Origin of the sequence: Aminobacter sp. Y103A, assembly GCF_030294925.1 — a bacterium.
GTDB classification, from domain to species: domain Bacteria; phylum Pseudomonadota; class Alphaproteobacteria; order Rhizobiales; family Rhizobiaceae; genus Aminobacter; species Aminobacter ciceronei.
Genome location: NZ_AP017986.1, coordinates 1,908,344 through 2,018,298 on the forward strand (window position 1 = coordinate 1,908,344; position 109,955 = coordinate 2,018,298).

Sequence of the window (109,955 nt, forward strand, 5' to 3'; positions counted from 1 at the left end):
TCCAGTGATCGGGCCAGTGACCGGGCGGGAGGCGTCATCAGCCTTCCGCCATGATCTCGCGGCCGATCAGCCAGCGCCTGATCTCGCTGGTGCCGGCGCCGATCTCGTAAAGCTTGGCGTCGCGCAGCAGCCGGCCGGTGGGATAGTCGTTGATGTAGCCGTTGCCGCCGAGCAGCTGCAGCGCATCGAGCGCCATCACGGTTGCCTTCTCCGCCGCAAACAGCACGCAGCCGGCGGCGTCCTTGCGGGTCGTCTGGCCGCGGTCGCAGGCAGCGGCCACGGCATAGACATAGGCGCGCGCGGCATTCATCGTCGAATACATGTCGGCAAGCTTGCCCTGCACGAGCTGGAACTCGCCGATCGGCTGGCCGAACTGCTTGCGGTCGTGCACGTAAGGCACGGCGACATCCAGACACGCCGCCATGATGCCGATCGGCCCGCCGGCCAGCACCACGCGCTCATAGTCGAGGCCTGACATCAGCACTTCGACGCCGCGGCCTTCCTCGTGCAGCACGTTTTCGAACGGCACCTCGACATTTTCGAACACCAGCTCGCCGGTGTTGGAGCCGCGCATGCCGAGCTTGTCGAGCTTCTGCGCCACCGAAAAGCCCTTCATCGTCTTCTCGATGATGAAGGCGGTGATGCCGCGCGATTTGCGCTCGGGATCGGTCTTGGCATAGACCACCAGCGTGTCGGCGTCGGGCCCGTTGGTGATCCACATCTTGGAGCCGTTGAGCACATAGACGTCGTTGCGCTTCTCGGCCCTGAGGCGCAGCGACACGACGTCGGAGCCGGAGCCGCTTTCAGACATGGCGAGCGCGCCGACATTCTCGCCCGAGCACAATTTGGGCAGATATTTCGCCTTCTGCTCCGGCGTGCCCCAGCGCTTGATCTGGTTGACGCAGAGGTTCGAATGCGCGCCATAGGACAGGCCGACCGAGGCCGAGGCGCGGGAGAGTTCCTCGACCGCCACGACATGGGCGACATAGCCCATTTCCGAGCCGCCATATTCGCCCTCGGCAGTGATGCCGAGCAGGCCGAGCGCACCCAGCTCCTGCCACAGATGGGCGGGAAATTCATTGCTGCGGTCGATGTCGGCGGCGATGGGGGCAATGCGCTCCTGGGCGAAGCGCCGGACCATCTCGCGCAGGCTGTCTATGTCCTCACCGAGCCCGAAGTTCAGCGTCTTGTCGTACATGGCGGTCCTCCGCATTGGTCCTGGCGCCGGTCAGGCGCATCGTCATGGCAAGATAGGTCGCGGTGACTTCGTCGACCGACAGTCTCTCATCGGGACGAAACCAGACGATGACGCCCGTGATCATCTGGATGATCGCCATCGCCGTCAGGCCGGTGTCGTCGACCTCAAGCAGGCCGGCATCCGCCCCGTCGCGCAGGATGGTCCTGAGCTCCTTCTCGTAAGCCGTGCGGAGCTTGAGGATGCTGGTCAGATTCTCGCGCGAAAGGCTGCGCAGCTCCATGTTGGAGACATGGGTGGCGTGCCGGCGCTCGACATGGAAACGGATGTGGTTGGCGACGAAGCTGGTCAGCCGCGCCAGCGGATCGTCATTGTCGGGACGCGCCGCCTCCCAGGCGCCGAGCAGCGCCTCCATATGCTCACGCATCAGCGTGTGGAGCAGGTCTTCCTTGGTCGGGAAATAGCGGTAGAGCGCGGCCGCCTGGACGCCGACCTCGGCCGCCAGCTGGCGCATCGTCACCGCCTCATAGCCGTGGCGCGCGATCAGCTGCACCGCTGCCTCGCGGATCGCCGCTTCCGTCCTGCCGCCGTCCGAACCCGCAGTTCGCGCCATCCAGCCATTCCTCCCGAATGGCTGGATTAATAAAACGAACGTTTAATTAATTCAAGGGGTACGAAACGCCGTCTGTGGATGACGGCCGGCGTCAGTCGCTGCGGAAGGCGCGGCTGGCCTGGTCGGTCAAAGGCTTGAACAGATAGGACAGCACCGTGCGGTCGGTGGTCTTGAGGAACACCTCGGCCGGCATGCCTGGCTTGAGTTCCGGCGAGCCCGCCTGTTCCAGGCTCTTGGCCGACAGGGCGATACGCACGGCATAATAGGACAGCCCGGCCTTCTGGTCCTCGATCATGTCGGGTGACACCCGGTCGACGGTGCCGTCCACTTCAGGTGTGGTCTGCTGGTTGAAGGCCGACAGCCTGAGCGTCGCCGGCTGGCCGATGCGCACCTGGTCGATATCCTGTGGCGCAACGCGCGCCTCGACCACCAGCGCATCCGCCGTCGGCACGATCTGCATGATCGCTTCGCCCGGCGTGACCACGCCGCCGACGGTGTGGATCGCCAGCTGGTGGACCCGGCCGGCCTGCGGCGCGCGGATGTCGATCTGCTTCAGCGACTGCTCGGCGGCGACCTGCCGTTCCCTGAGTTCGCCGGCCTTGGCGTCGATCTCGCGCAGCTCGCCGGCCACCTGGCTGCGCATGTCCTGGTCGATCTGGATGATGGCGAGCTCGGTCTCGCTGATCCGTCCGCGCGTCTGCGCCGCCGCCGCCGTCAGCTGGCCGTCCTCGCCGTCAAGCTGCGCCTGGGCCCGCTGCCGGTCGGCCAGCCGCGAGATCGGCACCAGCTTCTTCTTCCACAGCTCTTCCATGCCCGCGAGCTCGACCTTGATCAGGGCGATCTCCTGCTTCTTGCTTTTCTGCTGGGCCTCGACGCCGGAAATCTCCTCGCGGAACTGGGCGATGCGTTCGCGCAATTGCGACACCTGCCCGTCGCGGGCCTGCCGCCTCAGCGCAAAAAGCTTGTTCTCGCCCTCGATCAGTTGCGCGATCGCCGGATCGGCGGCGCGGGCCGTGAGTTCGGCCGGATAGGCGACCGCCTCGGTTCCGTCGCGCTCGGCGATCAGCCGGGCGCGTCGCGCCATCAGCTCGTCCAGGCCGTTGTCGACGATGGCGAGATTGGCCTTGGCGACGGTGTCGTCGAGCCGCACCAGCACCTCGCCGGCCGACACCATGCTGCCATTGTGCACGTTGAGCGCGCCGACGACGCCGCCCTGCGGATGCTGGACCGCCTTGACGTTGGAATCGACGACAAGGTGACCCGCCGCCACCACCGCGCCCGACAGGCTGCTTGTTGCCGCCCACAGGCCGAGGCCGCCGACAAGCGCCAGCGCGGCGAAGCCGCCCAGGCGGACGTTGCGCCTGATGTCCTTGCGGAGCCGCTGCTGTTGCGGAGTGGCGCCGGCAACCGGCATCGCGCCCTTGTCGAGCAGGGCGAGCATTTGCGTCTTTGCCGAGGTCGCAAGATCTCTCGCTGCCTTCAGCCGGTCTGCCGAAAAATGGTTGGTCACCAGTGTCATGGTCAGCCCGCCGTTCCCACCGCATGCAGCGGCACCGGCACCGGTTGCAGTGCCTGCCTTGCAATCTCGCTCTTCAGGCCGAAGGCCTGCTGCTTGCCGCCGCCGAGGACCAGCAGATGGTCGAGTGCCGCCAGCGCGCTCGGCCGGTGCGCCACCACGATGACGATGCCGCCGCGCGCCTTGATGCGCTCGATGGCCTGCGTCAGCGCCTGGTCGCCCGATGCGTCGAGATTGGAATTGGGTTCGTCGAGCACGACCAGGAACGGATCGCGGTAGAGCGCGCGGGCCAGCGCCACGCGCTGGCGCTGGCCGGCGGACAGGGCAGCACCGCTCTCGCCGATCTCGGTCTGGTAGCCCTCGGGCAGACGCAGGATCATGTCGTGCACACCCGCAGCCTTCGCCGCCGCGATGATCGTCTCGGAAGGAGCGCTATCCTCGAAACGCGAAATGTTCTGGCCGACGGTTCCGGCAAACAGTTCGACGTCCTGCGGCAGGTAGCCGACATGGCGGCCGAGCGCCTGCGCCGGCCACTGCTCCAGCGCCGCACCATCGAGCCGCACCTTGCCACGCATCAGCGGCCAGACGCCGACCAGCGCGCGCGCCAGCGAGGATTTTCCGGAGCCGCTGGGGCCGATGACGCCCATGCCGGCTCCCGCCCGAAGCGAGAATTCGACGTCCTGCAGCACAAATCGCCGATCGCCGGGCGCGACCACGCTGATGCCCTCGACAGTGAGTTCGTCTGTCGGCGCCGGCAGCTCCATGCCGCCTTCCGACGCCGGCATTGCTGCGAACAATGCGTCGAGCCGGTGCCAGCTCTGGCGTGCGTTGAGGAAGCTTTTCCAGTGCGCAATGGCGAGTTCGATCGGCGCCAATGCGCGCGACGTCAGGATCGAGCTGGCAATGATGATGCCGGGCGTCGCCTGCTGGTAGATGACGAGATAGGCGCCGAGCGCCAGCACCATCGACTGCAGCATCATGCGCAGGATGCGCGACACGGCACCAAAGCCGCTGGTCAGGTCGCTGGCGCGTTCCTGCGCCTCGCGGAAGTCGCCATTCGCCTTAGCCCAGCGCTGCGCCAGCCGGTCGCCCATGCCCATCGCGGCCAGCACCTCGGCATTGCGGGCGCCGGCCTGCGCAATGGCGCTGCGCTTCGTGCTGAAGCCCGACATTGCCTTGGTCGGCCCGCGCACAAGGCGGTCGGTGAGCACGGTGAGCGCGACAAGCAGCACGGCACCTGCGAGTGCGGCGACGCCGATCCAGGGATGGAACAGAAAACAGATGCCGACATAGATCGGGATCCACGGCAGGTCGAACAGAGCTGCCGGTCCCGCGCCGGAGAGAAAACCGCTGACCTGGTCGAGGTCGCGCAGCGCCTGCGGGCCTTCGCCGCGATCGCGCTTGCGCAGCGGCAGGCGGACGATGCAATTGAACACGCGGCCGCTGATGATTTCGTCGATGCCGGCGCCGATCCGCGTCAGCACGCGTGCCCTGATGGCTTCGAGAACGCCCTGGAAGGCATAGAGCACGGCCACCAGGATGATCAGCGCCACCAGCGTCGGCACGCTGCGGCTCGGCAGCACCCGGTCATAGACCTGCAGCATGAACAGCGAGCCCGACAGCATCAGGATGTTGATCAGGCCGCTGAAGCCGGCAACGGCGACGAAGGCGCCCTTGAACGAATGCAGTGCCTTGAAAAGCTCTGACGTGCGGTTCAGGTCAGTGGACGGGTGAGACAGGGTCATTCCCCTTGATGGCGGTCAATTGATTGACTGCAATGCGGCGGGCCTCGCCGAACGAAGCCCGCCTTTTTGGAATCGCCAGAAAATCAGGCGATGACGTCGGCATTCTGATGGCTCGAATGAGCCGCCATCTGTGCCAGTATCTTGGCGACCGCGGCCTGGGCTGCGTCGCCCGCATCTGCCACCGCGTGACCATCCGCCGGCAGATGGGCCTGCAGCGTCGCGACAACGTGGTCGATGGCCTGCTGCACATGGCCGCCATCGACGATGTCGTTGACATGATCGGCATTCACATGCGCTGTCACCTTCGAGCTGAAGTTGAAGTGGTCGCCATCGAGCGCCACCGTCTTCTTGGCAGAAGTCTCAGTGGAGCCGGCCACCTCGCGTACGCCACGCGTACCCTGGTCCTGGCCGAAATGGTCCATCTTCTTGAAGAAGTCGGCGAGCCAGTTGTTCGCAGGGTTTGCGCCGGTATTGTCGCCGCCAGTATCGGTGGTGTCGGCGACGTCGACCGTCTTGGTCGGCGTCGTCGGTGCTGTTGCGCCGGCATCGTCGGCCGAAGCGGTGGCTGCCAGCGTGCCCGACTTCATCACCGGGTCGATCAGGTCCTTCTTGACGTTCTTGGTGCCGATCGTGACCGTCTGCGTCGAGGTCGCGATGTTGGCGCCAGTGAAGGTCACCGTATAGGTGCCGGGCTTCAGCACCAGGTCGTAGCCGCCTGCCGCCGAGGTCGTGGTCTTGAAGGTCTGGCCGGCAGCGTTCTTGGCTGTCACGGTGATCGCGCCAAGCCCTTCGCCGGGATCGTAGAAGCGGTCGCCGTCCTTGTCGTCGAAGGTCACGCCGGTCAGGAACAGGTCGGAACCGGTCTTGCCGAAATCTTCGGTCACGAAGGCGGATGAACGGCCCTTGTAGTCACCGACCTCGAAGCCGAGGCCGACCTCGCGGAAGTTCGGGTTGAGAATGTTCGCCCGATGTCCGGAGGAATTCATCAGGTTGGTGTGAAGCAGCTTCACTTCGTCGACATAGCCGGTCGGCGCGCGGGTCGTGGCCCAGGCGATGTTCTCGCCCGTCGCCCAGGAGCCGCTGAGCGTGTAGCCGGCCGCCTTCATGCGTGTCGTCGGCGACGAGCCGCCGGAGCCTGTGTGTGAAAAGACATCTGCCGAGAGCATCCACTTGTCGTGGTTTTCGGCGGCTTCGCTTAGGTCGTTGTCGAATGCCAGAGGCTGGGCGCCGACTTTGGCGCGCTCCGCGTTGATGAGCTCGAGCAAATACTGCTCGTTGGCGCTGTGCTGAGGCATAGGGTCTCCCCGGTTTGGTTCTTGATTGCTGATGAACCCCCAAATGTCCCGTCCGTCCCACGTCCGGCCTAGGCAGGAAGTGTGTTGATGATGCGGCGCTGAAATGAATAAATTAGGATATACGCATATATCTTCGCGCGAGACGACACGGCGCGGATGCGCCGTCTATCGACGGTTGAAAATCCTGTGTCGTGATCAGCCGCGGGCGGCAGCGATCGCCTTGGGCAGTTCTTCGGCGAAGATGTCGAGCTCATGGTCGAGACCGACGCTGACGCGGATGCAGCGGTCGAGCACCGGCGCCATCGGCTTGCGGATGAAGACGTCGCGGGCAAGCATGTTGCGCATCACGGCAAGCGCGAAGGCGGCATCGCCGCCGCAGTCGATGGTGACGAAGTTTGTCGCCGAGGGCAGGGGCTTCAGCCCGTTATCCCTGGCGATTCCAGCGATCCGCTTGCGTCCGGCGTCGACCTTGGCGACGACCTCGGCAAGATAGGCCTGGTCCGCGAGCGCTTCCTCGCCCGCGATCTGCGCCATCCGGCTGACGCCATAGTGGTTCCGCACCTTTTCAAAGTTCGCGATCACCTCGGCATCGCCAAAGGCATAACCGCAGCGGATGCCGGCAAGCCCATAGGCTTTGGAGAAGGTGCGCATGCGCACGACATTGAGGCGCGCAATGTCGACCGGCGGCAGCGCCGAGGCTGGCGCCGTCTCGCCATAGGCTTCGTCGAGCACCAGCATCGTCGTCTCGGGCAAGGCCTCGGCAAAGCGAAGAATCTCCTCCGCTTCCCACCAGCTGCCCATCGGATTGTCCGGGTTGGACAGATAGACGACAGGCGCATTCTCGCGCTTCACCGCGTCGAGCAGGCCCTGGAGATCTTCCTTGTCGTCGCGGAACGGCACCGGCACCAGGCGCGCGCCGACGCTGGCGACGTGGAAATTGAAGGTCGGATAGGCGCCGAGCGAGGTCACCACTGGTGTACCCTCGGGGGCATACATGCGCACGACGAGGTTCAAAAGGCCGTCAATGCCTTCGCCGACGACGACGTTCTCGATGCCTATGCCGAGATGACGCGCCAGCGCGACTTTCAGTTCGTAATTGTCTGGGTCGCAATATTTCCACATCTCGGCCGCCGCCTCGGCCATCCGCGCGGTCACGCGCGGCGAAGGACCAAAGCCGCTCTCATTGGCGCCGATTCGGGCCCGAAACGGCGCGCCGCGGTCGCGCTCCTGCGCCTCTGGCCCGACAAACGGCACGGTTACGGGCAGGGCGTCGATGACGGGGGTGAGGGCAGGGCGGTTGGTCATGTCAGCTTACTCGATGGCGTCATCCGGCCCCGGCCGGGCGCGGCAATCTCTGGATGTTTTGCCTATACGACAAAAGCAGCCTGGCAGGGATATGCTTTGTGAGCCTATTTGCGCGCCAGCCGACCGGCTTCACGCCACCGCGACGTGGCGATCCGGCAAAGTCCGAGCGGTCGTGACGGCGTGACGACGAGCAAGCCCGCGAGCCATTGCAACGTGTTGCTGCAGGCGCGCGCACAGATGCGGCCCGAATCCGGGCGCATGATGCGAATCATCTGCCGGAATCAGTGCCGCTCCAGCACCACCACGCAGCGGTCGAGATCGTTTGTCGCGAGATGGGCATAACGCATCGTCATCGACAGCGTCTGGTGACCGAGCCACATCTGCACGCGGCGGATGTCGATGCCGCCCTGGACCAGGCGCGAGGCGCAGGTGTGGCGCAGGATATGCGGCACCACCTGATCGTCGGCGCCGAGACCCACTTCCGCCTTGGCCTCGTTCCAGATGGCCCGGAACTGCGGCTGCGTCAGCATGGCGAACGGTCCTTTCGGACGCGGCCCACGATCAGCCGGCCATTTGGCCGTTTCTCTGGCGCGTGCGGTCAGGGGAATCGTCCGGCTGCGCCCGGATTTGGTGATCCAGAAGCTGACGCGTGTGTCCTGGATGTCGTTCCAGATCAATCCGATCGCCTCGCCGAGGCGGCAACCGGTATCGACCAGGAAAACGGAAAGCCGGTAGGCGTCTTCACTCTTGGCCCGGATGGCAGCAAACAGCCTGTCCTCTTCCTCGAGCTCGAGAAAACGGATTCGTCCCGCCCGCTCCTTCTGGCGGCGGAACTCGGGCAGGCTATGGACATCTCCCATCTTGTAGGCCTTGCGCAGCAGTTTGCTCAAAGCGGCCATCTTCCGATTGATGGTCGCGTTGCTGTTACCGCGTTGGCGCAGGGAGCCTATCAGGCCGTCGAGCGCCTCCTGGGAAAAAGCGCTGAAGCGCTCGCCTAGAAGAATCTCGTCGATCTCACCGATGAAGGAGCTGACATTGTATTTGTGCTTGCCGTCGTCCCACAATATGTCTTTGTATAACAGAAAAAGGTCTATAACCCTGAATGACTTTACTTCTTTAACGCTGTTGAAATTATACGTTACCTTGCAATTCGTCATAAGGGCGGCAGAGTGGTGGCCGCTCAAAGTATCGTCCTTTGAAGTTGCTTTTTTCATTAGGTGTCGGCAACCCAAGAAGGAATATTAGCGAATGCTACATTGCTAAAGGGTATCCGACAATGTGACGGTTTTCCGTAAGCATGAACAGGAAGCGAAATAAGTTCCCGATCCGGCTTGCACCTGACAGCGCCTTTTAGCTCCTCTTTGGTTTGACACCCCAGCGCTAGCCGCTGGTAGAAAAACGGCCCGGGCCTCCTAGGAAACCCGGGCCGCCTTATGCCTTACGACGTCAGCCTATTAGAAGGAGGCGTCGAGACGGAGGAAGCCGTTGAACGAGCCGTCCGTGAAGCTGTCGCCGTCGTCGTAGTTGACAGCCAGCTTGGCGTTGAGGTTCTCAACGATCGTGTAGTCGACGACCGCGCCGATCGACCAGTCGTCGTTGCCGACGTCAACGGTCGCGAGGCCGGTGCCATCCGGGTTGAACACGCCGAAGTGGCTGTCAGCGAAGTACTGACCACCGAAGCCGACTGCCAGCTTCTCGTTGACCTGGTACTTCAGGTAGCCGCCGACCGACCATTCGTAGCCAGCGTAGAAGTCCGACAGGCCGAACCAGGTAGCGCCCGACTCGTAGGCTGCGAGCAGCTCGAGGGTCAGAGCGTCGGTTGCCTTGATCTTGGCGATACCCTTCAGAGCGAACTCCGAGAAGCGGTCGTCATAAGCGGCGAACAGGTCGACAGAACCCCAGCCCTGAGCGACCGAGACCTTACCGGTGACGAGCGGCACGTAGTCGAAGTTGTTGTCTTCTTCTTCGAGGCCGACCGACACTGCGATGCCGTTGCCGGCGTCGAAGGTGTAACGAATCTGCTGGACGAAGTCGCCGCCGCCGGCATCGAACTCACCCGACAGATCGCCGTCGAACAGCGTATCGTTGCGGCCGATCATCAGGCCACCGAGTTCGAAGTAGGCATAACGAACCGAGAAGGTGCTGGAATCAGCTGCCCATTCGTCTTCTTCCGGATCGTAGTTGCCGCCGTTGTTCGAGCCCTGGAACTCGATGTAGCGCTTGAACGTGCCGTATTCGGTTTCCGAACGGGCATCGAACTTCAGGCGGAAGAGGGCGGTCTTGCGCCAACCTTCATCTTCGTCAGCCCAGTCGATCTGGTAACGAACGAGGCCGCCGATCTTGAGGCAGGTCTCGGTGCCGGGGATGTAGTAGAAGCCCGCGCCGTAAACGTCGCAGATGCGGACGTATTCCATGGGTTCCGGCTCAGCGACGACGACAGCGTCGGCCGCACGAGCGCCGGAGACTGCGAGCAGAGCCGCAGCGGAGCCGAGAAGAAGGCTCTTAATGTTCATTTTCTGACCTCCAGTCAGAATCGCGGCTGGAGATCGAGGAATTCAGGCGGAAAGCCATGAAAATCCGGCTTCACCGCGCGCAATGGCGCCGCAAGCGATTGAAATGTCTAGGCATTCTGAGATCTGAAAGGGGAGGTAGCCTGAGGCTGGCGGAGAGGATGGGATTCGAACCCACGAGAAGCTTTTGACCTCTACTCCCTTAGCAGGGGAGCGCCTTCGACCACTCGGCCACCTCTCCGTTGCGCCGCTGGATAAAGAAAAGGCGCGGCACAATCAATAAGCCATTCTACATATCGGCATGAAAAAGCACCGCCTGGCGAGCTCGGCGCACGAATCGTCCGCTTAGCCGGGCTCCCGAAGAATCGGATCACCCACGATTCTGCGGAAAGAGACCTCGATCAGCATCTGTGCCAGGCGCAAAAGCTGCGCTGGAATGGCTCCATTTCTTAATGACTTCTTTATGGGGGGTATCAAATCGTGTCATTTGTGCAACATGCCCCGGCGATCCAGCGTTGCGGGAGGCTTGCGGGCCGTGTTGGCTGTTGAACCGCGAACGCTCATGGGTAATGTCGGGGTCGAAGAGGGAGCGCGGTGCGCATCTTTTTCAAACGGGGATGGGGCAGGGAACGCTGTCCTTCAGCAAAAAATACCCAGACCCTCTTTTGAAACTTTTGACTGGAGGTCAGAAAATGAACATTAAGAGCCTTCTTCTCGGCTCCGCTGCGGCTCTGCTCGCAGTCTCCGGCGCTCGTGCGGCCGACGCTGTCGTCGTCGCTGAGCCGGAACCCATGGAATACGTCCGCATCTGCGACGTTTACGGCGCGGGCTTCTACTACATCCCCGGCACCGAGACCTGCCTCAAGATCGGCGGCCTCGTTCGTTACCAGATCGACTTCGAAGAAGACGACAACGGCTGGAAGAAGACCGCTCTCTTCCGTCTGAAGTTCGACGCTCGCTCGGAGACCGAATACGGCACGTTCAAGCGCTACATCGAGTTCCAGGGCGCAAACAACGGCGGCGAAACCGTCTACAATAGCGTTGGTCAGCAGATTGGTTTCCTTGGAGACTCGAGCACTTTTGGCGTCCGTTACGCCTACTTCGAGCTCGGCGGCCTGATGATCGGTCGTAACGACACGCTGTTCGACGGCGACCTGTCGGGTGAGTTCGACAGCGGCGGTGGCGACTTCATCCAGTCGATCCGTTACACCTTCGACGCCGGCAACGGCATCGCAGTGTCGGTCGGCCTCGAAGAAGAAGACCGCAACTTCGACTACGTGCCGATTGTCACCGGTAAGGTCTCGATCGCTCAGGGCTGGGGTTCGGTTGACCTGTTCGCTGCCTACGACGACCGCTTCTCGGAGTTCGCCCTCAAGGGTATCGCCAAGATCAAGGCAACCGACGCTCTGACCCTCGAGCTGCTCGCAGCTTATGAGTCGGGTGCAACGTGGATGAGCCTTGGCTTCGATGCCGGCGACTATCTGGGCTACGATTACTCGATCGGCGGTTACCTGAAGTACACCGTCAACGACAGGCTGACTGTCGGCGCTGGCGGTCAGTTCTTCGCTGACGCACATGCAGGCGACTTCCTCAACAACACCACCCTCGAGTCGGACCTCGACACGTGGACGGTTGGCGCAGTTGTCGACTACAAGATCGTCGAGAACCTGAACGCCAAGCTGGCAGTCAACTACGTCGACACCGAAGTCGGTGGCGATGACGAATACTTCAAGGGCTTCCTGCGTCTCGACGCTTCGTTCTAATCAGCTCACAAGCTGATCTAGGGAAAACCCGGCGGGCAACCGCCGGGTTTTTTCGTTTGGCGATCATGTGCCGTCGCCTTGCGTGTCGGATGAGGTGGCTCGTCGCGGCTCAAGGCGCGCCGTTGGCAGCTGCCCAATTGTGCCCGGCAATCTGCCGTCGGATGCCGGTCTGCGATGCAGGCCCGAGCCTGATCAGGCGGCGAGCCGGTCAGGCGCTCGCGGCAACAGCCGTTGCGGCGTCTGCTTTGCGCAGAAAGCCAGTGATTGTCGCCGGCAGGTTTCCGGTCTCCAGCGCCGGCGCGTGGCCCTGTCCGTCGACGGTGACCGCTTCAAGGCGCGGATGGCGTCGGCCCATTTCATCAATGGTTTCTGCCGACAGCAGCCGCGAGTTGGCGCCGCGGATCGTCAGCACCGGCACGGACGCAAGCGCTTCGAACTGCGGCCAGAGATCCGGCAGCGGCTGGCTGAGATCCAGCGCCAGCACGGTGTTGAGCAAGGCGGGGTCGTAGTCGGCGACGGGCACACCCGCCTCGTCGCGATAGATGGCGTGGACGAAGCGGTGCCAGTCGGTATCAGACAGCGCCGGAAACGCCTCGCCATGGACCGCCTTCTGAATCTGGACGGCATCGGTGAAATCAACGGGGCGAGGGGCGTTTTCCAGATAGGACCTGATATGGGCAAGACCTGCCGTCTCGATCACCGGGCCGATGTCGTTGAGCACGACCGCCTTGATCTGGGCAGGGCGCATCATCGCCAGCACATGGATGATCAGCCCGCCGCGCGACGTCCCGACAAAGGCTGCTTCAGTGACGCCAAGGGCGTCGAGGCCGGAGATGACGTCGGTCGCTTCCATGCCGACATTGTAGTTCTGCCAGTTCGGGTCATAGGCCGACCGTCCCCGGCCGCGATAGTCGAAGCATATGATTCGGCGAGGGTTTTCGACGTCGTTGGCAAGATGCAGTGCCAGCTCGTGAAAGTCCCTGGCGTTGCGGGTCAGGCCAGGCAGGCAGACGACCGGGCGGTTGCCGCGGCGAGCGGTATCTTCGTGACCAGCCTCGGCGCCATAGAGTCTTGCGTGCAGCCTGAGCCCGTCCTGCGAGGTGTAGTAGAAGTCCGCAAAGCCTTGCGCATCGGTCATCAGGCTGCCTCTCCGCTCCCGACACGACCTCGTGTCGGCCCGACCTAGCTAACGAAGCCATGGGGCGCGGTCAAACCCGCCGCCGATCTGCGGGGGCGACGCCGCAATGTGGCTGGATGCACCGAGACCTGCCTGGGCAAGCCTAGCGGCCATTCACCAGGTCGCCATTGATGTCGTAACTGCCCGACAGCCGCATCTTGTAGACCTGGTAGTTCTCCATCACGCGCTGGACGTAGCTGCGCGTCTCCGCATAGGGGATGCGCTCGATCCAGTCGACGACGGTGTCGACATCCTTGCCGCGCGGATCGCCATATCTTGATATCCACTGGTCGGCGCGGCGCGGGCCGGCATTGTAGCCGGCAAAGGTCAGCACATAGGAGCCGTTGAAGCGGCCGAGCTGCTCGCCGAGGAAGCTGGCGCCCAAGGTGGCGTTGTAGCCGGCATCTGTCGTGAGACGCTCCTGCGAAAAGGCCATGCCGGCTTTCTTCGCCAGATCCCTTGCCGTACCCGGCATCAGCTGCAGCAGTCCACGCGCCCCGGCGCTGGAGACGGCCGAGACCTTGAACTCGCTTTCCTGGCGCGCGATCGCATAGGCGAGCGCCTTGCCGGAGCCCGAAATGTTGGCCGAGTCTGGGATCACCCCGATCGGGTGCGACAGGGCGCCGACGTCGAGGCCGCGCTGGGCGGCGATCTTGCCGACGCGCAGCGCCAGATAATGGTTGTCCTGCTTCTCGGCCATGACGGCGAGCAGCGCGAGTTCGCCCGGGCTGTTCAACTGAGAGGCGAGGTCGCGATAAAGCATCTCGGCGTAAGCGGCATAACCCGCGCCCTCGAGCCGGGTGATCGCGCTGACCGCCTCACGCTGCGCAAAGGCCTGGCGGTCGGCCGAAGTCGGCGCGGGATAGACGACATTGAGCGCCTTGCGGCCGATGCGTTCGGCGGCAAGCTGGCCGTAGTAGCTGGTGCCATAGGTGGCGGCGCGGGCGAAATAGTCCTTGGCATTGCCGGGACCGCCGGCTTCGGCGCTGCGGCCGAGCCAATAATAGGCGCGCGACAGCGAGATCGGGCTGCCGGCGATCTTGGCGATGCGTTCGAAATGGCCTGATGCCAGCTTGGCGTCGTTGAGGCCGCGCAGCGCATACCAGCCGGCGTGGAATTCGGCGTCGGCGGCATTCGTCGCGTTTTCGGCCGAATGGGCCGCGGCAATCCGGTAGGCGGTCTTGACGTCGCCCTCGTCGAGCAGTTCACGCGACAGCACGCGGCGTTCCACCCACCATGTGTCGGGGTCGATCAGGCTGGCGCGATCCCCAGGCGCCTTCAGCATGACGGCTGCGGCTTCGGTGAACTTCTCCTGCTTGCGCAAGAGGCGCGCCTTGGCAAAGACATAGCCGGCCGAACGCTGGCTTGCGGGCACCGCATCGAGCAGCGCTTGTGCCTTCTTGTCGCCCTTGATGACGGCAGCCCAGGCGTCGGCCAGCGGCTTTGCCCCGGCGAACTCGGCGACACGCGCGGCGGAATTGACCCGGTCGGCATAGAGCATGCGCTCCATGCGGATGCGATGGTCGGCGGCGGGGATCAGGTTGCCGAAATCCTTGAGGATCGCCACCTCATATTTGGCATCCAGTTTTTCGGTGCGCCAAAAGGGCTGGAGTACGGCAAGTGCCGCCTTGGCATTTCCGAGCTCCTTCTGGGCGCGGGCGAGCAAAAGCGCACCTTCGATGGTTTGCGGTTCGCTGCCGGCAAAGGCCGAAACCACGATATTGGGCCCAGGCGTTTCGCGCGCCATGGCGCGCTCGCTGTTGCGGCGCAATGTGGCAAGGCCCGGCCAGCCGGGCAGCGCCTGGGCGGCCGCCGCGATATCGGCACTCGGCACCTGGTCGCCGCCATTGATGGCGATCGCCCACATCAATATGTGGCGGTCGAGCGCTGTCGCGGGCAGGGCGTCACGCACCGCGCGCGCCTGCGCCAGATCGCCGCTCGACAGCGCGTCGAGCCCGCTCTTGAGCTGGTCGATTGTGCCGAAGGCGGCACGGGCGGCGTCACCCTTGCCGATGCTGGCGAAGGGGATGGCCGAGGTTGCCTGCGGGTCGAGCGCCGAACTGCCGGCGGGGACGGGCGCCAGGGCGATGAAGGCGCTCAACAGCGCGATATGATGCGGCCTGGCAGCCGGAATGATCCTGGTCATTCCTTATCCTTGCGGGTGACGATCGGGAGCAGGGCTTTCGAGCCTAGGTTCATGTGGTGAAGAGCGGGTTAATGAAAGGTTAGCGCGGTCGTTCGATTCGGTCGGATATAGGGTGCAGCCACACTTGCCGCAAATTGGTGTCGAGACTATGGTGCCCGGCCCTGCTTTCGGCTAGAAAGCCGGCGGCATTGAAAAGGCTGTGAAACCGTAGGATTCCCGGAGTTGGACGACATGCTGAGAGGCTCACTTACCGCGCTCGTGACACCATTCGAAAAGAATGGCCGTCTCGACGAGAAAGCCTTTCGCGAACTCGTCGAATGGCAAATATCAGAGGGCACCACGGGCCTCGTGCCGGTCGGCACCACGGGCGAGTCGCCGACGCTGACCCATGACGAGCACCGCCATGTCGTGAAGATGTGCGTCGAGGTTGCGCGGGGCCGCGTGCCGGTCATTGCCGGCGCCGGCTCGAACAACACCGAAGAGGCCGTCGGTCTGGTCAAGTATGCCGAAAGCGTTGGCGCCGACGCCGTGCTCGTGGTCACGCCCTATTACAACAAGCCGACGCAGCGCGGCCTTTATGCGCATTTCGCAGCCGTTGCCCAGGCAACGACGCTGCCCGTCATCATCTACAACATCCCGCCGCGCTCGATCATCGACATGACGCCGGAGACCATGGGCCGGCTGGCCCATGACTTCAAGAACATCGCCGGCGTCAAGGACGCGACCGGCAAGGTCGAGCGTGTCTCCGAGCAGCGCATCACCTGCGGCACCGATTTCATCCAGCTGTCGGGCGAGGATGCCTCGGCGCTCGGCTTCAACGCCCATGGCGGTGTCGGCGCCATTTCGGTGACCTCGAATGTCGCGCCGCGCCTCTGCGCCGAGTTCCAGAACGCCAGCCTGTCGGGCGACAACGCCAAGGCGCTCGAACTGCAGGACCGCCTGATGCCGCTGCACAAGGCGATCTTCATCGAGCCGGGCGCTTCGGGGGCGAAATATGCGCTGTCGCGTCTCGGCCGCATCGAGAACGTGCTGCGTTCGCCGCTGGTGACGATCGAGCAGTCGACGGCCGACAAGATCGACGCGGCAATGAAATTTGCCGGCCTCATCAACTGAGTGCCCAAGGGTTGCGAAACAGCCGCTTCGCAGCCATGTAAGCGCTCTTCGAATTGTGCGTCCTTCGAGGCTTGCTGTTGAGCTCGTGCCTCGGGAGAGGGGCAGTCAGCACATGGCGTCCGGGATCTGATGCGCTGTTGGCGCAGGGTTGTGGGCGGGCAGTGCTTTCCCATCCTGAGATGCGTGCCCGGCGGCCGAGCATCGGTGGACGCACCAGAAAAGTAGCGACGTCATGAGCCAGGGCAAGAAATCCGACCCCAACAACAAGATCGCCGCGGAAAACCGCAAGGCGCGCTTCAACTATGAGGTTCTCGACACGCTCGAGACCGGCATCGTGCTGAGCGGCACCGAGGTCAAGGCGCTGCGCCTGGGCCAGGCCAATATCCAGGATTCCTACGCCTCGTTCGAGGGTGGGGAATTGTGGCTGATCAATTCCTACATCCCGGAATATCTGCAGGCCAACCGCTTCAACCACGAGACACGCCGCCGCCGCAAGCTTCTGGTCAGCAAGCGCGAAATGGCCAGGCTCGCCCAGAACATCGAGCGCGAAGGCATGACGCTGATCCCGCTCAAGATCTATTTCAACGATCGCGGCATGGCCAAGATGCTGCTCGCCGTCAGCCGCGGCAAGAAGCTGCACGACAAGCGCGAAAGCGAAAAGCAGCGCGACTGGAACCGCGAAAAGGGCCGGCTGCTGAAAGAGCGGGGGTAGGGGATGCTACAGATTGCCCCCTGGGGAGACTAGGTGACAACGCTTCGTCATCCCGGGCGAGCGCAGCGAGACCCGGGACCTATTGACCGGCGCGGCCGGGGTGTGGGGTCGTGATTGAATGCATGAAGCCCAAGACGAGGACCCGGCCGTGCCACACGATGGTCCGGCCAATGGGTCCCGGATAACCTGCGCTGCGCTCCGGTTTCCGGGATGACGGCGTAGATGTTTGGTGCGCGAAACTTGTTTGCCACCTCCCAATTCTTCGCACCCCTCTTGCCTGTCGGCCATCATGATGCACCCGTCATCCCGGGCGAGCGCAGCGAGACCCGGGACCCATTGACTGGATCATCGTGGCGCACGGCCGGGTCCTCGTCCTGGCCGTCATGAATGCAACCGCGAGCTCAGATCCCGGCCGCGCCGGTCAATAGGTCCCGGCTCTCGCTTCGCTCGGCCGGGATGACGGCGCTGGCGCTGACAACCTGTGCTGCGCTCCAGATTCCGGGATGACGGCGTAGATGTTTGGCGTGCGAAACTTGTTTGCCACCCCGCAATTCTTCGCACCCCCTCTGGCCTGCCGGCCATCATGATACGCCCGTCATCCCGGGCGAGCGCAGCGAGACCCGGGACCCATTGACTGGATCATCGTGGAGCACGGCCGGGTCCTCGTCCTGGCCGTCATGAATGCAACCGCGAGCTCAGATCCCGGCCGCGCCGGTCAATAGGTCCCGGCTCTCGCTTCGCTCGGCCGGGATGACGGCGCTGGCGCTGATAACCAGCGCTGCGCCCCGGAATCCGGGATGACTGAGGTGGTGCGTTCTTAACGAAAATGTTTGTCCGTCAGAGTCCAACCGACCGCAAATCTCATTCGAGACGAAACTGATCTTGCAAATTGCTGCTCTTCTGATTGCATCTGCTGATGTCTGGCTATGTCTACATTCTCGCGTCTCGCAAGAACGGTACGCTCTACACTGGCGTGACCAGCAACCTGGAACAGCGCGTCTGGGAGCACCGGGAGGAAATCACCGGCGGCTTCACCAAGAAATACGGCGTCAAACGGTTGGTCTGGTACCGGGATTACCAAGACATCGGCGACGCGATCGTGGACGAAAAGCGCATCAAGCGGTGGCGCCGGAAATGGAAGCTCGAGTTGATCGAGGCGATGAACCCCGGCTGGGTGGACCTGTATGAGACGCTGAACGGCTAGCTGTCGCATGACGCGCTCGTCATCCCGGGCGAGCGCAGCGAGACCCGGGACCCATTGACTGGATCATCTTGGCGAACGGCCGGGTCCTCGTCCTGGCCTTCATGAATGCAACCCCGAACCCCGATCCCGGCCGCGTCGGTCAATAGGTCCCGGTTCTCGCTTCGCTCGGCCGGGATGACGGCGCTGGCGCTGATAACCTCCGCTGCGCTTCGGTTTCCGGGATGACGCGTCGATGTTGGCGCGCCAAGCTTGTTCACCAGCTCGCATAATCCTGGCGCGCGCGGCCGGCGCAATCGCTTAACCAACGCGCTGATTCCCCTGCCGCCGTCCCGTCGAAATACGTCATTTGCCGTATGCACAAGTCAGCGCATTGCTGCCACTTCTCTACGCAGACCACGAGCGGCGCGGCGTGGTTTGGCACCGGGGGCGGTGCCTGAGCGCCTTGAGGGCCGGGTAACAGGTGAAAGGAGCAGAAATGAAGACGATCATGATGGCAGCGGCGGTGTCGCTGCTGCTGGCGCCGACGGCTTATGCCGCAGCGCCGGTGGCGAATGAGGACGGTGCCAAGACCGCAATCAGTGCGCAGGCGACCAAGGACGACGCTGTCCGGCTGGCCGCCGGCCGCAACAGGTCCGGGAGCATCGGATTACCTCGCAGCAACGGCCTCGTGCCGGGCCGGGGTTTCGGTCTCGGCTGATCCTGTCGCGGGCGTCGGCCCTGGCAGGTTCCGCCGCACGCGACCGCACCATCTACCGGCTGGCGCAGTAGCCAGCCGTTCCATTTGCAAGTGCCCCTTGCCCGGTTGTGCTCTCAGCGCAACCGGGCTTTTTTCATGCGCGGTGGAAAGGTGGTCTATATGGGCCGTCTATTGCTGCAGGAATTCGGCCACGTCACGGAAGACGTTGACGAACATCTCTTCCGTCAGCACGCCTGTATTGGTGTTGTAGCGCGAGCAATGATAGCTCGAAAACACCGCGATGTTGCCGACATCGCATCGCGCGCCGTGCTTGAAGGGCACCGCCGCGACGCGCGCGCCGAGCGCCCTGACCGTCGACTGGTGGCCGATCGAGCCCAGCGTCAGGATCGCCTTCAGGTTGGGAAAGCGCGCGATCGTCGGCACCAGGAAGGAACGGCAGGTGTTGATCTCGGCGCCCACCGGCTTGTTGTCGGGCGGCACGCAGCGCACGGCATTGGTGATCGCCGTGCCGATCAGTTCCAGGCTGTCGTCGGGCCGCGCCTCGAACACGCCGCGCGCCATGCCGAAGCGCTTGAGCGTCGAATAAAGCAGTTCGCCGGCATAGTCGCCGGTGAAGGGGCGACCGGTGCGGTTGGCCCCGCGTACGCCCGGCGCCAGCCCGACGATCAGGAAACGCACCGCCGCTTCGCCTTCGGGAGGAAGGAAGGAGCGGACGGGTCCGTTGTACCAGCCCGGCTCGCGGGCGCGCCAACTGGCGATGAAGTCGTGCAGGCGCGGGCAGAGCGGGCAGTCCCGGTCGGGATCGACCGGCAAGGCCGGGCGGCCGGCTTGAAGCGTGGTGCCGGACATCAAGCGTCGTCGGTGGTCGGATCGACGGGGTCGGGTTTGCGCACCGGACGCTCCGACGGCTCACGGCCGATCTCGGATTTCAGCGTCATCAGGTCGATGAAATGGTCGGCCTGGCGGCGCAGATCGTCCGAGATCATCGGCGGCTGGGAGGCCATCGTCGAAATGACCGAGACCTTGCGGCCGCGGCGCTGCAGCGCTTCGACAAGCGTGCGGAAATCGCCGTCACCGGAGAAGATGACGTAGTGGTCGACGACATCGGCGAGTTCCAGGGCATCGACCGTCAGTTCGATGTCCATGTTGCCCTTGATCTTGCGCCGGCCCGAGGCGTCGGTGAATTCCTTGGCCGGCTTGGTGACGACCTTGAAGCCGTTATAGTCGAGCCAGTCGATCAGCGGGCGGATCGAGGAGTATTCCTGGTCTTCGACGAGTGCAGTGTAATAATAGGCGCGCAACAGATAGCCGCGCTTCTGGAAGCTGGAAAGCAGTTTGCGATAGTCGATGTCGAAGCCGAGGGAGCGGGAGGTTGCGTAGAGATTAGCTCCGTCGATAAAAAGTGCGATTTTCTCGCGAGGATCAAACATAGGAAAATTTCCTTGTTGAAATAGGCTGACGCCAAATACGCTGGTCGAGCGCTCGTTCCCCCAAATCAATGACTTGCCCCACTGCGGCAAATATCGCTCGCGATGGTTCATTCCAAGGGGGCAGGGTCGCGAAGCGGTAAATTAATTGTGGGTGGATGGCTGTCCGAAATCCGACGCGTCGGTGGCAAAGCCGGCTTGATGCTTGAATTGCGCGGCCGTTCAGGTTATGGCACGCGTCAGCTTTCCGTCAAATCCATGCATGAAAGGGGCACTTCATGGCCCGCGTAACCGTTGAAGACTGCATTGACAAGGTCGACAACCGCTTTGAGCTGGTGCTGCTCGCCGGCCACCGCGCCCGCCAGATCTCGCAGGGCGCGCAGATTACCCTGCCGCGCGACAACGACAAGAACCCCGTCGTGGCACTGCGCGAAATCGCCGACGAGATGCTGTCGCCCGACGATCTCAAGGAAGACCTGATCCACTCGCTGCAGAAGCATGTCGAAGTCGACGAGCCGGAGCCCGAGGCACCGGAGCCCGCCGACCAGACGAGCGCCTCGGCGATCGACGCGGACGAGCCGGAAGAGAACATCAACTTCGACCGCATGTCGGAAGAAGACCTGCTCGCCGGCATCGAGAGCCTCGTGGCTCCCGAAAAGAGCGACGACTACTGAGACCTATCGAGAATTCTACCCTGCCGGCCACCTGACGCGGCTTTCTTCGCTTCCGGTGCTCACGGACCCGAAAGTCCGCTCCGCTCCGGTTCTCGAAAGCCACGCCATCTGACTCGGCAGGGCGAATTCTCAAAAAGGTCTCGCGGCGTGCCAAAACGCTGCCAAACCGGCTTATCGGCACTTCCGCGCCGCCATATCTGTGTTTATCTATGACATGCGTCGCAAGCCCTTGCGGCGCATGATTCATTTCGAGTTCCGGGAAGCCGCCCATGATGCGTCAGTATGAGCTTGTCGAGCGCGTCCAGCGCTACAAGCCTGACGTCAACGAAGCGCTGCTCAACAAGGCCTATGTCTATGCCATGCAGAAGCATGGCCATCAGCGCCGCGCCTCGGGCGATCCTTATTTCTCGCATCCGCTCGAAGTGGCGGCGATCCTCACCGACATGCATCTCGACGAGGCGACCATCGCGGTCGCCCTGCTGCATGACACCATCGAGGACACTTCGGCGACCCGCGCGGAGATCGACGAGCTGTTCGGTCCCGACATCGGCAAGCTTGTCGAGGGCCTGACCAAGCTCAAGAAGCTCGACCTCGTCTCCAAGAAGGCCGAGCAGGCGGAAAACCTGCGCAAGCTTCTGCTGGCCATCTCCGAGGACGTGCGCGTGCTTCTGGTCAAGCTCGCCGACCGGCTGCACAACATGCGCACGCTGCACCACGTGCCCGAGAGCAAGCGCCTGCGCATCGCCGAGGAGACGATGGACATCTATGCGCCGCTCGCCGGGCGCATGGGCATGCAGGGCATGCGCGAGGAGCTCGAGGAGCTCGCCTTCCGCTACATCAATCCCGAGGCCTACCGCACCGTCACCGAACGGCTGGCCGAGATGTCGGAGCGCTCGAAGGGCGTGCTCGGCGACATCGAGAAGGCGCTGTCGGCGCAGTTCGAGAAATACGCCATCAAGGCCGAGGTGAAGAGCCGGCAGAAGAAGCCGTGGTCGGTGTTCCGCAAGATGGAGACCAAGGCGCTGTCGTTCGAGCAACTGTCCGACATCTTCGGCTTCCGCGTCGTCGTCGATTCCGTCGAGGATTGTTATCGCGCGCTGGGTTCGATCCACACGACATGGTCGATGGTGCCGGGGCGGTTCAAGGACTACATCTCGACGCCGAAGCAGAACGACTACCGCTCGATCCACACCACCATCGTCGGTCCGTCGCGCCAGCGCATCGAGCTGCAGATCCGCACCCGCGAGATGAACAAGATCGCCGAATATGGCGTCGCCGCGCACTCGATCTACAAGGACAATGCCGGCAAGGCCACCAATGGCGCCGGCCACACCATCTCCAAGGAAACCAATGCCTATGGCTGGCTCAGGCGCACCATCGAGCAGCTCGCCGACGGCGACAATCCCGAGGATTTCCTCGAAAACACCAAGCTCGAGCTGTTCCAGGACCAGGTCTTCTGCTTCACGCCCAAGGGCATGCTGATCGCGCTGCCCAGGGGGGCGACCCCGATCGACTTCGCCTACGCGGTGCATACCGACGTTGGCGACACCTGCGTCGGCGCCAAGGTCAACGGCCGGGTGATGCCTTTGATGACCGAGCTCAAGAATGGCGACGAGGTCGAGATCATCCGCTCCAAGGCGCAGGTGCCGCCGGCGGCGTGGGAATCGATCGTCGTCACCGGCAAGGCGCGCTCGGCGATCCGGCGGGCGACCAAGAACGCCATCCGCAAGCAATATTCCGGCCTCGGCGCCCGCATCCTCGAACGCGCCTTCGAGCGCGCCGGCAAGAAGTTCTCCAAGGACAGCCTGAAGTCGGTGCTGCACCGCCTGGCGCGCAAGGACATCGAGGACGTGCTGGCTTCCGTCGGCCGTGGCGAGCTGTCGTCCAACGACGTCGTCCGCGCCGTCTTCCCCGACTACAAGGAAGAGCGCGCCACCCATCCGGCCAAGCCGCGCGAGGAGGGCTGGTCGAAGATCCGCAACGCCGCCGGCATGCTGTTCCAGATTCCCGGCCGCTCGACCGCGCCGTCGCGCAAGGAACAGAAGGCGCAAGGCAGTGCCGTGCCGATCCGCGGCGTCGGCGGCGACCTGCCGGTGCGTTTCGCCCCCGAGGGGGCTGTGCCGGGCGACCGCATCGTCGGCATCATGCAGCCGGGCTCGGGCATCACCATCTACCCGATCCAGTCGCCGTCGCTGATGGCCTTCGACGACCAGCCGGAGCGCTGGATCGACGTGCGCTGGGACCTCGACGAGGGCTCGAAGGAGCGTTTTCCGGCGCGGCTTTCGGTGACCGCGATCAACGCGCCGGGCTCGCTCGCCGACATTGCCCAGGTGGTCGCCGCCAACGACGCCAACATCCATACGCTGTCGATGATCCGCACCGCACCCGACTTCACCGAAATGCTGCTCGATCTCGAAGTCTGGGATCTGAAGCACCTGAACCGGCTGATCTCCCAGCTCAAGGACAACTCCAGCGTCAGCGATGCCCGCCGCGTCAACGGCTGAGGCAGGGGCTGAGGCAGGCGCGCTGGACTGAAGACAGGAAAGACGACGATGCAGACACAAGACGTTCTCGACATTTTCCGCTCGGCGGGCGCGGTGCTCGAAGGCCATTTCATCCTGACCTCGGGCCTGCGCAGCCCGGTGTTCCTGCAGAAGGCACGCGTCTTCATGCATGCCGACAAGACCGAGGCGTTGTGCAAGGCGCTGGCCGAGAAGATCCGCGCCGAGGTCAAGGGCGACATCGACTATGTCGTGGGCCCGGCGATCGGCGGGCTGATCCCGGCCTATGAGACCTCCAGGCACCTCAAGGTGCCGGCGATCTGGGTCGAGCGCGAGCAGGGCACCTTCCGCCTGCGCCGCTTCGAGATCGAGAAAGGCGCGCGTGTCGTCATCGTCGAGGACATCGTCACGACGGGCCTGTCGATCCGCGAGACCATCGCCTGCCTGAACGAACTCGGCGCCGAGGTGGTGGCCGCCGCCTGCATCATCGACCGCTCGGCCGGCAAGACCGATGTCGGCGTGCCGCTGGTAGCCCTTGCCGAATATGAAGTGCCGGCCTATCCGGCCGACCAGCTGCCGCCGGAACTGGCGGCGATACCGGCGATCAAGCCGGGCAGCCGGAACATTTGAGGCTTCAGTTGAGCCCGGTCACCCCCCTCTTGCCTGCCGGCCATCTCCCCCGCAAGGGGGGAGATCGGCAGCTTGGGCCAAGTGCCCCGAGAGGGAAAAAATGATCCTCGGCATCGGCAGCGACCTTGTCGACATCAGGCGGATCGAGAAATCGATCGTCCGTCATGGCGAGCGCTTCATCCAGCGTATCTTCACCGATGCCGAGAAGGCGCGCGCCGAGGGGCGGCGGGGGCGGATCGCGTCTTATGCCAAGCGTTTCGCCGCCAAGGAGGCCTGTTCCAAGGCGCTCGGCTGCGGCATATCAGAAGGTGTGTTCTGGCGCGACATGGGCGTGGTCAACCTGCCGGGCGGGCGGCCGACGATGGAACTGACCGGCGGTGCGGCGCACAGGCTGTCAACCATGCTGCCCCAAGGCCATCGCGCGGTGGTTCACCTGACCATCACCGACGATTTTCCGCTTGCGCAAGCCTTTGTGATCATCGAGGCGCTGCCGGTCGAACAACCGCCACTATCTTAGGCTTTTGGCACCGGCTTGGACATTGCTCCTGGGGCGGTGAGCCCTTATACCCATCGCGCCCCCAATCGGTGACGACAAGGGCGTGGTTGAAAACGAGGACGACATGAGCGTGGCTGAAAAACAGAAGAAGTCCGGCGGGCTCGGCGAGACCGTGAGCGTCATCGTCCAGGCGCTGCTGCTCGCTTTGGTGATCCGGTCGCTGCTGTTCCAGCCGTTCTCGATTCCGTCGGGCTCGATGCGGCCGACGCTGCTCGAGGGCGACTATCTGTTCGTCACCAAGTGGGCCTATGGCTATTCGCGCTATTCGCTGCCGTTCTCACCGGACCTGTTCTCGGGCCGCCTCTTCGGCTCGGATCCCGAGCGCGGCGACGTCGTCGTCTTCAAGTTCCCGCCCAATCCGTCGCTCGACTACATCAAGCGCGTCGTCGGCCTGCCCGGCGACCGCATCCAGATGAAGGACGGCCAGCTCTACATCAACGGCACCGCCGTGCCGCGCGAGAAGGTCGGCCAGATCGACAACCCCGATATCACCGAGGTCAACCGTCCGGTCGACGTCTATCGCGAGACGCTGCCGAACGGCGTCTCCTACGACACGCTCGACCTGACGCCGGATGCGATCGGCGACAACACGCGTGAATTCGTCGTGCCCGAAGGCCACTTCTTCATGATGGGCGACAACCGCGACAACTCGACCGACAGCCGCTTCAATGTCGGCTTCGTGCCCGCCGATCACCTCGTCGGCCGCGCCAACATCATCTTCTTCTCGATCGCCAGCGGCGCAAGCCCGCTCGAGATCTGGAAGTGGCCGACCGAGATGCGCGCCTCGCGCCTGTTCAACTTCGTCCGATAGGCATGGCAGGCAAACGGCTCACCGCCACGGAACTCGCCGACGCGCTGCAACTCCGCACCGGCCATAATTTCCGCGACCATCAGCGCCTGCAACGGGCGCTGACGCATGGCAGCGCGCGCAGCGCCAATGCCGGCGTCGACTACGAGCGTTTCGAGTTCCTGGGCGACCGGGTGCTCGGCCTCGCCGTTGCCGACATGCTTGTGTCGGATTTTCCCGATGCGCCCGAAGGCGAGCTGTCGGTCCGTCTCAACGCGCTGGTCAACGCCGAGGCGCTGGCCCAGATCGCCGACGAGATCGGCCTTGCCGAACTGATCCGCGCCGGCTCGGAAGTGCGCAATCTGGCCGAGCGCAAACGTGTCAACCTGCGTGCCGACGCGCTGGAATCGCTGATCGCCGTCATCTATCTCGACGGCGGGCTGGACGCGGCCAAGCGCTTCATCCACAAATTCTGGAAGCCGCGCGCCAAGGCCGTGGGGGCGGCACGCCGCGACCCCAAGACCGAACTGCAGGAATGGGCGCACCAGGCGTCGACTTCAGTGCCTGCCTACGAGATCGAAAGCCGCACCGGCCCTGATCACGACCCCGTCTTTTCGGTGATCGTGCGGGTCGGACAATTTTTGCCCGCCACCGGCACCGGACGCTCCAAGCGCGAGGCCGAGCAGAGCGCTGCCGCAGCCTTGCTGGTGCGCGAGGGCGTATGGAAGAATGAGGAGACCGCATCGTGACCGATGCCCCTGAAACCACACTGCCCGCAACGGGCGGCACCCGCTCGGGTTTCGTCGCCCTGCTGGGTGCGCCGAATGCCGGCAAGTCGACGCTGGTCAACCAGCTCGTCGGCGCCAAGGTGTCGATCGTCACCCACAAGGTGCAGACCACCCGCGCCATCGTGCGCGGCATCGCCACTCACGACACCGCCCAGATCGTGTTCATCGACACGCCGGGCATCTTCAAGCCGAAGCGCCGCCTCGACACCGCGATGGTGACGACTGCCTGGGGCGGCGCCAAGGATGCCGACCTGATCCTGGTGCTGATCGATGCCGAGCGTGGCATCAAGGGCGATGCCGACGCCATCCTCGAACGGCTCAAGGATGTGCGTCAACCCAAGGTGCTGATCCTCAACAAGGTCGATCGGGTCGATCCCGAAAAGCTGTTGAAGCTGACCGCAACCGCCAATGAGCGCGTCGACTTCGAGCGCACCTTCATGGTGTCGGCGCTGACCGGCTCAGGCTGCAAGGATCTGCTCGACTATCTCGCCAGGCGGCTGCCCGAGGGGCCGTGGTATTACCCGGAAGACCAGATCTCCGACCTGCCGATGCGCCAGCTGGCGGCCGAGATCACCCGCGAAAAGCTCTATCTCAGGCTGCACCAGGAATTGCCTTACTCCTCGCATGTCGAGACCGAGAAGTGGGAAGAAAAGCCCGACGGCTCGGTGCGCATCGAGCAGGTCATCTATGTCGAGCGCGACAGCCAGAAGAAGATCGTGCTCGGCCACAAGGGCGAGACCATCCGCGCCATCGGCCAGGCCTCGCGCATGGAAATCGGCGGCATCCTCGAGCAGAAGGTGCACCTGTTCCTGTTCGTCAAGGTGCGCGAAAACTGGGGCGACGACCCCGAGCGTTATCGCGAGATGGGGCTGGATTTCCCGCGCTAGCGCATTTTCTTGCGCAGCAAGGCACGATCAGTTCAGCCCTGCGATCCTGTGGGCTGCAAAGCCCGCCAGGGCGCTGATCGGAATGGCCGCCGCAGATGGGGCGGCCATGAGCAGCATGGCGATGGCGAACAGAGGATGTTCGCCTGCGATCAGCAGGCCCAACGCCATGAGGGCGGCGACCACGAGCGCTGCGCCCGTCCATATCGCCGCCGAAACCGCTGCAATGATCGAGCCACGGGTTCCAAGGCGCTGGATTGTCCGCCATTTCACAAGTGAATAGGCGCAAAAAATGATCGGCGCGAGCAGCAGCGGCCAAGCCATGATGCCCCACATGCCAAGCCTGTCGCCCGCCCGTAGGGCCAAGTAAAACCCTATCGTCAGCAGAGTATATGTTGCGCAGGATACCAGGGCTCGCCTCACCGCGGAGCCTGCTCTGTTGTTCGCATGGACAGGCTCATTTTGGCCAAACCTCGCAGGCTTTTCCACACAAGACAGTCTAAGGAACAAGTTCGTGTTGGAGCAACAAGTTCAGCTTGGGCTGGTTACCGATCTGGAACTATCGCTCTCGCAATGCTTTTTCTGAATCGGGGCGAGGTGGTGCGACATGCACATGACCGCCCTTTCATCACTCCCGATCGCCGCGCGCGTAGCGGCCCGGCGATTGCCCGACATGGCGGCTGAAGGCGGTGCTGAAGGTGCTGGCCGAGCCGTAGCCGACCTGGCGGGCGACTTCGTCGAGCGCGATGTCCTTGCCGGCGAGCAGGTTCTTGGCCAGCGCCATGCGCCAGGCCTGCAGATATTCCATCGGCCTGATACCGACCGTGCGGGTGAAGCGGTCGAAGAAGGCCGAGCGCGACAGGCCGGCCGCGCCGGCCAGGTCGGCCGCCGTCCACGGCCGCTGCGGATCGCCATGCATCCGCCTGATCGCCGCTGAAATCCTGGCATCCGCAAGTCCGCTGAGGAAGCCGGGGGCCGAGCCCTTGGCCCGGCTTGCCCTGAGCGCTTCGATCAGCAGGATCTCGACGAGGCGGCCGAGCACCAGCTCGCGGCCGGCATTGTCCCGGCTCGCCTCCTCGCCGACGAGCCGCACCAGCGTCGAAAGCCGCTCGACACCGCTGATATGGATCATGGCTGGCAGCAGCGACACCAAAAGTGCCGCATCGGGCGAGCCGAAGACGAAATAGCCGCCGAGCAGGCGGACATCGGCGGGGCCGTCCTGCCGGCCGTGGCGAACCTCCTCCGTCGGCGCCGGTGCAGTCTTTGGATCGATGCGCCGTGGCGTCACCGGCTCGAAACCGCACATGGTGAAGGCAGGGGTGGCCGGCAACAGCACGAAATCGCCCTGTTCGAGTACAACCTGTGCTTCCCCATCGACGGCGAGGCGGCATCGGCCTTCGAGCACGGCGCAGAAGCCGGGCTGGCCGAATTCCGAATAACGCACGCCCCACGCGCCGGCGCCGCTGATCCCCTTCGAGAACACGGTGCGCGGCTGCAGCAGCTCGATGACCTGGGCGAGCGGGTCGGTGGTGAGAGTGTCTGCCATTTCAGGACTGTTGCCAATAAAATACGGACTATGGATTGATGATAGTCCTGATATTGGACGGTATTTTCGTGGCGTCAACATCATCAAGGGAAAATGTCATGAAAACCGTACTGATCACCGGATGCTCCTCGGGTTATGGCCTGGAGACCGCCCGTCACTTCCATGCCGGGGGCTGGAACGTCGTTGCCACCATGCGCAGCCCACGCCAGGACATCCTGCCGCGCTCGGAGCGGATGCGGGTGGTTGCGCTCGACGTTACCAATGAGGACAGCATCGCTGCGGCGCTCGCCGCCTGCGGCCCGATCGACGTGCTGGTCAACAATGCCGGCATCGGCCTCGTCGGCGCCTTCGAGGCGATGCCGATGGTGCATGTGCGCAAGCTGTTCGAGACCAACACCTTTGGCGTGATGGCGATGACCCAGGCGGTCATCCCGCAGTTTCGCGCGCGCCGGTCGGGCGTCGTCGTCAACGTGACGTCGAGTGTGACGCTGGCGCCGATGCCGCTGGCCGCCGCCTACACCGCAAGCAAGATGGCGATCGAGGGGTTCACCGGCTCGCTGGCGCATGAGCTCGGCGCCTTCGATGTCAGGGTCAAGCTGGTCGAGCCGGGCTATGCGCCAAGCACGCGTTTTGCCCACAACACCGAGCTGCGGGTCGAGGATCTCATTCCCGAAGCCTATGCCGGCTTTGCCGGGCCGATCTTCGCCGGGTTTGCGACACCTGAAATGGTGACGAAGGAAACCGACGTCGCCGAAGCCGTGTGGTTGGCCGCGAACGATGTGTCGGGGCAGCTGCGCTTTCCGGCGGGACCCGACGCGGTGGCCCTGGCGCAGGCGGGCTGAGTCAGAGCATGATCCCGAAAAGTGGGTGCCGGTTTTCGGAAAAGATCATGCTCCAACAAGAGTCAGATCGTAGCGCAGCACGTGGTTGGGGTAGAACTGGTCGTCGATCTGGAAGCGGGTTTCGCCGGCCTTGGCAAAACCCTTCCTCAGATAGAAGTCGGTGGCGCGCTGGTTTTCGGCATTGACCGCAAGCCAGACGTCGGGCCGGCCGGTGCCGGCGCAGATGCGCAGTGCCGCCTCAAGCAGCCTGCCGCCGGCGCCCGAGCCCTGGTGGCGGGGCTGGACATAGAGCTTGGCGATTTCGAGATCGGAACAGCCGGGCACAGGGGAGGGGGCGCCCGATGTGATCTGGATGAAGCCGTCGATCCCGACGGTGTTCTGCGAGACCAGGATTGTCTGGTCTGTCCGCGCCAAGATCTCCTCGAAACCGGCGGCGGTGAAATGCTCGAGCGCATAGTCGGCGAAGAAGGCACTGACACCGTTGCGGATGTAGGTGTTCAGCCAGACTTCCAGCCCGAGTGCTGCGAGGCTGGAGGCATCCGTCAAGTTGGCCGGCCTGATCACGTCTCGATCCATTCTGTCCGCTAAGAGCAAGCAGCGAATAAAGGATGCTTTGATGTTTTGGAAGGTGTGATCCTTAAAACTCAATGTTGCCGGTTGAACGATAAAAATGTTCGCGCGAATAGAGCGCCAGAGTCGCTGTTTCGTTGGAACAAGAAAGCATGTGAAACGTTGTTTAGTGTTGGAGTGCGATGAGCGGGCAATGCACCGCTCCGTGAGGTGCACGAGCACTCCCAGGAGACTGACATGGATACCACCACTCTTCTCATCATCCTTATCGTACTTGTTCTGCTGGGCGGCGGCTGGTTTGGCCGCGGTCGCTGGTATTAATCAACGCTTTCAAGAGCGGGCGTGGCGGTAATTTTGCGCTTCTTGTTCGGCAAGACGTCAGCGACGCAGGTCATAGCCTCGTGCTCGCACTCGCATCAATAACTCCGCACGGCTCCAAACGTTGCCCGTTAGCTGCTGCCTGCCGCCAATCGAATGAAGTTGAGGCATGGCTGAACCAGTAGTCAAATCCGAAGGCCAAAAGGTCGCCGGAGCTGAAGTCGAAAGCTTTCGGAGGGATCTCGGACCGTTTGTCGTTGCCGCTGAAACGACACGCATGGCGATGGTGCTCGGCCAAAGCTTCAACTTCCTGATCGCGGGCGGCACCGACCTCGATTCTCTGGCGCGCATCGAAGCCACTTTCGCGGGCGACGCCAATGGCGGCTCGGAAATCTGCTACCGCCGAAAGAACGGCAGCGAGTGTTTTCACGGATGCGAAAGAGCCCGGCAGTCCGATCATTTTCGCCAATGACGCCTTTCTCCGTCTGACCGGATATTTGCGCGCGACGAGTTCTGGCAGGCGCTGCGAAACACCTCCAATCCCGACGTGATCAGGGACTCCATCGAGTCGCGCCTCTTTGCGCTCTCACGGTCGCATGACCTGTTGACCCGCGAGAACTGGGAAGGTGCGGGGTTGCTCGATCTGATCAAGGCAGCCCTGGAGCCGTTCGGGATCGCAAATGGCAGGTCGCAGCACGTTGTCATCACCGGCAGCAACATCCGCGTCTCACCCAAGGTTACCCTGGCACTGGGCATCGCCTTCCATGAACTTGCGACCAATGCGGTAAAATACGGCGCGTTTTCCAACAATGTTGGGTCCGTCCTGATTTCATGGACGATCGAGCCCTCGCCTGAGGGCGGTCGGCTTGTCGTGCGCTGGCAGGAGAAGGACGGTCCGCCGGTCATGCCACCGTCCAGAAAGGGTTTTGGCTCGCGGGTCCTGGAGCGCGGCCTGGCACACGAACTGGATGGCGCGGTCGATCTCGACTACCGGGTGGAAGGCGTTGTCTGCACGATGGACTTTCCTGCCGCCTGTGGTGTTCGCGATGAATAGGCTGCTTTGTGATGCTCGTCCTCCTCATGATCGAAGACATGCTGGCCGACCTCGGCTGCGTGTCGGTGATCGCTGCCGCCACGGTCGAGCAGGCGCTTGCCCTCATCACGGCGCATGATTTCGATGCCGCCATGGTGGACATGAACCTGAATGGCGACAACACCTATGTCGTGGCCGACGCGCTCGCCGCGCGCGGCGTACCTTTCGTCTTTTCGACGGGCTATAGCGGCCACATGAAGGACGGCTACCGTGATCGGCCGGTCCTGAAGAAGCCGTTCATGGACAAGGAACTGGCCGAGATGTTTGCCCACCTGCTGTCAGGCTGACCGGCAAAATCAGGAAACGCCGCGCCCACTGCTGCTCTGAAAAAGAGCTGGCGTCCTGTTGGGTCCCTGGACGGCCAGCATGCGCAGCCGCTGCCCACGCCACATCAGCAGGCTAGCGCCGACGTGCGGACCTTGCCCGTGTCGTCGGCGGTTTCGGCGAACGGCTGGCAGTTGTCGTCGTCGCCGACTTCAGCAATTTGCGGAAGCTCGGGCATTCCATGTGCGAGGGCGCGGGACAGTCGGCGACGTGGCGTATGACGTCGCGCAGCATCCTGAGCTCTATGATCTGCCGCTCCAGCTCCCTGGCCCTGGCATGGAGCTGGTCGCGCGGAATGTCGGGGCGGTCATCGCTGCCGAACATGCCCGATATCTCGGGCAGCGAGAAGCCGGCAGCCTTGCCCATGGCGATGAGCGACAGCTTCATCAGCACGTCGTGGTCGAACTGCCGCCGCAGGCCGTGCCGCGCAACCGAGCGGATCAGGCCGATCTCCTCGTAATAGCGCAGCGTCGACGGCGGCACGCCGGAGCGTGCAACGACCTCGCCAATATCCAGGAAATGCATGCTTGACCTCAAGTTGGCTTGAATTCGTACGCTGTGCCGAACAGTCGAATTCAGCAAGAGGAAAAATCATGCAAGTCATTCAACAAACACTGGAAAGGCCGGTCTGGATGGACGGGCGCGCGCTCGCCCTGCTGTTGGCCGCATCGCTCACCACAATGGCCAACGCGACGATCAGCCCGGCGCTGCCCGGGCTCGAGCGGCTGTTTGCAGGCGATCCGAACGCCGCGATGCTGACCCGGCTGCTGGTGCCGGCGCCGTCGCTCAGCGTCGCCTTGTTCGCGCCCTTTGCCGGCTTGGCGGTGGATCGGTTCGGCCGCCGCCTGCTGCTGCTTTGGGGCGTGATCCTGTTTGCCGTTGCCGGATGCGCCGGATTGGTCCTGCCCGACCTGCCCAGCATCTTCGTGAGCCGCCTCGTTCTCGGGGTGGCGGTGGCACTCATCATGACGGCGCAGACCGCCCTTGTCGGCGACTATTTCAACGGCGACAAGCGCAGTGCCATGACCGGGCTGCAGATTTCGGCACGCAATTTCGGCGGCCTCGTCTTCATCTCGCTTGCCGGATGGGTGGCGGCAATCTCGCCGCGCTGGCCCTTCGCCATCTATGGCCTCGCCATTGTCTTCCTGCCCCTGATGTGGATGGTCATCGTCGATCCGCCCCGGCGGTCGCAGGCACCGGGCGCCAAGGCAACAAGTGACGCTGCCGGGCATCCGTCCTTTGTGCTGTTGCTGTCGCTGCTGGTGCTGCTGCAGGCGCTCACCAACATGATCTTCTTCGTCATGCCGACGCAGATGTCGTTCTTCCTCGACGCGAAGGGATATGACGCCGCGATGATGACCGGCGCGATCCTCGGCACGGTGATGCTGTCCGGCGGCAGCTTCGCGCTGCTCTATCCCCGCCTGCAGCGCGCCGCCGGTTATGCCGGCATCTTCCTCATCGGTTATGCCGCGATGGCGCTTGGCTTCCTGCTTTTGGTCCTGGCCGCAACGACGCCTGTGCTGTTTGCGGCGGCCGCTGCGATCGGCGCCGGTTACGCGCTGGTTTCGCCGAGCTTCGTTGCGCTGACCTTGAACCTTGCGCCGTTGCGGCACCGGGGCGTCAGCGGCGGCGTGCTGACGGCGTCAATCTTCATCGGCCAGTTCGTCTCGCCGCTGTTCGTCACGCCTTTGATCGCCTGGCATGGCTACGGAACGCTGTTCGGCGGCACAGCGCTGCTGCTGGCGACGATGGCGATTGCGGCGGGAGCGGCCTGCGCCGCTGCCAAGGTCCGCAGACGCTGAGGCATGTCTTCGAAACCGGCGGCGAGCCGATCCGCCGCTGTCGAACAATCAGCGCGCGTTTCGGGCTGCTATGGCGAGGATGGTCTGGAACAGCTCGTCCTTGGCCTCGTCAGGCGTGATGTCGCCGCATGCGGCGGCGAAGGACAGCGCTTCGGCCGCCCCCAGCATCGCCAGAAGTCCTGACGCAGCGATGGTGCCTCCAGGCGCGAAAGGGGCGAGCAGGCTCCGGCACTTCTCCATGAAAACAGCTTCATAGTCGCGCTTGACCCTGGCCAGCTCGGGCGAGCCGGCCAGCGCCGAGATCACGCCGGGGATCTCGCGGCCCTGTTCGAGCACGCAGTCGACATAGGACGAGGCGATGACCATCGCCCGGCTTGGCAGGGTCGGCTCGCTGGCCTGGAAGGCGGCATCCATCAGCGCGGTCTGGTGGGTGTCGAACTCCTGGTAAAGGGCGGCGAGCAAAGCGGGACGCGTGGCGAAATGATCATAGACGACGGGTTTTGCCACGCTCGCCTGCTCGGCCAGCCGGGGCAAGGTCAGCGCCTCGGTGCCGTCCTCGCGGATGATGCCCCAGGATACGGCGATGAGCTGCCGGCGCCGCTCCTCCCGCGACAGGCGGCGGCGCGGTGTCTGTTCCAGCGTTTCAGCGCTTGACGTCATAATATACCAAAAGTATATACGAAAAATAGGTTACAGAAAGTATATAAGCTGTGACCGTCGCCCGCAACTGCCAACAGGAATGTCGATATGCACGCGCTCATCGTCGTCGCCCATCCCGATCCCAAGTCACTCAGCCACGGCATCGCGGCACAGCTCGCCGCAGGGGTTGAGATGGCCGGCCACACCTTCGAGATCGCCGACATTGCCGGGGAAGGCTTCGACCCGCGCTACACCGCCACCGATCTCGCCGTTCACCGCCGGGAAGTGGCACCTGCTGCCGACGTCGCCGCCGAGCAGGCGCGGATCGACCGCGCCGACACGCTGGTGCTGGTCTACCCCGTCTACTGGTGGTCGATGCCGGCTTTGCTCAAGGGCTGGATCGACAGGGTGTTCGCCAATGGCTGGGCTTATGACGAAGGCGCCGGCATCAGGCCGGTCAAGCGGCTGCGTCATCTCAAGGTGCATCTCGTCGCCCTTGGCGGCGCAACCATGCGGACCTATGCCCGGCACGGCTATTTCGGCGCGATGAAGACGCAGATCGACCATGGCATCTTCGACTATGTCGGCGCGCCTGTCGTCACATCGGAGCTTCTGCTCGACACCGAAACGCTGGGGGCGGCCGAGCATCTCGAAGCAGCGCACGCCATCGGCCACAACCTGTTCGAAGCCGGGCACAGCCGAGGCGTGGCGGCATGAGGCGGTGCGCTACAGCACCAGCAGGCCGAGGCCGCGCAACAGCTCGGTTGCCTGGCTTTTCGAGATCGCCGCACCCTTGAGGATCGCCGCTTCGTTGAGCTTCAGCGGGCCGAGGTCGCAGCCGCGCAAATCGGCACCTTCGAAGCGGCAGGAGCGCATGCTGGCGCCGCGCAGGCTGCAGCCGTCGAAAATCGCCTCGCGGAAATCGCAGCCGGTGAGCTCGGCGTCGCTGAAATCGAGATGGTCAAGCGTCTTGCGCCGGAACGAGATCGCCGGCAGCAGGGCGCTGACCATCAGGCATTGCTGGAAGTCGGCGCCGATGAAGCTGCAATGGGCGAAATTCGCCCCAGTCAGCTTGCTCTGGCTGAATGTCGCGCCGTTGAGCCGCGACCGTGTCCAGTCGGTGTTGGAGAGGTCGCAATTCTGAAACTGTGCGTCGACGCCGTCGATGGCCATGAGCCTGGCGCCCGCCATGCGGCAGCCGGTCCAACTGGTGTCGGTCAGCGTCGCAGCCTGGAGGTCGGCACCCGTCAAATTGCAGTCGGCGAACTGGCAGCCGCTGACGTCGAGCCGTGCCAGATCGTGGCCTGTCAGGTGCAGGCCGCTGAAGGAGCGCTGCCCCTGGGCGATCAGGTCGGTGAGGGCGGTGGCGGGCTGGTCGGCTGGCATCGAAAGCGTCGCGGGGAGGGCTGTCGGCGGATCAGCTTTTCTGCAGCGCGACGTGGACGCCAAGGCCGACGAGCACCGCACCGCCGGCGCGCTGCATCAGCCTTTGGGCGCGGCGCGACCGCTTGAGCCGGTCGGTCATCGCTCCGGCCAGCATGACGCCGACGACGTCGGCCAGGGTGAACATCGCATTGACCACGGTGCCTAGGATGAAGAACTGCAGCCAGACCGGAAAGGCCGCCGAAGCGTCGATGAACTGCGGCAGGAAAGCCATGAAGAAGATCGCCGTCTTGGGGTTGAGCACCTCGACGGCGATGCTCTCGACGAAGGCGCGGCGGGCGGATTTCGGCGCGATGGCGGGCAGGACGCCGTCACCCTCATTCCTGGCGCGGAACATGGCGATGCCGAGCCAGACGAGATAGGCGGCACCGGCAAGCTTGACGACCAAATAGGCCAGCGGCACGGCGTGGAACAGCACCGACAGGCCGCCGGCGGCGGCTATGACGTGAACGTAGCCGCCGAGATGGATGCCGAGTGCCGCCATCAGCCCCGACCAGCGCCCGCGCGCCAGCGTCTGGGCTGCGGCATAGAGCATGGCCGGGCCCGGCATGAAGGCGAAGATCGCGGTGGTGGCGACAAAGGCGATCAACAGTTCGGCTGACGGCATGGCAGGCTCCCGTCGCACCGAAATGGCGCGACCCATGCCGGCAAATTCGCACAGGGCGCGATCGTTCGGTAGGCGAAACCCGTCTGCCAGCCCGGCCTATATTTGGTCCAGCGATCGCGAAGCGCTGTTATGCCGCACATTTGCCGGTTTTTGCTGGCTACGGCTTTCTTCACGAAGTCGTGAGAATCGCGGGCCTACACTTTCCGCGCTCACGCTCGTCCAGACGAGACCGAGTATTCACAATGTCATATTTTTCGCAGACGATCGTCGATTTTTGGCGGGCGCAGTTTCTCAACGGCGACATTCTCCACAGCGACGACAATTTTACTGTCGCCGCCGACCCTGATCTCGACGAGGACTGCCGGGTCATGGTGCTGGAGACGATCGATGGTCGGGCCATGGCGGTGGTGACGCCCGAGCTGGCGGCCAGGGTCGGCCTGCGCAAAAGGCAGGGCCTGTCCATCGCCGGCTTTCGCCACGCCCTTGATGGAGCGGGTGTGATGCTGCATGGCGCCGACCGCATCTATCATTTCACCGAGGCGGAGAAGAAGCGGCTGGCACTGGACGAGCCGGTCGCCGGGCCGAGGCGTCTGAGCGCCGAGGACGCGGCGCTGTTTTCAGGTTTCCAGGCGCAGGCGTCGGAGCAGGACCTCGATGGTGCCTCGGTCGAACTCGACCACTGGCTGGTGTTCGGTTCCTTCGAGCAGGACCGTCTTGTCTGTGCCGGCAGCATGTATCCCTGGATGAACGGTCGCGTCGCCGATCTCGGCGTGCTGACGCTCGAGCCCTACCGGGGCAAGGGCCACGCCCGCAAGGTGGTGCGTTCGATCAGCCGGCACGCCTGGGACCTGGGATATGAGCCGCAGTACCGATGCCAGCTCGACAATGCGGCGTCGATCCTGCTCGCCGGCAAGGCCGGCCTCGAGCTGTTCGGCACCTGGGAGGTGGTTTCGCCCGATTCCGCCGTCTGATCCCGGCGCCGATGCTCATACTGGCCGGCTACAGCAAGTGGACGAGCCCGGCCTGTGTCGGCTCGAGTAAAATGGCTCGCAGCCAGTGGCGGGGTCAACCATGCCAGCCTTCGGCGGCAAGCAGCCGGCGGATGACCGACACCAGCGTGTCGCGCGCCTCGCGCCTGATGGCGAAGCCGGCGACAGCGATGCCTTGGGCAGGCGCGTAATAGGCCGCGGTGCCCCAGAAGCCGAGATGCGAGTAGACCTCGGCACCGTCGACGGTGTCGACTGATATGCCGAGGCGATAGGTGGCGGCACCGTCGTGGCTGCCCTGGGAGAGCATTTCGCGCAGCGTGTCGGGACTGTCGAAGACACGGCCTTCGAACAGCGCGGCAAAGAGGGTGGCGAGGTCGCGCACCGACATCACCAACCCGCCGCCGCCATAAAGATCCATCGAGGCGCTGATCCCGGTGGCATCGACATCGCCGAAAAACTGGCGCGCCCGCGGCTCGACGTGCGCCGGCTGCGGCTCCGATATCTCCCACCAGCTCGTTGCAAGGCCGAGCCGCTCGAATCCCATCTCGCGCCGGACGGTTTCCGCAAGCGTCGTGCCCGAGATGCGCTCGATGATGTCGCCAAGCAGGATATAGCCGGTGTCGGAATAGCTGAAGCGCGTGCCCGGCTCGCTGAGCGGCGCCGAGAATTTGGCGCCGAGGCGAACCTGCTCTTCGCGCGTCCACAAATGCTGCGGCTCGCGCAGGACGGTGGCAAAGAATTCGGGGGCGTTGGTGTGGTCGACGAGCCCGCCGCTGTGGTCGAGCAGATGGCGAACGGTGATCCTGTCGGTGTTGTAGCCGGCGGCAGTCAGCAACGCGTTGAACAGCGGGTCGACCAACCGTGCGACCGGGCCGTCGAGATCGATCAGCCCGCGTTCCCAGAAGCGGAGGATGGTGGCGGCAACGAAGGTCTTTGTGTTGCTGGCGACCCGGAGCGGCGTGTCGAGCGACATCGGCCTGCCAGTTTGTTCGTCGGCCATCCCCGCGGCCGTGGCCCAGGGCCGCTCAAGGCCCTGGCCCGTGGCGTAGAGTGCCAGCGGAATCCGCTGCTCGCTGACAAGGTCGACAAGCTCTTTCCGGTTCAATCCATGTCCCCGGCGGCGACGCGGCCGCATCCTGATTCGCGGGTCAGTCTCTCCGGCGGTGCCGGCGAGGCATAGCGCCAGTTGGCGTAACAGCCTGGCCAGCCGTGTCGGCGGCGCGACGAACGTCTCTCCAGTCGGCCTGTATTCTTCGATGTGGGTTTGCTAATATGCTGTCGTTGCCAAGTTGTTCGTGGGGCGCAGGGCGCTTTATGACCGATACCGAATTGCTGGAAAGCCTCGCAAAGATTCGCAGTTACAGCGAAGCCCGTGGATTCGACTTTGCTCTCGACTGGGATCCGTCGATCCTGCTGTCGATACGCGAGGTCATCGGCTTCGTTGCTCTTTTTGGTCATCCAGGCAAAAGCTCATCGGTGCGCCTTGGCGCTTTCGAGCGATCGTCACTGGACGAGCGGACCAGAAACCTGGAGTGGCTGCTGCGCGAGGTGACCGGTCAAGAGACCGGTTCGGCGGCGGATGTGTCCGAATTGCAGCGGCTGCTGTGGGTCGCGGCAAGCAAGCTGCAGCACATCGACGACGGACTTCGCCAGTATCAGCCAGGCGCGGCAAAAGCCCTCGAGGTACTCGTCGGGGCCGGTTATGTCGCAAGCATGCCAAAGCGTTTTCAGGATCTCCTCGATCGATCGCCCGATGTCGCCCCCGATTTCGGCGGCGACGGGGCAAATGACGGACAGCGCCCGGCCGAGGTCGCCGGTGCGGCTGAGCCGGAGCCCGTTCGAGAGCCTGTTCCGACAGCCGTCCTGGTGGATGAAGGTTACGGCAAGCGGTCACAGCTCTGGCCGCTGCTGTCGCTGTCGGCCGCCGTGATCCTGCTCGCCGCGATGATCCTGGCGCCCACCCTGGGCATTAACCTGCCCCGCTTGTTTGGCGCTGAGGCAGACATTCTTCATGGCGCGGTGGTCGTCGGGCTCTGCATCATCGGCGCCGCCGTGGTGGCGGTGCGGCTGCAGGGCCTGCTTGCCGACCGGCGGGCCATCGAGAGCACTGAGCGAAGTCTCGCCACCGCCAGGCTGGAGGCTGCGCGGATTTCGCGTGGTCTCGGGTATCGTGACGCAGCATCGGGTGCGCAACGGGAGGAGGCTGAAAGCGGCTACGCCTCTCCAGGCGGCTGACCTGTTATCATGTCCCGCTTTGCCGGACGTCCCCAGGCAGAGTTGTTGAAGGAACGGGCTGCCAGGCGGGCGGAAGTATCAGCCATTTCGGTCGAACTCGACCAGCTCGAGGCCGAGCTGAAGGTCCGCAAGGCGGAACTGCGGTCGGCTGGCCTGTGGTTGGCCGCCGACGGCACCGTCTTCGTGATCGGGATCATCGCTTCGCCTGTCACCGGCGGCCTGTCGCTGGCCATCGCCGCCTATGAGCTGCTGCGCCTGGGAATGGGCGGACTGGAAGCAGCACGGATCAGCGGTCCCGTGCGCGAGCTGCAAAGACGCATCCTCGGCTGCCTGCTGAAACTGGAGCAGGCGGGTAGGGAGATCGGCCAGATCGACCGGGAACTGGCGAGCAGGACGAAGTCCTGAGCGAAGGCTCGGCGAGGCGGGGCCGACGGTCTTCACTCCAGCGACGGCGAACTGCCGAGCGACAGCGCCAGCTTGCGCAGCAGCCGCGCGAGTTGCGCCTGCTCGTCCCAGCTCAGGCTTTCGAGCATCAGCGTTTCCACCGCCATGTCGGCCTCGAAGGCCTCGCGGGCACGGGCAAGACCTTCCTCGGTCAATTCGACCGGCAGGCTGCGGCCGTCGCCATCGGACGCGACCTGCCTGATCAGGCCCGCCTTGACCAGCTTGACGATGCGGTTGGTGGCGCCGCCCGACGAGATCATCATCGACTTGTAGAGCTCGGTCGGACGCAGCCGGTAGGGCGGGCCCGAGCGCAGCAGCGTGAACAGCACGTCGGCCTCGCCGGTGTCGAGCCCGTAGGAGGCGAAGATCGCCTCGATCTTGGGCCGGGCGGCAAGCGTGATCCAGCGGGCGCGGCCGAGGATCGCCATGCCGCGCGTGTCGAGATGCGGCAGTTCCCTGGCCCATTGCGCCCGGCGGGCATCGATGCCGTCCTGCAGGCCGTCGCCGGCCAGTTCCCCAATATTCTCGTCGAGATGTCTTGACACTAAGATAATTCCATATTTATCTTAGTACTAAGATATCTCGGAGATGACCATGACGCAACAGGAAGTTCTTCGTTTGCCGGTGTCCTATGCCGCGCGCTCGCCGCTGATCCTGCTGGCCTTGTGCGGCCTGGTCTTCGCCACCCGCATCATGATCTCCAAGGCGGCGCTGAATGCCGGCATGCAGCCATTCCAGCTGGCGCTGGTCGCCAATGTCGGCGCCGGCATGGTGCTGCTGCCGCTGCTCGCCGCTTCCGGGCAGGGCATTCCGCGCCAGCGCAGCCACATCCTGCTCTATCTGGTGCTCGGCATCATCAGCTTCATCGTGCCGACGGTGCTCGGCTACCACATCGTCGACCGGGTCGGGCCGGCCTACACCTCGACGGTCTATTCGCTGTCGCCGCTGCTGACGATGAGCTTTGCCGCCGGCCTCGGCATCGAGCGCATGTATCTCCGGCGTTTCGCCGGCATCCTGATCGGCCTCGCCGGCATGGCGGCCCTGGTGCAGCAGCAACTGGCCGAGATCGACTTCTCGCAGACTGTCTGGGTGCTGCTCGGCATCATCGTTCCGGCCTGTGCCGCCGCCGGCAACATCATCCGCACGGCGTACTGGCCCAAGGGCTCGTCGGCGCTCGCCTTTTCCTGCGGCATCCTGTTGAGCTCGAGCCTGATGGTGGCGCTGGTGGCGCCGTTCTTCGAGGCGCCGTCGAGCTGGGTCTTTTTCGACCGCGACATCCTGTTCTGGATCGGTTGCATGGTCGCGACGTCAGCCTCGTCCTATCTGCTCAACTTCCGCCTGCAGGAGATCGGCGGGCCGGTGTTCTTCAGCCAGCTCGGCTATTGGGGCACCGGCTTCGGTGTGGTGCTGGCGGCCATGCTGTTCAACGACGTGCTGACTGTGCTGTCGGTCGCAGGTCTGGCGGCGATCATCGCCGGCGGCGTGCTGGCCAACCGCAAGCGCGCCTGATCAATCAAACTTCAACGAGGAGAACGACATGTCCTTCCAGGCCTATCTCGACACCATCAAGACCAGGACCGGCAAGGGGCCGGAGGACCTGCTCGCGCTCGCCGACGGCAAGGGCTTTTCGCAAGGCGGCAAGCTGAAGCCCGGCGTCAAGGCCGGGCAGATCATCGAATGGCTGGGCGCCGACTTTGGCCTCGGCCACGGCCATTCGATGGCGGTCTATGCGCTTTTGAGCGGCAAGAAGCAGGTCGGCGACAAGTAGCTGTTGCCGTCTGCTGGACATGCGTCTTGGCTGCGACATCAGGCATCCGGGCGCAGGCGGAACCTGCGCCCGGCCGGCACTATCCCTTTTTGTTCAGTTGCTCGACGCTTTCCTTCGTGTTGGCGATGATATGCTCGAGCTTTTCGTGCATGGCACGCCCGGCCTGTTCGGCCTTCGCCACCACGTCGGAGCCGTCGACCCGGACATGCTGGCCAGATTTCACGACCAGGACGCCGTCGACGATGACGGTGTCGACGTTGCGCGCGCCTCCCGAGAAGACCAGGGAGAAATACGGATCGATGACCGGCGCGATGTTGAGGTCGGTCTTGCGGACCAGAATGATGTCGGCCTTCTTGCCCGGCGTCAGCGAGCCGATCTCCCGATCGAGGCCAAGGGCCCTGGCGCCTCCGAGCGTAGCGATTTCAAGGATCCGTTTCGGCTCGAGCGCCCGGTCGACGTCGGCACGCTGCTTGTGGGACCATTGCAGCGCCCGCATGACGGTGAAGAAGTCGGCGGTGGCCATCGCACTCGACGCGTCGACGGACAGGCTGAGGCTCGCGCCCAACTGCTCGAGCTCGGCGAACTGGATGTAGCCATTCCTGACCGTCGAGTAGGGGATTTCGATCGCTGGCGACATCGAGAACTGCACGTTCTTGGCGACGAGCGTGTTGCGCTCTGCTTCGGTCAGTCCCTGGGTATGGATGAAGAGGATATGGGGGCCGAGCAAGTCGTGCTTGTCCATGAAGGCGACCAGCCCGTGGGCGGTATTGCCGTAGTGGAGCGAAACTGGCAATCCGAGCTCTTTTGCAAACTGTGCTTCTGCGACGAACTTGTCGTCGTCGCCGCCGCTTTTCAGGATGTCCGGGGCGGGCGTCTGGAGGTTGACGCCGACCGTGATGAGGGGGTGTCCCGTGGCCCACTGCTTGCGCACCGCTTCGACGCCGGTGGTGTCGAGGCGTTCCCCGCGGCCCGGCGTTCCATAGGAGTATCGTGTGCGGACTCCGAGATCGATCGAGGCGCGTATCTCGGCGTTGGCGTGCTCGACCGAGCGGGTGTTGTGGCTGAAGTTGTTGATACAGGTGGTGCCGGAGAGAAGCGCTTCCAGAAGCCCGAACCTCGCCGAGGCGGACGCGTCGTCCGGCGTGCACAGCGGGGCTGCCCTATTGGTCGTCGGGAAGTAACCCCGGACAGGATCGTCGCCTCTTATCGAACCGCGCAGGAAGGCGTTCCAGAGATGGGAATGTGTGTCGATGAAGCCAGGCATGACGATCATGTCGGTGGCATCGACTGCCTCGATCCCCGCAATACTCAGTTTCTCGCCGACCGCAACGATCCCGCCGTCCTTGACGTGGACCTCGCCGCTGGCGAAATCGCCGACGTCCCCATCCATGGACAGGATGTGACCGGCGCGAATGACGAACTCGTTGCCCAATGCCGGATTTCCGGCTGCAGCGCCCTGGGTCTGCGCACTGCTGCCGGCGGGCGCGGCAGCGGCGGCACCCATGGCCAGCGTTGCCTTCAGAAAGCCGCGACGGCCGATCTTCGATGCAGGTGCTCCGCTATCCGTGGAACCGGGTTTGCTCATAAAGGTCCTCCCAATCAGCACTCAGATTATTTTGAGCTTAAATTTTTTAAGTCTAAAATAACCTAGCGTCAACGCTGGTGTCCCTGCGCTATGGAGAGGGCTTAAGAGGTGGCGGAACAGGCAGGCTGCGGGCTGCCATGCCAGCCCTCTCATGTCGCCGTCGGCTCGGCCAGCACCGCCGCCACGAAGCTGCGCAGGCCGGCGGCGACAAAATCCTCGACCCGGCCCTGCGGGTCGAAACCCCACCACAAAAGCGAGCCTTGCCATTGCGAGGCCATGAGCAAGCCGATCCCTTGGGGCGCTGTGGCAACCCTGGCGAAACGCTCGTCGAGTGCCGCCGACAGCGCAGCCTTCCAGGCAGCGCCGCGCGCCCTGAGCACCGGATCGCGCAGATCCTCGCGCAACACCAAAAGGCCCTCGGCATAGGTTTCGATGCCGCCATAATCCGACAGGCCGACAAGCAGGGCGATCGCACCCTCAGGCGTTTTCGGCGTCGCGGCGGCAAGTGCCGCTGTCTTGGCGTCGAGCCCGTCCCAGGCGTGCAGAAGTGTTGCCTGCTTGAGCCTGGCCTTGGTCCCGAAGCGTTGCACCAGCGTTGCCGGCGACAGGCCGCAGGCGCGCCCCAGGCTTTCGAAGGTAAGCGCATCGGGGCCGTGCTCATGCAGCAGCCGCGAGGCGGCGACCAGAACCTCTTCGTCGGACAGGGTTTTGCGGCGGGGCATCTTGACCTTTATTTATAAACGAATATTCATTTATATATCGCTTCGAAGCCGATGACCAGCCTCCGACAGCAACACTCTCGGGAGAGATCGATGACACTGCAAGGAAAAGTAGCGCTCGTTGCCGGCGCCAGCCGCGGTGCGGGCAGGGGCATTGCCATGGAACTGGGCGCGGCCGGCGCCACCGTCTACGTCACCGGGCGGACGACGCGCGACCGCCAGTCCGAATACCAGCGGCCGGAGACGATCGAGGAAACCGCCGAGGCCATCGACGCGCTTGGCGGCAAGGGCATCGCTGTGCGCGTCGACCATCTCGTTTCCGACGAGGTCCGCGATCTCGTTGCCCGCATCCGCAAGGACGAGGGCCGGCTCGACATACTGGTCAACGACATCTGGGGCGGCGAAAAGCTGTTCGAGTGGAACAAGCCGGTGTGGGACCACGATCTCGACAATGGCCTGCGCATGCTCAGGCTGTCCATCGACACCCATCTGATCACCGCCCATCACGCGCTGCCGCTGATGATCGAGAAGCCGGGCGGGCTCTTGGTCGAGGTCACCGACGGCACGGCCGAATACAATGCGGTGAACTACCGCCTGTCGCCCTTCTACGACCTGTGCAAGTCGGCGGTGCTGCGCATGGCCTGGGCGCATGCCAGGGATCTCGCGCCGCATGGCGCGACCGCGGTGGCGATCACGCCCGGCTGGCTGCGCTCGGAAATGATGCTCGAGCATTTCGGCGTCACCGAAGCCAACTGGCGCGACGCGCTTGAAAATGTTCCGCATTTCGCCATTTCCGAGACGCCGCGCTTCGTCGGCCGCGCCGTGGCGGCCCTGGCGGCCGACCCCGATGTGGCGCGCTGGAACGGCCAGTCGCTGTCCAGCGGCGGCCTGGCGCAGGTCTATGGTTTCACCGATCTCGACGGTTCCCGTCCGAATGCCTGGCCCTATGTCGTCGAGGTGCAGGATGCCGGCAAGCCGGCCGATACGACGGGCTATCGCTGAACGCGACGACGCGTCTGCAGCCGGGTCTGCGCCAGTCCCCGAGATGCCGATGGCATGGCGGAGATCGGCCGGCGGCGTTTTTCATCGCCTCGCCTGTTGGAGGGCCACGCTTCCGCGGCTGGTGAGCGGGTAGGCCAGGAATTTTCGCACGGGGCCGGCCTTGACCATATCCCCTCCAGGGGGATAGCAATTAGGCATGACGGAACATGCTCATCTCCACACCTCCCATCCCGACACCATCAAGCGGCTGAAGCGGGCCGAGGGCCATCTGCGCGGCATCATCGCCATGATCGAGGCGGGCCGGCCGTGCCTCGACATCGCCCAGCAGCTTCATGCCGTGGAAAAAGCCGTCGGCCAGGCCAAGCGCACTTTGATCCAGGATCATCTCGACCATTGCCTGGAGGACGCGGTCGGAAGCCTGCCGCGCGCGCAGCGCCAGTCGATCGACGACTTCAAGGAAATCACCAAGTACCTCTGAGCAGGCCGCCGGCTATGCGCCGGTCGCCGTGCTGTCCCAGAGTGCCTGATACCGCCAGAGCCCGACCATGCTTCAGATCCTGTCCAACCGAACCTACCGGCATCTCTTTGCCGCACAGCTGATCGCGCTGATCGGCACCGGCCTCGCCACCGTGGCGCTCGGGCTTTTGGCCTATGAGCTGGCCGGACCCGATGCGGGTGTCGTTCTCGGCACTGCGCTGGCGATCAAGATGATCGCCTTCGTCCTCGTCGCACCTGTTGCCGCAGCCTTCGCCGAGCGGCTGCCCAGGCGTTCGATGCTTGTCTGCCTCGATCTTGTGCGCGCGGCGGTGGTGCTGCTTCTGCCCTTCGTCACCGAGGTCTGGCAGGTCTATGTGCTGATCTTCGTGCTGCAGTCGGCCTCCGCCGGCTTCACCCCGGCATTCCAGGCGACCATCCCCGACGTGTTGCCCGAGGAGAAGGACTATACGCGAGCGCTGTCCCTGACCCGGCTTGCCTATGATCTGGAGAGCCTTGTCAGCCCCATACTGGCTGCGGCACTGCTGACGGTGGTCAGCTTCCACGAGCTGTTCGCCGGCACGGTCATCGGTTTCCTCGCCTCCGCTGCACTTGTCGTCTCGGTGACGCTGCCGAGCCCGAAACCGTCTGTGCCGCGAGGCATCTATGAGCGCACCACCAGGGGCCTGAAGATCTATCTGGCGACGCCGCGGCTGCAGGGCCTGCTGGCGGTGAGCATGGCGGTGGCGGCGTCGGGCGCGATGGTGATCGTCAACACCGTCGTCATCGTGCAGGGCGAGTATGGCCTGACGCAGAAGGCGACCGCAGTGGCGCTCGCCGCCTATGGCGCCGGCTCGATGACGGCGGCGCTGATGCTGCCCAGAATCCTCGACAAGGTGCCGGACCGCTCGATCATGCTGGCGGGCATTTCCCTTTTGGCTGTTGGGCTTGTTTCCGGCACGCTGGTGCAGGGTTTTGCCGCGCTCTTGCCGCTGTGGTTCCTGCTCGGCCTCGGCTATTCGATGGCGCAGACGCCGGCGGGCCGGCTGCTCAGGCGCTCGTCGCACGCCGAGGACAGGCCGGCGCTGTTTGCCGCGCAGTTCGCGCTGTCGCATGCCTGCTGGCTCATCACCTATCCGCTGGCCGGCTGGCTCGGCGTCTCGGTCGGCCTGCCCATGACCTTCGTCATCATGGCCGGCATCACGGCTGCTGCGGTCGCCACTGCGCTGGCGCTGTGGCCGTCGTCGGACCCCGAAATCGTCGACCATCACCATCACGGCCTCGCCGATGACGACCCGCATTGGACCGAGGGCGGACATCGTCATGGCCACCGCCATGCCCATGGCTTCGTCATCGATACGCTGCACCAGCAATGGCCGCGCCATGGCTGACAAGGCCACGGCAGACGTGACATTGCAGATCTGACACGGCTGTCGCGTCAAGCGCTCGTGCCGCAGTGACTTTGCGGCGGCACTGTGGCATGGCGCTGACATGAAGGGGATGCGGCTCATCTTGCGGGACAGGCTGTCGGCTGGCGTCATCGCCGGCATGATCGCCTTCATGCTGCTGTTCCAGGCGCTGCTTTCGGGCGCTGCTTCCGGCGCCATGGCCGCGTCCGCCGCCGACCCGCTCGGCGTCATCTGCACCATGGACGGCATGGGCCCGGCCGGCGGCGACACCAGGCCCGCCCGCAGCCCGGCCGACTGTCCCTGCGGCACGCTCTGCCAGCTTGCGGTTGCGACGACGCCCGGCCTGCCGGGCGAGCAGCTTGCCTTCATCCTCGAGCGGCCCGAAGCGCAAGGCACCGTCCTTGCCGAACCAGGGCAGCCTGCGCCCCAGGGCCAACGCGGCCTGATCGCCGAGGCGAGGGCGCCTCCGTCTGTCTCCGTCTGACGTCGAACCCTGCGGGCCGCTAGGCCCGTGCTTCCACGCTATGGAGACAACAATGTCCGATATGACCCTCGGACGGGAGAACGCCGTCGCGCGCTCCGCGTCCAACCTTTACCGCGCCGTCTGGCGCTGGCACTTCTATGCCGGGCTGATGGTGCTGCCGTTCATGATCACGCTCGCCGTCACTGGCGCGCTCTATCTGTTCAAGGACGAGATCGACACATCAGTCTACTCCGACCTCAAGCGCGTGACCGTCGCGCAGACCAAGGTCACGCCCGAGGTCATGGTCGACGCAGCCCTTGCCAACTATCCCGGCACGGCGGTGAAATATCTCGACCCGGCAATGCCTGGGAGTTCGGCCGAAATCACTGTCGCATCAGCCGATTTCGGCAAGCTCGCCGTCTATGTGAACCCTTATGACGGGTCGGTGCTGGGCGCCTTGCCCGATCGCGGCACCATCATGTGGACCATCCGCTACCTGCACAGCCTGAAATATTTCGGCGACGGCGCGCGCATGGTGATCGAACTTGCCGGCGGCTGGTCGATCCTGCTTGTCGGCACCGGCATCTATCTCTGGTGGCCGCGCGGCAAGAAGGGCGGCGTCGTTTCGGTGCGCGGCAAGCCCAGGAACCGCATGTTCTGGCGCGACCTGCATGCGGTGACCGGCCTGTTCGCAGGCGTCTTCATCGTCTTCCTGGCGATAACAGGCATGCCCTGGTCGGGCGTCTGGGGCGAAAAGGTCAATGAATGGGCCAATGGCAGCAATTTCGGCTACCCCTCGGGCGTGCGCGTCGACGTGCCGATGTCGGGCGAACATCTCGACCATGTCGCCAAGACGTCGTGGTCGCTGGAGCAGGCCAGGCTGCCGGAATCGTCTGCTGCCGCGGGCACGCCGATCGGGCTGAACAAGGCTGTCGAGACCTTCGACAGGCTGGGGCTGCATCGCGGCTATACGGTTGCGATCCCAGGAAAGCCGGCCGGCGTCTACACCGGCTCGGTCTATCCGGATGCTGCCAGCCAGCAGAGGGTGATCCATCTCGACCAGTATAGCGGCGAGCCGCTGATCGATATGGGCTTTGCCGATTACGGCCTCGGCGGCAAATGGATGGAGTGGGGCATCTCGGTGCATATGGGCCAGGAGTTCGGGCTGGTCACCCAGCTCGTGCTGCTGGCCGCCTGCCTTGGCATCGTGCTGCTTGCGGTGTCTGCCGGGGTGATGTGGTGGAAGCGCCGTCCGGCCGGCTCGCTCGGCGTGCCGCCGCTGCCCGACGACCCAAAGGTGTTCCGCGGTCTGATCGCCATCCTTGCCTTGGGCGGCATCGCCTTTCCGCTCGTCGGCATCTCGCTTTTGGTGATGCTCGTGCTCGACTGGGCCGGAACGCGGGTGATGCGACCACGCTTCGCCTGACATGCTTTGCCTGGCAGGGGGGGCGGCCGCCGCTTGATCGGCGGCGGCCGCCTTGGCGCTGCTCAGTCGTCGGGCTAAGCTCACGCGCCGGCGTCATCGGCCGGGAGCAAGCGAGGACCAACATGCGGAGAGCATTTCTGGCAGCACTGCTGACGCTGACCATCGCCACGCCTGTGATGGCGACCTCAGGGCCGGGCTGCCTGGTGGTGGTCAATGTCGCTGGCAATGATGCGCTCAACATGCGGGCGCGGCCCTCGGCCAATGCCCGCATCGTCGACGTGCTGCCGCCTGAGACGCACGGCATCATCCATCTCGACGCCGCCTGCCGGCCGGCGAGCGCCCCTTGGGCGAGCCGCTGGTGCCCGGTCACCCATTACAATGGCGACCGCACCACCAAGGGCTGGGTCAAGGCGCGTTTTGTCCGCGACAGCGACTGCCCGTAAGGCTCGAACGGCTTTCGCCAGCAAGCTGGACCAACCGGCTTTGCTTGACCCGTGGCCTGTCCTGGGGCACTGACGCCGTCCCGAAAAAGCCCTCGATCCAGGACTGGCCCAAGACCGGGATCGGTCCAAGGTCAAGGCTGGGCCAAGACAAGAACAGGCAAGACAATGACAACCGGCAAGCATGGCGGCCATGCAGGCATCGCCTTTGCGCTCATCGTGACAAGCACCGTGCTCGGCATCGCCGGCACCGATCTCGTGCTGCCGGCTGTGCCTGGCTTGCCCGAGGTGCTGGGCGGCACCTATGCCCAGGCGCAATTCGTGCTGGCGGCCTTCGTCACCGGCGCTGCAGTTGGCCTGCTGGCCTTCGGCACGCTCGGCGCGCGTTTCGACCAGCGCCGTCTGCTGGTCGCTTCGCTCGTCGCCTATGGCCTGATCTCGGCGGCCGCCGGCATGAGCAGCTCGCTCGACATGCTGATCGGCCTGCGCTTCCTGCAGGGCGCGGCGGGTTCGGCCGCCGCCGTGTTCGCGCCGGGCATGATCCGCGCTTTGTTCGGCGACGAACGTGCGGTGGGCAAGCTCGGACTACTCGGTTCGATCGAGTCGCTGACCCCTGCCTTGGCGCCGGTAGCCGGTGTCTGGCTGCTGTCGCTCGGCGGCTGGACCATCTCGTTCGACGTCATTGCCACCCTGTCGCTGCTTCTGGCCGCCGCCGTCGCCTTGTTGAGCCGCCACCTGCCGGCGCTGATGACCGGCAAGGGGGCAGGCGGTTATGCCCATCTTTTGCGCGACGCCGTCTTCCTGCGCTATGCGGTGAGCCATGCCTTCACCCTGGGGGCTCTTCTGGTGATCGTCTTTGCCGCGCCCACGGTGTTCGTGGCGGCGCTGGGCGCAGGCCTCAAGGACTTCATCATCATGCAGATGACCGGCATCGCCACCTTCATCGTCGCCGCCAACTGGACCGGCCGGCTGACCGGGCGCTTCGGCGCCGAGCGGATGATCTGGTTCGGCACCGCACTTTCCGCCCTCGGCGGCGTGGCGATGCTGGCCTATGCGCTGACAGGCGGGGCCAACACGCTGGTGGTGACGGCGCTGTTCGTGCCGTTCAATTTCGGCCTCGGCTTCCGCGGCCCGCCCGGCTTCCACCGTGCTGTCGTGGCCTCGCAGGGCGACGATGCCAGAGGTGCTGCCCTTGTCGTCGTGGCGATCCTCGGCACCACGGCGGCCGGCACGGCAGTCGTCGCGCCCTTCATCACGCTTGGCCTGTTGCCGCTGGCGCTCGCCGCTGCGGCACTGGTGTTGGGCGCGTTGCTGCTGCTGGCACTGATCCCGCCGCTGCCCGAGCGCTGAGCCGCCGGGCCTGGTTCCGGCCAACCGTCTTGGCCAGCCATAGTTCTTGATTTCGTCGCCCAACCGGCTGATGGTCCGGCCATGGAGTGGCGCGACGAAGGAATCATCCTCGGCACCCGCAGGCATGGCGAAACCTCTGCCGTGCTGGAGGTGATGACGCGCGCCCATGGCCGGCATCTCGGCCTGGTGCGCGGCGGCCGCTCGCGCAAGCAGCAGCCGGTGCTGCAGGCCGGCAACCGCGTCGAGCTGATCTGGCGCGCCCGCCTCGACGAACATCTCGGCACCTTCCAGGCCGAGCCGATCGAGCTCAACGCAGCCAGGCTGATCGACAGCGCGGTTGCCGTCTATGCGCTGCAGACACTCGCCGCCCATCTCCGGCTGCTGCCCGAGCGCGACCCGCATGCCGGCCTCTACGAGACGCTGGCGATCCTGATCGAACATCTGAACGATGCCGACGCCGTCGGCGAACTCGTGGTGCGCTTCGAGCTGCTGGTGCTGGACGAGCTCGGCTTCGGCCTCGATCTCACCGAATGCGCCGCCACCGGCGCGCTCGAGGAGCTGAGCTATGTCTCGCCGAAGTCGGGCCGCGCCGTGTCGCGCGCCGCCGGCGAGCCATGGCGCGACAAGCTGCTGCCGCTGCCACATTTCCTGCAGCGCGGGGCGCGGCAGGGCGCCGACCTCAAGTCCATCGAGGATGCCTTCCGGCTGTCGAGCTTCTTCTTTGCCCGCCATGTCTACGAGCCGCGCGGCATCGAGCCGCCGGATGCGCGCGGCGGGCTTCTGACGGCGCTGCGGAAATTCCACGCCGCCCGAGCCATCTCGCCCGGCGCGATTTCCCATGGAGACACTGCCGCATGAGCGAAGTCGAACTGTTCCCCGGCCTGGTGTCTCCGCTTGGCCTGGGTACGATCCCGCATGAGGACGTGCATCTTTATTCCGGCACCGAGCTTTTGCAGCGCGTCGTCGACGGGCTCTACCCCGCGCCGCCGATCGCGGCTGCGATGAATTTCGGCCTGACCGAGGTCGAAACGGGCCGCGCGGTGTTTCGTGGCCTGCCCGGCGACCGCCATCTCAACCCGCTCGGCACGGTGCATGGCGGCTGGGCGGCGACCTTGCTCGATTCGGCGCTGGGCTGCGCCGTGCACAGCACGCTGGACAAGGGCGAGGCCTACACGACTGTCGAGTTCAAGGTGAACCTGACCCGGCCGATCACGCCCAAGACGGGCGAAGTGGTCTGCGAGGGCAGGGTGATCCACAAGGGCCGCACACTTGCCGTGTCGGAAGCGACGCTGAAGGACAAGGACGGCAAGCTGCTCGCCTTCGGCACCGAAACATGTTCGATCTTTCCGGTCGCCAATCTGGCGGCGCGGTAAGCCGGCCAATCTGAGGGGGAACGGCCATGCTTGAGAGCCTGTTGGGCGTCATCGCCATCGTGGCGCTGTTCATCATCATTTCGAAGCAGCAGAGCCGGCTCGGCCTGCTCGAGCGCGAGTTGGGCGCGCTGCGCTCGCTGGTGCTGTCGGGCGCCGCACCGGCGCCTGTCGCCAAGCCGGCGGAGGTCAGGCCGGTCGAGGTCAGGCCGGCGGAGGTCAGGCCGGCGGAGGTCGCGGCCGAGACGGTGAGCGAGGTGCCCGAGGCGCCGGCGGCGGCTGAACAGCCCACCGCGGCAGCGGCGCCGGAAACGATACCGGAGACAGCCCCTGCCGAAGAGCTTCCCGTGGCGGCGAATGTCGAGGCGGATGCGGCAGCTTCCGGGCCGTGGGCGGCCGCTCGCGCCGCGCCGGCACAGGCAGCCGCGCGTGCTGCGCCCGACATTGAAACAACGCTCGGCACCCGCTGGGCGGTGTGGGTCGGCGGCCTGGCGCTGGCCTTCGGCGCCGTGTTCCTGATCAAGGTTTCCATCGAATCCGGCATCTTCGGTCCCGGCCTGCGCTTGAGCATGGCCGCACTGCTCGGACTGGTGCTTGTCGGCGGCGGCGAATTCATCCGCCGCACCGGCTACCGCGTGCCGATCCAGAATGGCTCCAATGCCTATATTCCGGCGATCCTGACGGCGGCGGGCGCCTTCACCCTGTTCGGCACCATCTATGCCGCGCATGGCATTTACGGCTTCATCGGCGCCGGTCCGGCCTTCGTGCTTCTGGGCATCGTCGGTGTCGCGACGATTGCCGCGGCCCTTGCCCACGGCCAGGCGCTGGCCGGGCTCGGCCTTCTCGGCTCGATGGTGACGCCGGTGCTGGTGGCGTCTACGGCGCCGAGCTACTGGGCGCTGTTCGGCTATCTCGCCATCGTCCTGCTGGCGACATCAGCCGTTGCCCGCATCCGCCGCTGGTCGCTTTTGATGGGCGCTGCCTTCATCGGCACCGGCCTGTGGACGCTGCTCTATCTTGCCGACGCCCCGCTGGCGAGCTTCGCCGTCGTGCTGTTCATCAGTGCGGTGACGCTGGGCGCGCTTGCGTTTGTGTGGCTCGGCCGCGACGAGGAGCCATCGGCGCTCGACTGGCCGTCCATGGTGCCGGCCTTTTTCGTCGCCGTGACCGCCGTCGTGCTGTTCATCCACCCGACCTATGCCTCGCTTGGCGGACCGCTGCGCGGCACCATCCTTCTGGTCGGCATGCTGGCGGTGGCGCTGTATCGCCCGCAAGCTTTGTCCTTGCTGTTTGCCGCAGGCATCGCCGCAGTGCTGATCTATCTGCGCAATGCGCTGGGCGGCACCTTCGACCTCGACCTGCCGATCGGCGCGCTGACCGTCGAGGGGCTGCCGATCGAGGTCGCCGGCTCGTCGCTGACGCCGATCGGCTGGCTGCTCGGGCTGGTCTTTGCAGCGGCCGGCCTGTGGAACGCACGGCGCGAGGTCGTGGCGGCACCCTGGCGTGCGGCGTCCTGGGCCGGCTGGGGCGTTGCCGTGCCGCTGGCGGTGTTGTTCTCGCTCTGGCTCGCTTATGGCAATCCCGACCGCGATCTCCTGCGCGCGCTTCTCGCCGTTGCCATGGTTGCCGCCTTCGTTGCCGGCGGCGAATGGATCGCCCGCAGCGAGCAGCCGCCGCTGGCCGGCGGGCATGCCGTGTCCTTCGCCCTTGGCGGGGCAGGGGTGGCGCTGCTGCTCGCCCTGCATATGGGTTTCGGCTCGGGCTGGACGACGGCGCTGCTGGGGGCTGCCGCCGCACTGCCGGCGCTGGCGACCAGGCAGCGCTCCTATCCGGTGCTCGGCTGGCTGAGCGTGGCTGCGGCCGTTGCCGTGCTGGCGCGCATCGCCTTCGACCCGACCATCGTCGGCGCCGACGTGCTGGGCACCACGCCTGTGTTCAACTGGATCCTGCCGGGCTATGGCATCCCGGCGGCAGCCTTCGGTTTTGCTGCCTGGCAACTGGCGCGCACCACCAATGGCCGGCCGCGGCTGGTGATGGAGGCGGTGGCGGCATTGTTTGCGCTTTTGACGCTGGCGATGCTGGTGCGTCACGCGATGAATGGCGGCGTCATCACCTCCGACGTGCCGACGCTGGCCGAACAGGCGATCTACACGCTGATCGCGCTTGGCGGTGGCGCCATGCTGGTGGCGCTCGACATGCGCTCGCCGAGCCCGGTGCTGCGCTACGGCTCGCTCGGCATCGGCGTCGTGTCGGTGCTGTCGATCGTCGGCCAGCACTTCCTGGTGCTCAATCCGCTGTTCACCAACGAAAACACCGGCACCATCGTCTTCTTCAACCTGTTGTTCCTCGCCTATCTGCTGCCGGCGGCCGCCGCTGCCGGCCTCGCGCTTTATGCCCGCAACAAGCGGCCGCACTGGTATTCGGCGATGCTGGCGCTGGTCGCAGCCCTGCTGGTCTTTGCCTATGCCACGCTGTCGGTCCGGCGCCTGTTCCAGGGCGAGCATATCGGCATGTGGGCCGGGCTCGGCCAGGTCGAGACCTACAGCTATTCGGCGCTGTGGCTGGTCATGGGCGTCGGTCTGCTTGTCGCCGGGGTGACGCTGAAGTCGCAGGTCCTGCGCATCGCCTCGGCAGCGCTGATCTCGATCGCGGTGGCCAAGGTCTTTTTGTTCGACATGTCCGAGCTGGAAGGCGTGCTGCGGGCGCTGTCCTTCATCGGCCTGGGCGGCGTGCTGATCGGCATCGGCCTGTTCTACCAGCGCCTGCTGACGCGGGCGGCGCGCTGAACCTGTCCGGCCGGCGTGTCAGCGCCGGCCTCGCTTCCAGCGAGCCAATCTTCACGACGCGTTGCCTTCAGCTTCGGTTGATCCCGGGCCGCCGGCTGTCCGCGCGTGTCAGCCCAAGAAAGGCTTAATGAAGATTACCGAAAGGTTACCGCTAAATAATTGATTTTATTACATCTGATGCAATGTTGCTGCAATGCAGAAGGCTCAGGTTACGCTCGCAACCAATGATATGGTGCACGGGACTTGGCCGGCGGGTTCTCCCCCCGTTGCCGCTGCGTCGAGGCCCCGTCAACGGGCTGCGAGGCTTTGCTTCGCAGCCCCACGCAAATGTCGGAGCAAGATCTATCATGTCCACGCGAAATCTGTTTTTCGTCGTATTCGCGGGCCTCGCGCCTTTCGCCATGCCTGCAATGGCCGCTGACATCGCCCAGAACTATGAGGCGCCGCAGGATTTTTCCAACCAGGCCTATGACTGGTCGGGCACCTATGCCGGCGTCCATCTCGGCTCGGCCTCCTCGGGCTTCCCGAACCCGTTTGCCGACAAGAGCGGCTGGCAGCTCGGCGGCCAGGTCGGCACCAACTTCCAGTCCGGCTCGATGGTCTATGGCGCCGAACTCGAAGGCAGCTACTCCAAGGGTTCGAAATACAATCTCGGCGGCGGCGCCGAATTGCAGCGCACCTGGAACGGTGCCGCCAAGGTCCGCGCCGGCGTGGCCCTCGACCGCACGCTGGTCTACGGCACCGCGGGCTATTCGATGGCCAAGTTCAAGGGCAAGGGCAACGTCATTTCAGACGACAAGTGGGAAGGCGGCTACCTCGTCGGCGGCGGCATCGAACAGGCCTTCGATGGCGGCCTCAGGGCGCGTGTCGAGTACAACTACGTCAACTATGGCGACGTCAACGCCGTGGTCAAGGGCGGCGGAAAACGCAGCGAAGACCTCGGCAGCCACAGCGTCAAGCTCGGCCTGAACTACGGTTTCTGACCAACGCGTCCCGGGCGCTCACGTCGCCCGGGAGGAGAATGCCCGTCAAGGCGCCGGCCAGCGTCCCTGTCCTCCAGGGGGACGCGAGCCGCGCCGACAACGCTGACCCATCACATCGAAGACAGGCCCAGCTCCCAATCGGCCTGTTTTCGATGACCGGGCTAGGCCCGGAAAGGATGTCTCATGTCCGTGTCACGGATCCTGGCTTGCGCGATTGCCGCCAGCCTGCTCACAAGCTTGCCGGCGCAGGCCGGCGGCAGCCTGCCCACAAGCCTGCCGGCGCAGGCCGGCGGCAGCCTGCCCACAAGCCTGCCGGCACAGGCCGGCGGCAGCTACACCGGCAACGCGCCGGTGCTGCTGGTCGGTGGCGGCTATTGGGACGACGATGACGACATCGACTGCGACTGGCCGCGTGACCGCTACGAGCGCCGCCAATGCGAGCGCTGGCGCGACAGGCAGGATCGCCGCGACCGCCACAAGCGCGACAAGGACACCGAAGCCGCCATCGGCCTCGGCATCCTCGGCCTCGCCGTCGGCGCCATCGTCGCCGGGTCGGTGGCCGAGCAGAATTCCCGGGATCGCCAGCGCGACCAGTGGAGCGGCCCCTGCCACCGCCGCTACGGCTATGACCGCCGCAGCAACACCTTCATCGGCGAAGGCGGCCGCCGCTTCTACTGCCGCTAGGGGCGGGCGCTTCGGCTCTCTATTCGGCGTTACTGCCGTGGATGCATGGCAGTCTGGGTTTTCGTTGTAGGCTGATTGTACTTATGGCTGCGCCCAATTCGAAGAACTGCTATATCGACTGGGATGGTCATTCCAATCCGGTGGTGTGAGAATGAAGCTATTGGTAGCAGTCAGCGCCTTCGCGGCGATGACGGTGAGGTCTACTGCTGATGAATGTTTTTCGCCGGCAACGCGTTACAATGTTTGTGAGGCTGCTGCGAAATTCCAACAGGAACTTGCCAAATCACTGCCGATGCAGGTCAGCAACAATGTCACCATTCAGAGCGCCTTGGTCATCGGGCCTCGCTTGAGCATTAATGCTATTTGGACCCTGTCGAACGCTGAATTGACCGGGATGCTGCAGGCTGGGGGGGTGACCAAAGCCCAGATAATCGAGAAACTTGGGGCGCAAACAAAGTCATTGGTGTGCGGCCAGCCGGCAACCGGCGCTTTTGTGCGTCTCGGCGGAGAGGTCCAGTGGAACTACCGGACATCTGACGCTGTTCCTGTGGCGTCAGCATTGGTCGACGACTGCCCGCGACCATAGGACTGACCAGTTTACGACGCTGTGTGTGCTGGGGCACGCATCACCCATTTGTAAGCACCGAAGAGAAGAAGGGCGAAGGCCCACGCTGCAAAGCCGGCCAGAACACCCTTGCCGACCACTTCGGTGGTCGTCCAGTAGAACCGACTGTAGTCATCGTCCACACGCGTGCGGAAATAGCTGTTACGAACGTCGAAATCGGCGTCGGACATAGCGTCCCGCTGGCATAGCGAGACATCTCGCCAGACAGCGGCGCGAAGTTGAAAATCACCCCTTGGGCAGTATTTCCAAAACTGTTCAGGAATGCCGGGGGAAAACATCTCGATGATGACCCGTTGGGTGGGGGACTGATAGTCCAGGCTGTCACTCAGTATGGCCGAATAAGCGAACTCGGTGGGGTGAACAATTCTGGTTGTCGCATAGGCGATCCCGGCGCCCGCCACTACGCATGTGATCAGCAACAACAAGAAGAACCTGCGAGCGCGCGTTCTTAGCATCGGTCGTCTTTCGAAAAGAAGCTGTGTGTTGGCAACTACTTATACGGGCCAAGTTACAGGCGTGGAAGCCGGTGCAACGCCGATTGATGCGATCATGGGCTACGGCGAGACAGTCACCTATAAGGCTCGAGCAATGATTACGGCCAGGAACCCCATGGCCGGGCACTGAACTCGAAATCCAAAATCCTTTCAAGCCCTGAATTGGAGAGCCCGATGGCTCGCCCTGACACTGCTGCCATCCGTATTCTCGCGTGCGCAGGACATGGCGATCTCAGGCGATGTCGGTTCGCTCGCCATCGATGCCGGCATGCGCTACGGCAAGGCGGTCGGCCATCCGGCCGACCTCAATTTCGGCGATTGTTTTGCCTATGCCTGCGCCCGGTCTCTGGGCGCGAAGCTGCTCTACAAGGGCAGCGACTTTTCCCGGACCGATCTGGCCTGACTGATCCGCGTTGACCGATCTGGCCTGACGGGGTTGCCTGGCCAGCGGATCACTCCGCCGGGGCCAGTATTGCCGGCCGGGCGACCGGCCGTTCCTTGATCGGCCAGTGGACGGCGGCGGCAAACAGGCCAAGGGCGACACCGAGCCACCAGACCGGGTTGTAGGACCCGAAATGGTCGTAGAGATAGCCGCCGAGCCAGACGCCGAGGAACGAGCCGATCTGGTGCGAGAAAAAGACGATGCCGCCGAGCAGGCCCAGATGGCGGGTGCCGAACATGACGGCGACCAGGCCGTTTGTCGGCGGCACCGTCGACAGCCACAACAGGCCCATGATGATGGCGAAGACGACGACTGATGTCGGCGTCTGCGGCAACAGCAGGAAGACGGTCACCAGCGCCGAGCGGGCGAGATAGATCCAGGCGAGGAAATGCGGCTTGGAGTATTTCTGGCCGATGACGCCTGATGCCAGCGAGCCGATGACGTTGAAGAAGCCGATCAGCGCAAGGGCGATGACGGCGTAACGCGCGTCGATGCCGATGTCCCTGATATAGGCCGGGAAGTGGGCGGTGATGAAGGCGACCTGGAAGCCGCAGACGAAGAAGCCGGAGACCAGCAGGAGATAGCTTCTGTGGCCGAAGGCCTCCGACAGCGCCTGACTGAGCGTCTGTTCGATCTCGGCCTGCGAAACCTTGCCCGAGCGCGAATTGCCGACAAGCGGAATCGCCAGCACCGGGATCACCAGCATGGCGATCGACATGTAGACCAGCGTGTCGGACCAGCCATAGGCGTCGATCAGGCCCTGGCTGATCGGGGCGAAGATGAACATGCCGGCAGAACCGGCGGCGGTGCCGATGCCGAACACGATCGAGCGGTTCTGCGGGTTGGTGTTGCGGGCAAAGGCGGCCAGCACGATGCTGAACGAGCCGGCGGCAACGCCGAGGCCGACGAGCACGCCGCCGCCGAGATGCAGCATGGCGGCGCTGTCGGCATGGGCCATCAGATAGAGGCCGAGTGCATAAAGCACCGCACCCAGCGTCAAGACGCGCCAACTGCCGAAGCGGTCGGCGATGGCGCCGAAGATCGGCTGGCCGAGGCCCCAGCACAGGTTCTGGATCGCCATGGCGAGGCCGAAGGTGGTGCGGTCCCAGCCCTTTTCGGCGAGCATCGGCAGCTGGAAGAAGCCCATCGCCGAGCGCGGGCCGAAGGTCAGCGCCGCGATCAGGCAGCCACAAATGATGATCAGCCAGGGTATTTTCGACCCCGACCTGGTGTTCACCGCCGCTGCCGTCATCGTCCGATCTCCCGTGAGTGGAATGTTTTTACCCGATCCGGCGCGATGTTCAAAATCAATTGAACTAGGGAAATGGTTCAACAATTCTGATGTGTCGGGAAGAAAACGATGGCGCCGGTCGTTCATTGTCAGCGTGGATGTCCGGGGTGGGGCAAAGCCGCGACAGGCGCTTGCGCGGCGCAGACAAGCCGCGTTCAATCGGCGTGGAAGAGGACGGCTTGCGATCTGAGGTCATGGACGACAAGAAGGCAGCGATACTTCAGGAAATCCCGCGCCTGCGCCGTTATGCCAGGGCGCTGCTGCGCGACCGCGATTCCGCCGACGATCTTGTCCAGGACAGTCTCGAGCGCGCGCTTTTGCGCATGGACAACTGGCGAACAGGAGAAAGCCCCAGGAGGTGGCTGTTTACCATCATGCATCATCTCTTCATCGACCAGATGCGCAAGGTCAGCCGCCGCGGCGAAGCGGCGATCCTGCCGCTCGAGGCAAGCGAGGCGCTGGCAACGCCGGCGATCCAGGCCGAGAGCGTCGCCTCGCGCGAGATCGTCGACGCGTTGCAGCAGATCAGCCCCGACCGGCGCGCGGCCCTGGTGATGGTGGCGATCGAAGGTTTTTCTTATGCCGAGGCCGCAACCATGCTCGGCGTGCCGGCCGGCACGCTGATGTCGCGCATCGCGCGTGGCCGCGAGGAACTGCGCGGGCTGCTAGACGACCAGGCACGCCGGCGGGCGATAAGGATCGTCGAGAAATGAGCGCGCGCAGCTTCACCGACCGTGACATTCATCTGGCTCTCGATGGCGAGCTGCCCGAAGACGAGCGCGCCGCCTATCAGATCTGGCTGGAAGCCAATCCCGACATGAAGGCGAGGAGCCTGCGTTATGCCGCCGACAACGCCGCCTTGCGCAACCTGTTTGCCGGCGTGCTCGAGGAGCCGGTGCCGGCACGGCTGGTAGCGGCGGTCAATGGCGAGGGGCCGAGGCGCAAGCAGGCGACGCCGTGGTGGCGCATGGTGGCGGCAGCTTCATTGCTGATCGCAGGCGGTCTCGGCGGCTATCTTGCCGGCATGAGCGGCCTTGGCATGGGCGGCGATTCCGACGACCGCATGGCGCAGCTGGCAATCGCCGCCCACCAGACCTTTGCTTCAGACAAGAACCGGCCGGTCGAGGTCGACGGCAGCGACCAGGCCTATCTGACCGGCTGGCTCTCCAAGCGCACCGGCCTCACCCTGGTGGCACCCGATCTCACCAAGGACGGCTTCACGCTGCTTGGCGGGCGCCTGGTGCCGGCGGATGGCGCCACCGCAGCGCTGATGCTTTATGCCGACGCCGACGGCAACCGCATCTCGGTCTATGTCGTGGCCGAAGGCACCGAGCGGAGCAAGGGCACCTTCACCCTGGCGAGTGGCGGCCCCGAGGCCGTCTACTGGCAGGATGAAGGTTATGGCTGCGCCATCGTCGGCACGCTGCCGCCCGAGCAGATGGGAACGGTCGCCAGGAACGCCTACAAGCAGCTGATCGCCGGCGCGGCGCGGACTTGAGGGGCGGGCTTTTGGTCGTGCTTTCGGAGTGCGTGTTTCTGTTGATCGTAGTGGCTCGATCCTGACGGCTTGCGGTCGTTGGGAGGTCACGGCATGGATCCCAGGGTCTCCGCGACGGAGCTGCGCTCCTGCTCCGCCCCAGGATGACGAAGGTGCGGGAGCGCTCCGCCAATCGCCAACGTTTCCTGTTGGCGGAAGCCTTGAGCCAAGCGTCGGAGATTGGCCGACAACGTCTACGCCTTCGTCATCCCAGGGCGAAGCAGGGAGCGCAGCGAACTGCGTAGACCCTAGGATCATGCCGTGACGGTCGAAAGGCCACATGCCATCAGGAGAAGCCGGGAGAGACGGCAACGGCTTTGCAGATCATCCACATGCGCAACATGGCGATCACCAGCTGCCATGCCGTGACAGTCGAGTGGCCACACGCCATCAGGTTCAAGCCGGGAGAGATGGCAACGGCTTCATCCATCCACCACGACACGGCGATCACCAGTTGGCGAGGTCGGGAAACACGGGGTGCCGGCACCACTGATTTCACCATCCCCCCCATGAGAGTCATATGCCCGACCGGCCGTCTCCCATGACACAATAAGGCCCGAATCGGGGCGTGACTGCGCAGGGCAAATGCGGGGTGCGCCAGTGCTTCGCAGGTCATTCCTTCAGGGCTCCTCCTGCCCAGACGAGGTTCTCAGGACCAGATGGCTGCCGACATTCGTACGGCCCGCGCTGAAGATGTCGATGCGCTCGTCGCCATCGAGAACGCCGTCTTTCCGGGCGACAGGATCTCGCGCCGCTCCTTCCGCCAGCTCATCGATCACGAAACCGCCGAGGCGCTCGTCGCCGAGATCGACGGCCGCCTTGCCGGTTACGCCATGGTGCTGTTTCGCAAGGGCAGCGGCGTCGCCCGGCTCTATTCCTTTGCCATCGCCCCCGACTTCGGCGGCAAGGGCATCGGCCGCCTGCTGCTTGATGCCGCCGAAGACGTCGCCTACGGGCATGGCCGCATGCTGCTGAGGCTCGAGGTGCGCCAGGACAATGCCCGCGCTATCGGCCTCTATGAAAAGAATGGCTACCGCCGGATCGGCCACGAGCCCGACTATTACGAAGACGGCATGACGGCGCTTCGCTACGAAAAGACGCTGCGCGGCGACGTGCCCGTGGCCACCAAGGTGCCGTTCTACGCCCAGACCTGCGATTTCACCTGCGGCCCGTGCTGCCTGATGATGGCGATGGCCAATTTCAACCGCACATTCGTACCCGACCCGGTGATGGAGGTCAGGCTGTGGCGTGAGGCGACCACCATCTTCATGATGTCGGGGCCGGGCGGCTGCGAGCCGTTCGGGCTGGCGGTGGCAGGGCACGAGGCCGGGCTTGGCGCCGAGATCTTCGTCTCGGCCGAAGGCGCCTTGTTCCTGCAGTCGGTGCGAACAGCCGAAAAGCGTCGGGTGATGGAGCTCGCCCAGGCCGATTTTCGCGCCCGCGCCGAGAAATACGCCATCCCCGTGACCTATCGTCCCTTCGCGCTCGACGACATCAGGGCAAGGCTGGCTCAGGGCAAGCTGGTGCTGGTGCTGATCTCGGGCTTCCTGATGTTCGGCAAGAAGGTGCCGCACTGGGTGCTGGCCATCGGCGACGATGGCGGCCACATCCTGATCCATGACCCCTGGATCGAGGACGAGCAGCGCGAGACGGCGTCGGACGCCGCCAACATTCCCGTCCCCTACGACATCTTCATGCGCATGGCGCAGTTCGGCCGCGACGGCCTGCGCGCCGCCATCACTCTCGGAAAGCCTTCGAAACGATGACCTGGGTCATTCTTACCGGCCGCCAAAGCGATCTCGACCAGACGGCGACGCCGCACAAGATCATCACCAACCGCGACTATCTCGCCCACCCCGCGCTGTTTCGCGGCCAGCGGCCAAAGATCATCAACCTGTCGAACCGTTATGCCTATCAGAGCCGCGGCTATTACGCCTCGCTGCTGGCCGGCTCGCGCGGCCACAAGGTGATCCCGACGGTCGAGACGATGATCGACCTGTCGGAACGCAAGCTCTATGAAAACGCGCTGCCCGAACTGGAGCTGGCGCTGAACAAGTGCCGCAAGGATCTCGGCGGCTCGTTTCCGGCCAAGGTGACGATCTTTTTCGGCATCGGCCCGTCCAAGGCCTGGGACCGCTTCAGCCGGCTGCTGTTCGACTGGTTCCGGGCGCCGGCGCTGGAGGTGGCGATCAGGGACGGCGAATGGGCGTCGATCCACAAAATCGGCTTTGCCGCACTCGGCCGGCTCGACGATGCCGACAAAAAACGCTTCGTCGCAGCACTCGAGACCTATACCAGCCGGGAGTGGCGCGACACCAAGGCGCGCACGCCGTCGCGCTACACCTTCGCCACGCTGATCGATCCCAACGAGCAACTGCCGCCGTCGGAGATATCGTCGCTGCGCTACTGGGCCCGCATCGCCGAAAAGATGGGCGTCGAGGTCGAGCCGATCACCAAGAAGGATCTCGCCAAGCTCGCCAATTACGACGCGCTGTTGATCCGCGAGACGACGTCGATCTCCAACCACACCTACCGCTTCGCCCGGCGGGCGCAGCAGGAGGGCATGCCTGTCATCGACGATCCGCTGTCGATGATCCGCTGCACCAACAAGGTCTACCTCAACGAGCTGATGACCTACAACAACGTGCCGGTGCCGCCGACGGTGATGATCGCCGGCGTCTCGGACCTGCAGCTTGCCGCCGACACGCTTGGCTTTCCCTTGGTGCTGAAGATCCCCGATTCGTCGTTCTCGCGCGGCGTCAAGAAGGCGTCGAACTTTGACGAGCTGAAGGCGCTGGCAACCGCCTGGCTCGAGGATTCCGACCTGTTGATCGCGCAGAAGTTCATGCCGACGCAGTATGACTGGCGTGTCGGCGTGCTCGGCGGCCAACCGCTGTTTGCCATCCACTATCTGATGGCCAAGAAGCACTGGCAGATCGTCAACCACGACCGCGCCGGCAAGCCCGACGAGGGCGGCATCAAGACGTTCACGCTGAAGCATGCGCCGGTCCATGTCATCGACACCGCCGTGCGCGCCGCGCGCTGCATCGGCGACGGGCTCTACGGTGTCGACCTCAAGGAGACCAAGGAGGGTGTCTTCGTCATCGAGGTCAACGACAATCCAAACCTCGACCACGGCGTCGAGGATTCCGGCGAGAAGGACGAGGTCTGGGTGCGCCTGACCCAATGGTTCCTCGACCGGCTGGAGCGAAACGGCAAGTAGCCTCGGAAAACATTATACCGAATGGTTGACTATTCGGATTTGCGGCCATATATTATACCTTATGGTTGAGCATTCCGAACATCTTGACGCGGTCTTTCACGCGCTGTCCGATCCGACCCGCCGGGCGATGCTCCAGGGTCTGGCCAAGGGGCCGCGCAATGTCGGCGACCTCGCCGCACCCTTCGACATGACGCTGGCTGCCGCCTCCAAGCACATCAAGGTGCTGGAGAAGGCCGGGCTGGTGCGCCGCAGCGTGCAGGGGCGCACCCATCTCTGCAGCCTCGACGCCATGCCGATGCATGCCGGCGTCGAGTGGATGCGGCACTACGAGAAATTCTGGAACCAGCAGCTCGACGTCCTCGAAGCCCTGCTCGTCGCCGAGGACCAGGCCGCGGCGGCCAAACCATCCGAAACCACTGAAGCGAAGAAGAAAGGGAAAAAGTCATGAATATCCATACTTCTTACGGAGTCGTCACCGAGCCCGGAACCGTGCGCATCGAGCGCCTGCTGCCCGGCCCGGTCGAGCGCATCTGGAGCTATCTCACCGACCCCGACAAGCGCAGCACCTGGCTCGCCGGCGGCCCGATGGAACTGAGGGCGGGAGGCAAGGTCGAGAACGTCTTCCGCAACTCGCAATTGACCCGCAACGACGATCCGCCGCCGGCGCATCTCGCCGCTTTCGCCGAACACCGGGTGCCGGGCGAGGTCATCGCCTGCGAGCCGCCGCATCTTTTGGCCTATAGCTGGGGTGGGGCTGCGGAAGCCGGCGAAAGCTCCGAGGTGCGCTTCGAGCTCGAGCCGCGCATTGACAAGGTGCTGCTGACGGTCACCCATCGCCGGCTCACCGACCACGGCGCGATGCTCAATGTCGCCGCCGGCTGGCACACCCATCTCGGCATCCTGGCCGACAGACTCGAGGGCCGCGAACCCGACGGCTTCTGGCGCACCCACACAAGGCTTGTCGGTGAATATGCCGAGCGTATCGGCAGTGCGGGTGGAGCGTGACATGTCGCTCGTGAACCGCGTTGCGGTTGTCTATGGCGGCGGCGGCGCGATCGGCGGCGCCGCCGCCCGGGCCTTCGCCCGCGACGGGGCGCGTGTGTTCCTCGCCGGGCGGACGCGGGCGAAGATGGAGACGGTGGCAAGCGACATCCGCGCGCTGGGCGGCGACGCTGACATCGCCGTCGTCGACGCGCTCGACGAGGACGAAATCGAACGCCACGCCGAGATGGTGGCGGCAAAGGCCGGCGGCATCGACATCGCGCTCAATGCCATCGGCATATCCCATGTCCAGGGCACGCCGCTGGCGGAACTGTCCTATGCCGATTTCGAGCTGCCTGTCGCAGCCTACACCAGGACCAACTTCCTGACCGCGAAAGCGGTGGCGCGGCACTTCAGGGGCAAGGGCGTGATCCTGACCCTGTCGACACCGGGGGCGCGGCTGTCGGGCGCGGGCTTTCTCGGCAACGGCGTGGCAAGTGCGGCGGTGGAGGCGTTTTCGCGCATCCTCGCCGGCGAGCTCGGGGAGCAGGGCATCAGGGTGATCTGCCTCCGGCCCGACGCCATCCCAGAAGCGATTGACGTTTCGCATGTCCGCGCGGCCTTCGAGGGGTTTGCGCAGCGCGCAGGCATGTCGGTCGACGACATGCTTTCAGCCCGCGCCGCCAGCGGGCCGTTGCTCAGGCGCTTTCCGACGCTGGCCGAGATCGGCGATTTCGCCGCCTTCGCCGCATCCGACCGTGCCGGCGCGATGACCGGAGCGATCGCCAATCTGAGCTGCGGCACGCTGGTCGACTGACCGCTTGCCAAGTTCCGTGCCCCCTGATCTTCTCCCACGGAGAGTTGGGGGGCACGGACAAAACATGCTTTTCTTTGTCATCGAGGATTTTCGCGGGCGCGACCCGAAGGCGATCTACCGCCGCTTCCGCGACAAGGGGCGGCTGGCGCCCGACGGTTTCATCGTTCACCACAGCTGGATCGCCGCCGACATGAGCCGCTGCTTCATGCTGGTGGAGGCCGAAAACGTCACGCTGCTGCAGCGCTGGGTCGTCGAATGGGCCGACCTCGTCGGCTTCGAGATCGTGCCGGTGGCATCGAGCAAGGACACCGTCGCGGGGCTGGCGCCCCACCTTTGAGCCGCGTGTGCTCGCGCGCCATATCAATCGAGACTTGCAAATGCCGCTTGCAAATGACCGGGCGGCTTGTTTTCCTGCCGATGCATTGGAGGCGTGCATGCGGCGGATTCTCTCTCTTGCTCTTGCGGTTGGAGCACTCGTCGTTGCGTCGCTGGGTGATGCATCGGCGGCCGAGCGCCGCTGCGGCTGGTACGCCAACCCGACGCCGGGCAATCTCTGGCTCATCGACAAGGATGCGAGCTGGACGATCACATCGCAGGGCGAGGCCGACGGACCCGACGCGGCCGGTGCCGACAAGGCGCCTGACTTCAATCCCAGGCAGTTCGTCGAGACCAATGTGCCGGGATCCGGTTATGGTTATGGCTGCGCCTGCATGACCGTCGAGACCGATGCCGGCAACCAGCGCATCAGAAAGGTCTTTGCCGGTGACATCCTGCCGCTCGCCAGGTGCCGGGCCGACAAATCCTTGCCGATGCCGCCGGATTGAGTGGCAAGGCCGTCCGGTCAGCCCGCGCATGGGCCCGGACCGAACGGAATGCCGCAAGGCTATCGATGATTGAACATCAGGGGAAACAGGCATGGCATTGAGCGGTGCAAGCAACGACTACCAGCGCAAGCGGCAGCAGGGCGAGAGCGCCAGGGTCGAGTTCGTCGAGCTGTTTTTCGACCTCGTCTTTGTCTTTGCGGTGACGCAGCTGTCGCATTTCCTGCTCAAGCATCTGTCGGTGGCAGGCGCGCTCGAGGGACTGCTGATGCTGGTCGCCGTCTGGTGGGTGTGGAACTACACCGCCTGGGTGACCAACTGGCTCGACCCGCGCAAGGCGCCGGTGCGCGGCATGTTGTTTGCCCTGATGCTGGCCGGGCTGATGCTGTCGACCTCAATCCCCGAAGCGTTCGAGGGTCGTGGCCTGCAATTCGCGCTCGCTTATGTCGTCATGCAGGTCGGGCGCACCCTGTTCGTGATCTGGGCGCTGAAGAACCACAACCGCGACAACTACCTCAACTTCGTCCGCATCGGACTTTGGCTCACATTGTCGGGTGTGTTCTGGATATCAGGCGGACTGGCCGAGCCCGAGAACCGTTTCGCGCTGTGGGCGGTGGCCCTGCTGATCGAACTGGTGTCGCCGGCGCTCGGCTTCTGGACCCCCTGGCATGGCGCCTCGTCGACGACGGGCTGGAACATCGAGGGCGGCCACATGGCCGAGCGCTCGGCACTGTTCATCATCATCGCGCTCGGCGAATCGATCCTGGTCTCCGGCGTGACCTTTGCCGAGCTCGAACTGAACTGGGTCAATCTGGCGGCATTCCTGACCACCTTCTTCGCCTCGGTGGCGATGTGGCTGGTCTATTTCAACGTCGGGCAGGAACTCGCCCACCACAAGATCGCCTCGGCCTCAGACACCGGCCAGATCGCCCGTGTAGCCTACACCTACATCCCGGTCATCCTGGTCGCCGGCATCATCGTCGTGGCGGTTTCGGACGAGCTGGTGCTTGCCCATCCGCTCGGCCATGCCGAGCCGGCGCTGATCTGGACGGCGATCGGCGGCTCGGCGCTCTATCTCGCCGGCAACCTGCTGTTCAAATTCTACGTCGTCGGCCGCGCGCCGCTGTCGCACATCATCGGCATCGCCATCCTTGCGGCCATGGTGCCCTTTGCCGGCCACCTGTCGCCGCTGGCGATCGGGGCGGCGACCACTGTCGTGATGGTGCTGGTTGCAGTGCTCGAACTCAGGGGGCAGCCGGCCAGACATCACGCGCATTAGCTCTGGACGAAGAACTGGAGCTCTGGACGACGAACCGGAGCTCTGGACGAAGAACCGGCGTGGCCAGGCTTCTGGAACGGCACTCTGCCTCGTGTACTATCCCCCGAGGTTTCGCTCCGGGACGTTACGACATGATCCTCATCGGCCAGTATGACAGCCCTTTCGTCCGCCGCGTCGGCATCGCTCTCAGGCTCTACGGCATCCCGTTCCGGCATGAGACCTGGTCGGCCTTCGGCGACGCCGAAAAGATCCGTGCCTACAACCCGCTGACCCGGGTGCCGACGCTGGTGCTCGACGATGGCGAGGTGCTGATCGACAGCCACATGATGCTCGATTATCTCGACCACCTTGCGCCTTCAGGCGCGGCGATGTTCCCGGTGGCCGAGCCGGCCCGGCACCAGGCGCTGAAGATAGCGACGCTCGCCACCGGCGTCGGCGAGAAGGCGGTCAGCCTGTTCTACGAGAAGCGGCTGCACACCCATGTCTCGGAGGTCTGGGTCGAACGCTGCCGCACGCAGATCGCCTCGGTGCTGGCGGTGCTGGAGGCCGAGCGTGCCAAGCGCGGCAGCGCCTACTGGTTCGGCGACCATATCGGCCACGCCGACATTGCCGTTGTCTGTGTGCTGCGCTTCATCAACGACGCCCATCAGGGCCTGCTCGACATGGCCGAATTCCCCGCCCTTGCCGCCGATGCAGCACGGCTGGAGGCAACGGCGGTGTTCAAGGAGATCAGCCAGGAGTTCATCCCGCCGGCCTGAGGATTTTCGGCAGAGCCTGCCCGGAAACAGACGGGCGGTTTTTCGCGTTCACGCCGTGAAAGCGCGCAGTTTCTCGATCGCGGCAAAGCGCTTGAGGAAGGCCTCCTGCACACGTTTTGCCGGCTGCGGCGTTAGCTCGAGCCCGTCGGCGGTGATGCCGCGCGGGCGGCCGAAGAACTCGGTCGCCTCGGTGACCGAAAAGCCGGCAAGCACTGTCGCCTCGAAATAGGCCGATATCTGGTCGGCGCGCTTGATGTCCTTCTTTAGGCCCTGGCCGATCTCGGCCGGCAGGCCGACACGCAGATGGATGGCGTGCTGCAGCCGCTCCTCGCAAGACTTGTAGCCGCCGCCGACGACCGACTTGAACGGCGAGATCATGTCGCCGATGACATATTCTGGCCCGTCATGCAGCAGCGCGGCCAGCAGCGCCTCGGGTGCGGCATCCGGCACGATCCGGCGGAAGATCTGCTCGACAAGAAGCGAGTGCTGCGCCACCGAGAAGGCATGGTCGCCCGAGGTCTGGCCGTTCCAGCGCGCGACACGCGCCAGGCCGTGGGCGATGTCTGATATTTCGACGTCGAGCGGCGAGGGGTCGAGCAGGTCGAGGCGGCGGCCCGACAGCATGCGCTGCCAGGCGCGCGGCGGGGCGCCGGGACGGTCGGCCATCAGGCGTCTTCCGCGCCGGCGGTTTCGGGATAGGTGAAGCTGGCCCAGGCGGGAATGGCGAGCGCCACGGTGACGTCGCCGGCGGTGATCGCGCTGCCGGCGTCGAGCGCTGCCTTGACCCTGTCGATACGGGCGATGGCGAGGCCGTTCGAGCCGTCGACCGAACCGAGCGCGCCCAGAACCTTGCCGTCGGCCTTGATCTCGGTGCCCGGCGCCGGCAGGGCTGTTGTCGCCGAGACCAGCAGCACGCGGCGGCGGGCGGTGCCGCGATGTTGCATGCGCGACACGACCTCCTGGCCGATGAAACAACCCTTCCTGAACCCGACCCCGCCCATCTGGTCGAGCAGCACGTCATGCGGGAAGGCATCCGCCAGCGCATAGTCGGCGCCGCTTTCGGCGACGCCATTGTCGATGCGGAATGTGTGCCAGTCGGCCTCGGTGGTGTTGGTTGCGGGCGCCGCGCCATAATGGCGAAACACGGGCTGCTGAAAGCGGCTGTCGCGGACAGTTGAATCAGTCTGCGAGGCAGCTGAATCATCTTGCCACGTAATCGCGACAATTGGCTGATCCTGCTTGGAAATATCGGCCTTGGCGCGCAGCCGGTAGAGCATCAGGCGGCGGACGAAATCATCCGCAATGTCGGCCCGGCATTCCAGCCTGAGCGCATTGTCTGTGCTGCGCGAGACCAGGAAATCGAACATGATCTTGCCTTGCGGGGCGAGCAGCGCGCCGGGTTTGGCCTCGTTGCGGCCAAGCGCATCCAGGTCGAGCGTCAGGATGTTCTGCAGAAAATGCTCGGCATCGGGGCCGGAAACATCGATGATGGCGCGGTCGGCGAGGATGGCTGTCGGCATGGACCTGATCTTGCATTTCGGAGAGCCATTACGTAAGCCGCAGGCAATTCCCAGACAAGGGCACGCGCGACATGGCTACCACCTTCGATCTCATCCTCAAGGGCGGCACGGTCGTCAATCATGACGGCAGCGGCGTTCGCGACGTCGGCGTCACCAATGGCAGGATCGCCGCCATCGGCGATCTCGGCCGCGCTTCGGCCGGCGAGACCATCGATTGCACCGGCCTGCACATCCTGCCCGGCGTCGTCGACAGCCAGGTGCATTTCCGCGAGCCGGGGCTGGAGCACAAGGAAGACCTGGAGAGTGGTTCGCGCGCGGCCGTTCTCGGCGGCGTCACCACTGTTTTCGAGATGCCCAACACCAACCCGTTGACGACGAGCGAAGCGACGCTGGCCGACAAGGTCAGCCGGGCGACCGCGCGCATGCATTGCGACTTCGCCTTCTGGGTCGGCGGCACCCGCGACAACGCCGGCGACGTCGCCGAACTGGAGCGTCTGCCGGGTGCTGCCGGCATCAAGGTGTTCATGGGCTCGTCGACCGGCGACCTTCTGGTCGAGGACGATGAGGGTGTCGCTTCGATCCTGCGCAACACCCGCCGCCGTGCCGCCTTCCACTCGGAAGACGAGTTCCGCCTGCGCGAGCGCCAGAACCTGCGCGTCGAAAACGACCCGTCCTCGCACCCGATCTGGCGCGACGAGATCGCAGCACTTCAGTGCACCGAGCGGCTGGTGCGCATCGCCCGGCAAGAGCGCGCCCGCATCCACGTGCTGCACATCTCGACGGCGGAGGAAATCACCTTCCTCGAACAGCACAAGGACGTCGCCACCTGCGAGGCGACCCCGCATCATCTGACCATGAGCGCGGACGACTACGCCCGTCTCGGCACGCTGCTGCAGATGAACCCGCCGGTGCGTGCTGCACGCCACCGCGACGGCATCTGGCACGGTATTTCGCAAGGTATCGTCGACGTGCTCGGCTCCGACCACGCGCCGCACACGCTGACTGAGAAGGCCAAGCCTTATCCGGCCTCGCCCTCGGGCATGACCGGCGTGCAGACGCTGGTGCCGATCATGCTCGACCACGTCAATGCGGGCCGGCTGACGCTGGAGCGCTTCGTGGACCTTGCGAGCCACGGCCCCAACCGCATCTTCGGCATGGCCCGCAAGGGCCGCATCGCCGCCGGCTACGACGCCGACTTCACCGTCGTCGACATGAAGCGCGAGGTGACCATCACCAACGCCCAGGCCGGCTCCAAGGCGGGCTGGACGCCTTATGACGGCAAAAAGGTCACCGGCTGGCCGGTCGGCACCATCGTCCGCGGCATCCGCGTCATGTGGGAAGCCGAGATCGCCACGCCGTCGCAGGGCAGGGCGGTGGAGTTTTCGGAAGCCGTGGTGAAGTAGGTTTCTGCTCCGCGGTTGCGGGGAGGTCGGACTGCGGGTTTTGCCGCGAGCGCCCCCCTCCGCTTCGTCATCCCAGAGGCTTGACCCGAGGATCCATGCCCGTGAGGGGTGAGGAGCGTGGTAAGAGCCTACGTTCTGCACCGCTTGCGCCCGGCGGTAATGTCACGGCATGGATCCAAGGGTCTTCGCGTCGCTTCGCTCCTGCTCCGCCCTAGGATGACGAAGGGGTGGGAGCCTCAGGCATATGTGGTCTTGGCTTGCCGAGAGCGGCCACTCCCAGCTTCACACCGCGCCAAGCACTTGAAGTCTGCCAAGCGCGAGCCTCGGAGATTGGCCGCGAGCCCCCATGCCTTCGTCATCCTAGGGCGGAGCAGGAGCGCAGCTCCGTCGCGTAGACCCTAGGATCCATGCCGTGACGGTGAGGAATGTGGAGAGGGCAGAAGAAAGAGCACTTGTTTGCGCGCGCGAACGCAGTTGATCAGCTGTGTGCGAAGGCCTGTTGGCGCAAAGCCTGAACAGGTCGCCCGAGTCGACAATCGGGCACCCGCGCAATCACGGGCCGTCACCGCTGCCTCTCATCCGGCCCTTCGGGCCACCTTCTCCCCGCAAACGGGGCGAAGGAAAAACCTCAATCACCCGCGACGAAAAACGCCCAGCGGCCTTCCGGGGTGATGCCGAGGCGATAGAAGACGTAGGCGCCATATTGCTTCATGTCTTCGTAGTCGCCGGCGGTGACGATCTTGAACAGCTCGACCTTCTGGCGCGGATCGAGCTTGTCGAGCGGGATGCCGAAGAAATAGGGCCAGACATAGAGGTCCTCGTCGGTGCCTTCGCCCAAATGGACGTAGCCGGCGTTCAGCACCTCTTCCATGATGGCGAGGATTTCCTGGCCTTCGCCGTCGCCTGATAGCCCCTTGATGAAGGCGATCGGATCGCCCTCGATGTCGCCGAACGACAATTGCGGCATCGCTTCGCCCTGGCCGACCAGCGGCCGCAGCTTTTCGATGTCGCCGGTCTTGGCGGCTTCGACCAAGAGGCTGCGCATCCGCGCCACCGGCTCGGGCAGGCGGCTGAGGTCGTAGACGATTTCGGGCAACGGGCCTTCCGGATCGAGATTGGGGGCGGCGGGACCGGTGGCGCCGCCCGGTTCGGTGGGCGTGGCATCCGGTTCGGCCGGCTGGTCGTCGGCCGGTTGCTCGGAACCGGACGGTACTTCGGTGCCTGCAGGTGCTTCGGTCCCTTGAGGTGCCGTGGTCGCCGGCGTCTGGATCGGGTCGGGCATCGGCACCGACTTTTCGGGCACGGCATCCTGGTCGGCGGCCGGCTTGGGCGGCATGACGGGGGCGGGGATTTCCTCGCGCTTGATTTCGGAAAGCGCAAAAGCCGTCGAGGCATGGAGCGGCAGGACGAGCGAGGCGGCGAGGCCGAGAACGGCAAGTCGCATTGCGCCGCGGGGCGCAGTTTCAGTCTTTGGCCGCATCAAATCCCTGGCTCCGGTATTCCCGAGCGTTTGCCCCCTCTCGGGCCGACGCTGCAACGCTTTCAATCGCATGACCCCGCCCGGAATCATGTTCCGACAATGCGTGGTTACGCCCTCAATGTGCCAGCATGATGCCGAAACCGTGTCGGCTAGTCAAAGAAGTGGGGCGGCGCTCAATGCCGCAGGCGCACCGGCTCGAAGTCACCGGCTTCCACCCTGGCGCGCATGCGATCGAGCATGGCGAGTGCTGCAGGCTCGCCATTGGCGGCGACGATCTCGGCAAAAGCCGTGGCAAGGGCTGCTTCGGCGATGATCTCGGGCTCGATGCCGGCGGACAGGCCTTCGGCCCACGCCTCATTGTGGCTCTCGACAGCGGTCAGGCGCTTTTCTTCCCGAACCAGGGCGTCGATGTCGCTTACGCTTTGTTCCATTGCGGTCTTTCACCCTGCCCAGCGACCCGATGATTCGGATCAACTTGAGCTATCCCTTTAATGTCCCGTTATGGTTGCTTTCACTAAGTTATTGTAATTGCGTCAGAATTTCGACTGCGTTTTACAATTTGCTTAGAGTTTTACAAACCACTGCGCCATTCCACGTTGACAATACTAGCTTAACAGCAGGCCCGATAGCGAATGCTCAAATTTGAGTTAACAGCTTGTGGAAATCTTAACGAACAATTCAATCGGAGAGTAACCATTGCGAATACGAGACGCGCGACCCGTCCGTCAGGATAGGTCCGATCGGGGATTCACGACGATCGCACGATTCAACTTCGAACCCTTGGACGGGCTCGTTGTCTATGACTGCACGCTGATCAGAGCGCCCGATGGACGAATCCTAGTCTACGGGCCGCCATCACGAAGCAGCTCGCAAATTATCAGCATGGCGCCCGACGTGCGCCACCGAATTATCGATATGACGCTGAATATCTTGGGGATTGATGCGAATGCCGCAGCCGCAGCCTGAGGGCGACGACGATTTTTCATGGTCCAACCTTAGACGCATCTGCGAAGGCCGTCCGAAGCTCCCCCTGCCGCCAGGCGAAACTATTAAGGCAGTGATGAAGCGCCATCCGCTCGATGGCCCCTCCGACAGAGCCCGCGACCGTATAGAGGCGCGCAGAGCGGCTGCGAATGACAATCAGCATTCCGAGGGCACCCACGGCAAGCTAGCGCCACCAGCAGCCAAGAAGCCAATTGGCGCTACGCCATTTACCCTCCGCGACCCGGCTGGCCTGCCGGAGCGGCAGTGGCTTTTCGGGCGGCACTACATCCGCAAGTACGCCACGGCGTCTGTCGGACCTGGCGGCGGTGGCAAGACCGCACACTCCATCAGTGAGGCTTTGGCGATGGTGACGGGCCGCCCGTTGCTCGACCCAGACGGCCCGCTGACCAAGCCGCTGCGGGTGTGGTGGATCAATGCGGAAGATCCCGTCGATGAGATCGACCGTCGCTTCCACGCTGCGGCGAAGCACTTCAGCGTCACCGAGGATCAGATCGGCGGGCGCTTGTTCACCGATTCCGGCCGCGACCAAGAGTTCGTCATCGCGCGCACCGAGGGGCGAGATATCAAGGTTGTCGAGCCATTCGTTGCGGAGATGATTAGCGAGATCAAACGGCGTGAAATCGACGTCGTCATGGTCGACCCGTTTGTGTCCACGCATGAGGCGCAGGAAAACGACAACTCGGCCATGCAGCGCGTTGCCGCGGCATGGGTGCGGGTTGCCGACGAGGCCAACTGCGGGGTCGAACTCGTGCACCACGTTGCGAAAAACCAAGGCGAGGTCACTGCAGACAGTGCGCGCGGGGGCGGTGCGTTTAAGGACAAGGTGCGCTCGATGCGCGTATTCAACGTCATGACACCGGCTGAAGCCGCCAAGGCTGGCGTCGACGATCCGCGCGGATACTTCCGCGTCGACTTCGGCAAGGTGAACATGGTTGCGAGCGGCCACAGTCTATGGCGACGGTTCGTTTCCGTGTCTCTGGGCAACGGCAGGGGGCTCGTGAAGACCGGCGACGAAATAGGTGTTGTCGAGCCATGGCGCTGGCCCAGTTCTGACGTGCTTGCCGAGCGGCAGGCAGAAGCTCGCATGTCGATCATTGCCGACGTCCCCGCGGAGCTTCTGGCCGGGCTGAAGGTGCGGCTTGCCGCCTCCGACTATAAGGAATCTGTCCAAGCCGGGAACTGGGCTGGCAAGCTGGTTGCCGAACTCTTTGGCCTCGACGTGAAGGTCGATCGCGACCAGATCAAGGCCATGCTGGCTGCCTGGGTCGATGCTGGCGAGTTGGAAATCGTCGAAATTCAGGACGCCTATCGCCACCTAAAACCGCACATAAAACCAGTTGCGGCACTTTGAAAATGCGGTGCCGCAAAGAGGTGCCGCAGGTGCCGCAAAACACTGCGGCGCGGCACCTTAATCCCTAGGGGGATAAGTGCCGCACGCATGCTGTGTGTAAGAAATTCAAGGTGCCGCAAAGAGGTGCCGCAGATTTTTTTAGCACCCAACCCCGTCGATACGAGGAGAGAACCTAAGAATGTCAAACGTGATCGCACTTCAGACCCAAATCAAAGCCCTGCATCCCTCTACCGGCAAGCAGGTGACGGTTGTCGGCATTGCCACGAGCCCGTCTTCGCTGGACCCGAAGCTTGTAGTCCTGCACCGCGGCCCGCATGGAATTGTTGCTGAACTGGTCGACTATGCCGACGAGGCTCCGCCGACGGTGGCTGCATGACCACCACCGCACCGTCAGACACCAACCGGGCACACCGCGGCCGGCGCATCACCTGGGAGGAATTCTACCGCCTGACTGATCGCAAGCCGCCAACGGCGGGGAATGACAATCAGAAAACTGAGGACAGAGGGGAGGCGCGGGAGCGTCGAAACGCGAGTTGATTTGACCAAGGCGGCTTACCTTGTCAGAAGGGGAAGCCGGGCGGCGGTCTGGAAACTATCCGCCCGGCTCCAGTACTACTTACGCTTGATCGTCTCTACGATATGCGTCTTCGGGTGGTTCGTTGCGGTCTTAACCGTGGTGAACTGCCCGTTCCCCGCGTTGCGACCAATCTTAGATCCCTTTGCCATCTCACATCACCTCCTTTCATCGGCGGATCCGATGGCCGCAGTTATAGCAAAAAAGGAAGTTGGAACAAAACGGGAAAACTAAATATCGACACGAACCCCCGCAATTCACAGGCTTATTCCATTGTGTGTACTATATGTAGGGCTAGGTCGCATCCTTCGGGCCGCCGTAGGCCGGACCGGCGCCCTCCCTTCGCAGTAGTGCAAATACAGATTTTTGCCTCGCGCGTACGCGCAAGCGCGCGCGAGACGGTCCACCAATAATTATTTTCATCCGATCCTTGTCGGAATCGAAGTTGCCGCCTTTTATGTACTGAGCGCGCGGCCAGAGCCGCCAATTAGAAGCCGCCAAGGCAAGCCGCCGGCCATGGGTCGGTCCACTTCTCGGGAACAGAGCGCCCGAAATGCAAGCCAAGAAAATCTCCGCCCCGGCGGCAGGTCGCGTTGCGGCCCGCACCGAAGATGTCAGCATCTTCGACCAGGCGCAGTCCCGCCGCGCCAGTAACGACAACCACTACCTTCGCCTCGTGTGCGACGACCCGGAGGACGTGCCTCGCCGCCAGAAGCAGAAGCCATTCCGGGGTGACGAGCTTCGCGCGGACATTCCGGCCGACAAGGCTGCGGCGCGTGCATGGCTGAGCACATTGGGCGTCGGCGCGTCTGTCTCGATGTCTGTCGCCTGCTCGAACGCCGGCCTACCTGACGATCGAGGCTGGCGTGGCGAGGCGAAGGAACCGCCAGAGCCAAAGGCATGGAACCCACGGAAGCGGAATGCCGCGAACAGCAATGAGCCAGAAAATTGGCCCCTTCTGGAAACGCTCCGCCGCGACGGGCGGCAAGACGACATTCCCCGTGTCGTGCGCTATCGGTCGCTTGTTGATGTCACGGGTGCCGAACCGGTCGGTAGTAGCTTGCGCTTCGATGGCGTCCAGGCTGGATCCGCAGGTTCAAGTGTCGATGAGACCGGCCTGAGCGTCGCGTCGCGGTCGTTGACGCTTCACGGCGTTCGCGACGTCAATCGCGCCCACAAGGCCGGCTGGCCATCAGATCGGGTGCCGGGCGGTGACATCTCCTACAGGGAGACCCGCCTTTCTGTTCAGCAACTGGTCATCAGCGCCGGGCATCGAACTCTAGTCGCCAGCGAGGAAAGTACCGGCCGCTGGCAGGCATCTCTGCAGCACGGTAATCCGGAGGACGCTATCATCGAGTGCATGGACGGCAGGCCGGTACTGGGAGAACTGCGGCAGGCGCTAGGCGGCCTTGGCTTCGTCTTAGAGGATGCTGTGGTGGGGCATATGACCCTGACCTGGATCGGCGAGCACCTTGGATACCGGAATAAGGCCCGCAGCGCGAAGGCAAAGGTGTTGGTGTACACCGCGATCGACAAGCTTCGCGATCGGTGGTGGCTTGTCGATCGAGATCTAGCGGATTCGGCGACAGCATGCGGGCGGCGCGTCGAGGCTCGCCGCAGGGAGATAGCCGCAGCCCATGCGGCATACTTCGGTCGCGCCGCATAGGTTGAACCCCAAAATCGCTCCCGCGGTATTAAGCGGGAAGAAAGGTGTCCAACAGGCTGCCCCTTTGCTCTCCCATCTCAGCCCGGCTTCGGCCGGGCTTTTCTTTTTGCCCAGACCAACCGTCAAATCCCAAAAAGGAGGCTCCAAAATGCCCTCAACTACTGAGGCCGTTGACGCCGTTGTGCGCCTCGGCTTCGACCCCGGCCGCGCTAAGGCGGTAGCCCGCTCGCTTACTGACGCTGCAGTGCTGCCATCTGGCGGCCCAGGCAAGTCGCCGGCGCTCGATGTCACGCACTTCATCGATCTTCTGATCGGTGTCGTCGTCGACGCGCCCTTGCGGCTGGTCCCCGCGGCCGTCCGTTCCTATCGCGCTTTAACGCCAGGTGGCGCCGACTTGGCCAATGCGCCGGCAAGCATCGACACTGCCGGCCAGGCCCTCGACATCTTCGCTGACATTGCCCTGCACGGCGAGCATCCTGACCTGCTGCGCCGCGACCAGATCGAGATTGTCTCCTCTTGGAGTGAGATCGCTCTCATCTCGCCATCGGGCATCCGCCGCTTCGTCCCGGTCGGGGCGAATGCCGCCCATTGGGCCGCGTCCGGCCACCGCAAATCCACAACCATCGCCGGCAGCGCATTCGTCGATGCCGTCCGCGATCTTTTCGCCAAGGAGTAGTCAATGGCCAAGCAACAGCAGTTCGCGGTGCCCACAATGGAGGAAGCCCACCCCCCTCTGGCGGCGCTCACCGCACGCAAGGTTGATCTCGATTCTCGCTCCCGCGAACTGGAACACGATTTGATGCGCCTTCGACGCGGCAAGGCGCCGAAAAGTGCCGTGGCAGCTGCTGCGGCAGAAGGCCAGGCCCGCGCTGCGGAACTCGTGAGTGACCTGGTCGACACCGATGGCATCACGCCAAGGGTTCGTGTCGATCTAGAGGGCGTCCGTCATCAGATGCAAGGGGAGCTTGACGCCGTAAACGCGGCCATGGCGCTAGTCGACCGAGAGATCGAAAAGGCCAAAGTCACGGCCGCAAACACTGTCGTCGAGAAGGTACGCCCAACGTACGAAGCAGCTCTCACGGATCTTGCCAGTGCAATAGCTGTCGCCATAGAGGCTCACGATCGAGCAACTGCCATCACCAACGAATTGACGCAGGACGGCACGCCATGGACCGGCCGCCTACCGCAACCGATGAGCCTCAGGTCGGTGTTTGGCGTGGCCGGCGAGACGGACACGCGAGCTCGAACCTTTCTGCGAGATTTGGCTGCCGCTGGCCTTTACGAGAAGGGTGGAAAATGACCGAACGGCGCGAATACGAGAAAGCGGACGCCCGCGGTCGCAAAGGCCTGCGTAGCGTCAAGCTGCCAGGCGAGCAGCGTCACGTGGAACGGTCTGAATCGGCAGAGGCAATCGCCCGGCGCTTGGCTATCGCTAAGCGCGAGCGGAGGCTGAAAGATCTCCAGCGATGAGCGACATCACCGGCTTCGCGATCCAGTGGAACCAGCCCGCTATCATTAGCGGGCTCTTTGAGGAGCGGTTTGCGCCAGGAGCTTTCGATGACTCGCTGACGCAATATCCCGATGTGGCGGCACTGTGGTCGCATGATGCCAGCCGACCGCTGGGGCGCGTCAGCAACGGGACCCTTCAGCTTCGCTCTACTCGTGCAGGGCTTTGGTACAGCCTGACTCCCAATCCTGACTCGCCATTAGGGAAGGAGGCGACGGCTGCAGTTGGAAGTAACCTCGTCAACCAAGTCTCCGTCGGCTTCAGTGCTGACATCGAGGAGTGGGAAGACACCGGGAATCTGCCGAAACGGACGATCACGCGCGCCAGGCTCTACGAGATCTCGATTGTTCTCTGGGGTGCCTACGGTGAGGCCACATCCGCCAGCCTGCGCAACGCTGACAACGCCGCTCGCCGTATCCGTGCAAAGGCCGAGGCGGCGCACCGTTTGCGGGGTATTCGATAATGCCGGTCGGCCAAGTGTTGATGACTTCGCCGAAGGGCTTCGGGTTCATACAAGGCGAGCCAGCCATCTACTTTCGGATGCGTGATGCCATTGGCCAGCCGACCCGCGGCAACACAATCCGCTATGATGTCGACATGGTCCACGGCCGGCCGCGTGCAGTAAACCTGCGCATCGTGGATCCGGTCGCGATGGCCGAAGTCGACCGGGTGTTTGGGTCGTAGGGGGGTACCAAAGAAGTCTACCGAAGTCGTTTTTTGCGGACCGGCGGGTCTCCAACGCGCGCATTTCCCCAATTCAAAATATGGGGGTCCGCTACTTGTCCGACTTGTTATCTTCGCCCAGGACGCTCAGAGCCCACTCAATATACGCCCTGAACTCCGGCGAGTGATTGAAGAAGGCCAGCATGTTTGCTGCATTTTGGTGAATGACCGGCAGGGCGGTGCGGATGAATTCGGCGTTCGGGTCTCCGCTCATTGCCGAGGCGGCCAACGCGGCTCCCGTGACGGTCGTGACGTTGATTTCCGTCCCAACAACAAGCTTTAGCAAGGAGACAACGCCATTTCTGACAATGATGTAGGCCGAATACCCGACCCGGGTGGAAGTCCACCCATACTCGTGAACATAGTCACGGACAGGTCTGTTCTGCTTAAGCGTGCGCGACTCTATGAGGCGCTTGTTGCCTGCGAACACCTCCAAAAGATCGTTGCCTGGTTCTGAAACGGCTTCTATGGCTGCGGTGTTCAGCAGAAACTCGTCCGCTTTCAGGACAAGGTCGCGACCCTCATCGAAGCCCATGATAAATGCGCCGTGCAAACGAGTAATGCTTTGCAGTGCACCAGCCGTTTGAGGCTCAAGTGGTTCAGCGAGTGTGCGGTCTCGATTTTGCTCGCGATAGGAATCCGCAAAACTCAGTAGCGCACCACCAACGGACCACAATGCAACAACGTCCACCTCATCGGTGTCCATGTCGATAATCGTAGCGTATTCCCGATAGGCGCTGACCATTTCGGGGAACTTATTCTCCACCTTGGCCAGCATAGGTTCGGCGGCGGCGACGGCCTTCCGCAATTGCTGATGGAGTTTTGCCTGGCCTGGAGTTCCATCCGATTTTGGAAAGCTGTGCGAGCCGGCAAGCTTGCTTCCTTTGAGCTCAAAGTTGGGCCCCTCTGTAATCGTCGGTTCGGGAGGCTTCCTTCTGATCGTTCTTCCGTTCGCGGTTAGTGTTTCCCTCCCTTCGAACGTTGCCTCACTAACGAAGACGGGACCAACCGGTTGTACTTCTAGTGACCTGGTATGAAGCGCTTGGCCGATTCTTGTCCTTACGGGTTGATATTGCTGATCTGGCTTGCGAGCGATCGAAGCGAAGACGTTCTCCAGTTCGGCCAGCGGATCGTCTTCCACCACCGGCTGATTGAACTCCGCCTCGACGATCGCGATGGCGTCCTCGAGCGATTTGGTCTGGCGTTCGGCAACGGCTGCGGGCGGCTGCGGATTGAGCGCGGCGAGCTTGGCCGCGATGGTGCTGCGGGCCTTGTCATACACCCGCGCGCGCATCGCCGGCGTGGTGTCGCCCATGCCATCCAGCGTCTTCTTTATGACCGTTATGAAGTCCGCCATCCGTCCCTCACCGCTATCCCGTCCAAACATATAATTGCTGGCTGCCAGAAATTCACCCAGTCGTTGCTAGCATCACACCACAGCCTAATAGCCCGCCACCGCGCGGGCCTTTTCATCTTAAGGAGACAAAATGGACAACTTCGACGCCGCGACCACCGCGGCGAACGCACTCACGCGCCAACTGCTCGAGATCGGCATTCCCGCTGACGACGTCGCTGATGCATTGATTACGCAGGCCTTGGCCGCTTGGGCGGCTGCTGAGGGCCGGCTTCCAGACGCCAAGGCGCTGCTGGCCACCTGGGCGGCCGTGAGGGACGCCGATGCCCGCGACTGACCTGGAGAAGCTCGTTGTATCGCTTTCGGCCGACTTCAAGGCATTTGAACGCGGCCTAGCTCGAGCGCAGGGTGTGTCAAACCGCCAGTTCGGTGCGATCGAGGCCCGAGCCCGTAAGCTGAACAGAAACTTGGATGTGATCGGCAAGCAGGCCGGAGCGTCGTTGGGGCGAGGACTAGGAGGGGCACTCGCGGCCGGATTCTCAATTCAAGGGGCGCAGAAGCTGCTCGATACCAGCACGCGCATCACAAATGCGCTGAAAGTCACCGGGCTCACCGGCGAAGACCTGACGAAGACCTACAGTGCCCTATACGAAGCCGCTCAGCGGAACGCAGCCCCGCTCGAAGGCCTGGCAACGCTGTACAGCCGCGTGGCGCTCTCCCAAAAGGAACTGGGAGTATCGTCTGCGCAGATCGTCGGCCTAGTCGACAATGTTGGTAAGGCGATCAAACTGTCTGGCGGTGACGCCGCTCAAGCCTCCGGAGCCTTGCTTCAGCTGGGCCAGACGCTCGGTGGCGGCAAGGTTCAAGCGGAGGAGTACAACTCCCTGATCGATGGCCTGCCTGGCGTTCTTCAGGCGGCAGCGGCTGGCATCACAGAGGCAGGCGGCTCAGTCGCGAAGCTGACCGCACTGGTGAAGGACGGCAAAGTCTCGTCCAAAGCGTTCTTCGACGGTATCGCAGCGGGTGCGTCTGTGCTCGACGGACGGCTAACCACTGCCGAGGAAACGATCTCGGGCGGGTTTACCAGATTGCAGAATGTGCTCGTCGACACCGCAACTCGGTTTGACGACTCGACCGACGCCAGCAAACTGCTCGCGAACTTCCTTTCCGGCCCGTTGTCAGCCGCTATTCGCGAAGTTGGCGACGTGTTCATCGGAGTGGGCGAAGGCCCCATCGGAACGTTCATCGACTGGGTCGGCAAGGCCGTCGACGCTGCCGTCCAGGCTGCAGCTGACTTGGGGTCGGCGACTGGTCTCGATAGCGTTGGTGGCAACCCTTACATCGGCCCCGGTCGCATCCAAGAGCGCATCGATGGGGCTTTTGCGGGGACGGAATATTCGACTCCAAAGAGCCCGCGTATGCCAACCGAGATCACGGTCAATAAGCCGAACAGCGTCACGCGGCCCATTTCGCTGAGCGACTACCCAATTCTTGGCGACAAAGACGGCAAGACCAACCGCCCCCGCGAAAACGACTTCGCCCGTGAGGTAGAGCAGATCAAAGCGCGCACGGCCGCCATTCAGGCGGAGACCGTCGCAATGGCCGGCGTCAACCCACTGATCAGCGACTATGGACTGGCGCTCGAGAAGGCATCGGCCGTTCAGGAATTGCTAACGGCAGCCCAAAGCGCTGGAATTGCGATCACCCCAGAACTGCGGGCAAAGATCGACGAGCTCGCCGGCGCCTATGCTCTCGCCTCCGTCGAAAGCGCGAAGCTCGCGGAAAGCCAGGACAAAGCTCGTGAGGCAGCAGAAGAACTCAGCGCGGCCGGCAAGGACATCATGGGCGGATTTATTCAAGACATGTTGGACGGCAAATCTGCCGCAGACGCATTGGCGAGCGCGCTTTCGAACATAGCGGACAGGCTTCTGAATTCTGGCCTCGACATGCTGTTCGGCGGTGGCAACTCGGGCGGCGCAATCCTCGGTACCACATTTTCCCTCAATTTCAGGAATGCAACATGAGTGCGTTTTACGCCCTTTGCCACGACGACCATGTCGAACTGCTCACGGACGGAGCGCAGTACCGTGAAGACGGTACGCTCACGAACATCCTTCGAAAAGTCTGGATATCGCCCCGTCTGCCATTGGCTGTCACCGGACGAGGCGGCGGCGCCGTGGATGCGTATGCCAAGGCCATAGTCGCGCTGAGTGCTCTGGGCACCTTCGACGATGTCATTGAAAGCGTTCAGCGGCTCGTCACACTTAGCACCCGCTTCGATATTACCGAACCGGCCGAGGTGGTGATCGTGGGCGTCTCTGAGACCCGCGGCCCGTGTATTTTGTACTTCGCGACCGTCAACGCTTATGGCGTGGAGGGGTTCGAGCCCTTCGTGATTTGCGATGCGGGCCGCGAGTTCGGCGGAGGTGCGCCCCTGGAGCCCGCCGAGGCCGAAGCGATCCGCGGGAGTGGCAGCACGCTACGAGAAATAGGCGTCCCGCTATTCAAAGCCATGCGCCAAAAGAAAGGACCAAATCCCACCCGACCAGATCTTCCCGACCAATACGGGATCGGTGGGCATATCGATCTGACGATCGTGTCGCCGGGCGGCTGCACGGTCAAACGGTTGCACGAGTGGCCAGATGTAATCGGCGAGAAGATTGATCCGAACAAGGAACTGTCCACCAATGCCTACATCGAGGTGGTCGTTTAATGCCACTCGTCCGCTATGGCGAAAAGCCAGGCGTGGGCGCTGCGTTCAAGATCATGGTGGATGAGGCCGATGATCCTTGGACCACGTCCAACGCGGACTGGCAGAAGTTCGTCTTCAACTCCGAACAAGCCACGAAGATGGCATATGTCTACGACATCAGGGAGATCAGCTACAGCCTTACAAAGTGGCCTCGTGGCGGCGCTGACCATACCGATGCCATCTACTACGAGCCGTCAGGCACCAACGAGTCGACGGCGCTGGAGAAAATCTGGACGGTACGCGACGACAGCAGCACCGGTCCAGGCGGGACCGACGGGTGGCAGGCTCACGTGATATTCCCAGAAAAGCTGGGATTTTCGTACACGCCGATCATCGAGGCGCGCGACCAGACAATCGCAGATTCGCGATTCCTGGCTGCCAACGCAACCTACATTCCGACCAACTCTCTTGCCGGCGCCTCGTGTGGATTTGTGCAAGGGCAGGTGTCCTACACAAGTTGGTTCCGTGACAACACGGAGCTCTATCTGTGGGGCGGATATGTAATCAACAGGCGAACCTTCAGCCTGTATGGATACTTTGCCAACCCTGGGCAGACCAACCTTAGCCCCGTCTATCGCGTGACAGGGGAGGCCCAGCGAAGCCTCGTTTCGGTGCTTGAGCTCCCTGCCGGAAACGAGCCGCTGCCGACATATGCGGGCACGCCTACCGCAGGGCAGAAGTCGTTGATGATTTCGACCAGTCAGGTGCGCATGGCGTATCCAGGCCACGACATCAACGAGTCCAGCCACGAAGCGTTCATCTTCAGTGAATCCCGCATCCCGGCAAAGGTGATCGGATCCGGTCAAACGTGGGTCAATACCGGCGCCAACGTGAAAATCTTCACAAAGCGGCCAACCACGGTTGGCACATATGTCGACTTTATCATCAAGCGCCCGTCGGAGGCGCAGTTTCACCATCCGCCGTACCTGCCTTCTGGGACGTCCACCAGCAACCGGATATACGTCAACTATGTGATCGAGGCAGACGGGATCCGGTTCTACAACACCGGGGATCAGCAGGCCGATATTCGCTACATCGTTTTCGCGGACGACGACTCGCCGAACACGACTGGCGGGTCGAAAGTGATGCGCCAAGCTAACGATGGCACGGTCGACTATTTCCAATTGAAGGTGCCGGGGTCGTCGGATACCGCGCCGAACCTGAACGACATCATTCTGGACTCGCGCTACCCGAACATCCCCATTGTCGACGAGGGCTGGCTTGCTGCCAGCGCTTTCACCGAAACAGGCGACGGCTTTCTGGGGCTTTACAAAAAGACTGTCAATTTCACGAACGACGGCTTCATGCCCTTCGTGAAGTACATGTGCACATGGAACAATGGCGGAATCCGCGCGCCTTTTAACCGTATCTTGCGTGTGTTCAACACGACACGGCCAGGCGGTGCATTCTGGAACAACAAGCCGTCTGGTGTTTCCACGAACTGTCGCATCTTCGACAACAAGCTTGAGTTCTTTCATTCAAGCGGCAACCCGAACCGCCTGCAGATAGACAACCAGCTGACCGGCACCGAGGCGAATCCGATCTACGGCGAAACCCTCGTCGGCATTCGCTGGTATCTCTTCGCCATTCCGCTGAGCCTGTAGGGGGGGGGCGGGATGAACTGCCAGCGATGGAGTGGCCGGGAGGCTGAAAGTTGTGATCTAAAATCGTCGCAGTTGCGGATTGTGAATTTTATGCACAAAGTCTAGTTGGCCACCTCGAACGGGGAGTGGCGGGTAACCACTCCCCGAACGCGGGTATAGCGCCTACTGGTACTCGGGGCCTGCGGCGAAAGTCATTGTCAGTGACACCGCAGGTTCCCATCCAGAAGCAATCAATCTACATCACCGGTTGCAGATCCTTCGCCCCCGTGGCGGGCTAATCGCCCGCTGTCCACAAGTAGTTTTTGTTCTTGTTGCGTTCACGGCGTGGCGGGCTGCCTACCAGTTCTTTCCGCCCATCGGCGGAGCTTTGACGCTCTCGCAGCGGAGTTGGTCGGTGCCCGATTCGAATCGTCTCCGGTTCCCGTGGCGCATATCCTTGTGCCGCGGGCACGCCCCGTTGGTCTTATGTGGCTTACAAAGCCCGCATGCGGCAATGCGCGGCCGCTTTCGTTTGTGATGCATTCCAACCTCCGACAGAAGCCGGTGCGCCTCGATGGCGCCCGAACATCTTCGGTGGGTGGAGGGAGGAGTTCATGGATGCACCGTAGTGGACGGGTGGTGGAGGTCAATACTGACGGCAACCCGTTGGTGGCGACTTGCGGGTGTGTAATTTGTCGTCGTGGGGCTAGGCAATGTGTCAGATTGCATGAGATGGATCCTTTGTCGAAACAGAACAAAGGAGTTCAATTTTGATCATAGGATACACCGAACTGGGAAGGCCGACCGCTCCAGGTGAGTATGAGTACAATGGCGATTTGTATTCCGTTTCAGGAAAACACATCGACGCATGGAAAGAAGACGAAAGCACCAGGTTTCACGTTACAAAATTCTCGGCTCTCAGCAAAAAGCCGCGATATGTTTTGAGCACTGAGGCTAGGTAGTCTGATAGGCTTGGCCGTTGGTCATTCCCCAGCTTCTTCCATCGCTTCCAGCCCGGCGCGGCGCTCCTGCCGCAGCAGCGCTAGCTCGCCTTCGGCTTCCCTAAGCGATCGAAAATCTCGACCTGGCGCTTTCCGCTCTTACGAATGTCGATGAGCTCTACAACGACTAGCGCAATGCCAACGCTCATCACGCCCATTCCGAACATCACGGCGCCAAGTATCTCGTGGATTGCTGACCGGGCCACTGCATAGACCAGGATCCCGCCAAGGATCTGCAGAACCCCAAGTACTCCGACTACAACGTGCATGATTTCCCCCTGCTCACGCGACACTAGCGCGGGCGGGTGGAAGGTCAATCCTTGCGGCGCTTTGTCCGTTTTGCTGTCAGGGTAACGAGTGAGAGATGAAGTCTTCTATCAGACAGTGGCACAGGTGGCGGCGGATGCACTTCCTTGGGAGTCACCCGCATAGCTTCCCAGATATCCAACACATCTTGCTCACTGAACAGATAGCATCGACCGGACCGAGAGCACGCGCCTAGCTGGCGGCCCATCTTGATAACGGCGCGCTTCGTAATCCTAAGCCGTTCAGCGGCTTCCTCGGCGGTGAGGATAGGTTGCGGGAGGGATGTCAATCCTTCTTGATCGACACGCCGGGCCCAGCAGCAACGTGGCCGCTCTCCAGAAAGATCACCCCAGCCGACTCAAGTGCGCCGCGAATCGCGGTCAGATTGTTGCCAATCGGGGTGCGCTTTCCCGATTCGAAATCCCTAAGAGTCGATGGTGACACGCCCGCGGCGTCTGCCAGACGTGGCTGCGTCCAGTTTACCAGCGCCCGAGCAGCGCGGCATTGCGCAGGGTTCATGCTATTCCTCATTAAAAAACGGCAACGTCATTATTTTACGTTGACATTGAGCATCAGTTGGTGTTTTTTAATGACATACCGCTTTTGCGGCGATGTAGCAACCAGAGGAGACCGTCAGAAAAATGCCCGCATCCAGATTAAGACGAAGCCACTTTCGTTTTTCCGTCAGCCAGGCTGTGAGGCTTGGCGACATGCATGGAATCGTCACGGCCTGCGACTATACGTTCGCGGGCCGAGAGGTCTACACGATCAACTTCGACTGCGCCGATCGGCCAGTTCGGACAGTGCTCGGCGAGTACCTTCATGGGTATGACCACCCGCGAGAAGCGCGCCATCGCGGCACAGCTGTTCGTGCTGCAGAACGGGCGATGCGCCTATTGCCAAAAGTTCGTGCGCCTCAGTTACTGGCCGCCTGATCTCAGACGCCACGACGCTGCTACCATCGAGCATCTACGCCGCCGCGCGGACGGCGGCAAAGACCACCCTGACAATCTAGCTCTTGCGTGCAAGGCGTGTAACGACGGCCGCGGCGTGGTCGACTGGTGCACCTATGCAAGCTGGATCCGCAATGAATTCTAGCCGACGACCAATCGGCGAAGGGCCGGGTGTCCCCACTTTTGGGGATACCGCCACCACCGGCCCGACCTTTGTGCCACGAAGAGTAGTTGCTTGGGCCAAACTTGATGATGGTCGGCGGGCTGCTTTTTATAGGCCCGTTAGCCCCACGAGGAGATGAATGCGCTCAGACAATCTTAGGTACTACCCGCCGGACTGGTGTTCCGCGGCTACGATGGCTTACCTGCTCGATATGGCAGAAAGTACATTCCGTGGTTATGTCGCTCGAGGACTGATGCCTGTCGGCGTGACGCGTGGCGGCAGTGTCAGGTGGCCGCGAGAAAAGACGCTGGCAGCGTGGGAGGGCAGGGCGGCACAGTCGGACAGTCCGAGGAAGTCAGATAACGACAACGCCGAAGATATACAGGCGAACATCTTGGAGAGCATCAAGAGGCATGGCGCGGCCAAGAAAGCACGGGGCTGAACTCCCGCCGCACGTTCATCGCGTGACGGCCAAGGGAAAGACCTACTTCTTTTACCAGCCCTTCCGTGGAACACCACGGGAGGGCGCTCGCGTTCCATTGCCGCAAGATAACCAGTCGGTCGAATTCTGGGACAAGCTGCGCCAACTGGCTGGTACGGTGCCGGGCTACACAGGCACGCTTGCCGCCATGATAGACGCTTATCTGGCGTCGCCAGAATTCATTCCGCCCGACGACGGTGTGAAGCGAAAGGTGCTCTCGGAAAGCACCCGATACACATACAAGCTGCACCTGAACTATTCGCGGATGGCGATCGGCAAGTTTCCGCCCGATGCTATAAAGCCATCAGCCGTCCTGGCACTGCGTGACGAATACGCGGACAAGCCCGGTACGGCCAACATGATCGTTCGCGCGCTGTCCGCCTGCTATGAGTGGGGACGCCTTCGCGACTACGCCATGAACAACCCCGCGAAGGGCGTGCCGACATTTGAACTCGGGGAGCACAAGCAGTGGCCCGAACCGATGGTTGACCTGTTGTTGGGTTCCGCGACGCCGCTGCTCAAGCGCTTTACCTTGATCACGCTCTACACCGGCCAGCGCATCAGCGACGTCTGTGGCATGACGACGGACGACATCGCCGACAACGAAATCCGTGTCCGGCAAAAAAAGACCGGCAAGGAATTGTGGATCCCACTGCACGCCACCCTGCAGGCCGAACTGAAGGGCGTTGACGGGCCGCTGCTCGCCAACGGCAAGGGCGGCGCATTCAGCAGCGGGACACTCCGCGATATCTGGGATGCCGAGTTGGGCGGGGAGACGCTCAAGCCGATCAAAGCGGCCGGCCTAGTCCCACATGGCCTTTGCAAGAACGCGCATTCGAGGCTGCGTGAAGCAGGCCTAAGCACCGACCAGATTCAAGCCATCACCGGCCGCTCGCCGAAGATGGTTGAGTACTATTCGAAGGGTGCTGACCAGCGGCTGCGCGCTCGTGCCGGCATGGCCAAATTGGCAGAGAATGACGCCCAGAAGGTTTTACAAACCCTGGAGGAAAGTGAACAAAAACAAAGCGCCATCTAGCAATGTTTTGTAAAACCACAATGTAACAAAATCAGGTAGTTAGGTCGAAATTGTGGTAATGTCCCGTTAAGACACCTAGCACAATCGCCCGTTCGTGTACGGCAAGCAATGCCGGGAGAGTAAATAGCCTGTTAATTACCGAAGCGGGAGGCGATGTCGCGGCTCAAAGCCTCGCCTTCCTTCATGTAGCGGCTGATCGCTTCGGTCGCCGACGGCGTGCAGGCGGTGTAGGTGCCGTCGAAGGAGCGATAGCCCCGGTTGAAGGACGCGATGAACCGGGCGCGGCGCTCGGGCGAGGGGTCCTCGGCCTGCAGCAGCTTTTCCATCTCGCCGCGCCACTGGCTGCCCTTTTCGCCGCACAGATTGCGCAGGAAATGCAGCGAGCCGAGAACCTCGGCAAGGCGCATCAGGCCCGGCTCGAACGGCGCTTCGACGGCGCGCACCGGTGCTGCGAACGCGGTCGTCGCGGCAAGCGTGATAGCCATGATGTAGGTCGAAGCGCGCATCATAAGCTTTTGTGGCGAAACAATTTGTCCCCGGCAAGGCCGCCGAGGCCTCTATCCCTTTCGCTTTTCGTCAAAAAGCGGAATCCCTCGATCTTCGACTTGCGAAATCCTTGGGATGCGCGCTGCACGGTTTTCCTGGAATTGCTCTATGCCGGCAGTACGACCGCACCGCCGAGCAGTTCGAGCACGATTTCGAGCGTCGAATCGGTCAGCGGCAGGCGTTCGATCTCGGCGAGGTCGAAATAGGCGGCCTCGTCGGCATCGTCGGCGGCAACCGGTTCGCCTTCGAGGTGGCGGGCGCCGAAGACGGTGAGCAGGTAGACCGAGCCGCTGTCGTTGCGGCTGTCGATGAGCAGCTCGCGCAAGCGGACGAGGTCGCCGACCGCAATGCCCGTTTCCTCCATCAGCTCGCGGCGGGCGGCATCTTCCAGCGCCTCGCCTTCTTCGACACGTCCGCCGGGGAAGGCGTAGAGCCCTTTCGACGGCGCGCGGCCGCGGCGCACCAGCATGATCGAGCGGTCGCGCAGCACGGCGACGGAGACGGCAGGGATGATGGTCGCGTCGATCATGATTTTACCTCGGGCAATGCGTTCCATTGTGGAACAGCCGATCCTATCCGCTTTAGCGGTTGCGGCCGGCGCGATCCATCGCCACTTTCAGGCGATGAACCGGAACCTGACCTGATGTGCGGACGCATTGCGGTATTGGCGTCGCCCGACGCAACCTCCGCCTTTCTCGGGCTGGACGATCTCGAGAGCTTTCCGCCGCGCTACAATGTGGCGCCGACCCAGCCGATCCTGGTGGTGACGGCAGGGCCGCAGCGGCCGCCGGGCTCGAATCGCTCAGACCGCATGGCGCTTCTGGCGCGCTGGGGGCTGATCCCGGCCTGGACAAAGAACCCGGCCGACATGCCGCTGTTGATCAATGCGCGTTCCGAAACGGCGATCGAAAAGGCCTCGTTCAAGACCGCGATGCGTCACAGGCGGGCGCTGATCCCTGTCTCGGGTTTCTATGAGTGGAAAAAGCTGCCTGGCAACCGGCGTCAGCCCTATTGGCTGAGGCCGCGCAAGGGCGGACTGGTGGCGCTGGCCGGGTTGATGGAGACGTGGAGCGAGCCGGGCGGCTCGGAGATCGACACCGCGGCGATCCTGACCACCGGTGCCAGCGCCGACATCATGCATATCCACGACCGCATGCCTGTGGTGATCCAGCCGGAGGATTTTGCCCGCTGGCTCGACTGCCGCACCCAGGAGCCGCGCGATGTCGCCCGTCTGATGCGGCCGGCGCAGCCGGATTTCTTCGAGCAGATCCCGGTGTCGGAGCTGGTCAACAAGGTCGCCAATACGGGGCCGGAGATCCAGGCGCGGGTCGAGCCGCTGCCCGAGGCGGCACCGGAGCGGGCGGCAAAGCCGAAGCCGGAGAAGCAAAAGCCCGATGACGGCCAGATGACGCTGTTCTGATTGCAGCAGAACAGCGCGCTGCTGGGCGCTCTGGCATCATCAATCCCTGCATCCTGCCTGCCGGAATTCGATTTTGATTTTCCGGGCAGTGCATTAGAAGAGCGGCGTGTCCACGCCCATTCTCACCGCCGCCATCTCCGGATTCCTGCTTGGTGCCTCGCTGATCATCGCCATCGGCGCGCAGAACGCGTTCATCCTGCGCCAGGGGCTGCTGCGCCAGCATGTCTTCATCCTCAGCCTGATCTGTGCCGCCTCGGATGCGTTGCTGATCGGCCTCGGCGTCGCCGGGCTCGGCACGCTGATTTCGCAGTCGCCGCGCCTGATATCAGTGGTGACGGTCGGCGGCGCGCTGTTCCTGTTTGCTTATGCGATCATTGCCTTCCGCCGCGCCATGAAGCCGGCTGCGATGCAGGCGGCAAAATCGGTCGGGACGAAGCTATGGCCTGCGGTCGCCGCCTGTCTCGCCTTCACCTTCCTCAACCCGCATGTCTATCTCGACACGGTGGTGCTGCTGGGCAGCCTTTCGGCAGCCCATGAAGGACAGGCGCGCCTTGCCTATGGCATCGGCGCTGCATCCGCATCGTTCGTCTGGTTTTTCGGGCTCGGCTATGGCGCCCGGCTGCTGGAGCCGGTCTTTGCCCGGCCTGCCGCGTGGCGCGTGCTCGATGTGCTGATCGGCCTGGTGATGGCGGCGATCGGCCTGAGCCTTTTAGGCAGCCTTGTTTAGCTTAGGGGCCGCCTTGTCTTTCTTCGGCGCGCAGATCAGCGCGGCAAGAATTGCGGCGGGGCCGATGGCCCGGTAGTGCTTGGTCAGTTCGGCGTACTGGTGACGCGCTCGGTCGTGGTCGGATTGTTTTCGTTTCATCGGTCTCTTCCCTAAAGTCAGCTCTGTTGAGAGCGGCTGCATTTGCTTACGGATTCGGTCGAATTCGTGGCAGTGCGGCGCCTTTTATCCGGGCGATGTTTCATTACGGTGCCGGGATGTTTAACAAAGTGTTTCAGTACCGCTTCCGTTCCGGTCCGGGCGGTAAAGTTTCATGTCGATGCGTCTTGACGGCAACAGCTCGGTGAGGCGATAAAGCCCGCGATGAAAACGTCTTTCGCCATTTCCGGCATTTGTTTTATTGGCTAGCGTTCGCGCTGGTCAGGACGTTTTCGCCTCATCTTCACACGAGACAGGTTGAACGCCCGGGCCAGCAGGCCACGGCGCCGCGCGTCCGTTTGGACGCGCAAAGGACGCCGTGAAACTGAAGGCACGGCGCCGCACGTCCTTACGGGCACGCAAAGGACGCCGTGAAACTGAAGGCACGGCGCCGCGCGTCCGTTTGGACGCTCAAAGGACGCCGTGAAACTGAAGGCACGGCGCCGCGCGTCCGTTTGGACGCTCAAAGGACGCCGTGAAACTGAAGGCACGGCGCCGCGCGTCCGTTTGGACGCGCAAAAGGACGCCGTGAAACTGAATTTGCGTGCAGAATCCCTTGGGGTTACGCACACGGGGAGAACCATGTCTGACGCATTCAAGGGCTTGCGCCTTACCAACACGCTGACACGCACGAAGGAGGACTTCGTGCCGATCGATCCTGACAACGTCAGGATGTATGTCTGCGGCCCGACGGTCTACGACTTCGCCCATATCGGCAATGCGCGCCCGGCGATCGTCTTCGACGTGCTGTTCCGCCTGCTGCGCCATGTCTATGGCGAAGACCACGTCACCTATGTGCGCAACCTCACCGACCTCGACGACAAGATCAACGCCCGCGCCTTGCGCGATTTTCCTGATCTGCCGCTCAATGAGGCGATCCGGCGGGTCACCGAAAAGACCGCCAACCAGTACCAGGCCGACGTCAAGGCGCTCGGTTGCCTCGAGCCTTCAGTCGAGCCCAGGGCGACCGAGTTCGTGCTCGCGCGGCCGGACGGCAAGACGGATATGGTGTCGTTGATTCAACGCCTGATCGAACGCGGCCATGCCTATGAAGCGCAAGGCGAAGTGCTGTTCGACACCGGCTCGATGGAAGATTATGGCCAACTGTCGAAGCGCAATCTCGACGAGCAGCAGGCCGGCGCCCGCGTCGAGGTCGAGGCGCACAAGAAGAACCCCGGCGACTTCGTGCTGTGGAAGGCGTCTTCACCCGAGGAGCCGGGCTGGGATAGTCCCTGGGGCCGCGGCCGCCCGGGCTGGCACATCGAGTGCTCGGCGATGTCGGCCGCCTATCTCGGCGAGGTCTTCGACATCCATGGCGGCGGGCTCGACCTGATCTTCCCGCACCACGAGAACGAGATCGCCCAGTCGCGCTGCGCCCACGGCACCGAGGTGATGGCCAATTACTGGCTGCACAACGGCTTCCTGCAGGTCGAAGGCCAGAAGATGTCCAAGAGCCTGGGCAATTTCTATTCGATCCACGAACTGCTCGCGACGGAGAATTTCGGCGGCCGCACCTGGCCGGGCGAGGTGCTCAGGCTGGCGATGCTGATGACCCATTACCGCGAGCCGATCGACTTCTCGCTGCGCAAGCTGGAGGAAGCCGAAAACACATTGCGCAAATGGAAGCGTGCGGCCGACAGCGCCGGCGAGGCCGAAGCCGAGGTGCCGGCGGCACTGATCGCGGCCCTCAGCGACGACCTCGCCACGTCGAGCGTCTTCCAGGGCCTGTCGCAGCTGGCCGGCGAGGCGGCCGGCAATGTCCAAGCCGCGGCCGAACTCAAGGCAGCGCTGCTGTTCCTCGGCTTCGGGCTCGAGGCGGCCGCGGTCGACGAGGCGGCGGTCGCGGTTACCATCGCGCGGCGGCTGGAGCTGATCAACGCCAAGAACTGGGCCGAAGCCGATCGCATCCGCGACGAGTTGCTGGCCCAGGGCGTGCAGCTCAAGGACGGCAAGGACCCGGTCACGGGTGAGCGCGTGACGACGTGGGAAGTGAAGCGGTGATGATGGCGGGGCAGGATAGGGTGGGGCTGCACGCCCCCCTCTGCCTTGCCGGGCAGACTGCGCTGGTCTTGACGGAGAGGGTTGCGGGACAGCACCCCCCTCTGTCCTGCCGGACATCTCCCCCGCAAGGGGGGAGATTGGCGGCGGCGCGCGCACCGTCCTTTCTGCAACGTCTGCGATTGGCGAAGGTCGACGTGACGGCTGATCTCCCCCCTTGCGGGGGAGATGTCCGGCAGGACAGAGGGGGGTGTGACAGAGCACTCCTTCTGACCTTGCGGCGCAAGGCAAGGACCTGACCATGGGCCACGACCTCGTCCCCCGGCGTCAGCGCAAGAATGCCAAGGCAATGCGTCATGTCATGACCGAGGCTGAGCTGAAGCTGTGGAACGAGTTGCGTGCGCATCGGCTGATGGGGTTGGGTTTCAGGCGACAGGTGCCGATCGGGCCTTACATCGTCGACTTTGCCTGTTCGTCGCATCGCCTGATCGTCGAGGTCGACGGCAGCCAGCATGCGCGGGCCGAACACGTCGAACGTGATGCGGCAAGGACCGCATTTCTTCAGGCCAACGGCTGGACCATTCTCCGCTTCTGGAACGATGACGTTGTTCGCGATATGGATAACGTCTGCCAGAACATTGTGATCTCGGCCGGGATGGCCGTCCGCATGACGGAGGAGTTCGTGCAATGATCGACCATACGGGAATTTCAGTCGCCGATTTCGATGCCGCACAGGCGTTTTACGACAAGGCGTTCGCGCCGCTGGGTGCACAGCTTCTGATGATGGTGCCGGGCGAATATACCGGCGGGGTCAAGGTCGGCGGTTATGGCCGCGAGCGGCCGGTGTTCTGGCTGCACGAGGCGCCGGCCGGACCGGGGCGGCATTATGCGTTCACCGCGCGCAGCCGGGCCGAGGTCGATGCGTTTTATGCCGCCGCCATCGCCGCCGGCGGACGGGACAATGGCAGGCCGGGGCCGAGGCCGCATTACCATCCCGACTATTACGCCGCCTTCGTCTTCGATCCCGACGGCAACAACATCGAGGCGGTGTGCCATGTCCCAGCGTGAGGGTTTGAAGCGTGAGGGTTTGACGCGATGAGCCTCGACAACAGGCCGCATTATTCCGGCGGGTGCCAGTGTGGCGCCGTGCGTTTCCATGTCGACGGCAAGCTCGGCGCCGCCTCGGTCTGCCATTGCCGCATGTGCCAGAAGGCGTTCGGCAATTTTTATGCGCCGCTGGTTTCGGTGCATCGCGACTCCAGGCTCGTCTGGACGCGCGGCGAGCCGAAGCGGTTTCGCTCGTCGAATTTCGGCCTGCGCGGCTTCTGCGGCGACTGCGGCACGCCGCTGACCTACGAGGCACCCGACGGCGTGGCGCTGGCGATCGCCGCCTTCGACGAGCCGGAGGAGATCGCGCCGACGATGCAGTGGGGGCTCGAGGGCAAGCTGCCCTATGTCGACAGCATCCACGGGCTCGAGGGCTATTCGACCGAAGAGGACCCTGACGCTGCCGACTTCGTCAACGACATCGTCTCGTTCCAGCATCCCGACCACGACACCGAGACCTGGCCGCCGGAGGAGCGCACATGACCGTTACGACAGGCGGTTGCCAGTGCGGTGCCGTGCGCTACCGCATCGACCAGGCGCTGGAGAATGCGCATATCTGCCATTGCCGCATGTGCCAGAAGGCATCGGGCAACTACTTCCAGCCGCTGGCGCGCACGCCGAAGGCGACGTTTTCGGTGACGCGCGGCGAGATCGGCTGGTTCCGCTCGTCCGACATCGTGCGCCGCGGCTTCTGCCGCGACTGCGGCACGCCGCTTCTGTTCGACGTGATCGACCGTGACACGATCAATGTCGTGCTCGGTGCGCTCGACCATCCCGAAGCGGTGAAGCCGACATTCCAGTGCGGATCGGCCGAGAAGATGCCATGGTTCGGCGGACTCGACACGGTCGAATTGTCAGACGATGAAACCGCCTGGTACGCGGCGGTTGCCCCTTCGAACCACCAGCACCCCGACCACGACACTGAACAATGGCCAGCGGAGAAAAGGTCATGACCGAGACTGCAAGGACAGGCGGCTGCCAGTGCGGCGCCGTCCGCTTCCGTATCCACGGCGCGCTGGGGCGCAGCTCGATCTGCCATTGCCGCATGTGCCAGAAGCAGTTCGGCTCGTTCTTCGGCGCCTTCGTCGCTGTGCCGGTGGATGGCGTCGAGTGGATCCGCGAGGAGCCGAGCTACTTCCAGTCGTCGATCAACATATCGCGCGGCTTCTGCCAGCGCTGCGGCACGCCGATGGCCTACCGCCACGCGGAAGGCCTCGAGCTGTCGATCGGCTCGTTCGACGACCGCTCCGACCTCGCGCCGACGATCCAGATCAATCATGGTTTCCGCCTGCCCTGGGTCGAGACGATCTTCGACCAGCCGGTGCTCGACAATCCCGACTATTACCAGCGGCAGGAGCAGATCATCTCCTTCCAGCATCCCGATGAAGAGACGGCCCATTGGCCGGAGCATGGACTGAAGATATGACGACTGAACTGCGCGGCCTCTATCCCGAGATCGAACCCTTCGACAGCGGCATGCTCGATGTCGGCGACGGCCATCAGGTCTACTGGGAACGTTCGGGCACCAAGGGCGGCAAGCCGGCGGTGTTCCTGCATGGCGGCCCGGGCGGCGCGACCTCGCCCAAGCATCGCCGCCTGTTCGACCCCAAGCTGTACGACATCATGCTGTTCGACCAGCGCGGCTGCGGCAAGTCTTTGCCCAATGCCTCGCTCGACGCCAACACCACCTGGCATCTGGTCGCCGACATCGAGCGGCTGCGCGAGATGGCCGGCCACGACACATGGCTGGTGTTCGGCGGCTCCTGGGGCTCGACGCTGGCGCTCGCTTATGCCGAGACGCATCCGGATCGCGTCAGCGAACTGGTGGTGCGCGGCATCTACACGCTGACCCGCGCCGAGCTCGACTGGTATTACCAGTTCGGCGTCTCCGAAATGTTTCCTGACAAATGGGAGCGTTTCGTCAAGCCGATCCCGGAGGCCGAGCGCGGCGACATGATGGGCGCCTACCGCAAGCGCCTCACCGGCGACGACCGCAAGGCCAAGGTCGAGGCAGCTTTGGCCTGGAGCCTGTGGGAAGGCGAGACGATCACGCTTCTGCCCGACCCCGACACGTCAGGCAAGTTTGGTGAGGACGACTTCGCCGTCGCTTTCGCCCGCATCGAGAACCACTATTTCGTCCATGCCGGCTGGATGGAGGAAGGCCAGCTGATCCGCGACGCCCACAGGCTGCGCGACATTCCCGGTGTCATCGTCCATGGGCGTTATGACATGCCGTGCCCGGCCAAATATGCCTGGGCACTGCACAAGGCCTGGCCCGAGGCGGAGTTCCACCTGATCGAGGGCGCCGGTCACGCTTATTCGGAACCGGGCATATTGGACCAGCTGGTCCGGGCGACCGACAGGTTTGCAGGGAAAACGTCGTGACCGCTTCCGCCCTACGTTGCCCCCCTCTGTCCTGCCGGCCCCCACAAGTGGGGAGATCAGCTGGTATGCCGGCTTTCGCCAATCGCCGGCGTTGCAGGACGGAGCGAGGCGTCAATACTGCCGATCTCCCCCCTCGTGGGGGAGATGTCCGGCAGGACAGAGGGGGGCGCCAAAGGGCGCTGGCCCCCAAGGACAGACGGGGGTGCCATAGGGCGCTAGCCCACAAGGTGTTGCCATGAAAGAACGCATCTATCTCTTCGACACGACATTGCGCGACGGCCAGCAGACGCCGGGCATCGACTTTTCCGTCGAGGACAAGATCGCGATCGCGGCGATGCTCGACGAGTTCGGCCTCGATTATGTCGAGGGCGGTTATCCCGGCGCCAATCCGACCGACACCGCCTTCTTCCAGGAAAAGCGGACCAGGCGGGCGAAGTTCGTCGCCTTCGGCATGACCAAGCGGGCAGGCGTCTCTGCCTCCAACGATCCGGGCCTGGCAACCTTGCTGCAGGCCAAGGCCGACGGCATCTGCTACGTCGCCAAGAGCTGGGACTACCATGTCCGCGTCGCCCTCGGCGTCACCAATGAGGAAAACCTTGAAACGATCCGCGCTTCGGTCGAGGCGGCGCGTGCCGCCGGCCGCGAGCCCCTGGTCGACTGCGAGCACTTCTTCGACGGTTTCAAGGCCAATCCCGACTACGCGCTGGCCTGCGCGCGGACGGCCTATGACGCCGGCGCGCGCTGGGTGGTGTTGTGCGACACCAATGGCGGCACCCAGCCGTCGGAGGTGCGCGACATCGTCGCCCAGGTGATCGCCGCGGGCATTCCGGGCGCCAATCTCGGCATCCACGCCCATGACGATACCGGCCAGGCGGTGGCCAATTCGCTGGCGGCGATCGAAGCCGGCGTGCGCCAGGTGCAGGGCACGATCAACGGCATCGGCGAGCGCTGCGGCAACGCCAATCTGGTCACCATCGTCCCGACGCTGGCGCTCAAGCCGCATTTCGCCGAACGTTTCGAAACCGGCGTCTCGGCCGAGGCGCTGGCGGGCCTTTCCAGGCTGTCGCGCGCTTTCGACGAATTGCTCAACCGCGCACCGGAGGCGCAGGCGCCTTATGTCGGCGCATCGGCCTTTGCCACCAAGGCAGGCATCCACGCCTCGGCGATCGTCAAGGAGCCGAAGACCTACGAGCATGTGCCGCCGGAGACGGTGGGCAACCGCCGCAAGGTCATGGTGTCGGACCAGGGCGGCAAGGCCAACTTCATCGCCGAGCTCAGGCGGCGCGGCATCGACGTGCCCAAGGATAGCAGCCGGCTCGATGCGCTGATCGCGGTGGTCAAGGAGCGCGAGGCCGAGGGTTATGCCTATGAAGGGGCGGATGCCAGCTTCGAGCTTCTGGCGCGCGGCATGCTGCACAGCCTGCCGGATTTCTTCCGGGTGACCTCGTTCCGCTGCCTCGTCGAGCGCCGTTTCGACGCCAATGGCAATCTCAAGACCGTGTCGGAAGCCGTGGTCAAGGTGATGGTCGACGGCGAGGAAAAGATGTCGGTGGCCGAAGGCGACGGCCCGATAAATGCACTCGACATCGCCTTGCGCAAGGATCTCGGCAAGTTCCAGGACGAGATCGGCGACCTCGAGCTCGTCGACTACAAGGTGCGTATCCTCAATGGCGGCACCGAGGCGATCACGCGCGTGCTGATAGAATCGCATGACTCGACCGGCGCCCGCTGGTGGACCGTCGGCGTGTCGACCAACATCATCGACGCCTCGTTCCAGGCGCTGATGGATTCGATCATCTACAAGCTGATGAAGAACCGCGAGATGGCCGGGCTGGTGGCGGCCGAATAGGCGCGGTGAGCGATGATGGGCCAGCCGCAGCGGCTGGCCCTGTCGATTGATCCATCAACGAAAAGCGGGTGGACCATCACTATTTTGAAATGGCATGCGCTGGCGGGCGGGCGCATAGGTGCCCGCCATGAGCACCAACACGCCTGCGATTTCCCGCGACGAAGCCACCCGCGGCTTCCTGTTTGCCCTGTCGGCCTATCTGATGTGGGGCTTCCTGCCCTTCTACATGAAGGCGGTGGCCCATATTCCGGCGCCCGAGGTGATCGCGCACCGCATCACCTGGTCGATCCCGATTGCAGCGTTGCTGTTGTGGTGGCTCGGCCGCACCTCCGACATCAAGACCGCCTTGCGCACCCCGCGCACTTTGGCGATGGGCACGCTGACGGCGACGCTGATCACCATCAACTGGGGCGTCTATGTCTGGGCGATCGGCAATGACCGGGCGCTCGAAACCGCACTCGGCTATTACATCAACCCGCTGTTTTCGGTGTTTTTGGGCGCTGTCGTGCTCGGCGAGAAGCTGACGCGGGCGCAGATGGTGGCGATCGGGCTTGCGGTGATCGCGGTGGCACTCCTGACCTGGGAAAGCGGCGGCTTGCCCTGGGTGTCGATCGTGCTGGCGCTGTCCTGGGGTTTTTACGCGCTGTTCAAAAAGACGCTGCCGATCGGCCCGGCGCAGGGCTTCTTCCTCGAAGTCCTGATCCTCGGCATCCCGGCGCTGGTCTACATCGCCTATCTCCAGAGCAGCGGCGCCGGGCATTTCGGCACCACCGGGATGACCGACGTCTGGCTGATGCTCGGCTGCGGCATCGTCACCGCCGTGCCGCTGATCCTGTTTGCCAATGGCGCCAAGCTGCTGCGCATGTCGACCATCGGCATCATGCAGTACATCGCGCCGACGATGATCTTCGTCATCGCCATCTTCATCTTCAGGGAGCCGTTCTCGAGCGAACGCGCGGTTGCCTTCGCCCTGATCTGGGCGGCACTGGCGATCTATACCTGGTCGATGTTTTCCGAGCGCGCCAAGAACGGCTGAGGTTCAGGTGAGGCCGGCCTGCAAATGGCCGTTGCCTGCGCTTCCGGTATTCGCGTACCCGAACGTACGCTCCGTTCCGGTTCTCGGTAACGACCATCTTTGGCTCGGCCTGACCTGAAACAGGCCGAGCGTGGTTCGATCCGACCGCGAACCTACATCTTGTCGATGACCGACTGGACGCCTTCGGTCGGCGTGGAATCAGCACCCGCGGCGACCATGATCGCCGAGACCACCGCTTCCGGCTGGTCGACGACAAGCGGCTGGACCAGATGCGAGGTATGGACGAAACCCTCTGTCTTCATATGGTCGAGCAGCGTCAGCATCGGATCCCAGAAACCCTTGACGTTGGCAAAGACGATCGGCTTGCGGTGATGGCCGAGCTGGGCCCAGGTCATGATCTCGACGATCTCCTCGACCGTGCCGATGCCGCCGGGCAGTGCCACGAATGCGTCCGATTTCTCGAACATAAGATGTTTGCGCTCGTGCATGTTGTCGGTGACGATGACTTCGTCGAGCTTGGTCAGCGCGCTTTCCGTCGCTTCCCTGTTCATCAGGAAGCGCGGGATGATGCCGGTGACCTTGCCGCCGGCGCGCCGCGCGCCATCGGCGACAGCGCCCATGATGCCCTTGGTGCCGCCGCCATAGACGAGCCGGACGCCGGCCTTGGCAATCGAATGGCCGAGCAGGTGCCCGGCCTTGATGTAGACCTCGTCACGGCCCGGCGAGGAGCCACAATAGACGCAGATGGATCGAATCTTGTTCATCGGCTGATTGGGTATTGCCTCCACAGGCAGGGTCAAGCCCGAACCGGGCTTTTTCTTGTCGCTGCCGGCAAAACAAGGTATGCCCGGCGGGCGGCTAGGGGCAGAGGAATATGGCGATCAATCCGTTGAAGATTTTCCTACTCGCAGCAGGTGGCTCAGCCGCTGCTGCGACCGTTGCATATGTGTCGGGAGCACTCGATCCCTATCTGGCGCCACCGGCCGCGATCGCGTCACTGCCGGCACCCGCGACAACGACGCCGACGAGCGACAAGCCCGCAGATCCGGCCAAGCCGGCAGCCGGCGCAGAGACGCCTGCCGCGGTCGCGCCGGCACCAGCAGCGCCTGCCGCAGCCGCTGCCGTGATCGCCCCGTCCTTCGACGTGGTGCGTGTCGAAAACAACGGTTCCGTGGTCATCGCCGGCAAGGCCGCCGGCAATTCCAAGGTCGAGATCGTTACCGGATCGAAGGTCATCGGTGCGGCGGTTGCCGGCGCTGACGGCGATTTCGCCGTCGTGCTCGACGATCCGCTGAAGCCGGGCGACTACCAGATCGTGCTGCGCGCAACCGCGCCCGACAATGTCGTGGCGACCTCGACGGAGACAGCGGTGGTTTCGGTGCCGTCCGATCCGGGTGGCCAGGTGCTGGCCCTGGTCGAGGAACCGGGCAAGCCGGCGCAGCTGATCACCGTGCCGAAGCCGGCTGACGCGCCGGCGGCGCCGGCCAGCGGCGAGCAGCAGGCCAGCGCGCCTGCGACCGCCCCCGCAGCAGAACCCGCACCGGCCAAGTCGGCCGCGCCGGCAGCGGAGATCAAGGTCGCCGTCGAGGCCGTCGAGATCGAAGGCAAGAAGATCTTCATCGCCGGCTCGGCCGATGCCGGGCGCAAGGTGCGCGCCTATGCCAACGAGATCCTGATCGGCGAGACGCAGACCTCGCCCGAAGGCCGCTTCCTGATCGAGGCCGAGCGTGAATTGCCGGTCGGCGACTACATCATCCGCGTCGACGCGCTCGAGCCGAACGGCGCCAAGGTCGTCGCCCGCGCCGCCGTGCCGTTCCAGCGCGAGCCGGGCGAGGCGGTGGCAGCGGTCGCGCCGCAACCGACGGTATCAGCAGCGCCGGCCGTCGATGCAACCGCGCCCGCAGCCGCAGCCGCACCCGCTGCTGAATCAACGGCCGAGGCCAAGACGGCGATGGCGGGCGAAGTACCTGCCAAGCCTGCAGACCCGGCTGCCGAAGCGACGGCAACTGCTCCGGCCGCCACGGCTACTGCCGACAAGCCGGCTGAAGTCGCCGCCGCACCTGTTGCGCCAGAGACCACGGCGCCCAAGCTCGAAGCCGTCAATGGCGCCGTCATCATCCGTCGCGGCGATTCCTTGTGGCGCATCTCGCGCCGCGTCTATGGCCACGGCGTGCGCTACTCCAACATCTATCTCGCCAATCAGGACCAGATCCAGGATCCGGACCGCATCTGGCCGGGCCAGGTGTTCCGCGTTCCGGAAAAGTCGAAAGAGGGTGAGGCCGCCAATATGGGCGCCATGGGCGAGCAGGCGATGCCGGCGCCCAAGCCGTAAGTGCCGGGAACGGTTTTCCGCTTTCCCGGTTGATTGGAAAGAGTTCATCGTCTATCGTCGATAAACGATGAATTCTTTCTCCTCCCCGCCATCCTGCTGCAGCTCCGTCACCGACGTGACGCAGAAGCTTGCCGCGCTGTCGCATCCGGCGCGGCTCGAAATCCTGAAATGCCTGGCCGGCGGCAGGTCATGCTGCTGCAAGGAAGTGGTCGAGCATCTCGACCTCGCCCAGTCGACAGTCTCGCAACATCTGAAAATCCTCGTCGAAGCCGGTCTGGTGCGTTACGCGCCGGAGCGGCAGCGCTCGCGTTATGAGATCGACCAGGCGGCGCTGCGCGCCGTCTCCGTGTCGGTCACGGCGCTGGTCGACACCTTTTGCGCCGCCGGCGGCGCGCACATCTAATCAAGGCAAGCACAGTGGCCAGCAAAACCGTATCCGCCGAACGCGGCTCGACCTTCAGCACGATCAGGAACCTGTGGCCCTATATGTGGCCGGAAGACCGACCCGACCTCCGGGCGCGGGTCATCTGGGCGACGATCTTCCTGTTCGTCGCCAAGCTGACCCTGGTCGCCGGCCCGTATTTCTTCAAATGGGCGACCGATGCGCTCGCCGGCGACCAGCGTTCGCCTTTGCCGCTGCCGGCCTTCCTGGTGGCGCCGGTGATGCTGGTGATCGCCTACAATGTGGTGCGCATCGTCCAGCTCGGCTTCAACCAGCTGCGTGACGCGCTGTTTGCCCGCGTCGGCCAATATGCGGTGCGCCAGCTTGCCCACCGCACCTTCGTGCACATGCACCAGCTGTCGCTGCGCTTCCATCTCGAGCGCCGCACCGGCGGCCTGTCGCGCATCATCGAGCGCGGCACCAAGGGCATCGAGACGATTGTCCGTTTCACCATCCTCAACACCGCGCCCACGGTGCTGGAATTCGGCCTCACCGCCGGCATCTTCGGTTTCGCCTATGGCTGGAAATATGTGGCCGTGGTGGCCGCGACGGTGTGGCTCTACACCTGGTTCACCGTCTGGGCGAGCGACTGGCGCATCGGCATCCGCCGCGAGATGAACGATTCCGACACCGACGCCAACACCAAGGCGATCGATTCGCTGCTCAATTTCGAGACGGTGAAGTATTTCAACAACGAGGCCATGGAGGCCGAGCGTTTCGACCGCTCGATGGCGCGCTACGAGACGGCGGCGACCCGCATCTGGACCTCGCTTGGCTGGCTGAATTTCGGCCAGGGCGTCATCTTCGGCATCGGCATGACCATCGTCATGGCCATGTCGGCGATGGAGGTGATGGCCGGCACCCAGACCGTCGGCGATTTCGTCTTCATCAACGCCATGCTGATGCAGCTGTCGGTGCCGCTCAACTTCATCGGCTTCATCTATCGCGAAATCCGCCAGGGCCTGACCGACATCGAACAGATGTTCGACCTGCTCGACGTCAGCCAGGAGGTGACGGACAGGCCGGATGCCAAGGCACTCGTCGTCGGCACCGGCCGCGTCGAGTTCCGCGACGTGCATTTTGCCTATGACCCGAACCGCCAGATCCTGAAGGGTGTCAGCTTCGAAGTGCCGGCCGGCAAGACGGTGGCGATCGTCGGTCCCTCGGGCGCCGGCAAGTCGACGATTTCGCGCCTGCTGTTCCGCTTCTACGACATTCAGCAGGGCGCGATCCTGATCGACGGCCAGGACATTCGCGACGTGTCGCAGCAGAGTCTGCGCGGAGCGATCGGCATGGTGCCGCAGGACACGGTGCTGTTCAACGACACCATCGCCTACAACATCCGCTATGGCCGGGTGAACGCCGACGAGGAGGATGTGCGCAAGGCAGCCGAGCTGGCGCAGATATCGGGCTTCATCCAGCGCCTGCCGGACGGCTACAAGGCGATGGTCGGCGAACGCGGCCTGAAGCTGTCGGGCGGCGAAAAGCAGCGCGTGGCGATCGCCCGCACCATCCTCAAGGCGCCGCCGATCCTGATGCTCGACGAGGCGACCTCCGCACTCGACACCCAGACCGAGCAGGAAATCCAGAGCGCGCTCGACCTGGTTAGCAAGGGCCGCACCACGCTCGTCATCGCCCACCGCCTGTCGACGGTGATCTCGGCCGACGAGATCATCGTGCTCGCCGATGGCGGCATCGCCGAGCGCGGCACCCACGCCGACCTGCTGGCGCAGGGCGGGCTCTACGCCTCGATGTGGGATCGCCAGCGCGAGGCGACCGAGGCCGAGGAACGCCTGCGCCAGGCCCGCGAGGGCGACGAGCTCGGCGTCGTCGTGCGCCGCCGCACGCCTGAGGTGACCAACGACGCGGAGTGAGCCGCCGGCTCGCTAGCCGGCTGAGACGAACAGCCTGCCATGATCAGGCTCGCATGATCATTTCTCATGCGAGCGGCGACAGCGCCGTTTGCCGCCGGCGATAGCGGTGGGCGCCGGCAATGCCGCGTTGCGGCTGACGGTCGTTTCCGGTAAGCACTCCGGGACTTCAACAGCAACGGCCTCCACTTCATGAGCATAGCCGACACGATCCGCAACGCCTTCGTTCCGGTCCATCGCGAGGGATATCCCTTCATTGCCGGATTTGCGGCTGTTGCCGTCCTGCTGGGCTTCTTTTCTACTTCGCTGTTCTGGATCGGCGCGATCCTGACGGCCTGGTGCGCCTATTTCTACCGTGACCCAGAGCGTGTCACCCCCGTTGACGACAGGCTGGTGATCAGCCCGGCCGACGGCGTGGTGTCGGCCGTCGGCCCCGCCGTGCCGCCGCGCGAACTCAATCTCGGCACCGCCGAGATGACCCGCATCTCGGTGTTCATGAATGTCTTTTCCGTGCACATCAACCGCGCCCCGGTGCGTGGCAAGATCGTCCGTATCGAGCACCGTCCCGGAAAGTTCCTCAATGCCGAGCTCGACAAGGCAAGCCAGGAAAACGAGCGCAACGGCATCGTCATCGACAGCCCCAACGGCCAGGTGGCGGCGGTGCAGATCGCCGGCCTCGTCGCCCGCCGCATCCTGTGCTGGGCCGATGTCGGCGGCAACATCGCCGTTGGCGAGCGTTTCGGCCTGATCCGCTTCGGTTCGCGCGTCGACGTCTTCCTGCCCACCCATGCGGTTGCCCGCGTTTCCGTCGGCCAGACTGCGGTCGCCGGCGAAACCGTGCTTGCCGAATTCGGCGGCGCCAGCCATCCGCCGCTGGTGCGGGTCTCCTGATGGTCGCGCCCTTCAAGCCCTTTGAACCGCATGGCAGCGGCGGCCCGCGCATTCGCGAGATCCCGCTGCGCATGGTGCTGCCCAATCTGATCACCGTGCTGGCGATCTGCGCCGGCCTGTCGGGCATCCGGCTCGCCTTCGAGGGCCGCTTCGAATCGGCCGTCGTGATGGTGCTGCTGGCGGCCTTTCTCGACGGCATCGACGGCCGCCTGGCGCGCATGCTCAAGGCGACCTCGCGCTTTGGCGCGCAGATGGACTCGCTCGCCGACATCGTCAATTTCGGCGTCGTGCCGGCGCTGGTGCTCTACGCCTACCTGCTCGACAAGGCCGGCTCGCTCGGCTGGATCGCGACGCTTTTGTTTGCCATCGCCATGGGGCTGAGGCTGGCGCGCTTCAACGTGCTCGACGAAGATCTAGACCGGCCGGCATGGCAGGCCGAATATTTCGTCGGCGTGCCGGCGCCGATCGGCGCCATCACCTTGATGCTGCCGATGTATCTCGGCTTCCTCGGCCTCGAAGGCACCCGAAACGCCGCCTACATCGCCACCGTTTTCACCATTCTGGTCGCCTTCCTGCTGGTCAGCCGCTTGCCCGTCTATTCCGGCAAGAAGCTGAAGATCAAACGCGAGCACCTGCTGCCTGTCATGCTTTTGGCGGTGTTCTACGTGCTGCTTCTGACCGTCTATCCCTGGCAGACGCTGACCGCCTCGGTCGGCGCATATCTGATCTTCCTGCCGCTCAGCGCCAGCGCCTATGCGCGCCGCTCCAAGCTCGAAGCTGCTGCGGCTGCTGCCGAAGCGGCTGAAACGCCCGCCGAACCCAAGGCCTAGTCGGGACAGTTTTGAGCCGTACCGAAGCGACGTCGCTGAGACCCTAGGATTCATTCCGTGATGCTGCAGCAGTGCACAGACGGTTGAGAAAGCCTGCACTTTCCTCCACCCGGATCACGCCCTTTACCCTCACGGCATGGATCCTCGGGTCAGGCCCGAGGATGACGAAGCGGGGACGTTGCCGGCTATTAGGAAACGTCGCAGATTGGCGGAGAACGCCACCTGCCTTCGTCATCCTAGGGCGGAGCAGGAGCGCAGCTCCGTCGCGGAGACCCTGGGATCCATGCCGTGACATTACCGCCAGGCTCACGCCGTCACGAACGTGTGTTCTTTCTCAACCCCTGCATAACATTCCTCACCCTCACGGCATGGATCCTCCGGTCAAGCCTCTGGGATGACGAATTGGAGGTCCTGCGTCAGGCCGCCAGCCCGAGCTGGTCGAGCGCCAGGCGGCGGGCGGCGACATAGTCCGTCTTGCCCGAGCCGAGCACCGGGATTTCATGCACCTTGATGATGTCGTGCGGCACCATCAGCTCGGTGGCGCCGGCCTGCTTGCCATGGAGGCGCAGGGCCTCGGCATCGGCATTTCCGGCTGTCGTGACCAGCACGATGCGCTCGCCCCGGCGCTTGTCGGGCACGGCGACCGCGGCGTGGCGCTGTTCCGGCCACAGCGCCTGGACCAGCATCTCGACCGCGCCGAGCGACACCATTTCGCCGGCGATCTTGGCGAAACGCTTGGCGCGACCCTTGATGGTGATGAAACCCTCGCGGTCGACCGAGACGATGTCGCCGGTGTCGTGCCAGCCGTCGAGCGGCTGCAGTTCGCCCGGCCGGTCCGATGTCATGTAGCCCATCATCAGATTGGGGCCGGTGAGCCAGAGCTGGCCGCCCTCGGCGACGCCCTCGACCTCTTTTAGGCGCATGCGCATGCCGGGCAGCAGCCGCCCGACGGTGCCGTCGCGGCCATGCGTCGCCGTGTTGACGGCAACGACGGGTGCGGCCTCGGTCAGGCCGAAACCCTCGATGATCTCGGCATTGAAGCGGCTGCGCCAGACCCGGCGCGTCTCCGCCCTGACAGGTTCGGCGCCGGCGACGACAAAACGCAGGCTGGAAAAATCGCCGTCCTCGGCGGTGCGGGCATAGGCGGCGAGGAAGGTGTCGGTGCCGAACATGATCGTCGGACGGATCTTGCGCGCGACATCGGGAATGATCTTGTAGTGCAGCGGCGAGGGGTAGAGGAACAGCCTGATGCCGGTCAGAAGCGGCAGGATGGTGCCGCCGGTGAGGCCGAAGGAGTGGAACACCGGCAGCACGTTGAACAGCTTGTCTTCTGGCGAGATGCTGATGCGCGCTTCGGCCTGCATGGCATTGGCGACGAGGTTGCGGTGCGACAGCACCACCGCCTTGGGCGTGCCCTCGGAGCCCGAGGTGAACAGGATGACGGCCGGCTTTGACGCATCCTGTGGCGCAAGCGGCCGCGACCATTGCAGGGCGGCCGTCAGCTTTTCCTGCGTCGTGACGCTGTCGCGCAGCTCTTCCAGCCAGACGATCTTGGCGCCGGCCTGCTCGGCAGCAGTGACGACGTCGCCGAGATCGGCCTTCTGGACGAAGGCGCGTGACGAGACGATGGTCGCGATCGCCGCTGTCTTCACCGCCGAGGCGACATTGGCGGCTCCCGCCGTGTAGTTGATCATCGCAGCGACGCGGCCGGCCGAGATCAGGCCGAGCATCGCAAGCACCACGCCGTTGGCGTTGGGCAACAGGATGCCCACGGCTTCGCCCTGTTTGGACATGGCTTCGAAGCGGCTGCCGAGCACGCGCGCGCCGACAAGCAGCTTGCGGTAGCTGAGCGCGCCGCTGACGACATCCTCGACGATCGGCTGCGACGGGCCGTAGCGCCCGGCAGCGTCGACCATTGCGCCGAACACGCCCCTGTCGAGATCGGTGCCGGCAAGGCGGGCCTCGGCGAAGCGGTCGAACAGGGCGTTGGCCGTCGTCGTCTGGCTGTAGCCGGCGCGCTGCAGCAGCTCGGCCATGGTCATCGGGGCAAGGGCTGATATGCGGAGGCGCTGGAACCAGTGGCGCGGCGCCCGTTCGGCCGGCGTCAGCGAAAACGGCAGGTGGCGGGCGCCGCTGACGAAGATCGGCACGATGCGCGCGTCGGCCTGCATGGCGATGCGGGCGACGGCGCGGAACAGCCGGAAGGATTTGACGTCGGGCTCGACGGTGTCGGGCAGGTAGACGGCGAGGCGGCCCTTGCCGCGCAACACGCGAACCAGCCGGCGGCTGACGAAGACATGCTCGGCGTTGAAGGCGATGGTGCGGCCAAGCTCGCGCCACGGCTCGAGCCAGAACGCCTGGGCCGAAGCATCGTCGAGGATATGCAGCGTCTGATCGGGCAGCAGCGACAGCATCAGCGCCGGTTCGAGGCGCGACTGGTGTGAAATGACATAGATGACGGGCGCTTCGGCGTCGCGGGCCTGGATCAGCGCGCGGTCCTCGATCCGGTAGAGCAGCTTGAGCGGCAGATAGAGCAGCGCCTGGCGGAAGCGGATGCCGCGTCCGTGCATCAAGACGCCTGATGCAAGCATCCATGCCGCAACGAAGCCGAGCACAATTGCACTGGCCAGGACCATGCCGCACCTCCCAAT

Annotated in this window: 116 protein-coding genes, 1 tRNA gene and 1 pseudogene (1 of these 118 cut by a window edge); 79 read left to right on the forward strand and 39 right to left on the reverse strand. The window is 63.9% G+C overall.

What is annotated here, in order from left to right:
- Positions 1-8, forward strand: partial view of a hypothetical protein gene (locus Amn_RS09155; RefSeq protein WP_182575496.1) — the 3' portion only. 385 nt of this gene lie to the left of the window's left edge; only the last 8 of its 393 coding nucleotides appear in the window; the start codon falls outside the window, past its left edge; its stop codon occupies positions 6-8.
- Positions 9-37: 29 nt separating this feature from the next.
- Here Amn_RS09155 and Amn_RS09160 read toward each other — a convergent pair whose 3' ends face one another.
- The 9 genes from Amn_RS09160 to Amn_RS09200 form a co-directional block, all read right to left on the reverse strand.
- The gene (locus Amn_RS09160; RefSeq protein WP_286296389.1) at positions 38-1,198 is read right to left on the reverse strand and encodes an isovaleryl-CoA dehydrogenase; all 1,161 of its coding nucleotides are present in this window, start codon (positions 1,196-1,198) and stop codon (positions 38-40) included.
- The gene (locus tag Amn_RS09165; protein WP_067964258.1) at positions 1,164-1,808 is read right to left on the reverse strand and encodes a TetR/AcrR family transcriptional regulator; all 645 of its coding nucleotides are present in this window, start codon (positions 1,806-1,808) and stop codon (positions 1,164-1,166) included. The genes Amn_RS09160 and Amn_RS09165 overlap by 35 nt, the downstream gene beginning before the upstream one ends.
- Before the next feature lie 91 nt (positions 1,809-1,899).
- Positions 1,900-3,327 (reverse strand): HlyD family type I secretion periplasmic adaptor subunit, encoded by a 1,428-nt coding sequence (locus Amn_RS09170; protein WP_083948642.1) that lies wholly within the window; start codon positions 3,325-3,327, stop codon positions 1,900-1,902.
- 2 nt (positions 3,328-3,329) lie between these two features.
- Entirely contained in the window at positions 3,330-5,069 is a 1,740-nt protein-coding gene (locus Amn_RS09175) for a type I secretion system permease/ATPase (protein WP_286296393.1), read from the reverse strand.
- A gap of 83 nt (positions 5,070-5,152) precedes the next feature.
- Positions 5,153-6,364: a CAP domain-containing protein gene (locus Amn_RS09180; protein WP_286296395.1), complete on the reverse strand. Its 1,212-nt coding sequence runs from the start codon at positions 6,362-6,364 to the stop codon at positions 5,153-5,155.
- 195 nt (positions 6,365-6,559) lie between these two features.
- The gene (locus Amn_RS09185) at positions 6,560-7,669 is read right to left on the reverse strand and encodes a pyridoxal phosphate-dependent aminotransferase (protein WP_286296397.1); all 1,110 of its coding nucleotides are present in this window, start codon (positions 7,667-7,669) and stop codon (positions 6,560-6,562) included.
- Between the two features lie 281 nt (positions 7,670-7,950).
- Positions 7,951-8,826, reverse strand: a complete 876-nt coding sequence (locus Amn_RS09190; protein WP_286297979.1) for a tyrosine-type recombinase/integrase — start codon at positions 8,824-8,826, stop codon at positions 7,951-7,953.
- Between the two features lie 297 nt (positions 8,827-9,123).
- Positions 9,124-10,182 carry a porin gene (locus Amn_RS09195; RefSeq protein WP_286296399.1) on the reverse strand — a complete coding sequence of 353 codons (1,059 nt, stop codon included), beginning with the start codon at positions 10,180-10,182 and terminating at the stop codon, positions 9,124-9,126.
- 147 nt (positions 10,183-10,329) lie between these two features.
- A tRNA-Ser gene (locus Amn_RS09200) sits at positions 10,330-10,420 on the reverse strand.
- Positions 10,421-10,871: 451 nt separating this feature from the next.
- Here Amn_RS09200 and Amn_RS09205 point away from each other — a divergent pair.
- A complete protein-coding gene (locus tag Amn_RS09205) occupies positions 10,872-11,942 on the forward strand; it encodes a porin (RefSeq protein WP_286296401.1) in 1,071 nt (356 codons plus the stop codon).
- A 208-nt stretch (positions 11,943-12,150) separates the two neighbouring features.
- Here Amn_RS09205 and Amn_RS09210 read toward each other — a convergent pair whose 3' ends face one another.
- Both Amn_RS09210 and Amn_RS09215 read right to left on the reverse strand, forming a co-directional pair.
- Complete coding sequence (locus Amn_RS09210; RefSeq protein ID WP_286296403.1) at positions 12,151-13,080, reverse strand: alpha/beta fold hydrolase; 930 nt, start codon at positions 13,078-13,080, stop codon at positions 12,151-12,153.
- A 142-nt stretch (positions 13,081-13,222) separates the two neighbouring features.
- Complete coding sequence (locus tag Amn_RS09215; protein WP_286296405.1) at positions 13,223-15,265, reverse strand: lytic transglycosylase domain-containing protein; 2,043 nt, start codon at positions 15,263-15,265, stop codon at positions 13,223-13,225.
- 231 nt (positions 15,266-15,496) lie between these two features.
- On the opposite strand from Amn_RS09215, the gene dapA reads away from it, so the two are divergent.
- The 4 genes from dapA (at position 15,497) to Amn_RS09235 (ending at position 18,991) form a co-directional block, all read left to right on the forward strand.
- Positions 15,497-16,378 carry a 4-hydroxy-tetrahydrodipicolinate synthase gene (dapA, locus tag Amn_RS09220; protein WP_182574377.1) on the forward strand — a complete coding sequence of 294 codons (882 nt, stop codon included), beginning with the start codon at positions 15,497-15,499 and terminating at the stop codon, positions 16,376-16,378.
- A gap of 232 nt (positions 16,379-16,610) precedes the next feature.
- Positions 16,611-17,090: an SsrA-binding protein SmpB gene (gene smpB / locus Amn_RS09225; protein WP_067964246.1), complete on the forward strand. Its 480-nt coding sequence runs from the start codon at positions 16,611-16,613 to the stop codon at positions 17,088-17,090.
- Positions 17,091-18,006: 916 nt separating this feature from the next.
- On the forward strand, positions 18,007-18,294 hold the full coding sequence (locus tag Amn_RS09230; RefSeq protein ID WP_286296412.1) for a GIY-YIG nuclease family protein: 288 nt from the start codon (positions 18,007-18,009) through the stop codon (positions 18,292-18,294).
- A gap of 475 nt (positions 18,295-18,769) precedes the next feature.
- Positions 18,770-18,991, forward strand: a complete 222-nt coding sequence (locus Amn_RS09235; protein WP_286296414.1) for a hypothetical protein — start codon at positions 18,770-18,772, stop codon at positions 18,989-18,991.
- Positions 18,992-19,159: 168 nt separating this feature from the next.
- On the opposite strand, the gene Amn_RS09240 is transcribed toward Amn_RS09235, so the two are convergent.
- Both Amn_RS09240 and Amn_RS09245 read right to left on the reverse strand, forming a co-directional pair.
- Positions 19,160-19,840 (reverse strand): uracil-DNA glycosylase, encoded by a 681-nt coding sequence (locus tag Amn_RS09240; RefSeq protein ID WP_182574380.1) that lies wholly within the window; start codon positions 19,838-19,840, stop codon positions 19,160-19,162.
- The gene (locus Amn_RS09245) at positions 19,840-20,421 is read right to left on the reverse strand and encodes a LabA-like NYN domain-containing protein (protein WP_182574381.1); all 582 of its coding nucleotides are present in this window, start codon (positions 20,419-20,421) and stop codon (positions 19,840-19,842) included. Before Amn_RS09245 ends, Amn_RS09240 begins: the two co-directional genes overlap by 1 nt.
- A gap of 275 nt (positions 20,422-20,696) precedes the next feature.
- Between Amn_RS09245 and rpoZ the strand changes: the two genes are divergently transcribed.
- The 7 genes from rpoZ (at position 20,697) to era (ending at position 27,241) form a co-directional block, all read left to right on the forward strand.
- A complete protein-coding gene (gene rpoZ, locus Amn_RS09250) occupies positions 20,697-21,092 on the forward strand; it encodes a DNA-directed RNA polymerase subunit omega (RefSeq protein WP_286296418.1) in 396 nt (131 codons plus the stop codon).
- A 269-nt stretch (positions 21,093-21,361) separates the two neighbouring features.
- Positions 21,362-23,596, forward strand: a complete 2,235-nt coding sequence (locus Amn_RS09255) for a RelA/SpoT family protein (protein WP_286296420.1) — start codon at positions 21,362-21,364, stop codon at positions 23,594-23,596.
- A gap of 48 nt (positions 23,597-23,644) precedes the next feature.
- The gene (gene pyrE, locus Amn_RS09260) at positions 23,645-24,223 is read left to right on the forward strand and encodes an orotate phosphoribosyltransferase (protein WP_192317840.1); all 579 of its coding nucleotides are present in this window, start codon (positions 23,645-23,647) and stop codon (positions 24,221-24,223) included.
- A 100-nt stretch (positions 24,224-24,323) separates the two neighbouring features.
- On the forward strand, positions 24,324-24,740 hold the full coding sequence (gene acpS, locus Amn_RS09265) for a holo-ACP synthase (RefSeq protein WP_286296427.1): 417 nt from the start codon (positions 24,324-24,326) through the stop codon (positions 24,738-24,740).
- Between the two features lie 103 nt (positions 24,741-24,843).
- Positions 24,844-25,590 (forward strand): signal peptidase I, encoded by a 747-nt coding sequence (gene lepB / locus Amn_RS09270; RefSeq protein ID WP_154385019.1) that lies wholly within the window; start codon positions 24,844-24,846, stop codon positions 25,588-25,590.
- A 2-nt stretch (positions 25,591-25,592) separates the two neighbouring features.
- Positions 25,593-26,315 (forward strand): ribonuclease III, encoded by a 723-nt coding sequence (gene rnc / locus Amn_RS09275; RefSeq protein WP_067964232.1) that lies wholly within the window; start codon positions 25,593-25,595, stop codon positions 26,313-26,315.
- A complete protein-coding gene (gene era / locus Amn_RS09280; RefSeq protein WP_067964230.1) occupies positions 26,312-27,241 on the forward strand; it encodes a GTPase Era in 930 nt (309 codons plus the stop codon). Before rnc ends, era begins: the two co-directional genes overlap by 4 nt.
- A 27-nt stretch (positions 27,242-27,268) precedes the next feature.
- Here era and Amn_RS09285 read toward each other — a convergent pair whose 3' ends face one another.
- Complete coding sequence (locus tag Amn_RS09285) at positions 27,269-27,574, reverse strand: hypothetical protein (protein ID WP_115732927.1); 306 nt, start codon at positions 27,572-27,574, stop codon at positions 27,269-27,271.
- A gap of 292 nt (positions 27,575-27,866) precedes the next feature.
- Positions 27,867-28,784, reverse strand: coding sequence for an AraC family transcriptional regulator (locus tag Amn_RS09290; protein WP_286296435.1), 918 nt, complete (start codon positions 28,782-28,784; stop codon positions 27,867-27,869).
- A gap of 98 nt (positions 28,785-28,882) precedes the next feature.
- Here Amn_RS09290 and Amn_RS09295 point away from each other — a divergent pair, with 98 nt between their 5' ends.
- The gene (locus Amn_RS09295) at positions 28,883-29,626 is read left to right on the forward strand and encodes an SDR family oxidoreductase (protein WP_263007753.1); all 744 of its coding nucleotides are present in this window, start codon (positions 28,883-28,885) and stop codon (positions 29,624-29,626) included.
- A 45-nt stretch (positions 29,627-29,671) separates the two neighbouring features.
- On the opposite strand, the gene Amn_RS09300 is transcribed toward Amn_RS09295, so the two are convergent.
- Positions 29,672-30,202 (reverse strand): GNAT family N-acetyltransferase, encoded by a 531-nt coding sequence (locus tag Amn_RS09300; RefSeq protein WP_154385022.1) that lies wholly within the window; start codon positions 30,200-30,202, stop codon positions 29,672-29,674.
- A gap of 589 nt (positions 30,203-30,791) precedes the next feature.
- On the opposite strand from Amn_RS09300, the gene Amn_RS09305 reads away from it, so the two are divergent.
- The 3 genes from Amn_RS09305 (at position 30,792) to Amn_RS09315 (ending at position 31,894) form a co-directional block, all read left to right on the forward strand.
- On the forward strand, positions 30,792-30,986 hold the full coding sequence (locus tag Amn_RS09305; RefSeq protein ID WP_286296438.1) for a hypothetical protein: 195 nt from the start codon (positions 30,792-30,794) through the stop codon (positions 30,984-30,986).
- A gap of 75 nt (positions 30,987-31,061) precedes the next feature.
- Entirely contained in the window at positions 31,062-31,568 is a 507-nt protein-coding gene (locus tag Amn_RS09310; protein ID WP_502874756.1) for a sensor histidine kinase, read from the forward strand.
- Between the two features lie 11 nt (positions 31,569-31,579).
- Positions 31,580-31,894, forward strand: coding sequence for a response regulator (locus Amn_RS09315; RefSeq protein WP_115732923.1), 315 nt, complete (start codon positions 31,580-31,582; stop codon positions 31,892-31,894).
- Between the two features lie 112 nt (positions 31,895-32,006).
- On the opposite strand, the gene Amn_RS09320 is transcribed toward Amn_RS09315, so the two are convergent.
- A complete protein-coding gene (locus tag Amn_RS09320) occupies positions 32,007-32,456 on the reverse strand; it encodes a helix-turn-helix domain-containing protein (RefSeq protein WP_067964220.1) in 450 nt (149 codons plus the stop codon).
- 68 nt (positions 32,457-32,524) lie between these two features.
- On the opposite strand from Amn_RS09320, the gene Amn_RS09325 reads away from it, so the two are divergent.
- Positions 32,525-33,733, forward strand: coding sequence for an MFS transporter (locus Amn_RS09325; RefSeq protein WP_286296445.1), 1,209 nt, complete (start codon positions 32,525-32,527; stop codon positions 33,731-33,733).
- 48 nt (positions 33,734-33,781) lie between these two features.
- Here Amn_RS09325 and Amn_RS09330 read toward each other — a convergent pair whose 3' ends face one another.
- Positions 33,782-34,393, reverse strand: coding sequence for a TetR/AcrR family transcriptional regulator (locus Amn_RS09330; RefSeq protein ID WP_286296447.1), 612 nt, complete (start codon positions 34,391-34,393; stop codon positions 33,782-33,784).
- A gap of 87 nt (positions 34,394-34,480) precedes the next feature.
- On the opposite strand from Amn_RS09330, the gene Amn_RS09335 reads away from it, so the two are divergent.
- Positions 34,481-35,089: an NAD(P)H-dependent oxidoreductase gene (locus Amn_RS09335; RefSeq protein WP_286296449.1), complete on the forward strand. Its 609-nt coding sequence runs from the start codon at positions 34,481-34,483 to the stop codon at positions 35,087-35,089.
- Positions 35,090-35,098: 9 nt separating this feature from the next.
- Here Amn_RS09335 and Amn_RS09340 read toward each other — a convergent pair whose 3' ends face one another.
- Positions 35,099-35,758 carry a pentapeptide repeat-containing protein gene (locus Amn_RS09340; protein ID WP_286296450.1) on the reverse strand — a complete coding sequence of 220 codons (660 nt, stop codon included), beginning with the start codon at positions 35,756-35,758 and terminating at the stop codon, positions 35,099-35,101.
- Between the two features lie 31 nt (positions 35,759-35,789).
- On the reverse strand, positions 35,790-36,422 hold the full coding sequence (locus tag Amn_RS09345) for a LysE family translocator (protein ID WP_286296451.1): 633 nt from the start codon (positions 36,420-36,422) through the stop codon (positions 35,790-35,792).
- A gap of 242 nt (positions 36,423-36,664) precedes the next feature.
- Here Amn_RS09345 and Amn_RS09350 point away from each other — a divergent pair, with 242 nt between their 5' ends.
- The gene (locus Amn_RS09350) at positions 36,665-37,393 is read left to right on the forward strand and encodes a GNAT family N-acetyltransferase (RefSeq protein ID WP_067964208.1); all 729 of its coding nucleotides are present in this window, start codon (positions 36,665-36,667) and stop codon (positions 37,391-37,393) included.
- 94 nt (positions 37,394-37,487) lie between these two features.
- Here Amn_RS09350 and Amn_RS09355 read toward each other — a convergent pair whose 3' ends face one another.
- Entirely contained in the window at positions 37,488-38,516 is a 1,029-nt protein-coding gene (locus tag Amn_RS09355) for a serine hydrolase domain-containing protein (protein ID WP_169808352.1), read from the reverse strand.
- A 209-nt stretch (positions 38,517-38,725) separates the two neighbouring features.
- Between Amn_RS09355 and Amn_RS09360 the strand changes: the two genes are divergently transcribed.
- Both Amn_RS09360 and Amn_RS09365 read left to right on the forward strand, forming a co-directional pair.
- Complete coding sequence (locus Amn_RS09360) at positions 38,726-39,646, forward strand: hypothetical protein (protein ID WP_154385031.1); 921 nt, start codon at positions 38,726-38,728, stop codon at positions 39,644-39,646.
- Between the two features lie 9 nt (positions 39,647-39,655).
- The gene (locus Amn_RS09365) at positions 39,656-40,051 is read left to right on the forward strand and encodes a hypothetical protein (protein WP_286296452.1); all 396 of its coding nucleotides are present in this window, start codon (positions 39,656-39,658) and stop codon (positions 40,049-40,051) included.
- Between the two features lie 32 nt (positions 40,052-40,083).
- Here the strand turns inward: Amn_RS09365 and Amn_RS09370 are convergent, their stop codons facing one another.
- Positions 40,084-40,635: a MarR family transcriptional regulator gene (locus Amn_RS09370; protein WP_182574383.1), complete on the reverse strand. Its 552-nt coding sequence runs from the start codon at positions 40,633-40,635 to the stop codon at positions 40,084-40,086.
- 49 nt (positions 40,636-40,684) lie between these two features.
- On the opposite strand from Amn_RS09370, the gene Amn_RS09375 reads away from it, so the two are divergent.
- Entirely contained in the window at positions 40,685-41,599 is a 915-nt protein-coding gene (locus tag Amn_RS09375) for a DMT family transporter (protein WP_286296453.1), read from the forward strand.
- A gap of 28 nt (positions 41,600-41,627) precedes the next feature.
- A complete protein-coding gene (locus Amn_RS09380; RefSeq protein WP_182574385.1) occupies positions 41,628-41,858 on the forward strand; it encodes a DUF4287 domain-containing protein in 231 nt (76 codons plus the stop codon).
- Between the two features lie 79 nt (positions 41,859-41,937).
- Here Amn_RS09380 and Amn_RS09385 read toward each other — a convergent pair whose 3' ends face one another.
- Positions 41,938-43,443 carry an amidohydrolase family protein gene (locus Amn_RS09385; RefSeq protein ID WP_286296454.1) on the reverse strand — a complete coding sequence of 502 codons (1,506 nt, stop codon included), beginning with the start codon at positions 43,441-43,443 and terminating at the stop codon, positions 41,938-41,940.
- Between the two features lie 149 nt (positions 43,444-43,592).
- Positions 43,593-44,165, reverse strand: coding sequence for a TetR/AcrR family transcriptional regulator (locus Amn_RS09390; RefSeq protein WP_067964197.1), 573 nt, complete (start codon positions 44,163-44,165; stop codon positions 43,593-43,595).
- A 90-nt stretch (positions 44,166-44,255) separates the two neighbouring features.
- On the opposite strand from Amn_RS09390, the gene Amn_RS09395 reads away from it, so the two are divergent.
- The 13 genes from Amn_RS09395 (at position 44,256) to Amn_RS09455 (ending at position 57,135) form a co-directional block, all read left to right on the forward strand.
- Positions 44,256-45,164 carry an SDR family oxidoreductase gene (locus Amn_RS09395; RefSeq protein ID WP_263007736.1) on the forward strand — a complete coding sequence of 303 codons (909 nt, stop codon included), beginning with the start codon at positions 44,256-44,258 and terminating at the stop codon, positions 45,162-45,164.
- A 196-nt stretch (positions 45,165-45,360) separates the two neighbouring features.
- A complete protein-coding gene (locus tag Amn_RS09400; protein ID WP_286296457.1) occupies positions 45,361-45,642 on the forward strand; it encodes a metal-sensing transcriptional repressor in 282 nt (93 codons plus the stop codon).
- Between the two features lie 67 nt (positions 45,643-45,709).
- The gene (locus Amn_RS09405; protein ID WP_286296459.1) at positions 45,710-47,029 is read left to right on the forward strand and encodes an MFS transporter; all 1,320 of its coding nucleotides are present in this window, start codon (positions 45,710-45,712) and stop codon (positions 47,027-47,029) included.
- A gap of 109 nt (positions 47,030-47,138) precedes the next feature.
- On the forward strand, positions 47,139-47,531 hold the full coding sequence (locus Amn_RS09410) for a DUF2946 family protein (protein ID WP_286296461.1): 393 nt from the start codon (positions 47,139-47,141) through the stop codon (positions 47,529-47,531).
- Between the two features lie 52 nt (positions 47,532-47,583).
- Complete coding sequence (locus Amn_RS09415) at positions 47,584-48,936, forward strand: PepSY-associated TM helix domain-containing protein (RefSeq protein ID WP_286296463.1); 1,353 nt, start codon at positions 47,584-47,586, stop codon at positions 48,934-48,936.
- A gap of 122 nt (positions 48,937-49,058) precedes the next feature.
- Positions 49,059-49,379 carry an SH3 domain-containing protein gene (locus tag Amn_RS09420; protein ID WP_154385042.1) on the forward strand — a complete coding sequence of 107 codons (321 nt, stop codon included), beginning with the start codon at positions 49,059-49,061 and terminating at the stop codon, positions 49,377-49,379.
- 165 nt (positions 49,380-49,544) lie between these two features.
- On the forward strand, positions 49,545-50,726 hold the full coding sequence (locus Amn_RS09425; RefSeq protein WP_286296466.1) for an MFS transporter: 1,182 nt from the start codon (positions 49,545-49,547) through the stop codon (positions 50,724-50,726).
- 81 nt (positions 50,727-50,807) lie between these two features.
- Positions 50,808-51,584 (forward strand): DNA repair protein RecO, encoded by a 777-nt coding sequence (gene recO / locus Amn_RS09430; protein WP_286296467.1) that lies wholly within the window; start codon positions 50,808-50,810, stop codon positions 51,582-51,584.
- Positions 51,581-52,099, forward strand: a complete 519-nt coding sequence (locus tag Amn_RS09435) for a PaaI family thioesterase (protein ID WP_154385044.1) — start codon at positions 51,581-51,583, stop codon at positions 52,097-52,099. Before recO ends, Amn_RS09435 begins: the two co-directional genes overlap by 4 nt.
- A gap of 26 nt (positions 52,100-52,125) precedes the next feature.
- Entirely contained in the window at positions 52,126-54,882 is a 2,757-nt protein-coding gene (locus Amn_RS09440; RefSeq protein WP_286296470.1) for a DUF2339 domain-containing protein, read from the forward strand.
- A gap of 347 nt (positions 54,883-55,229) precedes the next feature.
- Positions 55,230-55,865 carry an outer membrane protein gene (locus Amn_RS09445; RefSeq protein WP_067964179.1) on the forward strand — a complete coding sequence of 212 codons (636 nt, stop codon included), beginning with the start codon at positions 55,230-55,232 and terminating at the stop codon, positions 55,863-55,865.
- A gap of 183 nt (positions 55,866-56,048) precedes the next feature.
- The gene (locus Amn_RS09450) at positions 56,049-56,549 is read left to right on the forward strand and encodes a hypothetical protein (protein ID WP_192317752.1); all 501 of its coding nucleotides are present in this window, start codon (positions 56,049-56,051) and stop codon (positions 56,547-56,549) included.
- 151 nt (positions 56,550-56,700) lie between these two features.
- The gene (locus Amn_RS09455; protein WP_286296476.1) at positions 56,701-57,135 is read left to right on the forward strand and encodes a hypothetical protein; all 435 of its coding nucleotides are present in this window, start codon (positions 56,701-56,703) and stop codon (positions 57,133-57,135) included.
- A gap of 11 nt (positions 57,136-57,146) precedes the next feature.
- On the opposite strand, the gene Amn_RS09460 is transcribed toward Amn_RS09455, so the two are convergent.
- The gene (locus tag Amn_RS09460) at positions 57,147-57,599 is read right to left on the reverse strand and encodes a hypothetical protein (RefSeq protein WP_286296478.1); all 453 of its coding nucleotides are present in this window, start codon (positions 57,597-57,599) and stop codon (positions 57,147-57,149) included.
- A gap of 304 nt (positions 57,600-57,903) precedes the next feature.
- Between Amn_RS09460 and Amn_RS09465 the strand changes: the two are divergent.
- Positions 57,904-58,071 (forward strand): annotated as a pseudogene (locus Amn_RS09465) (type II toxin-antitoxin system VapC family toxin); the annotation flags it as partial.
- A 49-nt stretch (positions 58,072-58,120) separates the two neighbouring features.
- Here the strand turns inward: Amn_RS09465 and Amn_RS09470 are convergent.
- Positions 58,121-59,362, reverse strand: coding sequence for an MFS transporter (locus Amn_RS09470; protein ID WP_286296480.1), 1,242 nt, complete (start codon positions 59,360-59,362; stop codon positions 58,121-58,123).
- Positions 59,363-59,595: 233 nt separating this feature from the next.
- Here Amn_RS09470 and Amn_RS09475 point away from each other — a divergent pair, with 233 nt between their 5' ends.
- Positions 59,596-60,114 carry a sigma-70 family RNA polymerase sigma factor gene (locus Amn_RS09475; protein WP_154385050.1) on the forward strand — a complete coding sequence of 173 codons (519 nt, stop codon included), beginning with the start codon at positions 59,596-59,598 and terminating at the stop codon, positions 60,112-60,114.
- The gene (locus Amn_RS09480) at positions 60,111-60,899 is read left to right on the forward strand and encodes an anti-sigma factor family protein (protein WP_286296485.1); all 789 of its coding nucleotides are present in this window, start codon (positions 60,111-60,113) and stop codon (positions 60,897-60,899) included. The genes Amn_RS09475 and Amn_RS09480 overlap by 4 nt, the downstream gene beginning before the upstream one ends.
- 325 nt (positions 60,900-61,224) lie before the next feature.
- Here Amn_RS09480 and Amn_RS09485 read toward each other — a convergent pair whose 3' ends face one another.
- The gene (locus Amn_RS09485; protein ID WP_286296487.1) at positions 61,225-61,554 is read right to left on the reverse strand and encodes a hypothetical protein; all 330 of its coding nucleotides are present in this window, start codon (positions 61,552-61,554) and stop codon (positions 61,225-61,227) included.
- Positions 61,555-61,597: 43 nt separating this feature from the next.
- On the opposite strand from Amn_RS09485, the gene Amn_RS09490 reads away from it, so the two are divergent.
- From Amn_RS09490 to Amn_RS09530, 9 genes are all read left to right on the forward strand, one after another.
- On the forward strand, positions 61,598-62,704 hold the full coding sequence (locus Amn_RS09490) for a peptidase C39 family protein (RefSeq protein ID WP_286296489.1): 1,107 nt from the start codon (positions 61,598-61,600) through the stop codon (positions 62,702-62,704).
- On the forward strand, positions 62,701-64,161 hold the full coding sequence (locus tag Amn_RS09495; protein ID WP_286296490.1) for a RimK family ATP-grasp domain-containing protein: 1,461 nt from the start codon (positions 62,701-62,703) through the stop codon (positions 64,159-64,161). The genes Amn_RS09490 and Amn_RS09495 overlap by 4 nt, the downstream gene beginning before the upstream one ends.
- A 61-nt stretch (positions 64,162-64,222) precedes the next feature.
- Complete coding sequence (locus Amn_RS09500) at positions 64,223-64,609, forward strand: ArsR/SmtB family transcription factor (RefSeq protein WP_067964169.1); 387 nt, start codon at positions 64,223-64,225, stop codon at positions 64,607-64,609.
- Positions 64,606-65,166 (forward strand): SRPBCC family protein, encoded by a 561-nt coding sequence (locus tag Amn_RS09505; RefSeq protein ID WP_286296493.1) that lies wholly within the window; start codon positions 64,606-64,608, stop codon positions 65,164-65,166. The genes Amn_RS09500 and Amn_RS09505 overlap by 4 nt, the downstream gene beginning before the upstream one ends.
- A gap of 1 nt (position 65,167) precedes the next feature.
- Positions 65,168-65,959 carry an SDR family NAD(P)-dependent oxidoreductase gene (locus tag Amn_RS09510; RefSeq protein WP_286296495.1) on the forward strand — a complete coding sequence of 264 codons (792 nt, stop codon included), beginning with the start codon at positions 65,168-65,170 and terminating at the stop codon, positions 65,957-65,959.
- 64 nt (positions 65,960-66,023) lie between these two features.
- Positions 66,024-66,296, forward strand: a complete 273-nt coding sequence (locus Amn_RS09515; protein ID WP_067964163.1) for a DUF3303 domain-containing protein — start codon at positions 66,024-66,026, stop codon at positions 66,294-66,296.
- A 97-nt stretch (positions 66,297-66,393) separates the two neighbouring features.
- Positions 66,394-66,783, forward strand: coding sequence for a DUF4087 domain-containing protein (locus tag Amn_RS09520; RefSeq protein WP_286296499.1), 390 nt, complete (start codon positions 66,394-66,396; stop codon positions 66,781-66,783).
- Positions 66,784-66,874: 91 nt separating this feature from the next.
- Positions 66,875-68,059, forward strand: coding sequence for a low temperature requirement protein A (locus Amn_RS09525; protein WP_286296501.1), 1,185 nt, complete (start codon positions 66,875-66,877; stop codon positions 68,057-68,059).
- A gap of 131 nt (positions 68,060-68,190) precedes the next feature.
- Positions 68,191-68,817, forward strand: coding sequence for a glutathione S-transferase family protein (locus tag Amn_RS09530; RefSeq protein WP_286296503.1), 627 nt, complete (start codon positions 68,191-68,193; stop codon positions 68,815-68,817).
- Between the two features lie 48 nt (positions 68,818-68,865).
- Here the strand turns inward: Amn_RS09530 and Amn_RS09535 are convergent, their stop codons facing one another.
- A complete protein-coding gene (locus tag Amn_RS09535; RefSeq protein WP_286297984.1) occupies positions 68,866-69,486 on the reverse strand; it encodes an HD family hydrolase in 621 nt (206 codons plus the stop codon).
- On the reverse strand, positions 69,483-70,337 hold the full coding sequence (gene ygfZ / locus Amn_RS09540; RefSeq protein WP_286296504.1) for a CAF17-like 4Fe-4S cluster assembly/insertion protein YgfZ: 855 nt from the start codon (positions 70,335-70,337) through the stop codon (positions 69,483-69,485). Before ygfZ ends, Amn_RS09535 begins: the two co-directional genes overlap by 4 nt.
- Positions 70,338-70,408: 71 nt before the next feature.
- On the opposite strand from ygfZ, the gene Amn_RS09545 reads away from it, so the two are divergent.
- Positions 70,409-71,740 carry a dihydroorotase gene (locus Amn_RS09545; RefSeq protein ID WP_286296507.1) on the forward strand — a complete coding sequence of 444 codons (1,332 nt, stop codon included), beginning with the start codon at positions 70,409-70,411 and terminating at the stop codon, positions 71,738-71,740.
- Between the two features lie 628 nt (positions 71,741-72,368).
- Here the strand turns inward: Amn_RS09545 and Amn_RS09550 are convergent.
- Both Amn_RS09550 and Amn_RS09555 read right to left on the reverse strand, forming a co-directional pair.
- The gene (locus Amn_RS09550; RefSeq protein ID WP_263007722.1) at positions 72,369-73,184 is read right to left on the reverse strand and encodes a hypothetical protein; all 816 of its coding nucleotides are present in this window, start codon (positions 73,182-73,184) and stop codon (positions 72,369-72,371) included.
- Positions 73,185-73,393: 209 nt separating this feature from the next.
- On the reverse strand, positions 73,394-73,651 hold the full coding sequence (locus Amn_RS09555; RefSeq protein ID WP_067964147.1) for a hypothetical protein: 258 nt from the start codon (positions 73,649-73,651) through the stop codon (positions 73,394-73,396).
- Between the two features lie 515 nt (positions 73,652-74,166).
- Between Amn_RS09555 and Amn_RS09560 the strand changes: the two genes are divergently transcribed.
- The 7 genes from Amn_RS09560 to Amn_RS09590 all read left to right on the forward strand — a co-directional run bounded on the left by Amn_RS09560 (position 74,167) and on the right by Amn_RS09590 (position 80,007).
- A complete protein-coding gene (locus Amn_RS09560; protein WP_286296516.1) occupies positions 74,167-75,576 on the forward strand; it encodes an AAA family ATPase in 1,410 nt (469 codons plus the stop codon).
- Positions 75,577-75,754: 178 nt separating this feature from the next.
- Positions 75,755-75,952, forward strand: a complete 198-nt coding sequence (locus tag Amn_RS09565) for a hypothetical protein (RefSeq protein ID WP_286296518.1) — start codon at positions 75,755-75,757, stop codon at positions 75,950-75,952.
- Between the two features lie 751 nt (positions 75,953-76,703).
- Complete coding sequence (locus Amn_RS09570; protein WP_286296521.1) at positions 76,704-77,816, forward strand: hypothetical protein; 1,113 nt, start codon at positions 76,704-76,706, stop codon at positions 77,814-77,816.
- A gap of 148 nt (positions 77,817-77,964) precedes the next feature.
- Positions 77,965-78,492: a hypothetical protein gene (locus Amn_RS09575; protein ID WP_286296523.1), complete on the forward strand. Its 528-nt coding sequence runs from the start codon at positions 77,965-77,967 to the stop codon at positions 78,490-78,492.
- A 3-nt stretch (positions 78,493-78,495) separates the two neighbouring features.
- Positions 78,496-79,116 carry a hypothetical protein gene (locus Amn_RS09580; RefSeq protein WP_286296525.1) on the forward strand — a complete coding sequence of 207 codons (621 nt, stop codon included), beginning with the start codon at positions 78,496-78,498 and terminating at the stop codon, positions 79,114-79,116.
- A 166-nt stretch (positions 79,117-79,282) separates the two neighbouring features.
- Entirely contained in the window at positions 79,283-79,786 is a 504-nt protein-coding gene (locus Amn_RS09585) for an HK97 family phage prohead protease (protein ID WP_286296527.1), read from the forward strand.
- Entirely contained in the window at positions 79,786-80,007 is a 222-nt protein-coding gene (locus Amn_RS09590; protein WP_286296530.1) for a S1 domain-containing protein, read from the forward strand. Before Amn_RS09585 ends, Amn_RS09590 begins: the two co-directional genes overlap by 1 nt.
- A 91-nt stretch (positions 80,008-80,098) precedes the next feature.
- Here Amn_RS09590 and Amn_RS09595 read toward each other — a convergent pair whose 3' ends face one another.
- Positions 80,099-81,403: a hypothetical protein gene (locus Amn_RS09595; RefSeq protein WP_286296533.1), complete on the reverse strand. Its 1,305-nt coding sequence runs from the start codon at positions 81,401-81,403 to the stop codon at positions 80,099-80,101.
- A 130-nt stretch (positions 81,404-81,533) separates the two neighbouring features.
- Here Amn_RS09595 and Amn_RS09600 point away from each other — a divergent pair, with 130 nt between their 5' ends.
- Genes Amn_RS09600 through Amn_RS09615 form a run of 4 tightly spaced genes read left to right on the forward strand, consistent with a single transcriptional unit; the run spans position 81,534 to position 85,756 of the window.
- Positions 81,534-81,737 carry a hypothetical protein gene (locus Amn_RS09600; RefSeq protein ID WP_286296535.1) on the forward strand — a complete coding sequence of 68 codons (204 nt, stop codon included), beginning with the start codon at positions 81,534-81,536 and terminating at the stop codon, positions 81,735-81,737.
- Positions 81,724-83,424: a tape measure protein gene (locus Amn_RS09605; RefSeq protein ID WP_286296537.1), complete on the forward strand. Its 1,701-nt coding sequence runs from the start codon at positions 81,724-81,726 to the stop codon at positions 83,422-83,424. The genes Amn_RS09600 and Amn_RS09605 overlap by 14 nt, the downstream gene beginning before the upstream one ends.
- Positions 83,421-84,113 (forward strand): hypothetical protein, encoded by a 693-nt coding sequence (locus Amn_RS09610; protein WP_286296539.1) that lies wholly within the window; start codon positions 83,421-83,423, stop codon positions 84,111-84,113. The genes Amn_RS09605 and Amn_RS09610 overlap by 4 nt, the downstream gene beginning before the upstream one ends.
- Positions 84,113-85,756 (forward strand): hypothetical protein, encoded by a 1,644-nt coding sequence (locus Amn_RS09615; RefSeq protein WP_286296542.1) that lies wholly within the window; start codon positions 84,113-84,115, stop codon positions 85,754-85,756. The genes Amn_RS09610 and Amn_RS09615 overlap by 1 nt, the downstream gene beginning before the upstream one ends.
- A 1,021-nt stretch (positions 85,757-86,777) precedes the next feature.
- Here the strand turns inward: Amn_RS09615 and Amn_RS09620 are convergent.
- Positions 86,778-87,005, reverse strand: a complete 228-nt coding sequence (locus Amn_RS09620) for a hypothetical protein (protein WP_286296544.1) — start codon at positions 87,003-87,005, stop codon at positions 86,778-86,780.
- A 322-nt stretch (positions 87,006-87,327) separates the two neighbouring features.
- Positions 87,328-87,561, reverse strand: a complete 234-nt coding sequence (locus tag Amn_RS09625) for a helix-turn-helix domain-containing protein (protein ID WP_286296545.1) — start codon at positions 87,559-87,561, stop codon at positions 87,328-87,330.
- A gap of 303 nt (positions 87,562-87,864) precedes the next feature.
- Here Amn_RS09625 and Amn_RS09630 point away from each other — a divergent pair, with 303 nt between their 5' ends.
- Both Amn_RS09630 and Amn_RS09635 read left to right on the forward strand, forming a co-directional pair.
- A complete protein-coding gene (locus Amn_RS09630; protein ID WP_286296548.1) occupies positions 87,865-88,140 on the forward strand; it encodes an HNH endonuclease in 276 nt (91 codons plus the stop codon).
- A 431-nt stretch (positions 88,141-88,571) separates the two neighbouring features.
- Complete coding sequence (locus Amn_RS09635; RefSeq protein ID WP_286296551.1) at positions 88,572-89,675, forward strand: tyrosine-type recombinase/integrase; 1,104 nt, start codon at positions 88,572-88,574, stop codon at positions 89,673-89,675.
- Positions 89,676-89,806: 131 nt separating this feature from the next.
- Here Amn_RS09635 and Amn_RS09640 read toward each other — a convergent pair whose 3' ends face one another.
- Complete coding sequence (locus Amn_RS09640) at positions 89,807-90,184, reverse strand: TIGR02301 family protein (RefSeq protein ID WP_371818587.1); 378 nt, start codon at positions 90,182-90,184, stop codon at positions 89,807-89,809.
- Between the two features lie 143 nt (positions 90,185-90,327).
- Positions 90,328-90,750 carry an NUDIX hydrolase gene (locus Amn_RS09645; protein ID WP_154385066.1) on the reverse strand — a complete coding sequence of 141 codons (423 nt, stop codon included), beginning with the start codon at positions 90,748-90,750 and terminating at the stop codon, positions 90,328-90,330.
- Between the two features lie 114 nt (positions 90,751-90,864).
- Between Amn_RS09645 and Amn_RS09650 the strand changes: the two genes are divergently transcribed.
- Positions 90,865-91,641: an SOS response-associated peptidase gene (locus Amn_RS09650; RefSeq protein WP_154385067.1), complete on the forward strand. Its 777-nt coding sequence runs from the start codon at positions 90,865-90,867 to the stop codon at positions 91,639-91,641.
- Positions 91,642-91,759: 118 nt separating this feature from the next.
- Positions 91,760-92,368: a LysE/ArgO family amino acid transporter gene (locus tag Amn_RS09655; RefSeq protein WP_286297986.1), complete on the forward strand. Its 609-nt coding sequence runs from the start codon at positions 91,760-91,762 to the stop codon at positions 92,366-92,368.
- On the opposite strand, the gene Amn_RS09660 is transcribed toward Amn_RS09655, so the two are convergent.
- Positions 92,351-92,506 (reverse strand): transcriptional regulator, encoded by a 156-nt coding sequence (locus Amn_RS09660; RefSeq protein ID WP_286296558.1) that lies wholly within the window; start codon positions 92,504-92,506, stop codon positions 92,351-92,353. The genes Amn_RS09655 and Amn_RS09660 overlap by 18 nt on opposite strands.
- Positions 92,507-93,145: 639 nt before the next feature.
- On the opposite strand from Amn_RS09660, the gene cysS reads away from it, so the two are divergent.
- From cysS to rarD, 9 genes are all read left to right on the forward strand, one after another.
- Entirely contained in the window at positions 93,146-94,564 is a 1,419-nt protein-coding gene (cysS, locus tag Amn_RS09665; RefSeq protein WP_067964138.1) for a cysteine--tRNA ligase, read from the forward strand.
- Between the two features lie 298 nt (positions 94,565-94,862).
- Positions 94,863-95,252: an endonuclease domain-containing protein gene (locus tag Amn_RS09670; protein WP_067964136.1), complete on the forward strand. Its 390-nt coding sequence runs from the start codon at positions 94,863-94,865 to the stop codon at positions 95,250-95,252.
- Positions 95,249-95,629 (forward strand): VOC family protein, encoded by a 381-nt coding sequence (locus tag Amn_RS09675; RefSeq protein WP_286296566.1) that lies wholly within the window; start codon positions 95,249-95,251, stop codon positions 95,627-95,629. Before Amn_RS09670 ends, Amn_RS09675 begins: the two co-directional genes overlap by 4 nt.
- A gap of 27 nt (positions 95,630-95,656) precedes the next feature.
- Positions 95,657-96,151, forward strand: a complete 495-nt coding sequence (locus Amn_RS09680; RefSeq protein WP_182574405.1) for a GFA family protein — start codon at positions 95,657-95,659, stop codon at positions 96,149-96,151.
- Complete coding sequence (locus Amn_RS09685) at positions 96,148-96,621, forward strand: GFA family protein (RefSeq protein ID WP_286296571.1); 474 nt, start codon at positions 96,148-96,150, stop codon at positions 96,619-96,621. The genes Amn_RS09680 and Amn_RS09685 overlap by 4 nt, the downstream gene beginning before the upstream one ends.
- On the forward strand, positions 96,618-97,094 hold the full coding sequence (locus tag Amn_RS09690) for a GFA family protein (RefSeq protein WP_154385074.1): 477 nt from the start codon (positions 96,618-96,620) through the stop codon (positions 97,092-97,094). Before Amn_RS09685 ends, Amn_RS09690 begins: the two co-directional genes overlap by 4 nt.
- Positions 97,091-98,053: a prolyl aminopeptidase gene (gene pip, locus Amn_RS09695; protein WP_182574406.1), complete on the forward strand. Its 963-nt coding sequence runs from the start codon at positions 97,091-97,093 to the stop codon at positions 98,051-98,053. The genes Amn_RS09690 and pip overlap by 4 nt, the downstream gene beginning before the upstream one ends.
- 235 nt (positions 98,054-98,288) lie before the next feature.
- Positions 98,289-99,902 (forward strand): citramalate synthase, encoded by a 1,614-nt coding sequence (gene cimA / locus Amn_RS09700; RefSeq protein ID WP_286296574.1) that lies wholly within the window; start codon positions 98,289-98,291, stop codon positions 99,900-99,902.
- A 118-nt stretch (positions 99,903-100,020) separates the two neighbouring features.
- Complete coding sequence (rarD, locus tag Amn_RS09705) at positions 100,021-100,938, forward strand: EamA family transporter RarD (protein ID WP_286296576.1); 918 nt, start codon at positions 100,021-100,023, stop codon at positions 100,936-100,938.
- A gap of 152 nt (positions 100,939-101,090) precedes the next feature.
- Here the strand turns inward: rarD and Amn_RS09710 are convergent, their stop codons facing one another.
- Positions 101,091-101,702, reverse strand: a complete 612-nt coding sequence (locus Amn_RS09710) for an LOG family protein (RefSeq protein WP_067964119.1) — start codon at positions 101,700-101,702, stop codon at positions 101,091-101,093.
- A 110-nt stretch (positions 101,703-101,812) separates the two neighbouring features.
- Between Amn_RS09710 and Amn_RS09715 the strand changes: the two genes are divergently transcribed.
- The 5 genes from Amn_RS09715 (at position 101,813) to pssA (ending at position 107,304) form a co-directional block, all read left to right on the forward strand.
- The gene (locus Amn_RS09715; protein WP_154385077.1) at positions 101,813-103,270 is read left to right on the forward strand and encodes a LysM peptidoglycan-binding domain-containing protein; all 1,458 of its coding nucleotides are present in this window, start codon (positions 101,813-101,815) and stop codon (positions 103,268-103,270) included.
- Between the two features lie 67 nt (positions 103,271-103,337).
- Positions 103,338-103,673 (forward strand): ArsR/SmtB family transcription factor, encoded by a 336-nt coding sequence (locus Amn_RS09720; protein ID WP_182574410.1) that lies wholly within the window; start codon positions 103,338-103,340, stop codon positions 103,671-103,673.
- A gap of 14 nt (positions 103,674-103,687) precedes the next feature.
- A complete protein-coding gene (locus Amn_RS09725) occupies positions 103,688-105,586 on the forward strand; it encodes an ABCB family ABC transporter ATP-binding protein/permease (RefSeq protein WP_286296582.1) in 1,899 nt (632 codons plus the stop codon).
- Between the two features lie 189 nt (positions 105,587-105,775).
- Positions 105,776-106,474, forward strand: coding sequence for a phosphatidylserine decarboxylase (locus Amn_RS09730; protein ID WP_286296586.1), 699 nt, complete (start codon positions 105,776-105,778; stop codon positions 106,472-106,474).
- Positions 106,474-107,304 (forward strand): CDP-diacylglycerol--serine O-phosphatidyltransferase, encoded by an 831-nt coding sequence (gene pssA, locus Amn_RS09735; RefSeq protein ID WP_286296587.1) that lies wholly within the window; start codon positions 106,474-106,476, stop codon positions 107,302-107,304. The genes Amn_RS09730 and pssA overlap by 1 nt, the downstream gene beginning before the upstream one ends.
- Positions 107,305-107,720: 416 nt before the next feature.
- Here the strand turns inward: pssA and Amn_RS09740 are convergent, their stop codons facing one another.
- On the reverse strand, positions 107,721-109,940 hold the full coding sequence (locus tag Amn_RS09740; protein ID WP_286296589.1) for an AMP-binding protein: 2,220 nt from the start codon (positions 109,938-109,940) through the stop codon (positions 107,721-107,723).
- Positions 109,941-109,955: the final 15 nt, after the last annotated feature.

Excerpts from the sequence above, each read along its gene's own strand:
- Amn_RS09160 (WP_286296389.1), bottom strand. The coding sequence starts at position 1,198 with ATGTACGACAAGACGCTGAACTTCGGGCTCGGTGAGGACATAGACAGC.
- Amn_RS09165 (WP_067964258.1), bottom strand. The coding sequence starts at position 1,808 with ATGGCGCGAACTGCGGGTTCGGACGGCGGCAGGACGGAAGCGGCGATC.
- Amn_RS09170 (WP_083948642.1), bottom strand. The coding sequence starts at position 3,327 with ATGACACTGGTGACCAACCATTTTTCGGCAGACCGGCTGAAGGCAGCG.
- Amn_RS09175 (WP_286296393.1), bottom strand. The coding sequence starts at position 5,069 with ATGACCCTGTCTCACCCGTCCACTGACCTGAACCGCACGTCAGAGCTT.
- Amn_RS09180 (WP_286296395.1), bottom strand. The coding sequence starts at position 6,364 with ATGCCTCAGCACAGCGCCAACGAGCAGTATTTGCTCGAGCTCATCAAC.
- Amn_RS09185 (WP_286296397.1), bottom strand. The coding sequence starts at position 7,669 with ATGACCAACCGCCCTGCCCTCACCCCCGTCATCGACGCCCTGCCCGTA.
- Amn_RS09190 (WP_286297979.1), bottom strand. The coding sequence starts at position 8,826 with ATGACGAATTGCAAGGTAACGTATAATTTCAACAGCGTTAAAGAAGTA.
- Amn_RS09195 (WP_286296399.1), bottom strand. The coding sequence starts at position 10,182 with ATGAACATTAAGAGCCTTCTTCTCGGCTCCGCTGCGGCTCTGCTCGCA.
- Amn_RS09205 (WP_286296401.1), top strand. The coding sequence starts at position 10,872 with ATGAACATTAAGAGCCTTCTTCTCGGCTCCGCTGCGGCTCTGCTCGCA.
- Amn_RS09210 (WP_286296403.1), bottom strand. The coding sequence starts at position 13,080 with ATGACCGATGCGCAAGGCTTTGCGGACTTCTACTACACCTCGCAGGAC.
- Amn_RS09215 (WP_286296405.1), bottom strand. The coding sequence starts at position 15,265 with ATGACCAGGATCATTCCGGCTGCCAGGCCGCATCATATCGCGCTGTTG.
- dapA (WP_182574377.1), top strand. The coding sequence starts at position 15,497 with ATGCTGAGAGGCTCACTTACCGCGCTCGTGACACCATTCGAAAAGAAT.
- smpB (WP_067964246.1), top strand. The coding sequence starts at position 16,611 with ATGAGCCAGGGCAAGAAATCCGACCCCAACAACAAGATCGCCGCGGAA.
- Amn_RS09230 (WP_286296412.1), top strand. The coding sequence starts at position 18,007 with ATGTCTGGCTATGTCTACATTCTCGCGTCTCGCAAGAACGGTACGCTC.
- Amn_RS09235 (WP_286296414.1), top strand. The coding sequence starts at position 18,770 with ATGAAGACGATCATGATGGCAGCGGCGGTGTCGCTGCTGCTGGCGCCG.
- Amn_RS09240 (WP_182574380.1), bottom strand. The coding sequence starts at position 19,840 with ATGTCCGGCACCACGCTTCAAGCCGGCCGCCCGGCCTTGCCGGTCGAT.
- Amn_RS09245 (WP_182574381.1), bottom strand. The coding sequence starts at position 20,421 with ATGTTTGATCCTCGCGAGAAAATCGCACTTTTTATCGACGGAGCTAAT.
- rpoZ (WP_286296418.1), top strand. The coding sequence starts at position 20,697 with ATGGCCCGCGTAACCGTTGAAGACTGCATTGACAAGGTCGACAACCGC.
- Amn_RS09255 (WP_286296420.1), top strand. The coding sequence starts at position 21,362 with ATGATGCGTCAGTATGAGCTTGTCGAGCGCGTCCAGCGCTACAAGCCT.
- pyrE (WP_192317840.1), top strand. The coding sequence starts at position 23,645 with ATGCAGACACAAGACGTTCTCGACATTTTCCGCTCGGCGGGCGCGGTG.
- acpS (WP_286296427.1), top strand. The coding sequence starts at position 24,324 with ATGATCCTCGGCATCGGCAGCGACCTTGTCGACATCAGGCGGATCGAG.
- lepB (WP_154385019.1), top strand. The coding sequence starts at position 24,844 with ATGAGCGTGGCTGAAAAACAGAAGAAGTCCGGCGGGCTCGGCGAGACC.
- rnc (WP_067964232.1), top strand. The coding sequence starts at position 25,593 with ATGGCAGGCAAACGGCTCACCGCCACGGAACTCGCCGACGCGCTGCAA.
- Amn_RS09285 (WP_115732927.1), bottom strand. The coding sequence starts at position 27,574 with ATGTGGGGCATCATGGCTTGGCCGCTGCTGCTCGCGCCGATCATTTTT.
- Amn_RS09290 (WP_286296435.1), bottom strand. The coding sequence starts at position 28,784 with ATGGCAGACACTCTCACCACCGACCCGCTCGCCCAGGTCATCGAGCTG.
- Amn_RS09295 (WP_263007753.1), top strand. The coding sequence starts at position 28,883 with ATGAAAACCGTACTGATCACCGGATGCTCCTCGGGTTATGGCCTGGAG.
- Amn_RS09300 (WP_154385022.1), bottom strand. The coding sequence starts at position 30,202 with ATGGATCGAGACGTGATCAGGCCGGCCAACTTGACGGATGCCTCCAGC.
- Amn_RS09305 (WP_286296438.1), top strand. The coding sequence starts at position 30,792 with ATGGCGATGGTGCTCGGCCAAAGCTTCAACTTCCTGATCGCGGGCGGC.
- Amn_RS09315 (WP_115732923.1), top strand. The coding sequence starts at position 31,580 with ATGCTCGTCCTCCTCATGATCGAAGACATGCTGGCCGACCTCGGCTGC.
- Amn_RS09320 (WP_067964220.1), bottom strand. The coding sequence starts at position 32,456 with ATGCATTTCCTGGATATTGGCGAGGTCGTTGCACGCTCCGGCGTGCCG.
- Amn_RS09325 (WP_286296445.1), top strand. The coding sequence starts at position 32,525 with ATGCAAGTCATTCAACAAACACTGGAAAGGCCGGTCTGGATGGACGGG.
- Amn_RS09330 (WP_286296447.1), bottom strand. The coding sequence starts at position 34,393 with ATGACGTCAAGCGCTGAAACGCTGGAACAGACACCGCGCCGCCGCCTG.
- Amn_RS09335 (WP_286296449.1), top strand. The coding sequence starts at position 34,481 with ATGCACGCGCTCATCGTCGTCGCCCATCCCGATCCCAAGTCACTCAGC.
- Amn_RS09340 (WP_286296450.1), bottom strand. The coding sequence starts at position 35,758 with ATGCCAGCCGACCAGCCCGCCACCGCCCTCACCGACCTGATCGCCCAG.
- Amn_RS09345 (WP_286296451.1), bottom strand. The coding sequence starts at position 36,422 with ATGCCGTCAGCCGAACTGTTGATCGCCTTTGTCGCCACCACCGCGATC.
- Amn_RS09350 (WP_067964208.1), top strand. The coding sequence starts at position 36,665 with ATGTCATATTTTTCGCAGACGATCGTCGATTTTTGGCGGGCGCAGTTT.
- Amn_RS09360 (WP_154385031.1), top strand. The coding sequence starts at position 38,726 with ATGACCGATACCGAATTGCTGGAAAGCCTCGCAAAGATTCGCAGTTAC.
- Amn_RS09365 (WP_286296452.1), top strand. The coding sequence starts at position 39,656 with ATGTCCCGCTTTGCCGGACGTCCCCAGGCAGAGTTGTTGAAGGAACGG.
- Amn_RS09375 (WP_286296453.1), top strand. The coding sequence starts at position 40,685 with ATGACGCAACAGGAAGTTCTTCGTTTGCCGGTGTCCTATGCCGCGCGC.
- Amn_RS09380 (WP_182574385.1), top strand. The coding sequence starts at position 41,628 with ATGTCCTTCCAGGCCTATCTCGACACCATCAAGACCAGGACCGGCAAG.
- Amn_RS09385 (WP_286296454.1), bottom strand. The coding sequence starts at position 43,443 with ATGAGCAAACCCGGTTCCACGGATAGCGGAGCACCTGCATCGAAGATC.
- Amn_RS09390 (WP_067964197.1), bottom strand. The coding sequence starts at position 44,165 with ATGCCCCGCCGCAAAACCCTGTCCGACGAAGAGGTTCTGGTCGCCGCC.
- Amn_RS09395 (WP_263007736.1), top strand. The coding sequence starts at position 44,256 with ATGACACTGCAAGGAAAAGTAGCGCTCGTTGCCGGCGCCAGCCGCGGT.
- Amn_RS09400 (WP_286296457.1), top strand. The coding sequence starts at position 45,361 with ATGACGGAACATGCTCATCTCCACACCTCCCATCCCGACACCATCAAG.
- Amn_RS09405 (WP_286296459.1), top strand. The coding sequence starts at position 45,710 with ATGCTTCAGATCCTGTCCAACCGAACCTACCGGCATCTCTTTGCCGCA.
- Amn_RS09410 (WP_286296461.1), top strand. The coding sequence starts at position 47,139 with ATGCGGCTCATCTTGCGGGACAGGCTGTCGGCTGGCGTCATCGCCGGC.
- Amn_RS09415 (WP_286296463.1), top strand. The coding sequence starts at position 47,584 with ATGTCCGATATGACCCTCGGACGGGAGAACGCCGTCGCGCGCTCCGCG.
- Amn_RS09420 (WP_154385042.1), top strand. The coding sequence starts at position 49,059 with ATGCGGAGAGCATTTCTGGCAGCACTGCTGACGCTGACCATCGCCACG.
- Amn_RS09425 (WP_286296466.1), top strand. The coding sequence starts at position 49,545 with ATGACAACCGGCAAGCATGGCGGCCATGCAGGCATCGCCTTTGCGCTC.
- recO (WP_286296467.1), top strand. The coding sequence starts at position 50,808 with ATGGAGTGGCGCGACGAAGGAATCATCCTCGGCACCCGCAGGCATGGC.
- Amn_RS09435 (WP_154385044.1), top strand. The coding sequence starts at position 51,581 with ATGAGCGAAGTCGAACTGTTCCCCGGCCTGGTGTCTCCGCTTGGCCTG.
- Amn_RS09440 (WP_286296470.1), top strand. The coding sequence starts at position 52,126 with ATGCTTGAGAGCCTGTTGGGCGTCATCGCCATCGTGGCGCTGTTCATC.
- Amn_RS09445 (WP_067964179.1), top strand. The coding sequence starts at position 55,230 with ATGTCCACGCGAAATCTGTTTTTCGTCGTATTCGCGGGCCTCGCGCCT.
- Amn_RS09450 (WP_192317752.1), top strand. The coding sequence starts at position 56,049 with ATGTCCGTGTCACGGATCCTGGCTTGCGCGATTGCCGCCAGCCTGCTC.
- Amn_RS09455 (WP_286296476.1), top strand. The coding sequence starts at position 56,701 with ATGAAGCTATTGGTAGCAGTCAGCGCCTTCGCGGCGATGACGGTGAGG.
- Amn_RS09470 (WP_286296480.1), bottom strand. The coding sequence starts at position 59,362 with ATGACGGCAGCGGCGGTGAACACCAGGTCGGGGTCGAAAATACCCTGG.
- Amn_RS09475 (WP_154385050.1), top strand. The coding sequence starts at position 59,596 with ATGGACGACAAGAAGGCAGCGATACTTCAGGAAATCCCGCGCCTGCGC.
- Amn_RS09480 (WP_286296485.1), top strand. The coding sequence starts at position 60,111 with ATGAGCGCGCGCAGCTTCACCGACCGTGACATTCATCTGGCTCTCGAT.
- Amn_RS09485 (WP_286296487.1), bottom strand. The coding sequence starts at position 61,554 with ATGACCTGCGAAGCACTGGCGCACCCCGCATTTGCCCTGCGCAGTCAC.
- Amn_RS09490 (WP_286296489.1), top strand. The coding sequence starts at position 61,598 with ATGGCTGCCGACATTCGTACGGCCCGCGCTGAAGATGTCGATGCGCTC.
- Amn_RS09495 (WP_286296490.1), top strand. The coding sequence starts at position 62,701 with ATGACCTGGGTCATTCTTACCGGCCGCCAAAGCGATCTCGACCAGACG.
- Amn_RS09500 (WP_067964169.1), top strand. The coding sequence starts at position 64,223 with ATGGTTGAGCATTCCGAACATCTTGACGCGGTCTTTCACGCGCTGTCC.
- Amn_RS09505 (WP_286296493.1), top strand. The coding sequence starts at position 64,606 with ATGAATATCCATACTTCTTACGGAGTCGTCACCGAGCCCGGAACCGTG.
- Amn_RS09510 (WP_286296495.1), top strand. The coding sequence starts at position 65,168 with ATGTCGCTCGTGAACCGCGTTGCGGTTGTCTATGGCGGCGGCGGCGCG.
- Amn_RS09515 (WP_067964163.1), top strand. The coding sequence starts at position 66,024 with ATGCTTTTCTTTGTCATCGAGGATTTTCGCGGGCGCGACCCGAAGGCG.
- Amn_RS09520 (WP_286296499.1), top strand. The coding sequence starts at position 66,394 with ATGCGGCGGATTCTCTCTCTTGCTCTTGCGGTTGGAGCACTCGTCGTT.
- Amn_RS09525 (WP_286296501.1), top strand. The coding sequence starts at position 66,875 with ATGGCATTGAGCGGTGCAAGCAACGACTACCAGCGCAAGCGGCAGCAG.
- Amn_RS09530 (WP_286296503.1), top strand. The coding sequence starts at position 68,191 with ATGATCCTCATCGGCCAGTATGACAGCCCTTTCGTCCGCCGCGTCGGC.
- ygfZ (WP_286296504.1), bottom strand. The coding sequence starts at position 70,337 with ATGCCGACAGCCATCCTCGCCGACCGCGCCATCATCGATGTTTCCGGC.
- Amn_RS09545 (WP_286296507.1), top strand. The coding sequence starts at position 70,409 with ATGGCTACCACCTTCGATCTCATCCTCAAGGGCGGCACGGTCGTCAAT.
- Amn_RS09550 (WP_263007722.1), bottom strand. The coding sequence starts at position 73,184 with ATGCGACTTGCCGTTCTCGGCCTCGCCGCCTCGCTCGTCCTGCCGCTC.
- Amn_RS09555 (WP_067964147.1), bottom strand. The coding sequence starts at position 73,651 with ATGGAACAAAGCGTAAGCGACATCGACGCCCTGGTTCGGGAAGAAAAG.
- Amn_RS09560 (WP_286296516.1), top strand. The coding sequence starts at position 74,167 with ATGCCGCAGCCGCAGCCTGAGGGCGACGACGATTTTTCATGGTCCAAC.
- Amn_RS09565 (WP_286296518.1), top strand. The coding sequence starts at position 75,755 with ATGTCAAACGTGATCGCACTTCAGACCCAAATCAAAGCCCTGCATCCC.
- Amn_RS09570 (WP_286296521.1), top strand. The coding sequence starts at position 76,704 with ATGCAAGCCAAGAAAATCTCCGCCCCGGCGGCAGGTCGCGTTGCGGCC.
- Amn_RS09575 (WP_286296523.1), top strand. The coding sequence starts at position 77,965 with ATGCCCTCAACTACTGAGGCCGTTGACGCCGTTGTGCGCCTCGGCTTC.
- Amn_RS09580 (WP_286296525.1), top strand. The coding sequence starts at position 78,496 with ATGGCCAAGCAACAGCAGTTCGCGGTGCCCACAATGGAGGAAGCCCAC.
- Amn_RS09585 (WP_286296527.1), top strand. The coding sequence starts at position 79,283 with ATGAGCGACATCACCGGCTTCGCGATCCAGTGGAACCAGCCCGCTATC.
- Amn_RS09590 (WP_286296530.1), top strand. The coding sequence starts at position 79,786 with ATGCCGGTCGGCCAAGTGTTGATGACTTCGCCGAAGGGCTTCGGGTTC.
- Amn_RS09595 (WP_286296533.1), bottom strand. The coding sequence starts at position 81,403 with ATGGCGGACTTCATAACGGTCATAAAGAAGACGCTGGATGGCATGGGC.
- Amn_RS09600 (WP_286296535.1), top strand. The coding sequence starts at position 81,534 with ATGGACAACTTCGACGCCGCGACCACCGCGGCGAACGCACTCACGCGC.
- Amn_RS09605 (WP_286296537.1), top strand. The coding sequence starts at position 81,724 with ATGCCCGCGACTGACCTGGAGAAGCTCGTTGTATCGCTTTCGGCCGAC.
- Amn_RS09610 (WP_286296539.1), top strand. The coding sequence starts at position 83,421 with ATGAGTGCGTTTTACGCCCTTTGCCACGACGACCATGTCGAACTGCTC.
- Amn_RS09615 (WP_286296542.1), top strand. The coding sequence starts at position 84,113 with ATGCCACTCGTCCGCTATGGCGAAAAGCCAGGCGTGGGCGCTGCGTTC.
- Amn_RS09620 (WP_286296544.1), bottom strand. The coding sequence starts at position 87,005 with ATGCACGTTGTAGTCGGAGTACTTGGGGTTCTGCAGATCCTTGGCGGG.
- Amn_RS09625 (WP_286296545.1), bottom strand. The coding sequence starts at position 87,561 with ATGAACCCTGCGCAATGCCGCGCTGCTCGGGCGCTGGTAAACTGGACG.
- Amn_RS09630 (WP_286296548.1), top strand. The coding sequence starts at position 87,865 with ATGGGTATGACCACCCGCGAGAAGCGCGCCATCGCGGCACAGCTGTTC.
- Amn_RS09635 (WP_286296551.1), top strand. The coding sequence starts at position 88,572 with ATGGCGCGGCCAAGAAAGCACGGGGCTGAACTCCCGCCGCACGTTCAT.
- Amn_RS09640 (WP_371818587.1), bottom strand. The coding sequence starts at position 90,184 with ATGATGCGCGCTTCGACCTACATCATGGCTATCACGCTTGCCGCGACG.
- Amn_RS09645 (WP_154385066.1), bottom strand. The coding sequence starts at position 90,750 with ATGATCGACGCGACCATCATCCCTGCCGTCTCCGTCGCCGTGCTGCGC.
- Amn_RS09650 (WP_154385067.1), top strand. The coding sequence starts at position 90,865 with ATGTGCGGACGCATTGCGGTATTGGCGTCGCCCGACGCAACCTCCGCC.
- Amn_RS09660 (WP_286296558.1), bottom strand. The coding sequence starts at position 92,506 with ATGAAACGAAAACAATCCGACCACGACCGAGCGCGTCACCAGTACGCC.
- cysS (WP_067964138.1), top strand. The coding sequence starts at position 93,146 with ATGTCTGACGCATTCAAGGGCTTGCGCCTTACCAACACGCTGACACGC.
- Amn_RS09670 (WP_067964136.1), top strand. The coding sequence starts at position 94,863 with ATGGGCCACGACCTCGTCCCCCGGCGTCAGCGCAAGAATGCCAAGGCA.
- Amn_RS09675 (WP_286296566.1), top strand. The coding sequence starts at position 95,249 with ATGATCGACCATACGGGAATTTCAGTCGCCGATTTCGATGCCGCACAG.
- Amn_RS09680 (WP_182574405.1), top strand. The coding sequence starts at position 95,657 with ATGAGCCTCGACAACAGGCCGCATTATTCCGGCGGGTGCCAGTGTGGC.
- Amn_RS09685 (WP_286296571.1), top strand. The coding sequence starts at position 96,148 with ATGACCGTTACGACAGGCGGTTGCCAGTGCGGTGCCGTGCGCTACCGC.
- Amn_RS09690 (WP_154385074.1), top strand. The coding sequence starts at position 96,618 with ATGACCGAGACTGCAAGGACAGGCGGCTGCCAGTGCGGCGCCGTCCGC.
- pip (WP_182574406.1), top strand. The coding sequence starts at position 97,091 with ATGACGACTGAACTGCGCGGCCTCTATCCCGAGATCGAACCCTTCGAC.
- cimA (WP_286296574.1), top strand. The coding sequence starts at position 98,289 with ATGAAAGAACGCATCTATCTCTTCGACACGACATTGCGCGACGGCCAG.
- Amn_RS09710 (WP_067964119.1), bottom strand. The coding sequence starts at position 101,702 with ATGAACAAGATTCGATCCATCTGCGTCTATTGTGGCTCCTCGCCGGGC.
- Amn_RS09715 (WP_154385077.1), top strand. The coding sequence starts at position 101,813 with ATGGCGATCAATCCGTTGAAGATTTTCCTACTCGCAGCAGGTGGCTCA.
- Amn_RS09720 (WP_182574410.1), top strand. The coding sequence starts at position 103,338 with ATGAATTCTTTCTCCTCCCCGCCATCCTGCTGCAGCTCCGTCACCGAC.
- Amn_RS09730 (WP_286296586.1), top strand. The coding sequence starts at position 105,776 with ATGAGCATAGCCGACACGATCCGCAACGCCTTCGTTCCGGTCCATCGC.
- pssA (WP_286296587.1), top strand. The coding sequence starts at position 106,474 with ATGGTCGCGCCCTTCAAGCCCTTTGAACCGCATGGCAGCGGCGGCCCG.
- Amn_RS09740 (WP_286296589.1), bottom strand. The coding sequence starts at position 109,940 with ATGGTCCTGGCCAGTGCAATTGTGCTCGGCTTCGTTGCGGCATGGATG.